This is a genomic window from Haloarcula sebkhae (assembly GCF_014647415.1).
In the GTDB taxonomy this organism is placed as follows: Archaea; Halobacteriota; Halobacteria; order Halobacteriales; family Haloarculaceae; genus Haloarcula; species Haloarcula sebkhae.
On record NZ_BMPD01000005.1, the window covers coordinates 218220 to 328757 of the forward strand.

Annotated in this window: 120 protein-coding genes, 3 tRNA genes, 1 other RNA gene and 1 pseudogene (2 of these 125 running past the window's edge); 60 read left to right on the top strand and 65 right to left on the bottom strand. The window is 62.3% G+C overall.

Annotation, left to right across the window (positions count from 1 at the left end; genetic code table 11):
- A protein-coding gene (locus IEY38_RS15370; protein ID WP_446685125.1) for a DUF7289 family protein crosses the window boundary here: on the top strand, positions 1–933 show its 3' portion. The gene continues 834 nt to the left of window position 1, outside the view; the window shows 933 of its 1767 coding nt (coding positions 835–1767); its start codon lies off the left edge, out of view; it ends in the stop codon at positions 931–933.
- Positions 934–1080: 147 nt separating this feature from the next.
- On the top strand, positions 1081–2805 hold the full coding sequence (locus IEY38_RS15375; RefSeq protein WP_188979221.1) for a polymer-forming cytoskeletal protein: 1725 nt from the start codon (positions 1081–1083) through the stop codon (positions 2803–2805).
- Between the two features lie 8 nt (positions 2806–2813).
- Here IEY38_RS15375 and IEY38_RS15380 read toward each other — a convergent pair whose 3' ends face one another.
- Genes IEY38_RS15380 through IEY38_RS15400 form a run of 5 tightly spaced genes read right to left on the bottom strand, consistent with a single transcriptional unit; the run spans position 2814 to position 6145 of the window.
- Positions 2814–3557, bottom strand: coding sequence for a DUF7289 family protein (locus IEY38_RS15380; protein WP_188979223.1), 744 nt, complete (start codon positions 3555–3557; stop codon positions 2814–2816).
- Positions 3550–3984 (bottom strand): DUF7266 family protein, encoded by a 435-nt coding sequence (locus tag IEY38_RS15385; protein WP_188979224.1) that lies wholly within the window; start codon positions 3982–3984, stop codon positions 3550–3552. Before IEY38_RS15385 ends, IEY38_RS15380 begins: the two co-directional genes overlap by 8 nt.
- Positions 3974–4963, bottom strand: coding sequence for a DUF7261 family protein (locus IEY38_RS15390; protein WP_188979225.1), 990 nt, complete (start codon positions 4961–4963; stop codon positions 3974–3976). Before IEY38_RS15390 ends, IEY38_RS15385 begins: the two co-directional genes overlap by 11 nt.
- On the bottom strand, positions 4951–5538 hold the full coding sequence (locus tag IEY38_RS15395) for a DUF7288 family protein (protein ID WP_188979226.1): 588 nt from the start codon (positions 5536–5538) through the stop codon (positions 4951–4953). The genes IEY38_RS15390 and IEY38_RS15395 overlap by 13 nt, the downstream gene beginning before the upstream one ends.
- Before the next feature lies 1 nt (position 5539).
- Entirely contained in the window at positions 5540–6145 is a 606-nt protein-coding gene (locus IEY38_RS15400; RefSeq protein WP_188979227.1) for a DUF7287 family protein, read from the bottom strand.
- A gap of 211 nt (positions 6146–6356) precedes the next feature.
- Between IEY38_RS15400 and IEY38_RS15405 the strand changes: the two genes are divergently transcribed.
- Positions 6357–6428, top strand: a tRNA-Ala gene (locus IEY38_RS15405).
- A 517-nt stretch (positions 6429–6945) separates the two neighbouring features.
- Positions 6946–10728, top strand: a complete 3783-nt coding sequence (locus IEY38_RS15410; protein WP_188979228.1) for a DUF7289 family protein — start codon at positions 6946–6948, stop codon at positions 10726–10728.
- A 147-nt stretch (positions 10729–10875) separates the two neighbouring features.
- Here the strand turns inward: IEY38_RS15410 and rpl12p are convergent, their stop codons facing one another.
- The 5 genes from rpl12p to IEY38_RS15435 form a co-directional block, all read right to left on the bottom strand.
- Positions 10876–11223 (bottom strand): 50S ribosomal protein P1, encoded by a 348-nt coding sequence (rpl12p, locus tag IEY38_RS15415; protein WP_121535095.1) that lies wholly within the window; start codon positions 11221–11223, stop codon positions 10876–10878.
- Positions 11224–11240: 17 nt separating this feature from the next.
- Positions 11241–12284 (bottom strand): 50S ribosomal protein L10, encoded by a 1044-nt coding sequence (locus tag IEY38_RS15420; protein ID WP_188979229.1) that lies wholly within the window; start codon positions 12282–12284, stop codon positions 11241–11243.
- A 1-nt stretch (position 12285) separates the two neighbouring features.
- Complete coding sequence (locus IEY38_RS15425; RefSeq protein WP_188979231.1) at positions 12286–12924, bottom strand: 50S ribosomal protein L1; 639 nt, start codon at positions 12922–12924, stop codon at positions 12286–12288.
- Positions 12925–13162: 238 nt separating this feature from the next.
- Positions 13163–13651, bottom strand: a complete 489-nt coding sequence (locus IEY38_RS15430; RefSeq protein WP_004591731.1) for a 50S ribosomal protein L11 — start codon at positions 13649–13651, stop codon at positions 13163–13165.
- Positions 13652–13785: 134 nt separating this feature from the next.
- Positions 13786–13986, bottom strand: coding sequence for a VNG_1110C family protein (locus IEY38_RS15435; protein ID WP_004591733.1), 201 nt, complete (start codon positions 13984–13986; stop codon positions 13786–13788).
- 159 nt (positions 13987–14145) lie between these two features.
- Here IEY38_RS15435 and IEY38_RS15440 point away from each other — a divergent pair, with 159 nt between their 5' ends.
- The 5 genes from IEY38_RS15440 to artA all read left to right on the top strand — a co-directional run bounded on the left by IEY38_RS15440 (position 14146) and on the right by artA (position 21178).
- Positions 14146–15255, top strand: coding sequence for an OBG GTPase family GTP-binding protein (locus tag IEY38_RS15440; protein WP_188979233.1), 1110 nt, complete (start codon positions 14146–14148; stop codon positions 15253–15255).
- A gap of 93 nt (positions 15256–15348) precedes the next feature.
- Complete coding sequence (locus IEY38_RS15445) at positions 15349–15789, top strand: TIGR04206 family protein (RefSeq protein WP_188979235.1); 441 nt, start codon at positions 15349–15351, stop codon at positions 15787–15789.
- A gap of 71 nt (positions 15790–15860) precedes the next feature.
- Positions 15861–16613, top strand: coding sequence for a VOC family protein (locus IEY38_RS15450; protein ID WP_188979238.1), 753 nt, complete (start codon positions 15861–15863; stop codon positions 16611–16613).
- A 431-nt stretch (positions 16614–17044) separates the two neighbouring features.
- Entirely contained in the window at positions 17045–20029 is a 2985-nt protein-coding gene (locus tag IEY38_RS15455; RefSeq protein ID WP_188979240.1) for a DUF7282 domain-containing protein, read from the top strand.
- A 147-nt stretch (positions 20030–20176) separates the two neighbouring features.
- Positions 20177–21178: an archaeosortase A gene (gene artA, locus IEY38_RS15460; protein ID WP_188979247.1), complete on the top strand. Its 1002-nt coding sequence runs from the start codon at positions 20177–20179 to the stop codon at positions 21176–21178.
- A gap of 23 nt (positions 21179–21201) precedes the next feature.
- Here the strand turns inward: artA and dph5 are convergent, their stop codons facing one another.
- Complete coding sequence (gene dph5 / locus IEY38_RS15465; RefSeq protein ID WP_188979249.1) at positions 21202–21981, bottom strand: diphthine synthase; 780 nt, start codon at positions 21979–21981, stop codon at positions 21202–21204.
- 75 nt (positions 21982–22056) lie between these two features.
- On the opposite strand from dph5, the gene IEY38_RS15470 reads away from it, so the two are divergent.
- From IEY38_RS15470 to IEY38_RS15485, 4 genes are all read left to right on the top strand, one after another.
- The gene (locus tag IEY38_RS15470) at positions 22057–23037 is read left to right on the top strand and encodes a class I SAM-dependent methyltransferase (RefSeq protein ID WP_188979251.1); all 981 of its coding nucleotides are present in this window, start codon (positions 22057–22059) and stop codon (positions 23035–23037) included.
- 87 nt (positions 23038–23124) lie between these two features.
- Positions 23125–23538 (top strand): universal stress protein, encoded by a 414-nt coding sequence (locus IEY38_RS15475; RefSeq protein WP_188979254.1) that lies wholly within the window; start codon positions 23125–23127, stop codon positions 23536–23538.
- A gap of 78 nt (positions 23539–23616) precedes the next feature.
- A tRNA-Thr gene (locus IEY38_RS15480) sits at positions 23617–23690 on the top strand.
- 270 nt (positions 23691–23960) lie between these two features.
- The gene (locus IEY38_RS15485) at positions 23961–24266 is read left to right on the top strand and encodes a DUF7562 family protein (protein ID WP_188979256.1); all 306 of its coding nucleotides are present in this window, start codon (positions 23961–23963) and stop codon (positions 24264–24266) included.
- Positions 24267–24317: 51 nt separating this feature from the next.
- Here IEY38_RS15485 and IEY38_RS15490 read toward each other — a convergent pair whose 3' ends face one another.
- The 4 genes from IEY38_RS15490 to IEY38_RS15505 all read right to left on the bottom strand — a co-directional run bounded on the left by IEY38_RS15490 (position 24318) and on the right by IEY38_RS15505 (position 27364).
- Positions 24318–25358 carry an NAD(P)-dependent alcohol dehydrogenase gene (locus IEY38_RS15490; RefSeq protein ID WP_188979258.1) on the bottom strand — a complete coding sequence of 347 codons (1041 nt, stop codon included), beginning with the start codon at positions 25356–25358 and terminating at the stop codon, positions 24318–24320.
- A 167-nt stretch (positions 25359–25525) separates the two neighbouring features.
- Entirely contained in the window at positions 25526–26161 is a 636-nt protein-coding gene (locus tag IEY38_RS15495) for a PGF-CTERM sorting domain-containing protein (RefSeq protein ID WP_188979264.1), read from the bottom strand.
- 54 nt (positions 26162–26215) lie between these two features.
- Complete coding sequence (locus IEY38_RS15500) at positions 26216–26458, bottom strand: DUF7385 family protein (protein WP_188979265.1); 243 nt, start codon at positions 26456–26458, stop codon at positions 26216–26218.
- A gap of 42 nt (positions 26459–26500) precedes the next feature.
- Entirely contained in the window at positions 26501–27364 is an 864-nt protein-coding gene (locus IEY38_RS15505; protein WP_188979268.1) for a cytochrome c oxidase subunit 3, read from the bottom strand.
- A 166-nt stretch (positions 27365–27530) separates the two neighbouring features.
- On the opposite strand from IEY38_RS15505, the gene IEY38_RS15510 reads away from it, so the two are divergent.
- The 3 genes from IEY38_RS15510 (at position 27531) to IEY38_RS15520 (ending at position 29549) form a co-directional block, all read left to right on the top strand.
- Positions 27531–28877, top strand: coding sequence for a hypothetical protein (locus IEY38_RS15510; protein WP_188979475.1), 1347 nt, complete (start codon positions 27531–27533; stop codon positions 28875–28877).
- Positions 28874–29185 carry a C2H2-type zinc finger protein gene (locus IEY38_RS15515; RefSeq protein ID WP_005538370.1) on the top strand — a complete coding sequence of 104 codons (312 nt, stop codon included), beginning with the start codon at positions 28874–28876 and terminating at the stop codon, positions 29183–29185. The genes IEY38_RS15510 and IEY38_RS15515 overlap by 4 nt, the downstream gene beginning before the upstream one ends.
- Positions 29186–29264: 79 nt before the next feature.
- Positions 29265–29549, top strand: coding sequence for a DNA-directed RNA polymerase subunit L (locus tag IEY38_RS15520; protein WP_137684216.1), 285 nt, complete (start codon positions 29265–29267; stop codon positions 29547–29549).
- Positions 29550–29551: 2 nt separating this feature from the next.
- Here IEY38_RS15520 and IEY38_RS15525 read toward each other — a convergent pair whose 3' ends face one another.
- The 3 genes from IEY38_RS15525 to hisF all read right to left on the bottom strand — a co-directional run bounded on the left by IEY38_RS15525 (position 29552) and on the right by hisF (position 32808).
- Positions 29552–30400 (bottom strand): toprim domain-containing protein, encoded by an 849-nt coding sequence (locus IEY38_RS15525; RefSeq protein ID WP_188979270.1) that lies wholly within the window; start codon positions 30398–30400, stop codon positions 29552–29554.
- 381 nt (positions 30401–30781) lie between these two features.
- Complete coding sequence (locus tag IEY38_RS15530) at positions 30782–31627, bottom strand: hypothetical protein (RefSeq protein WP_188979272.1); 846 nt, start codon at positions 31625–31627, stop codon at positions 30782–30784.
- A 365-nt stretch (positions 31628–31992) separates the two neighbouring features.
- Complete coding sequence (gene hisF / locus IEY38_RS15535) at positions 31993–32808, bottom strand: imidazole glycerol phosphate synthase subunit HisF (protein WP_188979274.1); 816 nt, start codon at positions 32806–32808, stop codon at positions 31993–31995.
- Positions 32809–32925: 117 nt separating this feature from the next.
- Here hisF and IEY38_RS15540 point away from each other — a divergent pair, with 117 nt between their 5' ends.
- The 3 genes from IEY38_RS15540 to IEY38_RS15550 all read left to right on the top strand — a co-directional run bounded on the left by IEY38_RS15540 (position 32926) and on the right by IEY38_RS15550 (position 35643).
- Complete coding sequence (locus tag IEY38_RS15540; RefSeq protein ID WP_004591771.1) at positions 32926–33117, top strand: DUF7550 family protein; 192 nt, start codon at positions 32926–32928, stop codon at positions 33115–33117.
- Positions 33118–33210: 93 nt separating this feature from the next.
- Positions 33211–34422 (top strand): FIST signal transduction protein, encoded by a 1212-nt coding sequence (locus IEY38_RS15545; RefSeq protein ID WP_188979276.1) that lies wholly within the window; start codon positions 33211–33213, stop codon positions 34420–34422.
- Between the two features lie 3 nt (positions 34423–34425).
- Entirely contained in the window at positions 34426–35643 is a 1218-nt protein-coding gene (locus tag IEY38_RS15550) for a sensor histidine kinase (protein ID WP_188979278.1), read from the top strand.
- On the opposite strand, the gene purL is transcribed toward IEY38_RS15550, so the two are convergent.
- Positions 35644–37860, bottom strand: coding sequence for a phosphoribosylformylglycinamidine synthase subunit PurL (gene purL, locus IEY38_RS15555; RefSeq protein WP_188979280.1), 2217 nt, complete (start codon positions 37858–37860; stop codon positions 35644–35646). It abuts the gene before it with no gap.
- 336 nt (positions 37861–38196) lie between these two features.
- Between purL and IEY38_RS15560 the strand changes: the two genes are divergently transcribed.
- Positions 38197–38562 (top strand): hypothetical protein, encoded by a 366-nt coding sequence (locus tag IEY38_RS15560; protein ID WP_188979282.1) that lies wholly within the window; start codon positions 38197–38199, stop codon positions 38560–38562.
- Positions 38563–38627: 65 nt separating this feature from the next.
- Here the strand turns inward: IEY38_RS15560 and IEY38_RS15565 are convergent, their stop codons facing one another.
- Together IEY38_RS15565 and IEY38_RS15570 are read right to left on the bottom strand one after the other, a co-directional pair.
- Complete coding sequence (locus IEY38_RS15565) at positions 38628–38954, bottom strand: superantigen-like protein SSL4 (RefSeq protein ID WP_188979284.1); 327 nt, start codon at positions 38952–38954, stop codon at positions 38628–38630.
- Positions 38955–39145: 191 nt separating this feature from the next.
- Positions 39146–39682: a hypothetical protein gene (locus tag IEY38_RS15570; protein ID WP_188979286.1), complete on the bottom strand. Its 537-nt coding sequence runs from the start codon at positions 39680–39682 to the stop codon at positions 39146–39148.
- A gap of 89 nt (positions 39683–39771) precedes the next feature.
- On the opposite strand from IEY38_RS15570, the gene IEY38_RS15575 reads away from it, so the two are divergent.
- Together IEY38_RS15575 and IEY38_RS15580 are read left to right on the top strand one after the other, a co-directional pair.
- Complete coding sequence (locus IEY38_RS15575; protein WP_188979477.1) at positions 39772–40005, top strand: DUF2249 domain-containing protein; 234 nt, start codon at positions 39772–39774, stop codon at positions 40003–40005.
- The gene (locus tag IEY38_RS15580; RefSeq protein WP_188979288.1) at positions 40002–40316 is read left to right on the top strand and encodes a cupin domain-containing protein; all 315 of its coding nucleotides are present in this window, start codon (positions 40002–40004) and stop codon (positions 40314–40316) included. Before IEY38_RS15575 ends, IEY38_RS15580 begins: the two co-directional genes overlap by 4 nt.
- A gap of 82 nt (positions 40317–40398) precedes the next feature.
- Here the strand turns inward: IEY38_RS15580 and IEY38_RS15585 are convergent, their stop codons facing one another.
- Both IEY38_RS15585 and IEY38_RS15590 read right to left on the bottom strand, forming a co-directional pair.
- Positions 40399–40671 (bottom strand): glutamyl-tRNAGlu reductase, encoded by a 273-nt coding sequence (locus IEY38_RS15585; protein WP_005538392.1) that lies wholly within the window; start codon positions 40669–40671, stop codon positions 40399–40401.
- Positions 40668–40952, bottom strand: a complete 285-nt coding sequence (locus tag IEY38_RS15590; protein WP_229775334.1) for a DUF2249 domain-containing protein — start codon at positions 40950–40952, stop codon at positions 40668–40670. The genes IEY38_RS15585 and IEY38_RS15590 overlap by 4 nt, the downstream gene beginning before the upstream one ends.
- A gap of 89 nt (positions 40953–41041) precedes the next feature.
- Here IEY38_RS15590 and IEY38_RS15595 point away from each other — a divergent pair, with 89 nt between their 5' ends.
- The gene (locus IEY38_RS15595) at positions 41042–42355 is read left to right on the top strand and encodes a hypothetical protein (protein WP_188979292.1); all 1314 of its coding nucleotides are present in this window, start codon (positions 41042–41044) and stop codon (positions 42353–42355) included.
- A gap of 1 nt (position 42356) precedes the next feature.
- On the opposite strand, the gene IEY38_RS15600 is transcribed toward IEY38_RS15595, so the two are convergent.
- From IEY38_RS15600 to IEY38_RS15610, 3 genes are all read right to left on the bottom strand, one after another.
- Entirely contained in the window at positions 42357–42653 is a 297-nt protein-coding gene (locus IEY38_RS15600; RefSeq protein WP_188979294.1) for a DUF7521 family protein, read from the bottom strand.
- A 157-nt stretch (positions 42654–42810) separates the two neighbouring features.
- Positions 42811–43110: a DUF7521 family protein gene (locus tag IEY38_RS15605; RefSeq protein WP_005538399.1), complete on the bottom strand. Its 300-nt coding sequence runs from the start codon at positions 43108–43110 to the stop codon at positions 42811–42813.
- A 2-nt stretch (positions 43111–43112) separates the two neighbouring features.
- Positions 43113–43490, bottom strand: a complete 378-nt coding sequence (locus IEY38_RS15610) for a helix-turn-helix domain-containing protein (protein WP_004516178.1) — start codon at positions 43488–43490, stop codon at positions 43113–43115.
- Positions 43491–43701: 211 nt separating this feature from the next.
- Between IEY38_RS15610 and IEY38_RS15615 the strand changes: the two genes are divergently transcribed.
- The 6 genes from IEY38_RS15615 to IEY38_RS15640 all read left to right on the top strand — a co-directional run bounded on the left by IEY38_RS15615 (position 43702) and on the right by IEY38_RS15640 (position 50029).
- Positions 43702–44853, top strand: coding sequence for a multicopper oxidase domain-containing protein (locus IEY38_RS15615; RefSeq protein WP_188979296.1), 1152 nt, complete (start codon positions 43702–43704; stop codon positions 44851–44853).
- A gap of 272 nt (positions 44854–45125) precedes the next feature.
- On the top strand, positions 45126–46106 hold the full coding sequence (locus IEY38_RS15620; protein ID WP_188979307.1) for a quinone oxidoreductase family protein: 981 nt from the start codon (positions 45126–45128) through the stop codon (positions 46104–46106).
- Between the two features lie 346 nt (positions 46107–46452).
- Complete coding sequence (locus IEY38_RS15625; RefSeq protein ID WP_188979309.1) at positions 46453–46767, top strand: Htur_1727 family rSAM-partnered candidate RiPP; 315 nt, start codon at positions 46453–46455, stop codon at positions 46765–46767.
- Positions 46764–47999, top strand: coding sequence for a TIGR04347 family pseudo-SAM/SPASM protein (locus tag IEY38_RS15630; RefSeq protein WP_188979311.1), 1236 nt, complete (start codon positions 46764–46766; stop codon positions 47997–47999). Before IEY38_RS15625 ends, IEY38_RS15630 begins: the two co-directional genes overlap by 4 nt.
- 249 nt (positions 48000–48248) lie before the next feature.
- Entirely contained in the window at positions 48249–48935 is a 687-nt protein-coding gene (locus tag IEY38_RS15635; protein WP_188979313.1) for a PHP domain-containing protein, read from the top strand.
- Positions 48935–50029: an asparagine synthase C-terminal domain-containing protein gene (locus IEY38_RS15640; RefSeq protein WP_188979315.1), complete on the top strand. Its 1095-nt coding sequence runs from the start codon at positions 48935–48937 to the stop codon at positions 50027–50029. Before IEY38_RS15635 ends, IEY38_RS15640 begins: the two co-directional genes overlap by 1 nt.
- Before the next feature lie 5 nt (positions 50030–50034).
- Here the strand turns inward: IEY38_RS15640 and IEY38_RS15645 are convergent, their stop codons facing one another.
- Entirely contained in the window at positions 50035–50511 is a 477-nt protein-coding gene (locus IEY38_RS15645) for an NUDIX hydrolase (RefSeq protein WP_188979317.1), read from the bottom strand.
- Positions 50512–50554: 43 nt separating this feature from the next.
- Positions 50555–51529, bottom strand: coding sequence for a transcription initiation factor IIB (locus IEY38_RS15650; RefSeq protein WP_188979319.1), 975 nt, complete (start codon positions 51527–51529; stop codon positions 50555–50557).
- Between the two features lie 225 nt (positions 51530–51754).
- Between IEY38_RS15650 and gatC the strand changes: the two genes are divergently transcribed.
- The 4 genes and pseudogenes from gatC (at position 51755) to IEY38_RS15670 (ending at position 54736) form a co-directional block, all read left to right on the top strand.
- Positions 51755–52033 (top strand): Asp-tRNA(Asn)/Glu-tRNA(Gln) amidotransferase subunit GatC, encoded by a 279-nt coding sequence (gene gatC / locus IEY38_RS15655; RefSeq protein WP_005538420.1) that lies wholly within the window; start codon positions 51755–51757, stop codon positions 52031–52033.
- Complete coding sequence (gene gatA / locus IEY38_RS15660; protein WP_188979321.1) at positions 52034–53311, top strand: Asp-tRNA(Asn)/Glu-tRNA(Gln) amidotransferase subunit GatA; 1278 nt, start codon at positions 52034–52036, stop codon at positions 53309–53311. It abuts the gene before it with no gap.
- A 53-nt stretch (positions 53312–53364) separates the two neighbouring features.
- Positions 53365–54509: pseudogene (locus IEY38_RS15665) on the top strand (M48 family metallopeptidase).
- Positions 54510–54550: 41 nt separating this feature from the next.
- A complete protein-coding gene (locus IEY38_RS15670) occupies positions 54551–54736 on the top strand; it encodes a hypothetical protein (RefSeq protein ID WP_188979323.1) in 186 nt (61 codons plus the stop codon).
- Positions 54737–54768: 32 nt separating this feature from the next.
- On the opposite strand, the gene IEY38_RS15675 is transcribed toward IEY38_RS15670, so the two are convergent.
- The gene (locus tag IEY38_RS15675; RefSeq protein WP_188979325.1) at positions 54769–55872 is read right to left on the bottom strand and encodes a glycosyltransferase; all 1104 of its coding nucleotides are present in this window, start codon (positions 55870–55872) and stop codon (positions 54769–54771) included.
- On the opposite strand from IEY38_RS15675, the gene IEY38_RS15680 reads away from it, so the two are divergent.
- Positions 55858–57315: an MFS transporter gene (locus IEY38_RS15680; RefSeq protein WP_229775332.1), complete on the top strand. Its 1458-nt coding sequence runs from the start codon at positions 55858–55860 to the stop codon at positions 57313–57315. The two genes, IEY38_RS15675 and IEY38_RS15680, sit on opposite strands and share 15 nt — an antisense overlap.
- Before the next feature lie 22 nt (positions 57316–57337).
- Here IEY38_RS15680 and IEY38_RS15685 read toward each other — a convergent pair whose 3' ends face one another.
- Positions 57338–58387: a glycosyltransferase family 4 protein gene (locus IEY38_RS15685; RefSeq protein WP_188979329.1), complete on the bottom strand. Its 1050-nt coding sequence runs from the start codon at positions 58385–58387 to the stop codon at positions 57338–57340.
- Between the two features lie 207 nt (positions 58388–58594).
- Here IEY38_RS15685 and IEY38_RS15690 point away from each other — a divergent pair, with 207 nt between their 5' ends.
- Genes IEY38_RS15690 through IEY38_RS15700 form a run of 3 tightly spaced genes read left to right on the top strand, consistent with a single transcriptional unit; the run spans position 58595 to position 60061 of the window.
- The gene (locus IEY38_RS15690) at positions 58595–58882 is read left to right on the top strand and encodes a ribonuclease P protein component 4 (protein ID WP_005538431.1); all 288 of its coding nucleotides are present in this window, start codon (positions 58595–58597) and stop codon (positions 58880–58882) included.
- A 52-nt stretch (positions 58883–58934) separates the two neighbouring features.
- Entirely contained in the window at positions 58935–59183 is a 249-nt protein-coding gene (locus IEY38_RS15695) for a YhbY family RNA-binding protein (RefSeq protein WP_004591849.1), read from the top strand.
- Complete coding sequence (locus IEY38_RS15700) at positions 59183–60061, top strand: mechanosensitive ion channel family protein (RefSeq protein WP_188979331.1); 879 nt, start codon at positions 59183–59185, stop codon at positions 60059–60061. The genes IEY38_RS15695 and IEY38_RS15700 overlap by 1 nt, the downstream gene beginning before the upstream one ends.
- 311 nt (positions 60062–60372) lie before the next feature.
- On the opposite strand, the gene IEY38_RS15705 is transcribed toward IEY38_RS15700, so the two are convergent.
- Both IEY38_RS15705 and IEY38_RS15710 read right to left on the bottom strand, forming a co-directional pair.
- Positions 60373–60447: transfer RNA gene (locus IEY38_RS15705), tRNA-Arg, on the bottom strand.
- A gap of 74 nt (positions 60448–60521) precedes the next feature.
- Entirely contained in the window at positions 60522–60797 is a 276-nt protein-coding gene (locus IEY38_RS15710) for a DUF5798 family protein (RefSeq protein WP_188979333.1), read from the bottom strand.
- 79 nt (positions 60798–60876) lie between these two features.
- Here IEY38_RS15710 and IEY38_RS15715 point away from each other — a divergent pair, with 79 nt between their 5' ends.
- Both IEY38_RS15715 and ffs read left to right on the top strand, forming a co-directional pair.
- A complete protein-coding gene (locus tag IEY38_RS15715; protein ID WP_188979335.1) occupies positions 60877–61290 on the top strand; it encodes a DUF7548 family protein in 414 nt (137 codons plus the stop codon).
- A gap of 79 nt (positions 61291–61369) precedes the next feature.
- Positions 61370–61682, top strand: an RNA gene (gene ffs / locus IEY38_RS15720) — signal recognition particle sRNA.
- A 373-nt stretch (positions 61683–62055) separates the two neighbouring features.
- Here the strand turns inward: ffs and IEY38_RS15725 are convergent.
- A complete protein-coding gene (locus tag IEY38_RS15725; RefSeq protein WP_188979478.1) occupies positions 62056–63753 on the bottom strand; it encodes an acyl-CoA synthetase in 1698 nt (565 codons plus the stop codon).
- A gap of 95 nt (positions 63754–63848) precedes the next feature.
- Between IEY38_RS15725 and IEY38_RS15730 the strand changes: the two genes are divergently transcribed.
- The 3 genes from IEY38_RS15730 (at position 63849) to IEY38_RS15740 (ending at position 67016) form a co-directional block, all read left to right on the top strand.
- The gene (locus IEY38_RS15730) at positions 63849–64451 is read left to right on the top strand and encodes a class I SAM-dependent methyltransferase (RefSeq protein WP_005538445.1); all 603 of its coding nucleotides are present in this window, start codon (positions 63849–63851) and stop codon (positions 64449–64451) included.
- A 600-nt stretch (positions 64452–65051) separates the two neighbouring features.
- Positions 65052–65915, top strand: a complete 864-nt coding sequence (locus IEY38_RS15735) for a fumarylacetoacetate hydrolase family protein (RefSeq protein ID WP_188979342.1) — start codon at positions 65052–65054, stop codon at positions 65913–65915.
- 336 nt (positions 65916–66251) lie between these two features.
- Positions 66252–67016, top strand: a complete 765-nt coding sequence (locus IEY38_RS15740) for an IclR family transcriptional regulator (RefSeq protein WP_188979343.1) — start codon at positions 66252–66254, stop codon at positions 67014–67016.
- A 670-nt stretch (positions 67017–67686) separates the two neighbouring features.
- On the opposite strand, the gene IEY38_RS15745 is transcribed toward IEY38_RS15740, so the two are convergent.
- Positions 67687–67863 (bottom strand): hypothetical protein, encoded by a 177-nt coding sequence (locus IEY38_RS15745; RefSeq protein WP_004591860.1) that lies wholly within the window; start codon positions 67861–67863, stop codon positions 67687–67689.
- Positions 67864–67951: 88 nt separating this feature from the next.
- On the opposite strand from IEY38_RS15745, the gene IEY38_RS15750 reads away from it, so the two are divergent.
- Complete coding sequence (locus IEY38_RS15750) at positions 67952–68350, top strand: hypothetical protein (protein WP_188979344.1); 399 nt, start codon at positions 67952–67954, stop codon at positions 68348–68350.
- Positions 68351–68380: 30 nt separating this feature from the next.
- On the opposite strand, the gene IEY38_RS15755 is transcribed toward IEY38_RS15750, so the two are convergent.
- The 4 genes from IEY38_RS15755 to IEY38_RS15770 are packed head-to-tail and all read right to left on the bottom strand — an operon-like array spanning position 68381 to position 73906.
- On the bottom strand, positions 68381–69427 hold the full coding sequence (locus IEY38_RS15755) for a cytochrome b/b6 domain-containing protein (RefSeq protein WP_188979345.1): 1047 nt from the start codon (positions 69425–69427) through the stop codon (positions 68381–68383).
- The gene (locus tag IEY38_RS15760) at positions 69424–69834 is read right to left on the bottom strand and encodes a hypothetical protein (protein ID WP_188979346.1); all 411 of its coding nucleotides are present in this window, start codon (positions 69832–69834) and stop codon (positions 69424–69426) included. Before IEY38_RS15760 ends, IEY38_RS15755 begins: the two co-directional genes overlap by 4 nt.
- Positions 69831–70493: a 4Fe-4S dicluster domain-containing protein gene (locus IEY38_RS15765; protein ID WP_188979347.1), complete on the bottom strand. Its 663-nt coding sequence runs from the start codon at positions 70491–70493 to the stop codon at positions 69831–69833. Before IEY38_RS15765 ends, IEY38_RS15760 begins: the two co-directional genes overlap by 4 nt.
- Positions 70494–70504: 11 nt before the next feature.
- Positions 70505–73906, bottom strand: coding sequence for a formate dehydrogenase subunit alpha (locus IEY38_RS15770; protein WP_188979349.1), 3402 nt, complete (start codon positions 73904–73906; stop codon positions 70505–70507).
- A 233-nt stretch (positions 73907–74139) separates the two neighbouring features.
- On the opposite strand from IEY38_RS15770, the gene IEY38_RS15775 reads away from it, so the two are divergent.
- Positions 74140–76275, top strand: coding sequence for a 4Fe-4S dicluster domain-containing protein (locus IEY38_RS15775; RefSeq protein ID WP_188979351.1), 2136 nt, complete (start codon positions 74140–74142; stop codon positions 76273–76275).
- Complete coding sequence (locus IEY38_RS15780) at positions 76272–76898, top strand: TorD/DmsD family molecular chaperone (protein WP_188979353.1); 627 nt, start codon at positions 76272–76274, stop codon at positions 76896–76898. Before IEY38_RS15775 ends, IEY38_RS15780 begins: the two co-directional genes overlap by 4 nt.
- A gap of 7 nt (positions 76899–76905) precedes the next feature.
- Here IEY38_RS15780 and IEY38_RS15785 read toward each other — a convergent pair whose 3' ends face one another.
- Genes IEY38_RS15785 through IEY38_RS15795 form a run of 3 tightly spaced genes read right to left on the bottom strand, consistent with a single transcriptional unit; the run spans position 76906 to position 77556 of the window.
- On the bottom strand, positions 76906–77139 hold the full coding sequence (locus tag IEY38_RS15785) for a hypothetical protein (RefSeq protein WP_188979355.1): 234 nt from the start codon (positions 77137–77139) through the stop codon (positions 76906–76908).
- A complete protein-coding gene (locus tag IEY38_RS15790; RefSeq protein WP_005538459.1) occupies positions 77132–77407 on the bottom strand; it encodes a hypothetical protein in 276 nt (91 codons plus the stop codon). Before IEY38_RS15790 ends, IEY38_RS15785 begins: the two co-directional genes overlap by 8 nt.
- Positions 77407–77556: a hypothetical protein gene (locus tag IEY38_RS15795; protein WP_188853351.1), complete on the bottom strand. Its 150-nt coding sequence runs from the start codon at positions 77554–77556 to the stop codon at positions 77407–77409. The genes IEY38_RS15790 and IEY38_RS15795 overlap by 1 nt, the downstream gene beginning before the upstream one ends.
- Positions 77557–77652: 96 nt before the next feature.
- Between IEY38_RS15795 and IEY38_RS15800 the strand changes: the two genes are divergently transcribed.
- Positions 77653–78870, top strand: coding sequence for a DUF7405 family protein (locus IEY38_RS15800; RefSeq protein ID WP_188979357.1), 1218 nt, complete (start codon positions 77653–77655; stop codon positions 78868–78870).
- A gap of 54 nt (positions 78871–78924) precedes the next feature.
- On the opposite strand, the gene IEY38_RS21685 is transcribed toward IEY38_RS15800, so the two are convergent.
- From IEY38_RS21685 to IEY38_RS15825, 6 genes are read right to left on the bottom strand one after another with little or no spacing between them, the layout of a single operon-like run.
- Positions 78925–79056, bottom strand: coding sequence for a hypothetical protein (locus IEY38_RS21685; protein WP_268238776.1), 132 nt, complete (start codon positions 79054–79056; stop codon positions 78925–78927).
- A gap of 44 nt (positions 79057–79100) precedes the next feature.
- Positions 79101–79445: a hypothetical protein gene (locus tag IEY38_RS15805; RefSeq protein ID WP_188979359.1), complete on the bottom strand. Its 345-nt coding sequence runs from the start codon at positions 79443–79445 to the stop codon at positions 79101–79103.
- Positions 79442–79585: a hypothetical protein gene (locus IEY38_RS15810; RefSeq protein ID WP_170095872.1), complete on the bottom strand. Its 144-nt coding sequence runs from the start codon at positions 79583–79585 to the stop codon at positions 79442–79444. The genes IEY38_RS15805 and IEY38_RS15810 overlap by 4 nt, the downstream gene beginning before the upstream one ends.
- Complete coding sequence (locus IEY38_RS15815; protein ID WP_188979360.1) at positions 79582–79848, bottom strand: hypothetical protein; 267 nt, start codon at positions 79846–79848, stop codon at positions 79582–79584. Before IEY38_RS15815 ends, IEY38_RS15810 begins: the two co-directional genes overlap by 4 nt.
- Positions 79849–79896: 48 nt before the next feature.
- Complete coding sequence (locus IEY38_RS15820; RefSeq protein ID WP_188979362.1) at positions 79897–80676, bottom strand: DUF7124 domain-containing protein; 780 nt, start codon at positions 80674–80676, stop codon at positions 79897–79899.
- Positions 80673–82445 (bottom strand): aldehyde ferredoxin oxidoreductase family protein, encoded by a 1773-nt coding sequence (locus tag IEY38_RS15825; RefSeq protein ID WP_188979364.1) that lies wholly within the window; start codon positions 82443–82445, stop codon positions 80673–80675. Before IEY38_RS15825 ends, IEY38_RS15820 begins: the two co-directional genes overlap by 4 nt.
- Before the next feature lie 86 nt (positions 82446–82531).
- Here IEY38_RS15825 and IEY38_RS15830 point away from each other — a divergent pair, with 86 nt between their 5' ends.
- On the top strand, positions 82532–83137 hold the full coding sequence (locus tag IEY38_RS15830) for a molybdenum cofactor guanylyltransferase (protein ID WP_188979366.1): 606 nt from the start codon (positions 82532–82534) through the stop codon (positions 83135–83137).
- A 27-nt stretch (positions 83138–83164) separates the two neighbouring features.
- On the opposite strand, the gene yqeC is transcribed toward IEY38_RS15830, so the two are convergent.
- Positions 83165–83884 carry a selenium cofactor biosynthesis protein YqeC gene (yqeC, locus tag IEY38_RS15835; protein WP_188979368.1) on the bottom strand — a complete coding sequence of 240 codons (720 nt, stop codon included), beginning with the start codon at positions 83882–83884 and terminating at the stop codon, positions 83165–83167.
- Between the two features lie 106 nt (positions 83885–83990).
- Here yqeC and moaA point away from each other — a divergent pair, with 106 nt between their 5' ends.
- The 3 genes from moaA to IEY38_RS15850 are packed head-to-tail and all read left to right on the top strand — an operon-like array spanning position 83991 to position 87278.
- Positions 83991–85073: a GTP 3',8-cyclase MoaA gene (gene moaA / locus IEY38_RS15840; RefSeq protein ID WP_188979369.1), complete on the top strand. Its 1083-nt coding sequence runs from the start codon at positions 83991–83993 to the stop codon at positions 85071–85073.
- Between the two features lie 51 nt (positions 85074–85124).
- Positions 85125–86210, top strand: a complete 1086-nt coding sequence (locus tag IEY38_RS15845) for a putative sulfate/molybdate transporter (RefSeq protein ID WP_170095879.1) — start codon at positions 85125–85127, stop codon at positions 86208–86210.
- Positions 86211–86264: 54 nt separating this feature from the next.
- On the top strand, positions 86265–87278 hold the full coding sequence (locus IEY38_RS15850; RefSeq protein WP_170095880.1) for a DHH family phosphoesterase: 1014 nt from the start codon (positions 86265–86267) through the stop codon (positions 87276–87278).
- A gap of 14 nt (positions 87279–87292) precedes the next feature.
- Here IEY38_RS15850 and IEY38_RS15855 read toward each other — a convergent pair whose 3' ends face one another.
- Positions 87293–89215: a beta-CASP ribonuclease aCPSF1 gene (locus IEY38_RS15855; protein WP_188979371.1), complete on the bottom strand. Its 1923-nt coding sequence runs from the start codon at positions 89213–89215 to the stop codon at positions 87293–87295.
- Between the two features lie 174 nt (positions 89216–89389).
- On the opposite strand from IEY38_RS15855, the gene IEY38_RS15860 reads away from it, so the two are divergent.
- Positions 89390–89572, top strand: coding sequence for a DUF5786 family protein (locus IEY38_RS15860; protein WP_004591885.1), 183 nt, complete (start codon positions 89390–89392; stop codon positions 89570–89572).
- Positions 89573–89588: 16 nt separating this feature from the next.
- Here the strand turns inward: IEY38_RS15860 and IEY38_RS15865 are convergent, their stop codons facing one another.
- The gene (locus tag IEY38_RS15865) at positions 89589–89939 is read right to left on the bottom strand and encodes a glutaredoxin family protein (protein WP_188979373.1); all 351 of its coding nucleotides are present in this window, start codon (positions 89937–89939) and stop codon (positions 89589–89591) included.
- Positions 89940–90011: 72 nt separating this feature from the next.
- Positions 90012–90254 carry a BolA/IbaG family iron-sulfur metabolism protein gene (locus tag IEY38_RS15870; protein WP_005538476.1) on the bottom strand — a complete coding sequence of 81 codons (243 nt, stop codon included), beginning with the start codon at positions 90252–90254 and terminating at the stop codon, positions 90012–90014.
- A 209-nt stretch (positions 90255–90463) separates the two neighbouring features.
- Between IEY38_RS15870 and IEY38_RS15875 the strand changes: the two genes are divergently transcribed.
- Positions 90464–90847 (top strand): thiol-disulfide oxidoreductase DCC family protein, encoded by a 384-nt coding sequence (locus tag IEY38_RS15875; protein WP_188979375.1) that lies wholly within the window; start codon positions 90464–90466, stop codon positions 90845–90847.
- A 73-nt stretch (positions 90848–90920) separates the two neighbouring features.
- Here the strand turns inward: IEY38_RS15875 and IEY38_RS15880 are convergent, their stop codons facing one another.
- Both IEY38_RS15880 and IEY38_RS15885 read right to left on the bottom strand, forming a co-directional pair.
- Positions 90921–91331, bottom strand: a complete 411-nt coding sequence (locus tag IEY38_RS15880; protein ID WP_188979377.1) for a CoA-binding protein — start codon at positions 91329–91331, stop codon at positions 90921–90923.
- 46 nt (positions 91332–91377) lie between these two features.
- Entirely contained in the window at positions 91378–91752 is a 375-nt protein-coding gene (locus tag IEY38_RS15885) for a winged helix-turn-helix transcriptional regulator (protein WP_170095885.1), read from the bottom strand.
- 229 nt (positions 91753–91981) lie between these two features.
- Between IEY38_RS15885 and IEY38_RS15890 the strand changes: the two genes are divergently transcribed.
- On the top strand, positions 91982–92305 hold the full coding sequence (locus tag IEY38_RS15890; protein WP_188979379.1) for a hypothetical protein: 324 nt from the start codon (positions 91982–91984) through the stop codon (positions 92303–92305).
- Here the strand turns inward: IEY38_RS15890 and IEY38_RS15895 are convergent, their stop codons facing one another.
- A complete protein-coding gene (locus tag IEY38_RS15895; protein ID WP_188979381.1) occupies positions 92306–93523 on the bottom strand; it encodes an inorganic phosphate transporter in 1218 nt (405 codons plus the stop codon).
- 484 nt (positions 93524–94007) lie between these two features.
- Between IEY38_RS15895 and IEY38_RS15900 the strand changes: the two genes are divergently transcribed.
- Both IEY38_RS15900 and IEY38_RS15905 read left to right on the top strand, forming a co-directional pair.
- Entirely contained in the window at positions 94008–94703 is a 696-nt protein-coding gene (locus IEY38_RS15900; RefSeq protein WP_188979383.1) for a ThuA domain-containing protein, read from the top strand.
- Between the two features lie 266 nt (positions 94704–94969).
- On the top strand, positions 94970–96139 hold the full coding sequence (locus IEY38_RS15905) for an NAD(P)/FAD-dependent oxidoreductase (protein ID WP_188979385.1): 1170 nt from the start codon (positions 94970–94972) through the stop codon (positions 96137–96139).
- 176 nt (positions 96140–96315) lie between these two features.
- Here the strand turns inward: IEY38_RS15905 and IEY38_RS15910 are convergent, their stop codons facing one another.
- Genes IEY38_RS15910 through IEY38_RS15920 form a run of 3 tightly spaced genes read right to left on the bottom strand, consistent with a single transcriptional unit; the run spans position 96316 to position 100699 of the window.
- Positions 96316–97539 (bottom strand): iron-containing alcohol dehydrogenase family protein, encoded by a 1224-nt coding sequence (locus IEY38_RS15910; RefSeq protein WP_188979387.1) that lies wholly within the window; start codon positions 97537–97539, stop codon positions 96316–96318.
- Positions 97540–97598: 59 nt separating this feature from the next.
- The gene (locus IEY38_RS15915; protein ID WP_188979388.1) at positions 97599–99479 is read right to left on the bottom strand and encodes a molybdopterin biosynthesis protein; all 1881 of its coding nucleotides are present in this window, start codon (positions 99477–99479) and stop codon (positions 97599–97601) included.
- Entirely contained in the window at positions 99476–100699 is a 1224-nt protein-coding gene (locus IEY38_RS15920) for a molybdopterin molybdotransferase MoeA (protein WP_188979389.1), read from the bottom strand. The genes IEY38_RS15915 and IEY38_RS15920 overlap by 4 nt, the downstream gene beginning before the upstream one ends.
- A gap of 68 nt (positions 100700–100767) precedes the next feature.
- On the opposite strand from IEY38_RS15920, the gene IEY38_RS15925 reads away from it, so the two are divergent.
- Positions 100768–100926, top strand: coding sequence for a hypothetical protein (locus IEY38_RS15925; RefSeq protein ID WP_188979390.1), 159 nt, complete (start codon positions 100768–100770; stop codon positions 100924–100926).
- Between the two features lie 52 nt (positions 100927–100978).
- Complete coding sequence (locus IEY38_RS15930; protein WP_188979391.1) at positions 100979–102205, top strand: tripartite tricarboxylate transporter permease; 1227 nt, start codon at positions 100979–100981, stop codon at positions 102203–102205.
- Here the strand turns inward: IEY38_RS15930 and corA are convergent.
- The 5 genes from corA to IEY38_RS15955 form a co-directional block, all read right to left on the bottom strand.
- Positions 102200–103177, bottom strand: coding sequence for a magnesium/cobalt transporter CorA (gene corA / locus IEY38_RS15935; RefSeq protein ID WP_188979393.1), 978 nt, complete (start codon positions 103175–103177; stop codon positions 102200–102202). The two genes, IEY38_RS15930 and corA, sit on opposite strands and share 6 nt — an antisense overlap.
- On the bottom strand, positions 103174–103344 hold the full coding sequence (locus tag IEY38_RS15940) for a hypothetical protein (protein WP_170095895.1): 171 nt from the start codon (positions 103342–103344) through the stop codon (positions 103174–103176). The genes corA and IEY38_RS15940 overlap by 4 nt, the downstream gene beginning before the upstream one ends.
- A gap of 43 nt (positions 103345–103387) precedes the next feature.
- Complete coding sequence (locus tag IEY38_RS15945; protein WP_188979395.1) at positions 103388–104029, bottom strand: DUF6517 family protein; 642 nt, start codon at positions 104027–104029, stop codon at positions 103388–103390.
- Between the two features lie 105 nt (positions 104030–104134).
- The gene (cysS, locus tag IEY38_RS15950; RefSeq protein ID WP_188979397.1) at positions 104135–105613 is read right to left on the bottom strand and encodes a cysteine--tRNA ligase; all 1479 of its coding nucleotides are present in this window, start codon (positions 105611–105613) and stop codon (positions 104135–104137) included.
- A gap of 46 nt (positions 105614–105659) precedes the next feature.
- Positions 105660–106145 (bottom strand): DUF7523 family protein, encoded by a 486-nt coding sequence (locus IEY38_RS15955; RefSeq protein WP_188979399.1) that lies wholly within the window; start codon positions 106143–106145, stop codon positions 105660–105662.
- Between the two features lie 212 nt (positions 106146–106357).
- Here IEY38_RS15955 and IEY38_RS15960 point away from each other — a divergent pair, with 212 nt between their 5' ends.
- The 3 genes from IEY38_RS15960 (at position 106358) to IEY38_RS15970 (ending at position 108688) form a co-directional block, all read left to right on the top strand.
- The gene (locus tag IEY38_RS15960; protein ID WP_005538502.1) at positions 106358–106516 is read left to right on the top strand and encodes a hypothetical protein; all 159 of its coding nucleotides are present in this window, start codon (positions 106358–106360) and stop codon (positions 106514–106516) included.
- Positions 106517–106630: 114 nt separating this feature from the next.
- On the top strand, positions 106631–107512 hold the full coding sequence (locus IEY38_RS15965; RefSeq protein ID WP_188979401.1) for a CbiX/SirB N-terminal domain-containing protein: 882 nt from the start codon (positions 106631–106633) through the stop codon (positions 107510–107512).
- 99 nt (positions 107513–107611) lie between these two features.
- Complete coding sequence (locus tag IEY38_RS15970) at positions 107612–108688, top strand: DR2241 family protein (RefSeq protein WP_188979403.1); 1077 nt, start codon at positions 107612–107614, stop codon at positions 108686–108688.
- Between the two features lie 8 nt (positions 108689–108696).
- Here IEY38_RS15970 and IEY38_RS15975 read toward each other — a convergent pair whose 3' ends face one another.
- The 3 genes from IEY38_RS15975 to IEY38_RS15985 all read right to left on the bottom strand — a co-directional run.
- Complete coding sequence (locus tag IEY38_RS15975) at positions 108697–109260, bottom strand: DUF7524 family protein (protein ID WP_229775333.1); 564 nt, start codon at positions 109258–109260, stop codon at positions 108697–108699.
- Positions 109261–109293: 33 nt separating this feature from the next.
- Complete coding sequence (locus IEY38_RS15980) at positions 109294–109488, bottom strand: methytransferase partner Trm112 (protein WP_005538510.1); 195 nt, start codon at positions 109486–109488, stop codon at positions 109294–109296.
- A gap of 110 nt (positions 109489–109598) precedes the next feature.
- On the bottom strand, positions 109599–110538 hold the 3' portion of the coding sequence (locus IEY38_RS15985) for an adenylosuccinate synthase (protein WP_188979405.1). 437 nt of this gene lie beyond the right edge of the window; 940 of the gene's 1377 nt are visible here — the last part of the coding sequence; its start codon lies beyond the right edge, outside the window; it ends in the stop codon at positions 109599–109601.

A 110538-nucleotide genomic window follows, 5' to 3' on the forward strand; every position in this document is an offset into this window, starting at 1 on the left:
TCGGCGGATGGGGACGGGTACGATGCCTCCGAGGCTGGTGATGGCGGCAATCTCACGACGGCAGGTGATGTCATCGTCACTGGGGGTGCGGAACTGAACGGAAACATCACCTCAGGCGGGCGCGTCGAATTCAGTAGTAACTCGATGGCGTTCAACGGCGACCGGGTAGAATGGGCGGACGCGTTCGACGACAAACACGGCACGTGTACAGGGTCCTGTTCTGACGAACAGATCAGTTCGTTCGGCGAGACTACCAACATCAACTCTCACGTCGACACACAGGTCGACGACCTCTCGTCGTCGAACGATAACGCGGGAACGATAGCCGACGACGGCGTCATCGACGGTACGGAGGGGACGACGACGCTGTCTGCCGGCAGGTATCACGTCGACAAAATCGACTTGAGCAACGACGTTGAGTTCGACACGACTGGTGGAAACGTAATCATTGGCGTCGAGAACTACGTGAGTCTCAATACCGGGAACGACATCGCGGTGTCCGGCCCGAATCAGGTCAAGATATACATAAAAGGCGAATCGCCCGCGTCTGGCGGGAGTGCCGACGGCTATCACTTCTTCACACGGGCGAGTGAGATCAGGACAACCGGTGCGGTCAGTGAGCGGTCGACACAGGTGTGGATATACGGGAAAGATAACCTTCAGGCTCGGATGGAGAAGAAAGGATCAGATAACTCCAGAGTCACTGGTGTCATCTACGCGCCGGGTGGAGAGTCCGGAACGAGCAGGTTCGAGATATGGAAGAGCGACCTCTACGGTGGTGCGGTCACCAGCCAGGTCAAACTGAAAAAAGGTGGACGGGTCCACTTCGACCAAGCACTCAGACAAGAGCGCACACTCCCAAGAGACACGAGCGTGGTCGCGATCACCTACCTCCACATCTCGACGAACGACGTCAATATTACATCGAACTGATAGCGGACACACCCACTTCACCACTATCAAAAGTAATAGCAATTGACGTCGATCGGTCCCTGCTGTGGCCGGCATAAACAGCCACTGGTGGCGACTGTTCAGAATTCGGCCAGCAATCTTATCAACCGTGATAACTACAGTCGGATAATGCACTTCCCCTGGGGTCAGGAACGCGCCCAATCAGCTCCGCTCGGGCTGCTACTGGTCCTCAGTCTCGTCATCGTCGGGTCCGGCGTCGTTGTCAGCCTGGGAGCGACGGCGCTAGTCGATACTGAGGCTGGGCTCGATGTCTCACGGGCGGAAACGGGGATGACTCAGCTGGACTCACAGGCGGCGCTGGTGGCGCTTGGGAACGCTGACAGCCAGCAGGTATCACTCGTCGGGACAGACCAATCCACGTACCGAATCGACGACACTGCGGGTCGGATGACGGTCAATATCACCAACCACTCCGCTTCGCCCTCGACGACAAGGACGCTGATGGATGAGCGACTCAGCGCGGTTGTCTACGAAAACGGGAATCAGAAAGTCGCCTATCAGGGAGGCGGGGTATGGCGGCGCTCCGGCAGTGGCAGTGTCATGGTTTCACCGCCGGAGTTCTACTACCGCGATGCGACGCTGACACTCCCGCTCATCACCGTCCGGGGTGACCACTCGCTTGGCTCACGGGCAAGCATTACCAAGGACAGCACGACGCAGGTGTATCCCGATCAGGCAGCCGGGAACGTCAATCCGCTGGATACGGGGACGGTCAATATCACCGTCGAGAGCGAATACTACCGGTCCTGGGGGCGCTACTTCGAAGAACGAACTGACGGTGACGCGCACTACGACCACGAAAACGACAGCGTAACCACGACGCTGGTCGTGCCGACGGGGCCGCGGGAAGTGACGAGTGCCGTCGCGGCCACGTCCGCGGGCGGACAGATTACGCTCTCCGGTAGTGGCACTGATCCCGCACGAACGGACAGCTACAACTCGTCTGTCGGCGATTACTCGACCTCACGGGGATCGTTCGGGACAATCACCACAGCCGGTGACGTGTACGTGAAAGGGAACAGCGAGGTGGACGGCACTGTTCGGTCCGGTGACCGGGTCGAGGTCAAAGGCAGCGGCGTCGTCACCCGTGATGTGGAATACTCGAGCACGAAGCACATCAAAGGCACTGTCAACGGCGATATCAGCCAGATCTCGGGCGTCGAGGGGGCCGGCGCCATCGACGGCCTGGTGGATCGGCGAGTCGCCAACGCAAGCGATACCAATGACAATGGTGCGACCGGTAGCATTTCGGGCAACCAGCTTGTCACTGGCGACCAGACGTTGGACGCGGGCACATACTATCTTGAAGATCTGACGCTGGACGGCGAGACGCTGACGATCAATACGGGTGGTGACGACGTGACCATCGCCGTCCGGGACTACGTCTACATCGAGAACAACGGACGGATCAAAGTCAACGGTGACGGGAAAGTCCGCCTTTACGTCAAAGGCAAAGCCACGTCCGCCACCGGCCACCACTTCCACATCTATCGTACCGGGGACGTCGACGTTGATACCGCGCAGAACTCGACACAGTTCTGGGTGTACGGCAAGTCGGACTTCGACGCCGTCATCGAGGGGGACACTGATACTCCGCAGTTCGAGGGCGTGATTTATGCACCTGCCGGCGGCGTCGGTGCCAGCAGTGTCCTACTCAAGAAGGCGGAACTGTACGGTGGCCTCGTCGCTGGGTCCGTCACGGTCGATAACGGCGGGCTGGTCCATTACGACCGGGCGCTCAGAAGCGAGCGAGCCGTCCCGAAGAACACGAACATCATCCGGCTGACGTACCTCCACGTCTCGAAGAACCGAATCAACGTAACCAGCGGGTAGTCGACCGGTTACTGGTCGATTTCGACCGCGATGTCGTGGTAGACGACGTACGTCCGGTCGATTCCCCCGGCGGGAGCGGTAAAGTTACACCAGCCGTTGGCCGCGCACGTGAACCCTTCACTCTCGAAGTACGACTGCCAGAGCTCTTCGCGTCGTGGATCAGAATCGACACTGACGTTGACATGTTCGATGTTGCCACCGGTATCAGCGAACGAGACGTTGCTGTTCCGGTGGCTTGTCCGGACGAGCACCGTCGACCCACCCAGACTTTGCTGGCCACTGGCGGTCGTGCCGACCACGGTGATGAGTACGCGGTCGTCTGAGACGAGTATCGGCGGCGTTCGCTTTTGGACCCCACCATCCCGGTTCGTCCGGTACACTGCCCCGGCCTCGTATACGATCTCCCGCTCCTGATTGCCGGCGTAGATGATCGGGCGTATCTCCCAGGTCCCGACGTCTTTGGGAGCGGTCCCGTCGTGGACCTGTACCGATATCGTCGTGTTTTCGCCTGTCCTGAGCGATGCCTCGCCGAGGCTGACCTCTGTGGCACGGCTCGGTGCACCCTGCTTGTGGAGGTCCGCGATGTTGTCCGAGAGCACATCGAATGCCCGCTCAGCGTTCTCCATCTGCTCCGCGTCCCGAGCGTTCTGTAACGCCCCCAGGCCGCTCACTGAGACGAGGATAATCGACGCGACGATAAGGCTGAACACCAGGGCAAAGCTCAGTACTTCACTTACGGCGCGATCAGCCATTTTGGACCTCCAGTTGGTCGTCGTAGAAGACGGTTATCACACCGCCGCCGGCGGTAGAGTCCCCCAGGTCTGTCCGGGTTTTGAGTGAAACAGTCACAGACACCTCCGGCGATGTCGATTCGAGCGTGAGTTCATCGGCGGCGGAGTCAATCGAGACCCGGTAGCCGGACCCACTCACCCGCGCCGGGAACGTGTGGTTCAGTCGCACAGTTGGGTCGTTGTCGGCAGCGACCACCAGCCGATCAACACGAGCGATGTCAGAGGCCACCTGCTGTCCGATGACTTCGAGTTCATCCCTGATGACCTGTTCCTGCCGATTTTCGACGAAGTTGCCGCCGGCAATGAGGAGGCCAGACACCAGAATCGAGGCGATAGCCAGACTCAGCGTGTAGCTCAGCGTCGTCGAGACGGCGCGGTTACGACGCATCTGGCTCACCCGGGGCCACCCGTATCTTTGCCTCGTACCGTAAATTAGAGGTGTCGTAGCGGTAGCGGACAGTCGCGTTATAGATCGCGATAGTGCTGAGCGGCGATTTGGGCGCTGTACCGAGTGGGTTTGCTGGCCTGCTACCGCGAACGACCATCGAGTAATTCCCCTTGATCTGGTCGCCCCGCTTGTAGGTAATGTTGTACTCGTCGCCGACGCCGTGAGCGAACCGCCCATCGAAATCCCCACCCTGGAGCGCGAGACACGGTTCGCCCTGGACCGTCCCGCCGGTCACGTCGATATGGGCATATGGCTCCTCGATAGAGACGCCACACTCCTGCGTACTTGGCGTACCCGCTGGCCTTTCGACTGACACGTTGACCGTCCCGCTGGGTCCGACACTGCCCCAGATACGCATCTTCCATTTCGAGTTGCTACCGGTCCCATTCGCGGTGACGACGAACTTGCTTCCCGAACTAGGGAGCGCTGTCGCGTTGATGACGAACCGTCTGGTCGCGTTCGTTCCGTCACTTGGGCGCTTGATCCGCTCTCCGACCGTCCAATCGGTGCTTGGTGTCGCTTCGCTGGAGTTGAACACCGACGTATCATTCTGGGCGATCCGCGTGCCGTAGGTCGGCGAGCCGGCGAGTGTGACGTTTACCAGTGTCCCGCTCGTGACCCGCTGGCGCTCCGTCTGTGTACTGACGGTCCGGATGCTCTCACGCGTACCGGTTTTGAGTGTTGTTTGGTTCGAGTGGTTGTACCTGTTGGCTGCGGTGATTCCCTGTCCGACATTCGACTCTACCATGGCCCGCATCTCCAGTGCGTCGTTGCTCCCGGCAACCTCGCCCCGGCTCGCGAGGTTCTGCGTGTAAATCGCGGAGTTGACGACCAGCGCAAGGCCGATGAACGTCACTGCAAGCGCTAACGCGGCGATGAGGATTATCTGTCCGCCTTCGTCGTCGTTCAGATGCGCCACGCGACCACCTCCACGCTGACCGTGTTGTAGACGTTCTTTCCGGTGTCCGAAACCGTATAATCGGTCGCCGGGTCACCGAGCCGCGTGCTGTTGCGCGTCCCGTCTGCATCACGCAGGTGATCGTCGTCCATGAGTGTGATTGTGTGGCTCGCACGCACCGCGTTGTCGCTCGGTTCCCCGCTGTAGACGTAGCGGGTCGTGACGGTTTTTTCCTGCGTGTTCTGGAACCTGAAATAGACGTTGTACGCGATTCCCCGTTGGTCAAACGCGCGTTCTAACAACTCTCCGAACCGATTGTCCGGCGGCCCGTTCGTGTAGTACTCCCGGCCACCGGCCGTGTTGTGGAACTGCGCCGTGCTGTTGTCCCAGTAGAGCACAGCCGGCTTTAGCGCGTCCTCTGCCGCCGCCGAGGCAAGCACTCCATGGCAGATTGCCTGCTGTTGGTTCTCGATGTGCTGACTCGACGTACTCGCCGACAGCGGTGTCACCGCTGTCATCTGTAGCGCGAACACCAGGCTTGCCAGTAACAGCATTCCACTGACGATGGCTTCGAGCGTGTGTGCCTGCGCGCGCATGCTACCACATCACCACGCGGACTGTGACATCCTGCCCGTTCAGCGAGACCACTCGCAACGCAGTGACCGACGCGTCGTTGTTTGCCGGCGGGTTCCCGCCGGTTGTGAGTATCGTCCCACAGCCACCACTGGCCGGAACGAGTTCCTCGTCTGTTCTATCCCAACAGAGCGTTTCATCGGCGGCTGCCGTTGTCGTCGCGTTCCCTCTGATTGTGACGTTCACATTCTCCAGAGCCGGGTCGAGGCCAACCCGCTCCTCCACACTTCCGCCGGAGTCGTAGCCACACCCTGTCGGTGGTGCGTTCCCAGCGAAGAACTCCTGCGTACAGTGCTCGTCCAAGACATACGGTTGCTGTGGCGAACCGAGCATCCCCATTGTGAGCCCGTCGGCTACTCTATCGGTCGTAACTGTCTCCTCTTGGACCCCCGCAGAAAACGGCGACAACAGCCCCGGAATGAACAGGAAAATGAATATCAGAACGCTCAGAAAGAGGGTCATACCGATTGCGAAGTCCAGCGTCGTCTGTCCGCGGCGGCGCTCTTCCATCCGGGGTAACCGGCCGACAAGCTGGTTGGTAGACTGCGTCTCGTTTCTCCTACGGTTCATAAGCCTGAGTCACTGAACTGAGATTACTGTAGGGATGGTATCAGGCGTTATAACCATTGTGGCCGTACTGTAGCTCCGATTACCAGATCTGCGAACTCTCTGATAGGCGGATACATTACCGGGTTGAATTGAGACCGTGGGGCCGGTTCTCTATGTCCCCGTGCTTCGATGGGTTTAAGCAATCCCATCGGGAAGCAATCAGTGCACGCAAGGGCTCGTAGATCAGGGGTAGATCACTCCCTTGGCATGGGAGAGGCCCCGGGTTCAAATCCCGGCGAGTCCATCCTCGTTTTACCGCCACAATTGAAGAATCCCCCAACACTGTTAGACGGGCTAGCGATGAAGCCCGGTAGCTTTTATTATACCCCAGATAATTGAAATTGCAATCACATTCAGTAACGATCTAAGAATACATTCAAATATTAATAAGAGCGGGCCAATACTTGCGCGTTCTCCACAGGCTCATTCGAACTGATTTCAGGCGTGCTTCGTAGGTCGCTCCTAATCCTCCAGATGCAAACAGTCAGGAAGTCAAATCCAACTGCTGTTTGTTTGCTGTTAACATGAAATGAAGCCCTACTGTCATATAGAAGATGGCACAAACGGTAATACATTATCCTGATTGATCATCGAAGCGTTGGTGAACACAATACAGACGTAACGGAACCAATCGTCTATAGTGGGAGTCGTGCTGGTTTGGGACTGAGTAGATGCTGTTCAAAGTCGGCGGCCCTGATTGAGCTATCATTAATTAGATTGAAACAGTACACTTATGTGCAATAGTTGGTATGTAATTGGATATGTTCGAGTGGGGCAGCCGGGGGGCTGGAGACCGGGGTGTATCGCACGTTCTGGGTGTGGTGTTGTTGGCAAGTGCAGTCATTATCGGTGCTGTACTGATCGTTCAAGTGGGGCAGCAGACGATCGGAGATATCAACGACGATGCGAATGTCGAGCTCGCTGAGGAGGTGCTGCTGTCGGTTGATCAGAGCTTCCAGCGGTCGGCTACGAATGAGTCAATCAAGATTCCCGACCGGGTTCGGTCTGATGTCGCCGTCTCTGACGACGCGGCATACAATCTGACGCTGAACGGCCGCTCGGCCTGTTCAACGGGGAACCGATCGTTGCAGACGATTCGGTATCAAGAGAACGGCCAACAGGTCGGCTACCAGGGCGGGGGTGTCTGGCGGATGACCGAGTCGGGTGCGACGATGTCGTCGCCCCCAGCAGTGAACTACGACAACGGGGCGCTGTCGGTCTCGTTCGCGAATATCTCCGGGCAGCAGATCGAGGGGAGTTCAGTTGCGATTCAGTCGAACGCGACGGCCAAGCGGTCTCACGAAGCGGCACTGCAGATGGCCCTGTTCACTGACGCGTCCTACGAGGACGCACGAACCGGCTCAATTTCGTCACCCAGCTATGAGTGTACTCCGTCGCAGGTCGCCAACGCCACACTGACTATCCAAAACAGTAGCTATTCCCGCGCCTGGGCGGACTGGGCACGGAGTACCTACGATGATCAGTATGTTACGGTGGCCCCGGCGTCTGTCAAGCCGGGAGAGACCGTTCACATACGCTTTGCACTCGGCGATGTGACGAACCCGAAGTTCAAAGTCGAGGATGTCACGGTCAAGCCGGTTCCGTCAGACCCCGGAAAGGCGGAGGTAACAGCGACGGTCCGTAACACCGGGGGCCTGGAAGGTACGCAAGACATCACGCTGAAGCACAACCAGTCGGGGTCACCAAGCGAGGTGGACGAGAGAGTACCCCTCGCCGGCGGCGAATCGACCACTGTGAGTCGGTCGCTGAGCGTCTCGACTGCGAAGCCACACAACTTCACTGTGGAGTCAAAGCAGGACGAAGACTACAAAATCATCAAGTATGCGTCCCCCCACGGAACGCCGTCGCTGGACGTCACTGGCAATTCGATTCCGGCAACAGCACGACTGAACCAGGTCCCAGCGGCCCCGGTCACGGTCACGAACACCGGGCAAATGACCGCAGATCAGGAGGTTACCTTCCGCGTCAACGGGACGGTACGCGCGACGCGAAGCGTGCTGGTTGATCCGGGAGAGAGCCGAACCATCGACTTCGGTCCGTCGCTGCCGACTTCGGAGAACGGGACGTACGATCTAGAAGTCGAGACAGGGGATGACTTATATTCGCAGCACACCGATGACGGCCACTACTTCATCGTCGGTGACGCAGGTGTCTTTGAAGTTTCGTCTGTCTCGCCGCCGGGTGGATTGCAGAGTGGGGATACGGCGACCGTCGAAGCGACGGTGGAAAACACCGGTGACATTCGGAAATCCACCGACGTCGAAGTCCGTATCGAGAACGCAACGTCTGGCAGCGTTGTTGCGTCACAGAAAACGACGCTCACGCTCAACGGTACGCGTCGGGGAACCGAGTCGGGGACTGCTTCAGTGACCAGTAACCCGATAACAGTCGGGTCACCACAGCATTATGTCTATGTTGTCGATACACCGGACGACACTCAGACAGGGTCCTTCGTCGTCGGTTCCTCGCCCCCACCGCTGTTCGAGATCACTGCTGCGGACGTCCAGAACCCCGTTACGCCGAACAACCAGACGACCGTCGAGTTCACTGTCGCGAACACTGGCGGCACGGAAGGGAAACAGACACTGCGTGTCGAGTATAACGGAACGACTCACATTGCGGAGGACGAACGGCTCGCCCCCGGAAAAAGCGTCACGCTCAATCGGACTGTCACAGCGTCTGGAAAGCCCGGCAAGTACTTGCTAACGTTCTCAACGGCGAACCGGTCGCGACAGGCGACGCTGTACGTCCAGCCGGACTCGCTGCTCGAAGGGAACGGCTCGACAATCACGATCCAGCAGTCCGTCAATGCCTCGGTTGAGCTGAAGGGTGCGGATCTAGAGGGGTTCAACTCGGAGGACTCGTACATCTTCCACGCACCCGTACAGATGTCGTTATATGTCGACAACGGGTCCAACCAGCAGTCGATCGGACTCTGGCGATGGTACGAGAACGGCGACATCAACGGCCCACACGCGGAGCAACGCCTCGTCTCTGACGAGCACGAGAACCCGTACTACTACTCCGATTCGTTCGAGCCCGGGACGGAGGTTTCAGTCTTCGCAACAGCCTATGGCTGTGACGGATATACCTTGACCGACCCCTTAATCAGACTTGCAGATGAGAATTATGATACAGCGTACTGTAGCGATTGGGATATATATGACACGACCACTGTCAGTCAGACACAGAACCAGCAGAACCTCGTCATTTTGAACGACGGCGACGAACTCCCGGCATTTGAGCAGGCACAGTGGTACCAGCGAGACATTCGGGACACGCTCGGCAACCGTGTGAACGACACGGGGTATCTCCAGCTTGGCGATGGGGAGCGCGCTTTCCTGTATGAACTCTCAAAAGAGAACGCAGACCCAGCCAACGCGGCGAATGGCGGTGACCCGGACTATAACGACGCCGTTGTCCTGTTCACAGTCAATGCGATCGAAAAAGACGTACAGACGGGTCCGGAGTACGAGTTCATCGATGCCGACGTCACCCCAAGCAAAGTTGATGAGACCACCGACGCGACGCTGACGGCTGAAGTAATAAACGTCGGCGGGAAGAGCGGTGAAGTTACTCTAAAAAGTAGCTTCGATGGCAACAGTTCCGGGACGAAGTCGGCGACAATTGAACCCGGTGAGACCGAGACCGTCACGTTCACGCTTCCGACTAGTTCAAAACCACCTGGAGAGTATCCATACACGGTCTCTATTGCCGGCTCACAGAAGCAGGCAGGCGGGAACGTCCGCGTTGGCGATACATCAGAGCACTTCATGCAGGTCGACTCAGTCCGCGGACAGAGCGTCATCGACAGCGACGACACCGCGACTGCGACCGTCAACATCACCAACGTCGGTGGCCAGGCTGGCACAGATACCGTTGCCCTCCGTGCGAAAAACAAAGACGATGCGAGTCCGTCGTTCACCACTATCGACTCAGAAACGATGTCGACGATACTATTGCCCGGTGAAACACGGCAGTTTACGCTCGATCTGCCGTCTAGCCGCGGTAACTACACCTACTACGTCGAAACGTCGAACTCCACATCCCCGGAGCAGTCGTTCTTTGTTGGGGAGTCGAACGTTGTGGTCAACGACACGCAGTCGGTGAACATTGGCGCGGAGACCTACAACACCTCAGAGCTAATCGAGCGTCGCGGCGACGCACAGCGGATGACTGTAGAGGTGCGCAATAACGGAACCGTCGGCGACGAGCGGGAAGTGAACCTCACAATCAAGAACAAAAGCGACGGGTCGACCGCCTTCGCAGGCTCCAAGATGGTCACTGTCGGGAGCGGCGACCTGACCAATACCGATCCGTACCCCGCGTGGGCGGGCTACGACGTCGATCTCGACCCCGGTTACTACACCTATGAGGTGACCGTGTACGACGAGACAGCGAGCGGCACCGAGGCCGATACCGCGACGGGCGAAATATATCTCAAGAACGTCGACGAAACCGGGGCGACCGGAAACGACTCACCGGTTACGGTCGACTCAGACACGGTGACACTCGGTAGCTAAACAGTCGCAGCGGCATCCTTCTGCAGTCGCTCGTTCGTTCAGCAGTTCACGGACAAGGCACTACGGCGGTTTTCAGGATTCGAACGCCAGCGGTGGCTCTCACCGGTCAAGCGCACGCAAAGAAAAACTGAGCTGTGTTGAACCGAATTAACCGAAGAGTTCGCCGAGGCCCTCACCGCTTGCCTCGTCGTCTTCGTCGTCATCGTCGTCGCCGCCGTCGTCGGCAGCCTCTTCTTCGGCTTCCTCGTCGGCCTCGTCGGCCTCGTCAGCGTCACCCTCTGCGGGTGCGGCCGCACCACCGCTTGCCGGCACCGGTGCCGCAGCGGCCTGGTCGACGGCCTCCTCGATGTCGACGTCCTCGAGGGCGGCGACGAGGGCCTTAACGCGGGATTCCTCGACGTCGACGCCCGCGGCGTCGAGCACGTCAGTGAGGTTGGCTTCGTTGATTTCTTCGCCCGATTCGTTCAGGATGAGTGCAGCGTATACGTATTCCATTGTTGTAGTGTGTGTTGTTAGAACATCTCTCCGAGTGCGTCGCCGGCGTCGCCATCATCGTCGTCCTCGTCGGCCTCCTCGGCCGTGTCGTCGGCGTCCGCGTCGTCCTCGGATGCGGTGTCCTCGTCTTGGTCGTCAGTCGGTTCCTCTGTCGCCACGTCGGCCTCGACGCCTTGGAGCTCTTCCGGGAGCGCCTCTTCGTCGTCGATCTGCGAGGCGAGCGCACGGACCTGTGCGTCAGCCTTGCTCACGAGGTCAGGCACGACCTCGGGGTCCTCGATGGCCGCCTGGAGCGCGAGGCTCTTGGCGTTGCCACGAGCGGACTGGAGCATCGTCGGGGCCGTCGTCGCAGTCGGGTAGTCGGCGTTGACCGAGAGATTGAACGCTCGGCCGGCAGCCGCCTGGATGTCGCTCCGGTACTCGTCGACGTCGAGTTCCAGTTCCTCGGGTTCGAACAGCACGCCGTCGGCGAAGACGGCGCGAAGGTCGAGACCGACCTCCTTCGGTTCGATACCGAGTTCGTTCAGAACGTTTGCGAGTTCCTGAGAGACTTCCTCGCCGGTGTCAAGCACCGTCGAGTCGGAAAGGACCTGAATGGAGCCTTCCTGAATGCGTGCGTCGGCACCCACGCTCTGGAGTTCGCCGACGAACGGACCGGGGTCGACGCCCGTGTCGCCTTCCGGAATCACGATGTCGTTCGGGGCCACTTCGCCGGCACCGATGGGTGCGGGCGTCTTGGAGGCCTCGAGTTCCTGAAACAGCGAGAACGGGTTGTCGTCGGTCCCGATGAGCCCGACCTGCCCGGTGATGTAGCTGTTGAGGTCTTCGAGTCCGTCGTCGACTTCGTCGAGCGCACGCTCGAGGAGCGTGTTCCGGGAGACGCGAAGCTCGGCAGTCCCGTGCAGGTCGCGTCGCATGTCCTGCAGCTGGCGGGACGGGATCCCGGCGATGTTGACGACGCCGACGCTCTCGTAGGACTCGATCATGTCCACGATGGCGTCGACCTCTTCCTGCTTCCACTCGGGGATAGTTTCCGTCTTGCGTTCGGATTCGGCGCTCATATCAGGCAACCTCCATCGCAGGCCCCATCGTCGTCTTCACGTAGACGCTGTCGATGTTGAGCGGGCCCTTCTCGAGGTCCGCGTGCAGACGGCGGAGGATAACGTCGACATTGTCCGAGATGTTTTCGGCGGACATGTCCTCCGCGCCGACCCGCGTGTGGAACGTTCGCCGTTCCCCGCTGCGGAGCTGCACGGTGTTTTTCATGCGTTCGATGACCTCGACGACGTCGTCGTCGGGGTCGAGCGGTTCCGGCATCTTCCCACGCGGACCGAGGACGGTCCCGAGGTAGCGACCGATGTCCTGCATCAGATCCTTCTCCGCAATGAAGAAGTCAGTGTCATCGGCGAGGTCCTTGGCGGCGTCGTCGTCGCCACCCAGTTCCTCGAGTTCGTCCTCGTCGAGTACGTCGTCTGCGACTTCCTCGGCACGGAGGGCGGTTTCGCCCTCGGCGAAGACCACAATAGTGGTCTCCTGACCGGTGCCAGCAGGAAGCACGACGGACTCGTCGACGCGGTTCGACGGGTCGTTAAGATCTAAGTCGCGCAGGTTCACAGCGAGGTCGACCGTTTCGCGGAAGTTCCGCTCAGGTGCGTCCTCGAGTGCGCGCGAGACTGCGTTCTCTATTTCCTGATCTGCCATTGTTCACCTCCGTAGTACGCCAATCGGCTTCTACGGGTCAGTGAAACAGGCGGATGCCTGTCTCGTGCGGGTAGACGCCAATGCGACACTTAAACCCGTCGAACCAGCCCAAGGACCGCTGACAGGCGTGTTTCCGGTTCGCAGGGACCAGCCGTTGACGGGGGTCTAGCCGACAGTGCAGTGGCTCAGTAGTGTCGAAAGCAAGGGAAAACACACGCCAGTCGCACGGCGGTCCGACTTACGCCTGTGCTTCGGCCGCGAACACGTCGTCGTACTCGCCCGCGTCGATGCGTTCCTTGAACTCGCGTGGGTTCTCGCCTTCGATGGTGACACCGAGGGAGGTGCACGTTCCGACGACTTCCTTTGCGGCGTTCTTCAGGTCGTAGGAGAGCAGGTCGGGATGCTTCTGCTCGGCGATCTGCTTGACCTGATCGACGGAGAGGTCAGCGACGAAGTCTTCCTGAGGCTCGCCGCTGCCGGTCTCGAAGCCAGCCTCGTCCTTGATGAGTTCGGCCGTCGGCGGGACACCGACTTCGATCTCGAAGGAGCCGTCGTCGTCGTACTCGACAGTGACGGGGACTTCGGTGCCGTCGAACGCTGCCGTCTGGTCGTTGATCTCCTGTACGACTGCCTGCACGTCCACCGGTGTCGGGCCGAGTTCCGGACCGAGTGGCGGGCCAGGGTTGGCCTCCCCACCGGGAACGAGGACTTCGATAGTTCCAGCCATACATAGTGGAATCCTCGCGGCAGTTTAAAGGATTGCGTTTCACGGATCGCTGCGTGAGGCTCCCGCACGCACGAACACTCTTTGGACGCAATATCGGGACTACCAGCGCACCAAAGAATAGGTTCCCCGCCGCCTCAGGCGAACGTCACGCCATGCCGTGCAAGGAAATCACTCGCGTCTTTGATTTCGACCGGGGAGCCGATTATCCGAACCTGTTCACCCTCTTGATGAACGCTCACAGTGAACCGTTGTTCCAACTCCTCGCGAATCCCGTCGAGCGCACCGACTGGCAACAGTATCTGCGTGCTGTCGCGGAACCGACTCGCCGCTCCCATTATCGACACATGACGCAGGATACCCTATAGGTGTGTCGAATTACATGAGCATTGTTTGACCATTTCGAACGGCAGAACGGCCCCGTTATCCCGTGTCGATGTGGCGGCGTCGGCGAGGGAGGAAAGCCTTATTCGGTGCGAGGGGCCGACATACATCTAATGGGGCTCGAAGAGGAGATTCAGGAACTCGAAGACGAAATCGCAAGCACTCCCTACAACAAGTCTACAGAGGCCCATATCGGTCGGCTGAAGTCCAAGCTCGCGGAGAAAAAAGAGAAACTCGAACAACAGGCCTCCTCGGGCGGCGGCGGTGGCTACGGCGTCGAGAAACACGGTGACGCGACCGTCGCGCTCGTCGGGTTCCCCAGCGTCGGAAAGTCGACGCTGCTGAACGCCCTCACAAACGCCGAGTCCGAGACCGGTGCATACGAGTTCACCACGCTCGACGTCTATCCGGGGATGCTCAAGCACAAGGGGGCGAACATTCAGATTCTCGACGTCCCGGGTCTCATCGAGGGCGCTGCCGGCGGCCGCGGTGGTGGCAAGGAAGTGCTGTCCGTCGTCCGGACCGCGGACCTCATCGTCTTCCTCATCTCCGTCTTCGAGATCGACCAGTACGACCGACTCAGCGAAGAGCTGTACAAGAACAAGATCCGACTCGACCAGGACCCGCCGTGGGTCAACGTCCGGAAGAAGGGCAAGGACGGGATCTCGGTCAACACGGCCACCGGCGTCGAACTCGACGACGAGACGGTCAAAGCTGTCTTGCGCGAACACGGCTACGTCAACGCCGACGTGACCATCGGCGAGCAGATCGACATCGACCAGCTCATCGACGGGGTGATGGACAATCGCGTCTACCTGCCGTCTCTTGTCGCCGTCAACAAGGCCGATCTCATCGAGCCAGACTACCTCCCGAAAGTCGAAGACGAACTCCGAGAGCGGGACATCGACCCCGAGGAAGCGATCTTCATCAGCGCCGAGGAGCAAAAAGGGTTGGATAGCCTCACCGAGCGTATCTGGGATGAACTCGGCCTGATCCGGATCTACATGGACAAGCCGGGCCGTGGTGTCGACCGCGAGGAACCGCTGATACTCCGCGAGGGCGATACCGTCGACGACGCCTGCGAGAAGCTCGGTGGGAGCTTCGACGAGCGGTTCCGGTTCGCTCGTGTGACCGGCCCGAGTGCCAAGCACGACGAACAACAGGTCGGGCGCGACCACGAGCTCGCGGACGAGGATATTCTGCGGATCGTCGCCAACCGATAGGTGTCGCGCGCTGGCTCGCGCGCACACGTGATCTCAAACCTCGAAGGGCGCTGGAGTAGATGCGTTCATGCGTGTGGAGCCCTGCGACCAGATATGGATCGTGGTCCCCGACGCCGTCTTGTTGCCGTCGTCGTTGCTGGCCTCGTCCCCTGGACAGTGGTGGTAGTCGGGACGGACCTGACGCTCGTCTTCTCCTTTGGCCTGTTCAACACAAACCCGCCGGACCTCCTCTCGGTCTACAGCTACTTCGTTCGGCTTACCGACGCCCTCCCGCAGTTCATCGAGTCGTGGGGTTCGGGTGTCCTGCTGTATGCCTTTGCCCTGGCCAGCGCCGTCGCCGGTGTCGTCTGGCGTGAGGACGTTCGGCTCACTGCCCTCGCACTCGCGGGTGCAGGTCTGACTCAGTTGCCCGTGTTTCTGGGATTCAACAGACGGCTCAACTACGTGGCTGTCCCGGTCGGTTCCCTCGTCCTGCTTATCGTGGTCTGGTGGTACTATCTACCGGCCATCCGGGCCGACACATCGACGCAGTGACCGCGGTATCGAATCCGGACGGAACCGCCTGTGGCGGTAGCCTTTTCGCTCGCTCGGACCACATGCCGCGTATGTGGTCACTCGATCATACGATGATGCGCGTCGAGGATCTGGACGCCTCGCTGGACTGGTACACGACACACCTCGATTACGAGGAGAAGGGCCGCTGGGAGGCCGACACCTTCACCAACGTCTTCCTCGGTCCGGAGGATGTCCACGACGAGGGCGCATTGCTCGAACTGACGTATAACCACGACGGGCGCTCGTACACGATGGGCGACGCGTGGGGGCACATCGCCGTCCGCTGTGACGACGTGTACGAGGCCTACGACGAGCTGATGGACGCCGGCGTCGAGGACTACCGCGACCCGGACTCCTGTGGCGGCTCATACGCCTTCGTCACGGATCCCGACGGCCACGAGATTGAAATCGTCGAGCGGGACCACGGCGCGAAGTGGTCCCTCGACCACACCATGATCCGTGTCGAAGACGCTGAACAGGCTATCGGCTGGTACACCCGGAAGCTCGACTACGACCTGTTCCGACGCGAGGAGTTCGATGATTTCGCGCTGTACTTCCTCAAACCCGAGGACGCCCCCGACGAGGCGATGTCGGTCGAACTCACCTACAACTACGACGGTCGGTCCTACGAACTCGGCGATGCATGGGGACATCTCGCGGTCCAGACTGATGACCTCCACGGCGCGTGGGAGACGCTGATGGGGCGCCACGCCGAGGACTACCGCAACCCCGAGAGCTGTGACGACCGCTATGCGTTCACCAAAGACCCCGACGGCCGCGAAATCGAAATCGTGACGAACTGACGGCACTGGCCGGAAGTGGCTGCTCTCACACCACCTCTATTCTCACGCAGTAGCGATCAGAAGATGATCCTTCCGCGGAGTCGTTTCTGAGCCAGCAGTCAGGGTCTGTGTAGCCCTGGTTTCTCAGTCCAATGAGATCAGCTCGAATATGTACATCTGGGCCGTCAGACGCTCGAATGACGATCCTGTTCTAGACCTACGATCCCCTTATACCACATCTAATCACCACTGATAGTGTCCCTAGACTTGAATGTTCATGACAACCAGATTTTCTTACCACAAAACATTTACAACAGACACCTATCATTTAGACTGTACCCCTACCCATGGCGCCAGAAGTGAGTACGCCGGTCCGGTCTATGCGTGGTCGCGGTGACCACGTTCCGACCACGCGGAAAACTGCTGGGGTCGCCCGATAGCAAACGCAAACTATGACAGATACAAACGAAAAAATCAGAAGCCTGTTCCTCACGGCGCTGATGGTCTTCTCGGTATTCGCCGGGACCATCGCGTTCTCCGGTGGCGCAGCCGCCGCCGCAAACGTGGATATTGATCAGGCCGTAGAGTATAGTTCCGGGACAAGTAGTAGTAACCCCTCTCAGGTTGAAGTTGCACTGAGCAGCGGGCTGGACAGTGATATAGACAGTGAAGATGTCCAGCTTTACCTCGACGGTCAGAACCCGGCACAGACCAGCGAGGATAATGACCTCAAAGCCTCCGTAACTGGTGGTGCTGATGGTCGAATCGTTATCGGTCTGAACGAAGATATCAAACCGAGCGAGAACCTCACCGTCAAGCTGACTGGCATCCCTGCTGAGGACGGTGACAACGACGAGACGCTCGTCGAAGAAGACATCGACGTGACGTCTAAGACGTTCACCACGACAGATTCAGGCGACGCTTCCGCTAGTACCAACGCCGAATACTACAGCGGAGATACGAACGTCTTCCGCGGTGAAGTGATTGCCGTTGAGAAAGACGGTGGTCTCGATCCGAACGACCAAGGAATCTCATCCATCGAAGTTGAGGACGATGACGGTGGACTTGTCACGTCTGACAACTACGATGAGAACAGCGAGGTGTACGTCGTCAAAACGAAAGACCTCGACACCGGCCAGTCGTACAACATTTCGGTTGACGACCGGAAGCAGAACTCGTTCACTGTGAGTGACCTCGACATGCAGGTCAACATTGACGACGACGTTGGTGACGGTGCCAACATCGACAACTCGGACACCCTTGCAGTCAACGTGTCCATCAACCGTGGTGGCGAGGAAGCCAACGCGACGCTCTTCAACGAAGACGACGACAAGGTCGCCGAGCTTGACGACAATATCGATAACCCACAGTTCAAGACCCTGAAGAGCAACGATAACGTCGTCTTCAACTTCGGTAGCGTGAGCGACAGTGACAGTCCGTACTACGTTGAAGTGACGGACCAGCAGACCGGTGTCACGGCTGAATCCGACCTTATCAACGTCTCCGACTCCGAAGACGGTGACGCGAGCTTCGAAAGCTCAACCGTGCGGGACGAAGTCGGTGACGTCGCTAACATCACGGTCCAGCTCGACAACACCGAAGACGGAATTATCAGCGTCGGTAGCACGAACGACGACAACTACGCCATCATCGGTCAGGTCGAAGACGAAGACGGTGACGGCGAAGTTACTGTCCAGTTCAACAGCTACACCGCTGGGACCTCCAGTGCTAACGAAGAGAGTCTCGGCAGCGGAGACAGTAACACGGTCCTCAGCGTGCCTGGTGACGATGACATCGATGTCCTCACCGAAGAGGGTAGCTTCGACAGGCTCGACAGCGACGATAACGCTGACCTCTCGACCGATGTCCTCGAAGCAGGGTCCTACTCGATGAACGTGACCGCTACGACGGATATCGATGAGATCGATGACCCGGACTCGGCTGGAACGCTCCGACTCAACGAGAACTCCGTTGAGGGCGTCCAGACGTGGGCCGCACCAAGCGATGCAGAGATCGACGACGATGATATCGATGTCTACGACCGCATCGGTGTGAACCTCACGCAGTCCGACGACGTCGCAGCAGATGACGTTGTCGTCCACGAGATTCAGGCCTCCGGTCTCGAGGGTGTACTCGAATACGAACAGGAAGATGGAACCGCTAGTGACGAGACAGCAGCGTTCCTAGATGCTGTTGACACCGATGGTCAGACCAACGGTGACCGGTACGGCTACGGAACCGGCGTCACTGGTGGTGAAAAGACCGATGCTGGTCTGACGTTCTACGCCAACCGCACCGACGTTGGTGCGAACGCGGACCCGCAGCCGATCGACTTCGAGGACAGCGAGGACGCTCTCACTGTCGTTGAAGACGCGGACAACAACACCTACTTCGTCGCTGTCGACACAAGCGACGTTGAGTTCACGAACGACAAGACGATCACGAAGGAGAAGATCACTGACGATAGCGATAACGAGGACGACAGTGTCTCCATCGACGAGGACACGCGCATCAACGCCACCTTCGCAATCAGAGAGGGCACACTCTCTGACGACGATGGTAAGACTGCCAGCGCCATCTACACTACCTCCGAGCGTGACGCCACGCTTGACCTTGACGACGACGGTTTCGTCACGGTTTCAGCTGCCGCTGGGCAGGAAGTGACCGGGACGACGAACGTCGCACCCGGCACCGAGCTCGAAGTCGAAATGGAGTCCGAGAGTGAAGCGAATCCGTTCGTCATCCGTCCGGAAGTGGACGTCGCCACGGATGGCACGTACACTGCAACGGCTGACTTCAGCGACTACTCCGCTGGGGCGAACTTCACCGCTGAAACGCTCGATGTCGACGGTGACGCCGAGTTCACCGACGAGGAAGACGGCCGCATCATCGAAGCTGGTACGGCCAGTGTGAGCATCAGCGACCAGGAATCCACCGGTAGCGAAGTCGTCGTCGACAGCGCACAGCTGTCCGATGGTGGCTTCATCGCTATCCACGCCGGTAACGCATCCGGCGACGTCGTCGGCAACTCCGAGTACCTCGGGGCAGGCAGCCACGAGGACGTCACGATCACGCTCGACGAGCCGATGGACGAGGACTTCACCGCGGTCGCGATGCCGCACCGCGACACCAACGGTAACGAAGCATACGACTTCCCCGGCGATGACAGTCCGTACAGCCAGAACGGCTCTGCCGTGACGGACAGTGCGAACGTGACTATCGTCGAGGAGCAGACCGAAGCGCCGGACACGGAAACCGAAACCGAAGCGCCGGACACGGAAACCGAAACCGAGGAGCAGACTGAGGAGACCACCACCATGGACTCCGGAACTGACGAAGTCGAGACCACGGAACAGACCGGTCCCGGCTTCACGGCAGCCCTCGCGCTCATCGCGCTCGTCGCTGCTGTACTCCTCGCCGTCCGACGCGACAACTAACCGGATTACCTCCGGTCCCTGAACACCGTTCTTTCTTTTGCGCGTTACGTGGGTAGCGGCGGCACTGCCGATAAGTCGGTCTGACGACGACACCGCACAGTAGCGCAACGACAAAACATATAGGCCGGTTTGGCTAACGTACGAGCAATGAGTGAGACAGTCCTGCAAGCAGGCGTCGATATCGCTGGACTGTCGTTCGACCCGGTCACGGTCTCGGAGCCGCTGATGTGGCTCGTTCTTGCGGCGTTTCTGGGAAGTGTGGCTGTCGCCCAGTATGACGAGCGACTGGCCCGTCCAGTCGCAACGGTCGGCTGGGGGCTGTTCGCAGTGTACTGGCTCGCCCTGGCTCCGCATTTCATTCTGATACAGAAGAGCGTCGTTGAGGGCCTGGGGAGCGTCATCGCCGTCCCACTGTCGCTGTACACCGGCTATTTACTCTGGAACGGCCGGGAATCGCTGCTGGTGTTGACCCGTGCCATCGGTATCATGGGCGTCATCTATGTGCCCTTCCTCACCACCGGGCCGCTCCGCCAGACAATCATCGAGGCCGTCACCGATCAGGTCGCCTTTCTTATGACGCTCACCGGGTACGAACCGACAGTAGTTGGCGGGCTCTCACACAACGGGATCGATATCACGTCGAAGCAGTACCCCTACGAAAACACGTTCTGGTTCGGTGAACACGAGCGTCCGATAACATACACTATCATTTTGGCCTGTACAGGTATCGGCAGCATCTCCATTTTCGCTGGCGGAATACTGGCAGTCAAAGCTCCGTGGCGACGGAAGCTCCGTGTGCTGCTCGGGGCTGTCGGCATCATCTACGTACTGAATCTCCTTCGGAACCTCGGGATCGCGCTGGCGTTTGGCCTCCAGAAGGCGCAGTTCTTCCCGGAGACGGTCATGGCACTGTTCGGCCTTAGCGACGCACAGCTCGTGTCCTACTACATCGTCGACCGGATGCTGGCGCAGTTCGGCTCCGTTATCGTCCTTGTTGGGCTGACGTGGGTGCTGATGCGAGAGCTACCGGAGCTCACCGTTATTATTGAGGACCTCCTGTTTCTGGTGACCGGAACCGAGTACGACCTCGGAACGGCGTTCGAAAAGAACCAGTCGGAGTCGGGTCCTGCAACGCCCGGTGACGACTGAACTGCGCCGTGAGGCGACGGCCGTTATTCGAGTGCTGCTCCAGCAAGCGACTCCAGTACGTCCGCTTCGAGCGGGTGGAGCGACCCGGGAATGACGAGCAGGTGTAGCGGGTCGCCGAACGTCTGCGTAGCTAGTTCATCAAGCGTGTCAGCGACCACCAGCGGGTCCGGGCTGCCGGCTCTGGCCACGACGACGCCGAGTGTGTCCGGGAACGGCTCGGATAGCATAGCGGCGGCCTTGCTGGCGGTCATGTACGTGTCGTCGCTGTCGTCCCAGTGGGGGTCGTCGACCTTGATGTCGAGGTAGACCAGCGTGTGCAGGTCTCGGTCTCGATTGCCCTCGATAGTAGCGACGACGCTGTCTGGAACACCGTCACCGCCGTGGGCATCCTCGAATGGGAGCGTCGTGGCCTTCCCGAAGCGGTAGTTCTGCAGGCCGGTCAGCGAGCCGGCGGCGGTCTGGGCGGTCGTCCCGTGGACGATTCGGGTTTCGATACCGCGGTCCTCGGCACGGAGTCGGAGGTCGGTGTGTGTCGTCGAGACCATCGTATCCCCGGCGGTACAGAAGACGACGTTTTCGCGCTCAGCGGCTTCAAGAATCGGTTCCGGGTCCTGTTCGATGCCGGCTCGGTCCCTGACTTCGATACTCGTCCCCAGCGACGACTCGAGCGTTTCGATATCAGTCCCGATCAGCCGACTCGTGTAGAACTCGGCGAACACCCGGTTGGCATCCCGGATGGCGTCGCGGCCCGCAACCGTGACTGAGCGCTCGTCGTAGAGGCCCAGTCCGACGAAAGTGAGCATATCCGGAGTGGGTCGCCGCCGGACATAAAGGGCGCGAAGCGTCAGGCTTACCGCCCACGGTCTGGGAGACGAAGTATGGGCGTTCCCTGCGTTCGCGTTCCCCGTGAGGCCGGCGAAGAGACGCGCCAGCGCCTCGCAGAGGCAAACCTCGTCGACGACGGCTACGACATCACGGTCGCTGACGGCCAGCTGTACGTGCCTGTCACCGACTCCACAGCGGTGCCGTCGGACCTTACCGTCGTGGAGGCAGACCCACCGGTCCGGGAGGGCCAGACGATGCCGGCGGACGCCCTCGACTTCGATCCGAGTTACGAGCGCATCGGTGACGTCGCGATTGTCGACGACGACGACGACGAGCGGGCGCAAGCGATTGCCGATGCGATCATAGATTCTGATCTGCCCGTGCGAGCGGTGCTGAACCGCGCGTCGAAGGTCAAGGGTGAGCAGCGGGTCCGAGACTGGGACGTACTCGCTGGCGACGGGACAGAAGTCACCCACCGAGAGTACGGCTGTACCTTCGACCTTGACCTCGCCGAGGTGTACTTCTCGCCGCGGCTAGCGACGGAACGCCATCGCGTCAGCGAGCAGGTCAACGAAGACGAGCGTGCCTTCGACATGTTCGCCGGCGTCGGTCCGTTCGTGATTCCGTTCGCCAAACGCGGGGCGACCTGCGTCGGAACGGACATCAACGAGACGGCGATCGAGTACCTCCGGGCGAACGCGGAACGGAACGGCGTCTCCAACCGCGTGACCGGCATCTGCGGCGACGTACGCGAGGTCGCCGGCGAGTACGAGGGCTGGGCTGACCGCGTCGTGATGAACCTGCCCCACAGCGCCGACGAGTTTCTGGAGACCGCCGTCCGCCTAGCGGCCGACGAGTGCGTTCTGCATTACTACGACATTCAGCACGAGAATGACCTGTTCGGGCCCGGCGAGCGAGCGATCCGGGCGGCTGCGGAGCCGGCCTACGACGTGACGGTCGAAACGCGCCACACTGTCCGGTCGTATGCTCCGAAGGAACACAACGTCGTTCTCGACGTTCGACTGACGCGCTGAAACGAACAATTATTGTTATCACCGGCACGGGGACCGAACTGCTTAACGACGAGGAAGTCGGACGCTTGTATATAGGAGGATAAAAACATGTACACGATACTTGTCCCTGTCGACGCCGACGAAGACCGTGCTCGCGGCCAGGCCGCCTTCGTCGCGGAGCTACCGTCTGCTGAGACCGAGATCGAGGCCGTGATCACACACGCACTGACCAAGGAAGAGGCAGAAGCACCCGAGGAGATACGCAACGTCGAGCGGATCTCGACAGTCAGACTCGTGCGTGACTACCTCGAAGACCACGACGTCGATGTCCAACTGGCCGAGGGCCAGCAGCCGCCGGCTGATGGCATCATCGAGCTGGCCGAAGAGTTCGATATCGACCAGATCGTCATGGGCTCCAGAAAGCGGTCGCCGACCGGCAAGGCCGTGTTCGGGAGCGTCTCCCAACAGGTCCTGCTCGAGGCGGACGACCCGGTTACCGTCGTCGGGTCTCGAACGGAGTGAGAACGTCTCCCTCGGTGGCCCCGATTCGCAATCCTTATTGCGGTTATGCGTCCAACAACTGATGTACGCGGGCGACGCGCCGGTGTAGCTCAGACTGGCAGAGCGAATCCTTCGTAAGGATTAGGCCGAGGGTTCAAATCCCTCCACCGGCTTCTTCTTTCCAGCATCATTCTGACAGGTCTTTCTCATACTGAGATTCGTCTACCAGCAGCCGTCGGTCCTGCGTCGATGGCCTAGCGGTCCCTCACAGGATGGATAAAAATGACCCTCACCAGCGAGGCGATATGGCGACGACCTTCTGGATAGAATTTCCGTCTGTAAACGATGATCACACAGGACAGACTGCCGGCGTGTACTGCTGTGTGCCCGGGAGAGCGGTCTAACGGACACACGTACGGGCAGTCAGACGGGGTGTGGTTCTGATGGATTTCAGAAACGCCTGGCACCGCGACGGCGATGAAGAGGTCTGCTGCATCGCATGTGGAGACACAGTTGCCCGGTCTGACGCCAGAGAATACGACAAGTACGGCAACCGCTGGGACCGTGACGACAAATCCTTCGAGTACTTGTGCAAGCCCTGCTATCGGGAGTACTGTCACTTCGACCGCACCGGGCTGGAAGATCGGCTCGAAGCGGCCGGTGCCGGGTCCGTGAACCGAGACGTGTTCCTCAGACGCTATCACGACTTGGCCGACGAAGCGGAGCAAACCCGCGCTGACGGTCACTGAGCCGGAAGAGGAGTGTTCTGTCCGGCGATACGACACCGCACCACAGGCGGTTCAGGGCGTAATAACCGCTCGGCCCTCGATTTCCCGGTCTTCCAGCATCTGTGCGACAGTGTTCACCTCGCCGAGGTCGTACTGGGTCGTGTGGAGGTCGACCGCACCGCGCTCGACGAGCGCGACCAGTTCCTGAAGTTCGGTGTACTGACCGACGATGTTGCCCTGATAGGCGAACTCGCCGTTGACGAGCGCCTGTGCGGGCTCGTGGATGTGGCCGCCGTAGCCGATGATGTGGTGGTCGCCGCCGGCGGCACAGATATCGGGTGCGAGTGCCGTCGTCTCGTCGGCCCCGACGAAATCGAGTACCTGGGCGGCACCCACGCCGTCGCTGATGGCCTCGACCTCGCTGGCGACATCTTCCCTTTCGGGGTTGATGGTGTAGTGTGCGCCGAGGTCGTCAGCGAGATCGCGGGCGGACTGCTTGATGTCGACGGCGACGAGGTCGGCGGCACACATGGCGTCGAGACACTGGAGGCCGATGTGGCCGAGGCCGCCGATGCCGATGACCACGGCGGTGTCGCCCGGATTGAGCCCGTCGACGGCCTTCTTCGCCGCATGGTAGGCCGTGATGCCGGCGTCGGCGTGCGGGGCGATGTCGGCCGGGTCGACACCCTCCGGCAGCGGGATGACCGACCGGTCGCTGGTCAGTAACTGGTCGGCGAAGCCGCCGTCCGTCGTCAGGCCGTTGAACGCGTCGTTCTCGCAGTACATCGTTTCCCCTTGCCGGCACGGCCGGCAGGTGCCACAGGTCTGGACCGGGTGACAGATGACCTGGTCGCCCTCGGCGACGATGTCAACGTCATCGCCCGTCTCAATTACTGTCCCGGCGTTCTCGTGGCCCAGTGTCATTGGGAGGTCCTGCGGGACGTACTGCTCCCACATCCCCTCGATGATGTGGTTGTCAGTCTGGCACCAGCCGGCCCCCTCGACTTCGACGATGACATCATCTCCGGATGCGACCTGTGGCGCATCTACGTCGTCTATCGAGAGCCCGTCCGACATGTCGTGCGTGTACTCATGGAGTCTGGCTGCGCGCATCGTCCTGTATCCGGACGAAACGACAATAAACCCGCATTATAAAATATCAGATATATTAGCGGTATCGCTCGTATCACTGTCTGGAAGAGTAATAGCCACCCGGCCAGCGTCTGTAGACGCTGACCCCAGGTACAAAGAACAGTGCGTGCGGTGACGCTTGCAGCTACTCAGTCCCGACTGGCCAGCAGTGCGGCCCCGAGCAGCGCCACGACTGCGACGGGAATCCCCATTCCGGGGCCGAAGGCTGACGACGGTGCAGGGCTGGTCGCGCGGATCGGTTCCTCGACCGGTTCGTCAGCTGCGTACTCCCAGACAGCGGTCTCGTTTTGAACGATATCAGCGTTCGAGGACGAGACGTCGGCGGGCATCGTCAGTCGGTACTCGACCGCGACGCCATCGCCGAAGGCAACGTCGGTATCCTCGTTCGCAGTGACGAACGTCCGGTCTTCGTACGTGACGTTGCCCTCGCTAGCGTTGACCGACACGTCGCTTTCCGGGCCGGGGTTCCAGTCCGTGAATGTCATCGAGAGTGTGACGTTTTCCCCCTCCAGCTCTTGCTCGTACGTGTGGTTCGACATCCGGCTGGTGTTCACGTCAGCCAGAAGATACCCTTCAACCGAGTCATGGCCCTCCTGCTGGGCCTGACTCTGAAGGCCGTCGTACACCGACGGGGACATTTCGAGAGTCAGGTCGTACTCCGAAACTGTGCCGTCGGCAGCCACTGTTGAGTCAACTGTCGCCGTCACACAGCCGGAGAGGATGACGAGGGCAGCGAGACCGATCGCAGGGACAATCCGATTCATACCTCACCGAATCGGGTCAGGTGGGATAAGCCTTGTTACCGGGGCCGATACGGCTCAATGTGTCAGGACCAGTAGCTGGTCATCAGTCCGAACCAGACAGAAGGGCGACCCGGGATCTCCGAAGGTGCTCGTCCGCTTTTCGCTGATAAAGAGCGTCTCGAACTCGTTGCCACAGGCCGGACAGGCGAACCCCTTGCGGTTCGACAGCGTCATCGTCCCGCGGTCGTCTTTCAGCAACTTGAGCCCGTGTCGGTACTCGTGTACGTCGAAGCTCCCGCTGACGTCTAGCTGGTCCATGCGTGTGAAACGAGCGGCGGCTGTCTAAAACTCGTCGGCGATCTACACCAGATTCGCGCCCATGTAGAGCACGACGACGAGGAAGATCCAGACGATGTCGACGAAGTGCCAGTACATCGACGCCGTCGAGACGGAGGTATGCCGTTCAGCCGAGTACTGACCGTAGTACGCGCGGGTGAAGACGATACCCAGAAGGACGGCCCCCATCGTGACGTGGAGCCCGTGGAGTCCCGTCAGGCCGTAGAACGCGGAGCTGTAGATGCCGCCACCGACTGTGAAGCCCTCGTGGACGATGAACTCGTAGTACTCGTACACCTGCCCACCGATGAAGACGATTCCCAGCAGCAGCGTCGTGCCCAGCAGTTTCACGAACCGGCTCCGGTTCCCGTTCCGGAGCGCGATGTGACTATAGTGTAGCGTCACCGAGCTGACGACCAGAATCAGCGTGTTGATTATCACCAGCGAGCCGAACACCTCGGGCACTGCCGCCTGTGTCCAGACCTCGCCGCCACGCACGATGAAGTAGTAGACGAAGCCAGCGCCGAAGGTGGCGATTTCGCTCCCGAGGAACAGGAGCATCGCGAACTTCAGCGTCTTATCCGAGTGGTAGTCCGTCCCGCGCTCCCAGAAGTCCGAGACGAAGGCGTGGTACAGCCAGCCGTAGATGCCGACGAGGAAGAGGCCGACGCTCCCGGCCATTGCTCCCGCCCCGACCGTCTGGCTGACAAGTGCGTTCTCGCCGATCGAGAGCACGAGCAGGGCCGCGCTGACGTAGATGCCCGAACCACCGATCGCCGTCACAAAGGGCCACCAGCTGGCCTCGCCGAACCCGTGGGGCCAGTCCTCCGTCGCCGGGAGGTGGTGTTCCCCGTGCCCGTCGTCCGCGTGTTCATCGGAGACACTCATACTATGGCCCTTGCGAACGGAATACTAAAAGCCCATCCAATTCCCTGCGGACTGTGCCGCCGCCAGCCCGGTCCGACGGGTGACTCGCCGACATCCCGGAAGCTACACGGGGGCGAAGACCCAACTGCCGACGATGACATCTGGGAGGCGTCGTACGGTCGCGCTGGTGGTGTGTGGGCTGGGCTGGCTGGCCGCGACTGGGACGGCGAGCGCACACGGCGGTAGTCTCGCCGGCGGCGGCCGCGAGTCGCTGACGATACCGACGTGGCTGTTCCTGAGTACCGGTGGTGCGGCCGTCGGCGCGTCGTTCCTGCTGGCGTCGTTCGTCACCGACCGCACATTCGTCGAGCGCATCCACGACTGGGGGCGGCCGCTATCAGGCGACTACGAGCGCGTTCTGAAGTTCGCCGGCCAACTCGTTGGGCTCGCCGGACTCGCCGCGGTGTTCGTTGTCGGCTTCCTCGGACCGACGAACGCGCGAACGAACCTCGCGATACTGCTCGTCTGGGTCGGCTGGTGGGCCGGGCTGGCGATGACGACGTACCTCGTGGGGAACAGCTGGGCGACGCTCAATCCGTTCAAGACCCTCGCCCGACTTCTCCCGACGCTCGACCGCAGTTACCCGACCCGCATCGGGTCGTGGCCCGCCGTCGGCGGCCTGCTCGTGCTGGTGTGGCTGGAAGTCGTCAGCCCGCTCGCCGACCAGCCGCGACTGCTCGCGTCGGTCGTCGCCGGATACACCGTGCTGACGCTTGTAGGAGCGCTTGTGTTTGGACCTGAGGACTGGTTCACTCACGCCGACCCAGTGGAGCGGGTGTTCCGCTACTACGGTCGCTTTGCGCCCATCGGCCGCGACGAGGATGGGCTCCGGCTTCGGCTCCCCGGTATGGACCTCTCGACGCCCCGGCTGGTCGATGGGCCTGACGAAGTCGCCTTCGTGGTCGCTCTACTGTGGGTCACGACGTACGACGGGCTGGTGACGACGCCGGCCTGGCGCGACCTGACGACGCCGATCGTCGACGCCGGCGTCCCGCCGCATCTCCTGTATCCAGTCGCGCTCGCCGTCGGGTTCGCCGGCTTCCTCGGCGTGTATCGACTCGCGGTCCGGCTCTCTCGGGATATGTCGGAGACGTATCTGGCCCCGGCGGTTCTCGCACAGCGGTTCGCGCCGCCGCTCGTCGCTATCGCCGTCGGCTACCACTTCGCGCACTACCTTGGGTACTTCCTCGTACTCGCACCCTCGCTGGCCGTCGCGCTCACGTCGCCGTTCGCGGACCCGGCAGTAGTGCCGACCATCGAACTACCGGAGTGGTTCGGTGCGATCGCACTCGCGTCGGTCATCATTGGCCACCTGGTCGCCATCTGGGTGGCCCACGCCGCCGCATACGATCTGTTTCCCGCGCGACTGCAGGCGATTCGGTCGCAGTACCCTTTCATCGCGGTTATGGTGTTCTACACGATGACGAGCCTCTGGGTCGTCTCCCAGCCGGAGGTGGCACTTCCGCATCTATGACTGACACAGCAACCCAACCAGTAGCCGATACGGCAGCGACAGATACCGACGAGGAAGCAGTCTACGATGTCCCGGCCGACGCCACGGCCTACCGGTGTTCGTATTGCGGCCGGCCGTTCGCCCGCGAATCATGGCTCGCGCTCCACCGTGGCCTGGCCCACCCCAGCGAACTCGACGACGAGGAGGTCGAGGCCTTCCGGGCAGCCCACGACGAGGAGGAAGAGTCGCTTTCGACCTTCCGACTCCAGGCACTGGGCGCGCTCGTACTCATCTACTTCGGCTTCCTGATGGTGTACGCGCTCGTGTAGTTCCCGGGTTTCACGGCGTCACCGACACAGCGGACAGGAAGCGAAGCGTTGATGGGTCGCAGGTGACCAAAGAGTTGGTATGGACCTTCGCGTTATCGACAAATCCGATACGGAACTCTCTATCGAAATCGCCGGTGAGGACCACACGTTCATGAACGTCATCAAGGGGGCACTGCTGGAGACAGATGGCGTCACGGCGGCGACCTACGACGTGAACCCGGAACAGTCCGGTGGTCAGACCGACCCGGTGCTGACTATCAAAACCGAAGAGGGCGTCGACGCGCTCGAAGCCCTCGAAGACGGGACTGATGCCGTCATCGAGAAAGCGGACAGTTTCACCGACGCGTTCGAAGCCGCCGCGTAATCCTAGCAGAGGACGTACGTGACGAACACCCGTTCGTCCGGGCCGACGTGGATATCGATACCGATCAGTCCGGCGTCCGACTTCTGGATCCTGTTGCCCCGCTCGATGTAACTGTCGACGAGCGCGGTCGCCAGCGCCGTCTCGTTCTGGAACTGGCCGAGTGACTGTGGCGTTCGGTCGTAAGCCACCTCGTAGCTGACCACGACTGGGCGGTCACAGGGGAGCGGGAACCGAGACACCCCCTCTCGCGTGGGTCGCTCCGCGTTGTCGTATCGCACATCGACGCGGCCCTTGTTGTAGTAGGCCGCGGCGTCGTCTATGGTCGCGTTCCGCGAGACCGTTCCGCCGCCGACGCCCGACCGCCGGACGTTGTACACGTCGACATATGTGTCCTCGACCTCGGCGAGCGAGAGCGAGTTGACGGTGTCGCCGCTCCCGGCAGGGGACGCGATCGACGGTGGGCCGGTGGGGGTTTCGGCGGCAAAGCCTGGCAGCGTGATACCGCCCACAGCAGCGAGCACGATGAGGCCGAGCAGCAGTGCCACGGCGGCGTAGCCGATTACGTACTTCGTTTCGAGCACGTCCAGCCAGCCGGTCTTTATTTCGTCCAGCGGGTCGTCTTCCGGCGGCCCCGTCCGTCGCTCGAAGTTGCTTCCGCCACAGCGTTTGCACGGTGGAGAGTTCTTCTGGTGCTGGCGACCGCAGTCTAGACAGACCCACCTGGGTCCGCCCTCGACGACCTCTTCGTTGACCTGCGTCACGGCCTCCTCGAAGGAGCCGTGCCCGCAGTTGTCACACGGCGGGTCGTTCTCCTCGTGGGGTTTGCCACACCATTCACACCGCCATTTCATTGTTGAGTCTCCGTGTTGGGCGGATAAAACCTGCCCGATGCCGGGCCACAGTGCTGCGGTTCTCCGGCGGTGTTCCTCCACGGTCGCTCGGTCATCGGCTGACTCATCGGGGCCGTTCGACTCCGGTGATACCTGCTGCCAGAGGCTGGGCTGGGTGTGACTGTTGACAGCGGGAACCGATATCGCACGCCGAGACGCGGGGAAGATCGAGGCAACCGAGGCGACAGAAGAACTGCGTCATACAGATACAATGACAGGTGTGGGTATTTAATATTGCTACCCTAAGTCGGTGATGGCGTTACAGTCGGATGGAATCTGTAGGGCCGCCCAAACCGTAGTCCAGCGGTCACCTCTAGCCCCTAAATGTGCATCACAGTCGCTTCAGCACAAGAACTGAGCGATATATATCTCACCGTTGACTGCGTGGACATCGACGCCGGTCGCCCCCCGGCTATAGTTCGAGAACTCCTCGGTGTTCTCAACGAATGCACTCACCAGCGTAGTGGCCAGAACTGATTCGTTCCGGTAGGGCTCCGGGTGCTTGGCCGCCAGTTCATCAGTGGTGAACGCAAAGTCAGCGCGGTAATACTTACCGGTGCAGGCGTCACCGATGATCCCCTCGCGTTGACGCTCGGTCGTGCCGCTCCCATCACCGTAGTCCTGCTTCACCTCGTGTTTGTTGTGGAACGTGGCCAATTCGGTGAGTTGATGGCTCCGGTCAAGCTGGTCGTAGCCACTCGCGGCCCGGCGGTCGTTGAGCTGGTCGAGGTACAGCCGCTCGACGGTGTCGATATCCAGCCCGTTCACCGTAGCGCCATTTCCGGGAACGTCTTCCACCCTTGGATTGCCATCAGCGGTCCCTGGGAGATTAATAACACCGGCAGTTGCTAGGAGAACTGTCACGAGAAACAGCCCGGTAACGAGATAGCCGACGACGTATTTTGCCTCCAGCACGTCGAGCCAGCCCGTTGACCCAACGTCCTCAAACTCATCGGCGTGCTGGGTGTCTTTCCGGAGAGTAGCGTTCCCACAGCGGCTGCACGGCGGCGAGTGTTTCTGGTGGCGTCGGCCACACTCTGTGCAGGCCCACTCGGGCGTCCGTTGGGCATCAGTACTCTCAGGCCCCATCGGAACGACCGCTCGCTCAAAGCTTCCGTGGCCGCAGTTGTCACACGGCGGGTTGTTCTCCGCGTGAGGCTTCTCGCACCGTTCACACCGCCATTTCATTACCGGCCCTATGTGGTAATAATATAAAGAATACTCGGTACGAACTCAACGTGATCGAAGTACCCCGGTCGCCGAACATTCAGGCTGATGACCCATGTCACGTCGGCTTCGACATCGGCGTGGCGCCAAGTGAGCGACAGGTGGCCCACTGTCACCGCCGCTTCCGACCAGCAAAAGAGTCACACCAGCAACGACCATGCCAAGCAACAGTGGGCTGTGGAGCAAAGTACCGAAATAAAATATCGCGAGAAACATCCCAACAGGGACCAATTCAACGGGGCCAATGTGTCGGTAGGTGGACTGCTTCGTGCAGCGGTGTTCGATGTAACAAATCTAAAACTATAGAGTCCTAAGACTGTCACCAGCTACAGTCGGACCGGAATCCCCTTGCTGTCGAGGTATTCCTTGGTCTCGGCGATGGAGTACTCGCCGAAGTGGAAGATGGAGGCGGCGAGGCCGGCGTCCGCGCCGGCATCGACGAACACTTCTTCCATATCCTCCGGGCCGCCACAGCCCGAGGAGGCGATGACCGGCGTCGAGACGGTGTCACAGACGGCTTTCATCAGCGGGATGTCGTAGCCGTCCTTGGTTCCATCGGCGTCGATGGAGTTGACGAACAGTTCGCCTGCGCCGCGCTCTTCTGCTTCGGTGGCCCACTCGACAACGTCCAGCCCAGTCCCCTCGCGCCCTCCCTTGACCGTGCATTCGAACCAGCAGGACTCGCCATCGACCTCGGTGTAGTACTCGCCGTCCTCGTCGAAGCGCCGGCGAGCGTCGACGGAGATGACGATACACTGGCTCCCGAACGCCGCCGCTCCCTCGTTGATGAGGTCCGGTTCGGCGATAGCGCCGGAGTTGATCGAGACCTTGTCTGCACCGGCCCGCAACGTTTCCTTGATGTCCTCGCGGGTGCGGATGCCGCCGCCGACTGTCAGCGGGATGAACACCTCGTCGGCCACGGCCGAAACTGTATCGAGCATCGTCTCGCGCCCCTCGGCGGAGGCGGTGATGTCCAGAAAGACGAACTCGTCGGCCCCGGACTCGTTGTATGCCTTAGCCATCTCTACCGGGTCGCCGGTGTACTCTAGATCCTCGAAGTTGACTCCCGTGTACACCGCCGCGTCCCCGTTCTCGTCCACATCGACGTCGATACAGGGGATGATCCGTTTCGTGAGCGTCATTCGATACCCGTGAGTTCGACACAACGCCGTTTGACCGTTTCGACTGGTGCAAGTGTCTGGCCGAGTACGCAGTGACAATCCGACAGCTACACGTACGACGCTCCAGAACCACCGGCTATGGCAGACGACCACCACGAGGAGGATCGGCCGGATTACGACCCCGAACACGTCGAACTGCCCGCGCGAGAACCGCCGCTTCGGTCGACGGCCCCACAGAGTCCGTTCACCATGTCTCAGGTCGGGACAGGGCTCGGCGTCCTGCTGGTCGGACTAGTGCTTACGTTCGGTATCGCACTGGCGCTGGCCTGAGCAGGTTGGTATGACCACGTCGCCCTCCAGAGATATCATTTTTGATACTTCTGGGGAGAGTATATAGGTTTCCACGCGAATAACGGTTGTATAATGTCTCCCCATTCAGACGCGAGTACAGCGGTCGCAACGGGAACGTCAGTGGCGACTGCTGGTACGCGCGCTGGCCGGGAGGCGACAAGCGCCGCTCGTGACCGACTGGACGCCGATCGGGTGGACTTCTGTCAAGTGTTTGCCAGCTCGGGGTTCGATGCCGAAACCGTTCTGGCGGGCGTGAATGCGCTCGTCGACGACGAGACAGCCGTTGTCGGCTGCACGGCTGGCGGAGCGTTCACTGAGGAGCAATCGATGGATACCGGCGTGGCCGTCACGCTCGTTACCAGTGACTCGTTCCGGTTCGATACAGCCCTCGCCGTCGGTCTCAGCGAGAACACTCGCGGGGCTGTCAGAGATGCTGTCCGAGCGCTTCCCGAAGATATCGAGGAACCATACCAGTCAGCGATCGTCCTCCACGACGGGCTGTCGGGCGTCGGTGAACAATTATCGTTGTCGGTCCAGCGACGGCTTGGCCCCTATGTCGAATTCGCAGGTGGGGCCGCATCTGACGGTCTCAGAATGGAGTCGGCACCGGTGTTTTGCGACGAGTCGGTCGCCGAAGACGCAGTTGTTCTCGTACTCGTCTCTGGCGAGAAGCGTCCGATCATCACTGTCAACCACGGTCACAGCCCCATCTCAGAGCCGTGGGAGGTAACCGATGTCTCCGGAAACGTGGTGCACGAACTCAACGGTGAGCCGGCCTTTGACGTGTGGAAGGACGCTGTTCGAGACCACGCTATGGAGACATCAGGGATAGCTGTCGACGATGTCCCAGTCGGGTCCGCGGATCTCAGGAGGCTCATGGTCACGTACCTGTTCGGTATCGACCAAGGAGAGACCTTCAAGATCCGCTGGCCCCGGACCGCGATTGAGGAGACTGGCGCACTGCAGTTCGCCGTCGATATTCCGGAGGGGACTGTCCTTCGTATAATGCATGGCAACAGAGCGGACCAGATCGCGTCCGCCGAGCAGGCTGCTGCCGACGCTGTCTCGCTGTGTGACGGGAACATCGCTGGCGCGTTCGTCTATGACTGTGCGTGTCGTCAGCTTCTCTTCGACGACGCGTTTTCAGCGGCTGTCGATGGTATCATATCGACCCTGTCGGCCCCAGTTGCTGGGTTTGAGACGTACGGGGAGCTGTGTATGCAGGCTGGACAACTCAGTGGCTTTCACAATACGACAACAGTGCTTTTCGCACTGCCGGAATAACAGATGAATCGAACAGGACTCGTTTCAAAGTTCGCAGAAACGGTCGGCATCGAGAAGGCGTCGGCTATCGTCGACGACGCGATGGGTGATCTTGGTATCAGTGACGAAACGGAGATAGACGACACGGATGCACAGGACATCTGTGATATAATTCAGCACAACAACGAGGGATACGTCGCACTCGTCGCGAGTGAACTCCGCGTACAGCTGGCGGCACAGGAACGCTTTGACGCGCTCCTGGGGAACATCCCGAACCCGGCTGTCGTCGTCGAGTTTGAGCAGCGAGAGCCATACGTCAAGTCGATCAACGAAGCGTTCGCGGACTCGTTCGGCTACGACCGGGCGGCTGCAGTCGGAGCGGAGCTTCGGACACTCCTCGCGCCGCCCGGAGCCGACTCCGAAGTCATCAGGACAGACTGGTGGGAACAGACTGGCCAGTCGGAGCAAGAGGTCAGACGGATGACCGCATCAGGCGAGGTCCGGACCTACCTGTTCCGGAGTACGATTGTCTCTCGTGATAGCAGTCAACTGGAAGGGTACGGGATATACACCGACATCACTGAACGGAAGCGCCGCGAACAACAGCTGAAACACCAGAACGAGCGCCTCGACGAGTTTGTCAGTATCGTCAGCCACGACCTTCGGAACCCGTTGAACGTCGCATCCGGCCGCACCCACCTCCTGCTCGATGACATCGAGGACCCGGCTGTTCAGGAGGGCCTACAGGAGGTCGCTGCGGCACACGAGCGGATGGCACGGATTCTCGATGACACGCTGACGCTCGCTCGTCAGGGGCGAGTCGTCGGCGAAACCGCGAGCGTCTCCATCGAAGCCGTCGCAGCCGACGCGTGGCAACAGGTCGAAACCGAGGACGCAACGCTTACCATCGAAACCGACGCGACCATCGAAGCGGACTCCGAGCGCCTCCAGCAGCTATTCGAGAATCTCTACCGGAACGCTATCGAGCACGCTGGCGCGGCATGTACCGTCGTTGTGTCCGCACCCGGGGCACACGAGCAGAACGGGTTCTCCATCGCCGACGACGGTCCCGGTATTTCACCAGACGACCGTGAGTTGGTGTTCGAACACGGCTACTCGACCAACTCGGACGGGACAGGGTTCGGCCTGTCAATCGTTCAAAGCATCGCTGAAGCACACGGCTGGTCAGTCGCAGTCTCAGAAAGCGAAATGGGCGGTGCGCGGTTCGATATCCGCTGGTAATCAGGCCAGTTCGTCCTCGATGACTGACCGCAGGTCGGCGATGTCCGCAGCGTCGTACGCCAGCGTCTCGTCATTGACGGTGATATCGAGGTGGTTCGAGCCGTTTGCTTCGCCCAGTTCCGTCACCGGGGCGACGCCGTCGAAGGCCTCGCGGACGGCCGCCGGGTCGGTCGTCTCGAATACCACGCGGCCGGGTCGTTCGTTGAACAGGAGGCGCTTCCGTGTCCCGCGGTCGACCGTGTCGAGCTCGACGGATGCGCCGGCGTCCTCGTGGACCATCTCGGCCAGCGTCACCGCGAGACCGCCGTGGCTCACGTCGTGGCTCGCCAGCACGTGGTCGGCGTCGGCGACCTCGGCAATCGTCTCGATGGCCGCCGTCGACTCCGCCGGGAGGGCGGGGAAGCGGTCAGTGCCGCCGAACTGCGCGGTGTACTCGGACCCGCCGAGTCGCGGATCGGTCTCACCTTCCAGTGCAGTGTCGCCGACGACGACGAGCGTTCCCTCGCCGGACAGCGACAGCGACGGGGCGTCGTAGCCTTCCTTAACTCCGACCAGCGCGAGCGTCGGCGTCGGCGGAATCGGGCCGTCCTGGGAATCGTTGTACAGCGAGACGTTCCCGCCGACGACCGGCACGTCGAGGTCGCTGCACATGTCCGCCAGACCGTCGACGATGCCTTTGAAACCGCCGTACACGTCGGGCTTCTCGGGGTTGCCGCCGTTCAGGCAGTCCACGGCTGCGTGGGGTATCGCGCCCTTTGCAGCGACGTTCGTGGCGTTTTCCAGCGCGACGGCGCGTGCGCCCTCGTACGGCGCGGCGTCAGTCCAGTTGGGGTCTGCGCCCGCCGAGAAGGCGAGCCCGGTCCCGGCCTCACGGATGGCGAGCAGGGCGGCGTCGTCGCCGGGCAGGACGCTCGTGCGGACCTGCACCTCGTGGTCGTACTGGCGGTACACCCACCGCTTCGAAGCGCAGTTCGGGCTGGCGACGATCTGCTCGAACGCCGCGTCCAACGACACGGTCGGCAGGTCCCGTTCCTGCTTCGGTGGTGCGTTGCTCGGTAGGTCGTTCATCGGCGCACCGTCGCCGAGGAACGCCGCATCCACGTCGACGACCGTCTCGGCGTCTCGCGAGCGCTGCCCGCTCGACTCGTCCGAGGCAGTAGCCTCGCTGCCCTCGAACGTGCAGACGTAGTTCGTCCCGGGTTCGGTGAGTTCGCCGATGACCGAACAGCCCAGATCGAACCGCTCGGCGAGCTCGGCCACGCGGTCGACGTTTTCCGGCGCGATCTCGTAGACCATCCGCTCCTGGCTCTCGGCCAGCAGAATCTCCATCGCGTTCATATTCGGCTCGCGCTGGTGGACGCGGTCGAGTTCGATGCGCGCGCCGAGGCCGCCCTTGGCGACCAGTTCGGACGACGCGCCGCCGAGGCCGGCGGCCCCCAAGTCGCGGGCCGACTCGACGAGGTCCTCGTCCAGCAGCGCCTCGTTGCACTCGACGAGCAGCTTCTCGGAGTACGGGTCGCCGACCTGCACGGCCGGCCGGTCCTCCGTTTCGGCGTCCTCCGCGAGGTCCTCGCTGGCGAAGGACGCGCCGCCGAGACCGTCCCGGCCCGTCGCGTTACCGACGAGGACGAGCTTGTTGCCCGGCTCCTGTGCCTCGGCGGTGATGGTCCGCTCGGGCTCCAACAGGCCGATGCAGGAGACGTTGACGAGCGGATTGCCCTCGTAGTCGTCGTGGAAAGCGACGCTCCCGGTGACAGTCGGGACACCGATGCAGTTCCCGTAGTGGGAGATACCTTCGACGACGCCCTCGAAGAGATAGCGGGAGTGCTCCCGGTCGAAGTCGCCGAAGTACAGGCAGTCGGCCAGCGCGATGGGGTATGCCCCCATCGACAGCGTGTCCCGGACGATACCGCCAACGCCCGTCGCCGCGCCGTCGAACGGGTCGACGTAGGACGGGTGATTGTGGGACTCGACGCCCATCGTGATGTACATCTCCTCACCGTCGCCGTGGGACGGCAGGGAAACGACGGCCGCGTCGTCGCCGGGGCCGATGACGACTTGGTCGCCCTCGGAGTCGAACGCCGACAGTAGGGGGCGAGAGGAGCGATACGCGCAGTGTTCGCTCCAGAGGTTCTCGAAGAGAGCGGCCTCCGCCCGTGTCGGCTCCCGACCGATCTCCTCGACCACGAGTTCGTGGTCCGCGTCGGACAGGCTCATTACCTCGTCGTGGCCGCCCACAAGATAAGTCCCTTTCCATGCACCCGCGCCGGCAGTACGCGAACGTGCAACAGTGTCAGCAGCACACGAACCGCGCCTGTCGTGGCAAGCACCTGTACGGCGACTCGATACACTCCTTCGGCTGGACTCATTTCTGAATGCAGCGGATCACTGATATCGGCTGTGGGTTTCCAAGAGCCACAATATGAGTTATTGATGGGGCTGTGCCACAGATTCTGACTCAATACTCGGCGGGGCTACGTGACACCTCTCCTTTTCAAATCAGATAACTGGCCCTCGCAGTATATATGACCGCTGGCCATACCCCAACGCAGTATGGGTGCTGCCGATGGTGACTGGCTAACGCTGGAAGGGAGCTCCTTCTCCAGTCGGTCCTTCTCCAGCGTGTGGGCGGTGGCGCTGGCCACCTACGGCGTCGGCGACGTGGTTACCACTATCGCCATCGTCTATTTCGTCCCCACGTTCACCGAGGCGAACCCCGCGATCCGGTGGGCGATCCAGTCGTTCGGCGGCGGTGGCTTCCTTGGACTCAAACTCCTCGTTATCTACTGCTGTCTTGGCCTGAGCATCTGGGGCGGCGTGCTGGAAGAGGACCCGCTGCTCTACTACGGCCCGCCGGCGCTCCTGACAGTGCTGGGGCTCGTCGTGACAGGATTCAATCTCGCGCTTCTGTTTTCCTGAAACGCTCCCACGGCAACGACCCTTCGCAGCGGAGACAAAAATGACAAGTCTCGGTCGTTGACGGACTATTCGGCCGTCGTGTTGGTGCTGTTCCCGTCTGACTGGTTGGGAGCCGGTGTCGGGGTTTCGGACAGGAGCGCACTCGGCGGCGGCGAGGCACTGCCACCGCTTTCGGTCGACGCGGAATCAGTTCTATCCGGTGTTTCTGTTGGTGTCTCCGTCGGGCGTGGCGTCAGCTCGGTGGCGGGCTGGTCGGGTGCCGAGTCGCTGTTGTCGGTGAGACCGAGGGTCCCAACGCCAGCCCCGATGACAGCGAGTAGAACGAGAAGAACAAGTCCCAGAAACCGCTTGTTGTAGGTCCCGTCCGAATCCCGAAAGATACCGCTATCCATCTCAGCTCCACCTCCGGCCAGCCGCGACGCCACGCTGGAAGTAAGCCAATACCATCGTCTTTGATATGTTGTTGCTTCTGTCGTGGAGGGAGCCGCCTCTGTCCCACCAAGCCACCGATATCCGACTTAGTCGGTTCGGTTTACAATATGTCGCCCAGCAGACGGTATAATGGTTTCTATGTTTTCAGCCGTCAGAACGGTACGCTCCCGTCGGACGATTCGTCTTTATCGTCCATCCGGAGTTCACCGGTTTTCCGGTACCGCGTTTCGAGTTGCTGGAGTTTGTCGTTGATACTCGTACTCTGGTGGTGGCCCGGGCTCACGCGGACACGAACGAGGTCGTACTCATGGCGGTCTGACAGCCCGTTCCAGGCGCGGAACGCGCCAACAGTTAGGGTATCGCTCTGGGGGCAGAATTCGGTCGTCGGCGTGAACTCGGCTCGCAACACGCTCCCGTCATCCGTTTCACGGCCGTAGCGAAAGCCCGCGTCCGGATGCCGGTGATCAAGGTTCAGCCGTGCGAGGTTGTACCCGAAAGTCATGTCGTACACGCCACGCTCGTCGAATAGGTCCATCGTGAGTCGGTGGAACGCGGCGTGGTCGGTGCCGGTCAGTACTGCTGTCTCAGACAGGAACGGGCCGGGGTCCGGGTTGTGTTCGGGAACGAACGTCCCGTAGCTATCGAACCCGACGTCTGAGCCGCCACGGAGGCCGGAAAGAAGGCTCATACTGGAACGAACGGGCGGCATCCATCAGGACCTACTCCCGAACAGGTTCGGGAGAACCCCCTCGACGATACCCGATGAACGTGCAGGTGATGCCAGCAACCACAATTGACCTGCGCGAGACGCCGCCGCCGGAGCGACACTCGAAGATACACGACTCCTTCGAGGCGCTGTCCTCAGGGGAAACGCTTCGGATTATCAACGATCACGAGCCAAAGCCGCTGTTCTACGAGATGCAAGCCGAGGTTGAGGCGTTCGACGCGGCGAATTACCAGTGCGAACAGGATGGGCCACAGAAGTTCGTCGCCGACCTTCCGAAACAATGAGCGAATCCACCGTCACAGAAACGGAGCAAGCAACGCTCGACGGCGACGGAGACGGTCGGGCGAAGTTGTTCGACGGGGAGCCAAAGACCATCCGGTTGACGTTCGATGCGGGTGAGTCGATTCCGGCTCACAAGCATCCCGGTCGAGACATCGTGTTCCTCCTCCGTTCGGGCGCTGTAGACCTGACGCTCGGCGACGAGACGGTGTCGCTCTCTCCCGGCGACGTCGTCCGGTTCGACGGTGATCAGGACATCTCCCCCGCCGCAACGGCGGACAGCGAGGCACTGCTTGTTCTGGCGTTGTCGGAGTAGGCTCATACTGGTGGCCGCACTTCGTGCAGAGATCCACCACTAAGCGGGAGCAATATCCGTCACGGGATTACAGCCGACAGTATCACTCGAACAGGGAGATCGCCGTTTCGATCCGCTCGTCGTCGGCACTCTTCGCCGCGTCCTGTAGACTTGCTCGGGGGACAGCGAGCAATCGGTCGACGAGCCGTTCGCTCAGTTCTTCAACTGCCAGCCGCTGATCAGCCGTCAGTTCACCGTCCTGCTGTAGCTGTGACAGCGTCCGTTCGAGTTGCTCCCGCTGAACCTTCGCACCACGGCTGTCGATACGAGCAATCGCTTCTTCGACATCGACAGGCGGCTCCGTGTTCTGATTCATCTGTGCCAGATGACCGTCACTGTCGCGTCCTCGATCTCAACACTTTCGAAGTCGTAGCCTCTGTCTTCGAGTTTCGGGTAGAGGTGCTGTGGTGCACGGTCGTTGAACTGGACGAGGACGGTGTCGTCGTCCAAGTCCGCGAGCAACTCCAGCGTCTGCTTGAGCGGCTTTGGCGGCCCCAGCGACTGCACGTCGAGGCGTTCCGTCGGCGCATCATCGGGTGCACCAGTTTCTGAAACCAGGGCTGCGGTTTGCGCTGTTGGCTGGTGGTTCGACGTCATGTGTTCCTGTTCGGTTGTGAGCGGGCCGACCCTTTCCCCGAACATATTCGGCCACATTGCCAGCAGGGACAGGGTCGTACTAGACAACAATGAGCGGAATACCCGCCGACGTGGATGCAGACGCCGCACCGCCGATGACGGTTCCGCTGCGTCATTTCGTCGTCGCGCTGGCGTTTCTGGTCGCCGGTGTCACTGTCGGGATCGTCGAGGGGCGGGCCGGCCACCTCGCGCAGGTCCACCTCCTGCTTGCAGGGTGGGTCTGTGTCACTATTATGGGTGCGTTGACACAGTTCGTCCCGGTCTGGTGTGGGATCGAACTCCATTCGCGCCGCCTCGCCGCTACGCAGTTACCACTCGCCGCGGTCGGATTCGCGGGTCTGGCCGCTGGCTTCCTGTCGGCGACACCTGCCCTGTTGCCGGTTGCCGGAGCCCTCGCGCTGCTCGGTGTCTGGACTCTTTGTTACAACATCGGTCGGACGCTACTCGCTGCGGAGCCCGATGTCACGGCGATTCATTTCGGCTGGGCACTGGTGTTTTTCGCCCTCGTGACGGCCGCTGGAATAGTGCTGGCTCTGGATCATGCTGTCGGCGTCCTTCCGCTGCTGGGAATCGGCCGACAGGGACTCTTGCTTGCCCATGGAACACTCGCCGTGTTCGGCGCGGTACTGACGACTGTCGCGGGCGCGCTGGCCCAGCTCGCCCCGATGTTTACACAGGCCGACACCGGCAGAATCGACACGGCGGTTCAGCGGGCTGAAACGGCTGTCTATCCGCTCGGCGTTCTTGGGCTGGCCGGCGGTCGCTTGGTTGGGTCGCCCGTTCTGGCCCGATTCGGCGCGGTTCTCGTCGCTGCTGGTCTCGGCGTGGTCGCGGTGCTTCTGGCACGACAGCTCATCGGAGCGCGAGTCGAGTGGTCACCGATGCTGACCCGCTACAGCGTCGCAGCGCTGTCGCTGTTTCTCTGGGCAGGGCTGACGGTAGTCGCATGGTGGAACGACCCGCTGGCGTACGCTGAGCTGCTCGGTCAGCCGTCGACGGTGCTGCTCGTCGGCGGCATCGGCTTCATCGTCCTCGGGACGCTGTATCACGTCGTCCCGTTCATCGTCTGGGTCCACCGGTACAGCGACCGCCTCGGCTTCGAGGACGTGCCGATGGTCGATGACCTGTACGACCACCGAATCGCAGCAATAGATGGCGTTGCACTAACTATCGCGTACGGCCTCCTCGTGAGTAATCAGTGGCTCGAGACACCGGACGGCACGGCGTTGGTCGCCGGAGGGCTCGCATTTCTCGGGACCGGCCTGTTCGCGGGCAACCTCGTCGCCGTCCTCGTCGAACACAGCCCGCAATCGCTGCCAACACTGCTGACCGGTCGTGAACACACGCCCGCCGAGGATTCATAACTCAGTTCGTCGTGGTCGGCTGGTCAGTGTACAGCGAGTATGTCAGAATAAAGAACCCAACAGCGGTGAACAGTTCCTCGACAGTGACGCTCTGTGCTACCGGCATGCCGACGATCTGGTGGAGGCTGCCGCCGAGTATTGCGCCCAGTGTGACGAACCCGATACCGAGACAGAGCGCTCGCATCGCTGGTGCCCGAGTGCGGCGGTATGCGCGGTAGGTCAACGTCGTCAGTATCACACCGCAAAACAGCGTGACCGTCTTCATCCCGATTAACAACACGGCGTTCACTCCAAGCATGGCTCTGATTGACACGTCCGCATAGATATACCGTCCGTAGCGTTTCCAGTCGATGAGAATACCACTGCAACAACGCAACACCGAGCAGTTGCCCGCTCCGACCGAAATCGAGACACAAGAGACGAAGAGATCACCGGGCAGATACGCTACATGATCGTTATCGAACGTACAGCGAGTACAGGATGATACCCAGGCCGATGGCCGTCAGCGAACTCGACGTGAAGACGCCCACCGGAAGCAGGTCTTGACCGAGATACCTGCCGACGGCGATATCGAGGACACCGCCGGCAAACGCACCGAGGGTCACCACCCCGAACCCGTACGTGAGCCACTTGTGCTGGGGGCTTTTCGTCCGGCTGTACGCCTGATACGAGTAGTACGTTATCAGTCCGCCGAGAATGAGGATCAGTGTCTTCGAGACGACGATGCCGACCTGTGAACTTGGAATGTGTACCATGGTTATGTCTCCTTTCGCACCTCAGACCAGAGGTTTTCGAGCCGTTGGTCCGGCGTCCGAGCACGATGTGAGATGTCGACGGTAAGCGACAGTTCCTCGTCGAGACTGATGACGACTTCCTCGAAGTCGATCGCGTATCGGCTCGCGTGTTGGCCGTCTGACCGGACCTCGACGCCCTCGTACAGCAACGAGGACTCCGTCAGCAGTTCGAGTTTCCGGTAGGTCGTCGATAGCGGTACGCCGCTCCGGTCGGATATCTCGCTCGCCGTTAACGGTTCCTCCAGTACGCTGACAATAGCACGACAATCCTCGTCGTCGAGTGCGTCGAGGACCGCCTGTAACTCCGGCGTCTCCTCGTCAGCGAAGGGGTCCCGGACCATCCTTGCTCGACACTGCCCGTCCAAGACGTTTAATGTAACCGACTTGGGAGCGCTTACCGCCCGACACAGCCGACGTTTGCGCCACACAGCACGCAATATATGGGGCACTTATCTGTAACCGTTCGTTCGTTCCCAGCAACTGAGAACGCTTCTGTTGGCCTGAGAACTCGCTTTGGGGGTTTATACTGTGGGCCATTACGCTCAATTGCTTATGGAAGACCAGATCGGCGCACCCGGATCGGGCATCTCCCGTCGTGACTTCGTGAAAGCCTCCGGCCTCGGTGGCACGGTCGCGCTTGCGGGCTGTACCGCTCCAGGTGAGGTTCCAACCGAAGAGTCAGTCGACACCAGCACAACCCCAGCGGAATCCGACAGCGATCTTCCGACTACGTCGCCGCCTGAGATCGTCAACGTCGACGAGCAGGGTGGCGAAGTGACGCTCTCCTCTGTCCCAGCCAAACACGAGGCCCATCCCGGCGACTCGATGGGCGGCCCCGTTGAACTCCCGAAGGTGTGGGCGTTCAAAGCCGACGACGGCGAACCGAGCGTCCCGGGGCCGATCCTGCGGACGACCGAGGGCGAGGACATGGAAGTCACATTCGACAATACGGACGGTATGCGCCCGCACACGGTCCACTTCCACGCCGTCCAGAAGCAGTGGGAAGACGACGGCGTCCCGACGACAACGGGCATCCGCATCAACCCCGGCGAGAAACACACCTACACTATCCCCGCGAACGTGACAGGCACGCATCTCTACCACTGTCACTACCAGACCCATCGCCACATCGACATGGGGATGTACGGCATCTTCCGCGTCGACCCCAAGGGGTACGAACCGGCCGACAAGGAGTACTTCATGACGCTGAAGGAGTGGGACTCCCGGCTCAACCGCCAGATGGCTGGCATGGATGCTAGCTACGATCCGCGGAACCGCCGCCCCGATACCTTCACTGTCAACGGTAAGTCGGCACCCCGGACGCTGCACCCGGAGGACGGCTCGCCGATCATCGTCGAGCAGGGCGATACGGTGCGCATCCACATGTGTAACAACGGGTACATGGACCACCCGATGCACATCCACAACCACCGCTTTCAGGTGACCCACAAGGACGGCGGGAAGATTCCGGAAGCCGCCCGCCACGATCAGGACATCACCAGCATCCCGCCCGCCGGACGGCACACGATCGAGTTCGAAGCCGACGCCGACCCCGGCATCTACCTCGCGCACTGTCACAAGGTCAGCCACGCGATGAACGGGACCGCGTACCCCGGTGGGATGATCACCGGTGTCGTCTACAAAGAGGCGATGGATACTGACATCTTCAAACAGTTGATGGATTACGCCGGCTACGACGCGTAAGGCCGCATTTCGGTAGGCTGCATGAGTTGACTGGTCTTTTTCGCAGTACATCTCGACCGAATTGTCCCTTCTCGCCGTCCGCAGAACACATGTTCCATCGAACAATAAATGAGATAGGGCTATACAGAACCAGTTATCTTGGAAATTGAGACTACAGCGGGTTTCGTAGATCTTTGATTCGCAGTGTCGGTCGGATTAGGACCCGTCAACTCGCGCCGATCTATGTTGGCAAAGTCGAAACTGCAATCATCAAAGCCGCATTCAAACGGTTTATGAGAGTTATCGAGGTTCGTGAGTACGGAACCCCCACCGTACTTCAACTGGCAAACCACGAACAACCAGCTCCATCACACAACGAACTCCGTATCGAAGTCGAAGCCGCGGGGGTCAACTTCGCTGACGTGATGCACCGTCGTGGCACGTATCCCAGCGGCCCTGCTCCCCCATATGTACCTGGGTTTGAGGTTGCTGGAATCGTTGATGCCACCGGATCTGCTGTTGACGCATTCGACAGTGGCGAGAGAGTCGTTAGCTATGTTGCAAGCGGAACAGGCGGCTATGCCGAGTACGCACTCGCCAAACCTGTTCATACATTCCACGTTCCAGATTCGGTTTCGCTTCATGAGGCAGTGGCGGTTCCTATTCAATTCCTTACTGCACATAATTGCCTGTTTGCGTGGGGTGGTCTAAACGAGAATGACCAAGTCCTCATCCATGCAGCAGCTGGTGGTGTCGGTACCGCAGCCGTACAGCTTGCTCGGGAAGCCGGTGCAGACGTGTTCGGTACAGCAAGCACTGACGTGAAGCTCGACCGTATTGATGCTCTCGGCTGTGACCATTGCATCAACTACGAAGAAACACCGTTTGTCGAAGCGATTGATACCTTGACCGACGGAGAGGGCGTTGATCTCGTACTTGATGGCGTTGGCGGGGAAGTCCACCACAACAGTCTACGGGCACTCGCCCCGTTTGGGCGGTTGGTCGCCTTCGGTGTGGCGAGTGGTGAGGGAACGCAATTAAATTCCAGTGGGCTACTCACAAAGAATCTTCAAGTCTATGGCTATCACTACGGCAGTGCGCTCGCAGAAGCCCCTGACCGTGTCCTCGAGCCTGCTGATGGTATTTTGCAACAACTCGCCAACGGAACGCTTGAAGCTGTGCTCGATAACACCATCCCACTCGAAAAAGCCGCAATGGCCCACCAGCGACTGGAAAATCGGACCAGTGTCGGGAAAATAGTGCTTACTCTTTGAACGGAAATATGCACACCTCCTGAACAGTAGATCCAGATTGACATCTTTTGAATCCTCCCGACCTGCCCACACCATATGCATTGAGATGGCCAGTCTTAACCTCTGAGTTGCCTGTTCAGGCAGACATGTCTGGAACACTGACGGCCACCCGTTCCGTCAGACACGAACTCCGCACGAAATTGGCTTGATGACACCATTCCGGGTATCGGGCTGTGCTATCTGGCCCTCACAGTTCTCCAATGACGAGGCACGTCTTGCAACCGTGTGGGAGCGCCGGCAACTGAGTAGTTCCCAGTTGCTGAGAACACGCTAGTCCCGTTTTTCTTGGGGAGTCTAACAGGGGGATATGGAAAAGTTCGACCACGAGGTAGACGCCCCGCGCGGTGCAACAAGTCGCGAGTGGGAGGTGTTCGTCCGTGAGGAGACGGCGGACCCACTCACCCACGTCGGCAGTGTCAGTGCGCCGTCCGCCGACATCGCCAGAGAGCAGGCAGCGTCGCTGTTCGCGCGCACGGCCGTCACACTGTGGTTGTGTCCCGCCGACGAGACGCACCGCTGCCAGACGGATGCTGCGACGCTCGGAACGGGGAAAACGGGGGACGACGCCACTATGAGCGTCGACGAGATGGAGTCTGAGACGCTCCGGGGTGGGAACCGATGATCTCGGTCTCGAAACTGCTCTGTGACCTCGACGCTGAAGGGGACGGCCTCCGGTACGACGCGGCAGACGAGTCGACCAAACGCCAAATCAGGGACGAAAAACAACGCCGGCCCGTCGTCGTCTGGAACGTCACCAAGCAGTGCAACCTCTACTGTGACCACTGTTATGCCGCCGCCGACACCGAAATCGCCGACGGCGAACTCTCGACGGCCGAGGGGAAGGCGCTACTCGATGACCTCGCCGACTACGGCGCGCCGGTGGTGCTGTTCTCCGGCGGCGAGCCGCTCGTCCGGCAGGACCTCGAAGAACTGGTCGCCTATGCGAACGAGGTCGGCGTCCGACCGGTGCTCTCGACCAACGGGACGCTCATCACCGAGGAGCGCGCCGAGTCGCTCAAGGACGCCGGGCTGAAATACGCCGGCGTCTCCGTCGACGGCCTGCCGGAGCGAAATGACGACTTCCGCGGGGTCGACGGCGCGTTCGAGGGCGCGGTTCAGGGAATCGAGAACTGCCTCGATGCGGGACTGAAGACCGGCCTCCGGTACACGATCACCGAGCGCAACGCCGCCGACCTGGAGGGTGTCGTGGACCTGCTGACCGACGTGGGCGTCGACCGCTTCTGTTTCTACCACCTCGACTACGGCGGCCGCGGGACCGAGATTGTCGATGCCGACCTCACACCCGAGGACCGTCGACAGGCGGTGAAACGAGTCTGTGATATGACCCGCGAGTACCACGACCGCGGAGAGGAGATCGAGACGCTACTGGTCGGGAATTACGCCGACGCGGCCTACCTCGTCGAGTACGCCCGCGAGCACATGAGCGACGCGCAGGCCCAGCGAGTGTACGAGTACCTGCGGGTCAACGGCGGGGACCCGACCGGCGAACGCGTCGCCGACGTGGACTACCAGGGCAACGTCCACCTCACGCAGTTCTGGCAGGGGTACTCGCTGGGGAACGTCCGCGACCGCTCGTTCGGTGCCATCTGGGAGGACGAGTCGAACCCGCTGCTTTCCGCGCTCCGGAACCGCGAGGACCACCTCACGGGCAAATGCGCTGACTGCCGCTACGCAGAGGTCTGTCGCGGGGCCTCTCGGCTCCGGGCACTCACTGTCGAAGACGACCTGTTCGCCCCGGACCCGCAGTGCTATCTGGAGGACGCCGAGGTCCACGGGCCGCCGCCGTTTGACACCGGCGAGAACTCGATAGCAGGCGGGAGCTCGGCTGACTGAACCGCCAGCGTCCAACCCCATTTTAATCCCCATCAAGCTGAGGGGGACGACTCATTCCTGCGTGCCGGTAATTGCTATATGCGACCGTCGATTGACGGTCGTATCGTCGGGAAACGCACGCTCAGTCTCGTGGGACAGATGGGCGTTCCTTCGGGCATTCGGCCGCCATGGACACGGCGGCCGGTTTGTTCTCTGTGAGCACTGGGGCGGACCGGGGCGTTTTTGCCCTGCCCCCCGTTATCGACACCTGTGCAGTCGGTTGAGCTACACGCGCATTCGTCGCTGTCGTACGACGGCCGGGACCCGGTCGAGCTCCTCTTAGAGCAAGCCAGCGCGGTCGGACTTGACGCGCTGGCCGTGACTGACCACGACGAAATCGATGCCAGCCTCCGGGCAGCCGAACTCGCCCCGGAGTACGGTCTCGTCGGGATTCCCGGGATGGAGGTCACGTGTGCCGCCGGACACGTCCTCGCCCTGGGGATTCAGGAGGCGATTCCGCCACACCTCCCGTTCGACGAGACGCTCGACCGCATCCGCGACCAGGGCGGGCTCGCGGTCGTTCCCCATCCGTTCCAAGAGTCCCGCCACGGCGTGTTAGAACACATCTCGAAAGACGAACTCGCCACCGCCGACGCCATCGAAGTGTACAACTCGCGGCTGCTGACCGGACGGTCGAACCGGCAGGCCGAGCGGTTCGCGCGACGGCGGGGGCTGCCGATGACTGCCGGCAGCGACGCCCACATCGCGGAGATGGTCGGGCAAGCGGTCACCAACGTCGGTACGGACGAGCGGACAGTCGAAGCGATCCTCGACGCCATCCGTGAGAGCAAGACGACCGTCGAGGGCAAGCGGACGCCGTGGCGCATCAGCTTCCGGCAGGCCGCTGGCGGGGCGAAGCGACGGGTCAAGAACGGCATCGCGGAGCTCCTACAGTGATGCAGGGAGCCGATGCGGACACCGTCGCCGACGCCCTCGCAAGCGGCGACGCGCTCTCTGGTACTAGTGGGTACGCGGGCGAACTGGACGGGACGCTCGTCCGCGACGTTCTCGGGCGATACCCGCTATTCGTGGAGCGTGCGGTCTCTGACGAGGCGCGACTTGACCCCGGGCAGTGGAGCCACGACCCGACGACACTGGCCGACCCGCAGTCGTTCCCCGCTGGCTCGGTCCGGGACGAACGCGGGACCCGACAGCGGTGGTCGCTCCCGTCGCTAGACCCGTTCGACACCCGTGAAACGGCCGTTGAGCAGGTCCGTGCCGCTGTCGAAACGAGCATCGACGCCGTCGACACTGCTTCCCTCGCAATTGCGTTCTCCGGCGGCGTGGACTCGGCGCTGCTGGCGGCCAGACTTGACGCGCCGCTGTACGTTGCCGGGTTCCCGGACAGCCACGATGTCGAGGCGGCGCGGTCGGCCGCCGACCTGCTGGGAACCGAGGTCCGAGTCGTTGAGCTGACCCACGACGCCATCGAGCGGGCGGTCCCCGAAATCGCCCGAGCAACGGGGCGGACGAACGCGATGGACGTCCAGATAGCGCTCCCGCTGTTCCTCGTTGCCGAACGGGTCGCAGCGGATGGTTTCGACCGGCTGGCGCTCGGACAGGGAGCCGACGAACTGTTCGGCGGCTACGCGAAAGTCGCCAAGGCCCCCGACGACCCTCGCGTCGAAGCCGACACCGTCCGCGGGGCGCAGCGGGAGGTCATCGCCTCGCTCCCCGACCAGCTGGAGCGGGACGTGCTCGCCTTGCGGGCCGCCGGTGTCGAGCCGGTAACGCCGCTGTTACACGACCGCGTTATCGGTGCCGCGCTCCGGTTAGATGGCGACTTGCTCGTCGACGGCGAGACGCGAAAAGTTGCGCTCCGAGCCGCGGCCCGGGAGTCGCTCCCGGACGAGATCGCGGATCGGGATAAGAAGGCCGCCCAATACGGCTCGCTGGCCGCCCGAGAACTCGACCGGCTGGCGCGACAGGCCGGCTACAAGCGGCGGATGGACGACCACGTCACGCAGTACGTCGAATCACTCGTGGAGTGAGCCGGCTACGCCTCGCGGACGGATTCGATCGCCTGCTGGCCGACCTCGACGACATCTGCCGGGAGTTCGTCGCTCCGGTCCTGTAAGTCGTCAGCGGAGAACCACTCCCAGTCGTCGGCCGGCTGCTCGCCCGGTCCCGGTGTGATGTCGCGGCTCTCTGCCCGGCCGTAAAAAATGAAGTCGATGTGCTGGTGGCCGACATCGCCCTCTGCGTTGACGTTGATGTCCTCTAGCAGGAAATGCTGTGGTTGGGGTATCGACTGGACCGTCTCGCTCTCGATGTTCTGCTGTGGAGCGATCAGGTCCACGTCGAGGCCCAGTTCCTCGCGCGTCTCGCGGAGCGCGGCCTCGTGAGGCAGTTCGTCGCGGTCGATGTGGCCGCCGGCGGGCAGCCACATATCCAGTTTATTGTGTTCGTGCAACGCGATGCGACCGTCGCTGACGACGTAGACAGTTGCGACAAAATGGCGAGTCGTCTCCATACCAACCGAACGGCACAGCCGGCCGTTTAGGTTACGATACCAGTTACGGGTGGATGTTGTCTTCGGCTTCCAGCAGTTCGTGGTAGCGGTTACGGATGGTGACCTCGGAGATGTTGGCGACCTCGCTGACCTCGCTCTGGGTCACCTTCTCGTTGGTGAGCAGCGAGGCGGCGTACACCGCAGCCGCAGCGAGGCCGACCGGCGACTTTCCGGAGTGAACGCCTTCTTCCTTCGCGTTCTGGAGGAGCTGGCGGGCGCGCCGTTCGACCTCCTCGGAGAGGTCGAGGTCCGACGCGAACCGCGGGACGTAGCTCTCGGGGTCGGCCGGCTGGATTTCCAGACTGAGTTCGCGGACGACGTAGCGATAGGTGCGGGCTATCTCGTCTTTCTCGACGCGGGAGACGCCCGCGATCTCGTCGAGCGAGCGCGGTGTGCCGGCCTGCCGTGCGGCGGCGTACAGCGACGCCGTCGAGACACCCTCGATGGAACGGCCGGGCAGGAGGTCCTCGTCAAGTGCGCGACGATAAATGACGCTAGCCGTCTCGCGAACGTTCTCTGGCAGTCCGAGCGCGGAGGCCATCCGGTCGATCTCACCGAGGGCCTGCTTGAGGTTGCGCTCCTTGGAGTCACGAGTCCGGAACCGCTCGTTCCAGGTACGCAGGCGCTGCATCTTCTCTCGCTGGCGCGAGGACAGGGAGTTGCCGTAGGCGTCCTTGTCCTGCCAGCCGATGTTGGTCGAGAGGCCCTTGTCGTGCATCATGTTCGTCGTCGGCGCTCCGACGCGTGATTTCTCGTCTTTCTCCTTCGAATCGAACGCGCGCCACTCGGGACCGGGGTCGATCTCGTCCTCCTCGACCACCAGCCCACAGTCTTCACACACCGTTTCACCGCGCTCGCTGTCGGAGAGTAACGCCCCGCTGCACTCCGGACAGACGAGCGTCTCCGACTCCTCTTCGTCCGTCTGCTCTGTCTCCGTTTCGCGCTCGTTCGAGTATCGGCGGATGCTGGTATCGGTCATTTGTTGGGGGGTGGGACAACCGGGTATCGTACCCGAAAAACGTGTTGTAACCAATTGTTGTATCCACGGCGACTTAAAACTTTTGTCTGTTTCAGAAGTCCAATTTTCGAAACGGAAAACAAGAGTTGGCAAATCTTGTGTATTCCCTTCACTAATTGTTAATGGGTCTACAAGTATGCCCGGTGTTTCGAAACGCTTACCGCGCATCCAGCACTCCGGCCCGACATGAGCGACCCCGCCGTCGATCCCGAGGAGGTCCGGCATGTCGCCGACCTCGCCCGTGTCGACCTCGCAGACGACGAGATCGAGCGGTTCACTGAGCAATTTGTCGACATCCTCGATGCGTTCGAAGCGCTCGACGACGTCCCAGAGACAGAACGGGAGGCCGATCTCTCGAACGTGATGCGCCCCGACGAGACACGTGAAAGCCTCTCGCAAGAGGAGGCACTCCAGAACGCCAGCGACACCGAAGAAGGGCAGTTCAAAGGGCCGAAGGTGTCGTAGATGACGGAGTACAACGGCTACGTCACCGACGAGACCATCGAGGGGGCGGACGACGGCCCGCTGGCGGACAAGACTGTCGCGGTCAAGGACAACATCTCCACCGAAGGCGTCCGGACGACCTGTGGCTCGGCGATGCTTGAAGACTACGTGCCGCCGTACGACGCGACGGTCGTCGAACGGCTGAAAGACGCTGGCGCGACCATCCCCGGCAAGACGAACATGGACGAGTTCGGGATGGGGACGACCACCGAAACGTCGGCGTTCGGGGCCGTCGAGAACCCCGCCGCTGAGGGCCGCGTGCCGGGCGGCTCCTCCGGCGGGTCGGCTGCTGTCGTCGCTGCTGGCGACGCTGACCTCGCACTCGGAAGCGACACTGGCGGCTCTATCCGCTGTCCGGCCGCTTTCTGTGGCGTCGTCGGCATCAAACCGACCTACGGGCTGGTCTCCCGGTACGGCCTCGTCGCCTACGCCAACAGCCTCGAACAGGTCGGTCCAATTGCGCCATCCGTCGAAGGCGCTGCGGAACTGCTAGATGTCATCGCCGGGCCGGACGAACACGACGCGACGACGCAGGAAGCGCCCGAGGCCGACGGCTCCTACGCAGCGGCCGCCGACGGTGACGTCGACGGACTCTCTATCGGCGTTCCGACGGAACTGCTCGACGGGGCTGACGAGGCGGTCGTCGAGACGTTCTGGGATGCCATGGACGACCTCGAAGCCCAGGGAGCGAGCTACCACGAGGTCGACCTCCCCTCTGTCGAACACGCCGTCGAGGCGTACTACGTCATCGCCATGTCCGAGGCGTCCTCGAACCTCGCGCGGTTCGACGGCGTCCGTTACGGGCAATCGGGCGGCTACGACGGCAACTGGAACGAGTCCTTCGCGAACGCCCGCGAGGAGGGCTTCGGCGAGGAGGTCAAGCGCCGAGTGCTCCTCGGAACGTACGCCCTCTCGGCGGGCTACCACGACAAGTACTACAAGAAGGCACAGGACGCCCGCGCCTGGGTCAAGCAGGACTTCGACGAGGCACTTGACGACGCCGACGTACTCGCCTCCCCGACGATGCCAGTGCCGCCGATGAAACGTGGTGAGAGCCTCGACGACCCGCTCACGATGTATCTGGCCGACGCCAACACGACCCCGGTGAACCTCGCGAACCTCCCAGCGATCTCCGTCCCGGCCGGCGAAACCAACGACGGCCTGCCCGTTGGGCTCCAGTTGGTCGGACCGGCGTTCGGCGAGCGGGAAATTATCCGAGCCGGCAGCGCGCTGGCCTGAGGTCGGGCCGGAGCCCCCGTACGCTTTTTGTTCGTTCCACCGAATAATCGGTTATGGCAGCCCTCCAATCCACGACGTGGCCCCTCCGCGCGCGTCTCGTCGCGCTCGTAGTGGTGCTCGTTGCCTTCGACGCCGTCGCTGTCGCAGTCGCGTACGTGCTCAGCCACGTCGCGTTCGGCCTCCTGCCGCTTGTCGGGTACGACACCGGGACGCTGTTCTGGACGATGGGATTCGATATCGTCCCACTGTGGCCGGTCCTTCTCGTCGGGACACCACTCGTCCTCGCCGTCCAGTCCATCTACGGCTACCGGATGACGCTCCGAGATGCTGGGACGAGCGCAACCGAATCCCCGGTGTCCGACCCCGAGTCCGTCGATGAGATGCGGGCGGAGATACGGCGCAGCGAAACCGCCGACCGCCTCCGAGAGCGAGTGGCTCGGCTGGCACAGACGGCGAACATGGCGACACCGGACGTGACATTATCGGCTCGGAGACGCCCAACAGCTATGTCGCCAGTCGGCCCGGCGAGCAGACGCTGTTCGTGACCACGGCGCTCGTCGACCAGCTTGACGACGCGGAACTCGACTCTGTCATCGCCCACGAACTGGCCCATCTCAAGAACGGCGACGCGTTCGTCATGACTGCGGCCGCGTTTCTTCCGACCGTCAGCGCGCTGTTTACTCGCACGCTCGGGAAGACAGTGCAGTATTCGGGGCTTTGTCACTGGTTCCTCGGCGGTGACGACCGGGACGGGACGTGGTTCGCTGGCGGGAACATTCAAATGGTGATGCTGCTCTTTGCTGTCATTGCGATGCCGGTCACGGCCGCGCTGTACCTCGCCAGCACGGCCTGCTACCGGCTGCTGTCCAGAATCCGGGAGTACGCCGCCGACGCCGGCGGCGTCGCCATCTGTGGTTCCCCGGCAGCACTCGCCAGCGCACTGGAGACGCTGACAGACGACCAGCGCCCGGACAGGGACATCCGAACCGCCGAGACTGGCGTCCGAGAACTCTGTGTGGTTCCCCACGCCATTGCGCCCGACGAGCAAACCCCGCCGGAAGGGCGGGCCGAACGGCTCGCTCGCCGCTGGCAGAGCGTCACCGAACGGCTGCTGCCCGGGTCCCATCCAGATGTCGACGACCGCATCGCTGCGCTGGCGGAGCGACAGTCTGCCCTCGACCAGTACGAGCAGCCGTGACGAATGGGTACAGTTTACTCGCCCGCGGCCCGAGAGAGCGTATGAGCGACGATGCCGAGGGACGACTCAGCTGGCTCCACTGGCCGACGGTGCTAAAGGGGCTGGCGCTGGGAATCGGGGCCGGCCTGATACTGGCCGTGTCACTGGAGGATTTCTATCTCGGGATGCTGCTTGGAACACTTAACGGGCTCGCGTTCGGTATCGGCTGGTCGCACTCGCGGGCCTGAGTCGTGCGAATCAGAGGCCGCGCGGATGACGGCTACAGCACGTTGTCGTACACGTCGGCCAGCTTGTCGATGGCGTGGTCGACGCTGATAGCCTCCCGCCGGGCAAGACAGCGCTCTCGAAGATGCTCCCGTTCGTCGAGGACACGCTCGATAGCCCGGCGGAAGCCGTCGATGTCGCCTTCGTCGTAGGAGTAGCCGGTTTCGCCGTCCTCGATGGTGTCGCTGAGTGCGCCGGCGTCGACACCGGCGACGGGCGTTCCACAGCAGTTGGCCTCCAGCGCGACTAAGCCCTGCGTTTCGACGGGGCTGGGGAACGCAAACACGTCAAGCGTCGAGTACAGTTCGGGGAGTTCCCCCCGGTCTAAAAAGCCGAGAAAGCGCACGTCGGCGTCGCTGTGTTCGGCTGTCGCTTCGAGCGATTCACGGGCCGGACCGTCACCGGCGAACACGACAGTCACGTCCAGCCCCTCGCAGGCGGTGATGATGTCTTCGAGGCACTTCTCGTAGCCATGGCGGCCGGTGTAGCCGACGATAGGGCCGTCAGGGAGGTCGTGGCGGTCCCGGAAGTCGGTCGTGTCGACCGGCTCGAACACGGTCGTATCGACGCCGTTCGGGACGACTGTCACTGGTGTATCGAGGCCGATAGACTCCCGGAGATGGGTCGCTGCGCGCTCGCTTGGCGCGATAACGGTGTCGGCACGGCCTAGGAACCAGCGTTCGTAGCTCTCGGCGCTGGAGCGGACCGCTGACTCGACAGCGCCGTTGAAGGAGACGTACTCGGCGTACTCGCTCGTGGGCGTGTGATACGACGCAACGAACGGGATATCGAGCTTTCCTGCGAGTCGCTGGCCCGCCATCCCGAGGCTAAACGGCGTGTGGGCGTGGACCAGTTCGGCATCGCGGACGCCCTTCGGTATCTGTGGCATCCCGAGTCGAAACCCCTCGTAGAACGGGAACGGAAGGCTTCGGACCGGATACTCGTTCTCGGACGGGGCGTGGTCGCTGTTCGGATAGACCACACCCATGCGACCGCCGCGGTCGCGCCAGCGGTCCCGCCACGTCTGGACCGTATAGGTCACCCCATTGACGGTCGGCAAGTACGTGTCGGTGAACGTCGCGACGTGCGGCAGTGTCATCGCCGCGGCGTAGCAGGACCAGGGGTTAAACCGTTGCCATTGGCAAGCCATCAATCAGAAAGTTGTCACACCCTAACAGGTGCCAGAGTTCTTTTCAGGGACCGTTGTGGATTGTGGACAATGGATCGGGACGGCTGGCTGTACGCTTGGGCACTCGCATCGGTCGCGCTGGGCGCAGGGTCGTTGCTCGTTCCACTGTATTTCGTCGCAATCGGTGGTGAGACGTTCATGCTGGGCGTTCTCGCCGGTGTGGCCGCCGCCGCGGGTGCGCCGGGGGCACTGGTTTTCGGCCGCGTCGCCGACAAACGAGGGAAGCGTCGGTCGCTCGTCCTGCTCGCACTGGGATTGGCGACTCTCGCGCTGGTGGTGGTCTCGCTCACGGAGGAACCGTGGCTTGTCATCGTCGGCAACGGCCTCCTGTGGTTCGCGGCGGGCGCTGCCGCACCAGTGCTGACGCTGCTTGTCACCGCCGGAACCGTCGAGCGGGACTGGCCGGCGCGGTTCGCCATCCTGAACCGCTACCAGGGCTGGGGCTGGGCTGGTGGGTTAGTCCTTGGCCTCGTGTGGACGGCATTGCTCTCTAGACCACTTGGAGAGATTGCCGCCCAACAGTCGCTACTGTGGGTATGTTCGGCCGCCGTCGGCCTGTCGGCGTTTCTCGCGGCGAAGTGGCTGCCGTCCGATCCCGAAGAACTTGACCGTCCGCGGGGCAGTCGGATGGCGCGGGCTATCGCCCGGTCGCGTCGGCTGCCGGTCCGGAGCGCGACGTTCCCGGGCGGTCCGGGCCGGCTGTACTGGCTCACGCGGTCGATACATCCCCGAGAAGTCGCGGCCCGGTTCTCCCCGTCGCTGACGATCTACTTCGGCGCTGTCATCGCTTTCTTCGTCGGCTTCGGCGTGTTCTGGGGGCCGTTGCCGCTGTATCTCTCGCGGACGCTTGGCTACGAGTCGGGGATCGTCTTCGCGCTGTATCTCGTCTCCAGCGTCGGCTCGGCGCTGTGGTACGGCCGCGCTGGTGAACTTGCCGAACGCTACAGCCCGAGCGGGCTTCAGGTCGGGAGCCTGCTGGCCCGCGCAGCGCTCCATCCAGCTGTTGCTGCTGTGGGACTGCTCCTACCAGCCACCCTCGTCGGCACAGCCGTCAACGGCGTCGTGTTCGTTCTCATCGGCGTCGCCTGGGCCGTCATCGCCGTCACCGCGGCCAGCGTCGTCACCCAGCTCGCGCCGTCAGCGATTCGCGGCGAGGCGCTCGGGTTGTACACCGCTATCTCCGGGCTGGCGAGCGGCGTCGGGTCGATACTCGGCGGCTGTCTCGGGGGCTACGACTTCCTGCTCGCGTTCGCCGTGGCCGGTGCGCTGGTGCTGGTCGGCGCGGCACTGGTCGCGGTCGTCTGGCGTCGCTCGCCGTCAGCGTCTGTCGAAACGGACCCGGTCTCGGCGTAACAACTGTCGCTTCAAACGCCGCTCAGGCCAGTTCTTCGTACGTCTCGACGAGCCGCCGGCCGACCCGGTCCAGGCTGTGTTCTCTGGCCGTCTCCTTGGCGTTCTCGCCCAGCCGATCACGAAGGTCGGGGTTTTCGGCGAGTCGCTCCAGCGCCTCGCGGAACTCCGCCTCGTCCGCGCAAATGAGGCAGTCGTGACCGTCCTCGTAGTACTCCCGGAACACTGGGATGTCCGAGAGGACGACCGCCTTCCCACAGGCCATCGCCTCCAGTACGGCGATGCCCTGATTCTCGGCCTTCGTCGGGAACAGGTACACGTCGCCGGCCCCGAACGCACCGCGGATGTCCTCGATCCACCCAGTAAAGGTCACGTTCTCGGGCGGGTCGTTCACCCACCGGGAGACAGTCTTGGAGGCCTGCGGCCCGGCGTCGTAGGGGCCGAACCACGCGAAGTCGTGTTCCGTCTCCTGTGCGAGTTCACAGAACGTCGTCAGCCCCTTGCGCTCGAAGACGTTGCCGACGGCGAAGACGACCATCCCGTCCAGATCGTAGCGCCGCCGGTAGTCCTCGCGCAGGTCCTCATGGCCCGCCAGCGCGTCGATGTCGACGCCGTTTGTCATCGGCCGTATCGGCGCATCGACCGGGTACGATTCGAGGATATCCTTCGTGTACTCGGAGGGACAGAGCACGAGGTCGGCCTGTGAGTAGAACCACCGGAGGTAGCGCCCCAGCGCCGGTGCGACCAGGTTCGATCCGCGGAAACTGTCCCGGAAGTCCTCGCGGGTGACGTGGGCGTGGAGAACGAGCGGGATGTCTGCCTGCGCCGCGTACCGGGCCACGGCGACGGACCCGGGTCCAATCATGTTGCAGTGAGCGATGTCGAACTCTCGGAACATCGGATCGTTGAACGCGATATTGCCACCCAGCGCCCACGCCGGATGGCCCTCCTGCCAGGGCGTCGTCTCCACCTCGATGTCGGTCTCGGACAGTGCCGCCCGCTGGTGGTCCACGGCGGTGCCGATGCCCGACCGATCGAGGCGGTCGGCTAGTTCGAGATAATTCAGGACGCGCACGTCCCGGGCAACTCCGGCGGGGACGAAAATCCTATCGACTTCACCCAAAAAACGGACCTGATACGCAGAGTGGTCCACGACCCTTTTCCGCTGGTCAAACAACTACAGGGTGGGACTTTCTGGCTGTTCACAAAGTTTCCAAACTATGACCTCACATCTGCTAGCTCGTTCGGAAGGCATTTTCCCGACGCCGACACAGTACCGCCAATGACGGACGAGGCGACCATCGCCCGTGAGCGGATCGAGCGCCTCCAGTCGCTCGCTCGCGAGGCCGTTCAGGCCGGCAACGAGGAACGCGCTCGGTCGTACGTCCGTCGCGCTCGGCGCGTCGCTGAACGCCACCGCCTGCGGTTGCCACGGTCGTTCGAGCGGTCGACGTGTGACGCCTGCGACACGTACCTCCTGCACGGCCACAATGCCCGGTCCCGAACGCAGTCCGGCCACGTCGTCATCACGTGCGACTGTGGGTCACAGTCCCGCTACCCGTACGACTGAGGATTCTTTACGACTACTGGTTTTAAGGGGCTGTCCTCGCTAAACGGTGTACATGAGTGATTCTTCTCGACAGTCGCGGATACACGACCTCGACGCGACGCTTCGCGTCGGCAAACACGGTATCGAATCCGTCGCAGACGAACTCGACGACCAGCTGGAGAACACGGACCTCGTGAAGGTGAAGTTCCTCCGGTCGTCACGGGGCGGCACGACGGCCGAGGAACTCGCCGACGACCTGGCTGAGATGGTCAATGCTGACGTGATTCAGGTCCGGGGCCACACCGCGGTGTTCGAGAAATGATGCAGGTCCAGCCCCTCGCGGACCTGCTCACCGGGCTCGGCGTCCCAGCCGCCGGCTCCATCGCCTCAGCGGTGGTTTTCGTCGTCGTCTTCGTCCTCGTCTACATCCTGGGGAAGGCGATTGTCCTGCCCATCGTCGACCGCTCGCTCAAGTCGCGCGACCTCGATACCCACGCTCGGCGACCGCTGAAGAAGGTCGTCAGCATCGGTATCGTGTTCGTCGCCATCTCCGTCGCCTTCGGGATGGCCGAGTACGGGAACTTCCTGCAGTCGCTGGCGACCATCGCCGCGGCGGCGACGCTGGCCATCGGCTTCGCGATGCAGGACGTCATCTCGAACTTTGTCGCCGGCGTGTTCATCTACACCGACAAGCCGTTCCGGATCGGCGACTGGATCGAGTGGGACGGCAACTCCGGCGTTGTCGAAGACATTAGCCTCCGTGTTACCCGCGTCCGGACCTTCGACAACGAACTGCTGACCGTGCCGAACTCGAATCTAACCGATGGCGTCATCAAGAACCCTGTCGCCAAGGAGCAACTCCGCCTGAAGTTCGTGTTTGGCATCGACTACGATGACGACATCGACGAATCGACTGAAATCATTCTCGACGAGGCTAGGGCACACCCAGAGATAATGGACGACCCCGAGCCATCTGTTCGCCTCGTTGAACTCGGTGACTCCTCTGTCGGACTGCAGTCCCGTATCTGGATCAAGGACCCGAGTCGGTCCGACTTCGTCAAGACCCGCGCCGAATACGTCAAAGCAGTCAAACAGCGCTTCGATGCCGAGGACATCAATATGCCGTACCCGAACCGGACCATCGGCGGCGGGCTGGAGATGACCGGGCTCGAAAGCGTTGTGGAACCGGCTGACGACTGAGCCACCGCTGACGCAATCTCGTCACGGGAGACCACGACACACCGACGTTTTACGAGCGGTGTGACGCTACGTGTGGTTTGAATCTCCGTGCTGGTTCTTTCCGTATTCGCTTCCCGAAAAGTAGGACGGACATCTCACAGTCATTCGCGTAGAGCTGACTCCCTCAGATGGCCCTTTGCTGCTGACGAACCGCTCGCAGCAAGATGCTACGGTAGCTGAGAGATTTGAACCACAGTCGGAGCAAACCCCTCCCTGATACAAATCCCTCAGCCGACGCTTCTCGGTTTTCACTGTCGTTCGCACAAAAGTCACGGGCGCTGAGGGATTTGAACCCCCGACGGTTTGGTCCGAAGCCAAGCACTCTGTCCAAGCTGAGCTAAGCGCCCTACGTACAATGGTATGATGACGTTATGGTTTAAACCAACCGGTTCCGCCGCGCCATGGGACCGCAGTCACGTGATTACTCCGAGACCGCTTCAGCCGTGTCAGAATCAGTGTCAGCGGCGACCTCGGCCACAACCGACTCTGTGTCGACGCCTCGTTCTTCGGCGAGTGCCTCGATGAGCGCGCGCTGTTCGGCCAGTTCCTGCTCCATCCCGTCGACGCGAGTGTTTGTCTCGTCGACAGTGCTTCGCAAGTCCTCAAGCTGCGTCTTCAGCTCGTTGACCTTCTTGTAGAGGTCCTCGGCGATGTCGGCAACCTTCTGTATCTTTTTCGCGGTGGAACCCAGTCCCATGGCCACGGCTACGGCGAGCCGACATTTCCTCGTTTCGCTCGAACGTCGCTGTTAAGACGACGCCGGACCGAGCGGCGATATGGACGATTTGCGGCTCGCTCCGGCTGTTGGCATCGTCGGCTGCGTTCTGTATCTCCTTGCACTCGTGGTCCCGTACGGGCTCGTCGAAACAGCGAGTGCCGTTGGGGCGTACTACAGTTCGGGGGCGCTATCCCCGCTACTGCCCGGGGTATTCGCGCTGGTCTGCATCATCGTGTTGGCGGCTGGCCGCGAAGGGCGGTCGGACCCAAGTATCGCGGCGGGCGCGAGTATCGGCATGGGCGTGTTCATCGTTGCCCTGAGCCTCCTCTGGGCAGTCACCGTTCCTGAGAGCCTCGTGCTGGGGCTGACTGAGTCGACGCTGATGGAGTACCACCGCTGGGGTGTCGTCCTCGCGGGCATACTCATTCCGGTTGGCGGGACGTGGTTCGCACGGGCACTGGACCTGCTGTAGGCCGGTCTGTCTACCGGCGCGTCGTCCAGCGATCTGTGGGCGCATCCGAAAGGCCCTTATGGGGCGGCGGTGGACTTTTAGATGGACTAGGTCGGGGGGCTAGGCCCCCCTCCTCGCCCGCACTGTGGTCTTGAGCGGGGACCGAACACCGGGGGCGTCCGGTCTGACGGACGTGGACCCCGTAAGCTAACGTGGAAGCCTCGTCCCACGGGGACGGCGGTCCGCGTGGTCGCACCTGCAGGGGTGTGCCCACGTGGTTAAACGATGGCACTCCGCCAGGCACGGAAGTGAGCAGCGGACCATCGAACACCCGTCGCTCGTGGGGTCGCGGGGTGGAGGAGGCAAACGGGATTACCCGCGTCCGAACGCCGGGCCATCCTGGCTGTCCGTTCCATTCATACCTACATTTACTACCCGCGAACAGTCGTACGGCACGTGTTTTCGCCGAAAGCGATCGCCTCCATCTGTGCAAGCTCGATCGCTGGTGGAATATGACGTTCCCGTCGCCTGTTGAGGTACTACGGTAGTAGAGATCGTTGAGATGAGATGGAGCCAAGAAGCAAGCCGAAAAGAGATTTTCTAACTACTTTTCTTCATTTGCTTCTATTTTCTCGGTATTCATGTCTATAAATCCCCACAAATAATTTAGAAGGGCCTTAAAATACGGGAGCGGCCTAATCTATCCACAGTTTCGAATATTAAAGTCAGTTTTCTATTGGAATGAGTGAAGACTAGAATAGCTCACTGATTTCGACCAGTATACAGCTACCGATGGCGACACCGAGGCTGCGACTCGCCGGCACTGTCGGCATCCCACTCCTGCAGTTCCTTCCGCCGGATCTTTCGGCTGGTCGTCTGTGGCAACGCATCGGCGAACTCGATCTCGCGGGGATACTCGTACTCGGCGAGGTCCTCTCTGACGACGGACTGGATCTCCGAACGGAGCGTCTCGTGGGCCGGAGCGTCTTCAGCGGCTTCGACGTATGCCTTGATGATCTCGCCGCGCGTGTCATCGGGCACACCGATCACACCGGCTTGGACCACGTCGGGGTGTTCGAGAATCGCGCTTTCGACCTCCATCGGCCCGACCCGGTAGCCACTGGTGATGATGACGTCGTCCTTGCGCGATTTGAACCAGACGTAGCCGTCGTCGTCCTGTCGGGCCAAGTCGCCGGTGACGAACCAGCCCTCGACCTCCTTGGCTGCGGTTTTCTCTGGCAGATTCCAGTACTCGTCGAAGAACACCGAACGGTCGTGGGGTCGTAGCGCTATCTCACCGAGTTCGCCGGCCGAGAGCGGCTCAGCAACGCCGCTGTCAGCGGCGTCGGGGTCTAGTATCGTCAAATCGTACCCCGGTAACGGCTTGCCCATGCTGCCGGGCTGGGTGTCGAACCAGTTCGAGTTGTTGGCGACGACGAGGTTCAGTTCCGTCTGGCCGTAGAACTCGTTGATAGTGACTGAATCGAACGTCTCCGCAACCCAGTCGACGATTTCGGGCGTCAGCGATTCGCCGCCGACGGCAAACGTCTCGATGGCGAGGTCGTACGTCGCCGTCGGATCCTCGACGTCCATGAGCATTCGGAGGGCGGTGGCCGGCATGAACGACTGAGTGACATCGAACTCCGAGAGAAGGCCGAACGCGTCGTCGGCCTCGAACCCCGATGCGGGGTAGCCGACGATAGTCCCGCCGTGGTGCCACGTCGCGAAGAGGGTCCCGCCGAGCGCCGCGCCCCAGGCCCAGTCCGCGGGCGTCCAGACCGTCGCGTCCGGTCCCAGCCCTTGATCGAAGAAGTTGTACGCCGCCGCCGCTCGCCCGAGCCAGAGCGCGTGCGAGTGACGAACACCCTTCGGTGGCCCCGTCGACCCGCTCGTGTACAGTATCGCCGTATCGGTGTCCGGCGTGGACTCGTAGGGTTCGATATCGGCATTGTCCGGCGCGGCGAGCACGTCCTCGAAGGCGCGGACATCGCCCGCCGGCGCGTCGGTTTCGATTTCGACGACGTGTTCCAGCGCCGGGCAGTCGTCCCGGACTGCGTCGATATCGTTGCGCACGGCCGGGTCGATAACGGCCACAGACACACCGGCGTCGTCCAGCCGGTACTGGAGCGCGTCCGTCCCGAACAGGACCGTCAACGGCACCGAGACGGCCCCGAGCTTCCAGTTCGCCAGATGCGTGATCGGGTTCTGTGGCTTCTGTGGCACGACAACGCCGACGCGGTCGCCGGCCTCGACACCGAGTCCGGCCAGCCCCGCGGCGAGTCTGTCCGATAGCTCGTCCAGTTCGCGGAACGTGTACTGCTCGCGCCGTCCGTCGGGGTACGCCTGTTCGAGCGCCACCCTGTCGAGATCGTCGTGTTTTTGCAGAAAATCGACCGCCGGATTGTACGACGTCGGTAGGTCCCAGATGAACTGATCGTGGGCCTCGTCGCACCCCTCGAAGTCCGGCATCACTGTCCAGACCATGGCATATCGGTCGCTTGGGTGGCTGTTGCGTCTTTCGGTCATGGTCGTCATAACTGATCCGGCAGATCTTTCCGTCTTCCCCTCCTGACTTTACCGTGGACTCTACCGACATTCGGGAGGAATGGGCCGAGCGATCCGGCGAATACTCCCCCGCGTATTATGCCTACTATGGAGCGGACGAGACGAGTGAGCTAGTGCAGTCGATACTTGCAGAGCATGTCGAGCAGGACGCAGCTATTCTTGAGGTTGGCTGCAGCTCCGGGCGGCACCTCGCCGCATTGTCTGAAGCTGGCTACTCGGATCTGACTGGGGTCGACATCAACGCTGATGCGTTGGACGTCCTCGCCGAGACGTATCCCGATCTCGCAGCTACCGGCTCGTTCCACGCGATGGCTATCGAGGAGTTCGTCACGGATGTCGCGGACGACGCGTACGATGTCGTTTTTTCCGTCGAAACACTGCAACACCTCCACCCGGACGTCGACTGGGCGTTCGAGGAACTGGCACGGATCGTTGATGACCTGTTGATTACCGTCGAGAACGAAGGCGGCGATCCGGGTGAAGTAAACTACGTCGACGACAACGTCCCGCTGTACTATCGGGACTGGAACGCGGTGTTCACAGACAGTGGTCTTACCGAAGTAGATTCGATGGACGGAAAGCGGGATACTGTTCGTATCTTTCAGGCTCCTGAGTAAGGCATAGTGAGTGAAATTTTATGTGGGCTATTGAGAGTTGGATTTAGTAAGAAGATAAGAAATATGCGAAATTGAGAGTTAAAACGCGAATATGGGAGTAAAACGCGTGTGTTAATTAGAGGACTCATGTGAAAGATGGAGATTTGTAGCTCGTTAGAAATACATATTAACAGGGTGATGACAGAGCGGGCCCCATTGGTCTCCATTCAGCATTTGTGTATCGGATGGGAACTGAAGTGCTGAACGGCGGTCTTACACGGAACCGTCCTACTATCATCACTCTCCGTTGCAGAATTGGGCCTGGGAGCAGCGATTATGTGTTTCACGACACGCCCACTGGGATACCAGAATAACGTATGTACGTTCGCCATTCGTAATGTTCCGTATTACTGAACGGCAGTCCGCCTGATCGGAGACAGGTCGCCAGCCGACGGCAGGAAGTGACGCTTGTGTGCCTCTATGAAAAGCGCCGTGCGCGCCGAATTATCTGCTACCGGACAACCGAGACCCACCACAACGGTGTCCATGTCCCCCTCGACAGGCACGCAGCATACTGTTGGCGGCACAAGATTCATGTGGTGTTACAGATTGCAACTCTGTATGAGGTACTACCAGCTACGTGACGGGAACTCACAGCGGTTAGCGGTCGAAACAGGGGACGGTGTGTACGGTCTGACCAGTGTCAAACCGCAGCTCCGAACGTTCCGTGACCTCCTCAAGTCGGCCTCGATTGCTGATACCACGCCGGACGAACTCAGCGCCCGCCATCTCGATGCCGCTGAAGCGGTGTCCGAACAGCGCCTTGAAGCCGACGCCACCGACCCCGTCACCGCCGACGAAGTCTGGGCTGCTGGCGTTACGTACCAGATCAGCGAAGAAGCACGGACAGAGGAAAGCGACACGCCGGAGATGTACCTTGACGTGTACGACGCGGAGCGGCCGGAAATCTTCTTCAAATCGACGCCCAATCGGACTGTCGGCCCCGGCGAAGCGGTCGGCATCCGAGCCGACTCTGACTGGGATGTGCCTGAGCCAGAACTTGCAATCGTTCTCTACGAAGGAGAAATCGTCGGCTACACCGTCGGCAACGACATGAGCAGTCGATCTATCGAGGGGGCGAACCCGCTGTACCTCCCCCAAGCCAAGGTGTACGACCGCTGTTGTTCGGTCGGCCCGGCCGTCGTCACGGACATCGAAGACCCGCACTCACTGGCGCTCTCGATGTCGATCCACCGCGGCGGAGATCGTGTCTACCACGGGGAGACCAACACCAGCGAGATGAAACGTACCTGCGAGGAACTCGTCTCGTACTACACCGCGCACAACGCGGTCCCCGAACTGTCGGTGCTACTCACCGGGACCTCGCTCGTTCCCGACGACGACTTTACGCTGCAAGAAGGGGATCAAGTCACCGTCGACATCGAGTCCATCGGAACGCTGAAAAATCCTGTCACGGTCGTTTGAGCGGCTAGTGAACTGAGAGCGTGACCGCAGTCGCTCTGGGAACCGCTTCGCATGGGATTCCACAGCGTGATACCCCACTCGGCCCTCGACTGGTTCCGATTGCGTGCCCATGTGTCGGTCTGCTGAGTAAATTTGTGCCGACGGAGTTATGACCTTTGTTCGGCTATAAGCTCTGTGGGTATCTCTACCTGCGACAATTGGCCGGAGCGTATGTGCCTCAGTGTGTGGTGATGTGTTACCGACATGTCGTGACAGAACCCGGTGTGCCGTCGATGCCACCGCTCTGTCCCAGATGTTTGAACAACTGTTTAATACGAGGGGATATCATAACGGGGTATGGCAAAGACCGCTCAAAACCCAGTCAAATCCGCCGAGACGACGTTCGAGGTGCTTGACGCACTGAAAGATCTCGACGGAGCCGGTGTTACCGAACTGGCCCAGCATCTCGACATCCCGAAGAGTACGGTCCACAACTATCTGAGCACGCTGGAACAGGAGGAGTACGTTGTCAACAGGGACGGTGTGTACGAGGTAGGGCTCCGGTTTCTGGAACTGGGAGCATACGCCCGCCACCGGGAGAAACTATTCGAGATTGCGAAACCGGAGGTCGATCGCCTGGCGGAAGAAACCGGCGAACTCGCGAATATTCTCGTCGAAGAACACGGTCGCGGGTCGTACCTGTACCGCGCTCGGGGAGACAAAGCTGTACAGGTCAAGGCTCACGTCGGAACACGCGTTCCGCTTCATACGACAGCGCTGGGAAAAGCGATTCTCGCACACATGTCGACCGAACGGGTCGATGCGATCGTCGACCGCCACGGACTCGGTGGGGAGGCCAGCAACTCGATCAGCAACAGAGCGGAACTGGAGCAAGCGCTAGCGGACGTTCGGGAGCGTGGCGTCGCCTTTGACGACGAAGAACGTCTCGAAGGACTCCGCTGTGTCGCTGCCCCGGTGCTCAACCACGATGACGAAATCATCGGTGCGATCAGCGTTTCGGGACCGACAAATCGGTTCCGTGGCGACCGGTTCCGCGAGGAACTCCCGCAGAAAGTACTGGAAGTCGCCAACGTTATCGAGCTGAACGTTACCTATTCGTGACGGCAGTGTTCAGAAATGGTGAACGATAGTGCAGTCTTGCGGAAGCGATAATTAAACAGCGTATTTCGACAACAGCACCGCCCTCGGGCAGTGATTGCAGGACAGACCAGCCAGAGGGTTACTCGAGGTATGTGTTGAAAGCGTTTCGAGCAGTGTTTCTGTCCAGTGACGCGAACGAGTAGACACGAGTTCCTGTTTTCATCTCATAGATGCCGGTGCTTGGTTTTGTTTGACAAATGTCCCTATACGTCCCATTCATGATGGATGAACGGCGTTCCACCGCTCTCTTACACCATGTGATACCAGATACTACCACGGTCCTGACGCAGCCGCCATCTCGATAATGGATGTACTACTGTTACTCTAAACGAAGTACATCGACTATTGGTTTCCTACCACTGGATACGCTCGAAGTAGTAGCTAAACCCACCGGCTTTCGAAGTAGTATGTCTAAATACAGTATTTCTATACAAGCCTCCGAAATATAGCACTAACTCAGTGCTTAGCAAATAGACAAGAGGAAATATACTCATAGGATGGGGTAGAGAGAAGTATATCCGGCTGGTACTGAGCTAGAGTCCGAGCTATCTGTCTATAGATCTTGCTTAGCAGGAACACAACGATAGCTACCGCTTCGACAGTGGCCCCGCGGCAAACCGGGGTTGGACGCTTACGCGAGGAACTGGACGCCCAGAGCCAGCAGGAACAGTACCACGACCCCGATCGATGACAGTTCAAGCCACCGGGACCGCACGTCGGCGGACCTGATACTTGCGACAAACAGCGTTCCGACGACGCCGACGACTACGACCAGTGCCAGATACACCGCGTTGAGCGCTGATGCCATATGGTACTATTCCACAGCGCCACAGTAAACACTAGTGGTTGAGCGCCCCTCCACAACGATAATGAGAGCCAATCACATAGACAGGGGCATGCGTCTCGAACTGCGAATCTGTAAACACTGCTTTGAGGGTGAACACGGGAACGAGCAAAAGACGGCTGTGACACAGGACATGGTCGCCTGTGCCGAACAGGTTCGCGAGTACAAGGACCTCATTGGCCTCGATGCACTCTATATTACGAAGGTGACAGAAGGCGACCCCGGCGGTGCGGAAGCACTGGATGTCATCGTCGCCAGCATCGAGGGCGATCAGGTCGCTCTCTCCGACACGCAACTGGTCATGGAGGACGGCGACGGTAACATGCTCGTCTACCCAGAGCCAAAAGACATCCTCCAGGTCCTGACTCGGAACCTGAACCAGATTCGAGAGCAGACCCGGCAGGACGTCGACGTCGAGCTATCACCTGAAGGACAAGCACTGATCGCGTAGTCACACAGCAAAAAACGGCGCGCGGGCGATTTAGTGCTCGGACTCAGCGTCGTCTGCTTCGGGTTGGCCGCCGTCGGTCTGGGGTTCGCCACCGTCGGCCGCGGCCGGCCGCTCGTCCCGTTCTAGCTGCTGTTCCCAGCGGATGCGCAGGACGTTTCCGTACATCGACAGCACGAGCCCGACACCGAGGACGACCATTCCGAGGTTGATACCGATGGTCAACAGGATGCTCGCCGGCCCGCCGCCGATTGCGAGTTCGCGGGGCACCGGGTACCCCTCGTCGAAGATGCTCCCGATGAGCACGGAGACGATGCCGATGACGGTCATCGCGCCGAAGATCGTCGAGACAGTTCGCCAGGACGGGGACAGCGAGAGGCGTTCGATCCCCGTGGTGTCCGGCTCCTCGTCGTCGTCACCGTGGTGTTCGGGCACCATACTCCGTGGGATGAACGCCTTCGTTTCGACGGGGTAGAAGGCGGGATGCATCCCGTGCTCGAAGATGTGGAACATGACTCCCATCAGCATGATGACGCCCAGCAGGCCGTGGAACGTGACGAAGGCCATTGCGGCCGCCTTGGTCTGGAACATCGCGGCGAGCCCGGTCTTGCTCCAGATGAGCAGCCCCGAAATCGCAAGCAGCGTCAGCTCGATGGAGAAGATGAACACGACGCCCTTGCCGATGTAGGACAGCAGCGGGACCTCGTCGGCCTTGTAGCCGCCGAACTGCCGCGCGCTCGGGTGGCGTTCGTCGGCCCGGCCGAGCACGAACTGAATGTCCTGGATGAACGCGTCGACGTCGTCTTTCGCCGGGAGGACCTTCGAGAAGTTGCTCCTCCCGGTCGAGGAGATAACCTGGAGCGTAATCCAGAAGATGACGAGCGCGACCAGCCCGATGCCGGTGATTCGGTGGATCGCCGTGACGCCCGAGGCCCCGCCCATCAGCGTCAGCATCCACCACAGTTCGTCGTTGAACATGATGGCGTAGCCGGTGAAAAACAGGAGGAACACGTCCAGCCCCAGCAGCGAGTGGAACAGGGTTGTCACGCGCGTGAACTTCCCGTGGTCGAGATTACTCATGCGCTGTCACCCCCCTGTTCGTCGCCGCGAGCAGGCGAGCCACCGTCGGCTGCGACGGCCTCGTTGACGTCCTCGCCCGGTTCGCGCATCTGGTCGGCCAGCCGCTGGAACGCCGCCCAGTGGATGAACACCATCACGAGGATGAACGCACCCAGAATGACGTCGGCCGCGTGGATGAGTGCGATGAGGAAATCGAGCGCGGGGATGGTGTTGCCGAACACCCAGTCCGAGCCGATGCCGCCACCCTCGACGCTCGGGTTGACACGATACAGCGACTCGTAGCCGATTCTGAATCCCTGCGCCCAGAACAGCGCCAGCGCCGCGACAGCGAGGCCGACGACCGCACTGATGAGCACCGAGACGCGGCTGTAGCCGCTCACCTCCGGAAGGTCTTCTGTGTTCGTCATTGGAACTCACTGGCGTCCTCGCCAAAGATGATGTCCATGGCCACGTCGTTGAAGAACGTGCCGCTGTCCCTGTTGTCCAGTTCGTCGGAGATCTGGGAGGGCGTCCCGACCAGAATAGCGTCGGTGGCACACTCCTCGGCGCAGGCCGGCCCCTTGCCGACGTCCTGCCGTTCCTCGCACATGGTACACTTGTCCATGTTGCCACCGCTGCCGACCAGGTTGGCGACCCCATCGTCCTCGTTCGGGAACTGCGGCGCACCGAACGGACACGCCGAGAGGCAGTACTGACAGCCGATACAGAGGTCGTCCCGAACCCGCACGAAGCCGTTCTCCTTCGAGATGAGCGAGTCGGTCGGGCACACCGAGACACACGGCGCGTTCGAGCAGTGATAACACTGCATCGGCACCGCCGTTTCGCCGGGTGATTCGCCCTGGCCCATCGCCTGGCCGCTGCTGGCATTGAGCCCTGATGCGGCCTCCTGCCCTTCGAGCATCGTCGCGATACTGATTCGCTGTTCGTCCCGTGGGACGTCCCACGTACGCTTACAGGAGACGACACAGCCGCCACAGTCGATGCACGCTTCGACGTCCGGGAAGATACGTGCATCCTCACCGGTACTCATCACGCCGTCGTGCATCACTTCGTTGCCTGTTGACATACTAGCTCACCTCATTGCACCGTCGAGTTGTCACGGACGTCGAAGTCCTTCTGTGTCCCGACGTCGTTCACGTCCTGCGGGAAGTCGAAGTCGAGGTCCACGTCGATGTTGTACCGATCAAGTACCTCCGGCGTCGCCGGATTGACCGCGACCATCGATACTTTGGTCTCCTGCATCTGGGTCTCCACGTCGTAGCCGCGAGACGTGATGGCGTTCGCTGAGTCCCCGATTGCGTAGGGGACGTGGCCATCGGGATACTTGTCCTCTAGACTCTCGCCCTTGAACACGCCGCCCCAGTGGTACGGCAGGAAGACCTCCTGATCGTTGGGCCGGTCCGTCACGCGGGCTTTCACCAGCACAGATCCACGGTCCGTCGAGGAGATGACGACGAGGTCGCCGCCGTCGACACCGAGTTCCTCAGCCTTGTTCGGCGTTATCTCCGCGTACATGTGCGGCTGGAGGTCAGCGGTGTGGATGTTGTTCCGCGTCTCCGCACCGCCGCCCTGGTGTTCGACCTGCCGCCCGCTGGTCATTATCGTGTCTAGGTCCGGGCCGTCGTCCTGATTGTGGATGATGTCCGTGGCCCGTTCCTGCTCGACGAGGTTGTTCTGGTCGAGCCGGTAGAAGTTCCGCTGCTGACCGTTGGCCGGCCACTCGTTCAGCAGTTCCGTGTCCGGCCCCTCGATTGGCTCGCGGTGAACCGGCACCTTGTCGAGGAAGCTCCAGACCACGGCGCGTGCCCGGCCACGCCCCGTGGGCGCATCGGGCTGGTTAAAGTCGTACTCCTCGTAGAACTCGGGGTCGACGCCTTCCCCGATCATCGTTTCGAGGTACTCGTCGAACACCGGGCTTCCGGTGTCAGGGTCGTTGAGCGCCTGTGCGGCGGTGTACACCGACTCCTGATTGTCGAGTGCGTACTGTTGCGGGATGGTGAGTTCGTCCGGCTGGACCTCCTGATTCGGGTCGACGAGGCTCTGTGGCGGCGTCACCTTCCAACCCGGATACTCAGGGATGCCGTGGATCATACCGTCCGCAGCCGTGTCGTCGTCGTCGGCCCATTCGGGGTTGTACGGCGCACGAGTCAGGTCGAGCGCTTCTTCCTGGCTCTCGTAGCGGTCGCCGACAGCATCGAGGGTCTCCTGCATCGGGTAGTCGTCGTCTGTCGGCATCGCCTCCCAGTCTTCGGGTGTGGGTGCCGAGACGCCCCAGCGGGTCCGGAAGTCCTGTCCACCGTTGTTGGGGTCTAAGTCGTCGTTCCAGATGATCGGAGTCCCCGGATGGTCTTCGCCCCAGCACGGCCAGGGGAGCATCCAGTATTCGCCCGCCACAGGCGTTCCTTCGGCCCCTTTGAGGTCCTCGTTGGAGAACGCGTAGTCGTACTCCAGATGTTTCTGGAGCCGTTCGGGCGTCTGCCGGTAGCCGATGGTGTTCGTCCCGAGGTTGAACTCGCGGACGACACCTTCGTACGAGGACTTGCCGTTGTACAGCTCCGAGCCCGCGCCCCAGTCGAAGTGCTCGCCAAAGCCCAGATAACCGGCCAGCTCCTGCATGATCTGGAGGTCCGGCTTGGAGTTGTGCGCCGGCGAGCGGACCGGTTCGGACCACTGGACCGACCGGTTCGTGTTGGTCAGCGAGCGGTAGTGCTCGTACTGGCTGGACGCCGGCAACAGCAGCACCGGCGGGCCGTCCTCGTAATCCGGCAGCACGCTCGCGACCGAGGGGAACACGTCGATGACGACCAGCAGATCGAGGTTCTCCATCCCCTCTTTCATCTGCTCCATCTCGCTGATGGAGTTCGCCGAGTGCCCCCAGAAGACCGCGATTTTCGTTTGGTCGGGCTGGTAGATCGGCGTTTCCTGATACCGGTCTTGCTGATCGAGCGCCGATTCGAACCAGCGGGCCACGGTCAGCCCGTTCTGGAACATCATCGAGTTCTCCGCCGGGTTGTTGGGCCCGTGGTCGGTGTTCGGCGGCAGCGAATCCGTGTCCTCGCTGCCCTCGTAATTCGGACTCTGACGGACGTACTTCTCCGGCGACATCAGCTCGAACCGGTTGTACATGTCCGCAAACGACGTGTCGCCGCTGGTCTCTGGGGTCCGGTCCCAGATTTCAGCCCACCATGACCAGCCACCCGGTGACAGACCGTAATACCCCGGCAGGATGTGGCTGGCGACCGCGAGATCGGTCGCCCCCTGGACGTTCGCGTGGCCGCGCATGACCTGCAGGCCACCGCCGCTCCGGGCTGCGCTCCCGGAGGCGAGGCTCGCAACGGCGTACGAGCGAATGTTCTGGGTCCCGTTGTTGTGCTGGGTCCCGCCCATTGCCCACTCGATCTGGATGTGGGGCCGGGCCTCGTCGATCATGTCGGCGATCCGCTCGATGTCCTCAGCGGACACCCAGGTGATTTCCTCGACGGTCTCCTTGTCGTACTGGTCGAGTTCCGCGTCGACGTCTTCCCAGCCCTGCACGCGGTCGGTGAGCATGTTCTGCCCAGTTTCGTCCGCGTCGGGGTCCATCGCGAGCCCGTGCTTGTCGCGGAGCTCTTTGATGATCCCCATCATCAGGGCCACATCGGTGCCAGGGCGGAACCGCATGAACTCGTCGGCGTGGGCCGATGTCTTCGTGAACCGGGGGTCCAGATTGAGGATGGTCCCGCCGCGTTTCTGCCCCTCGAGGATGTGCTGCATCGCGATGGGGTGTGCCTCGGCCGGGTTCTGGCCGATGATGATGTTCAGGTCGAAGTTCCGGTAATCCTGAACAGTGTTGGTCATCGCGCCGTAGCCCCAGGTGTTTGCCAGCCCCGTGACCGTCGTGGAATGACAGATACGCGCCTGGTGGTCGATGTTGTTCGTGCCCATGAACGCCGCCAGCTTCCGGATGGCATAGGCCTCCTCGTTGGAGTGGTGGGCGCTGCCGAGCAACATCACGCTCTCGCGGCTGTGCTCCGCGTCGACGTCGACGGCCTCCGCTGGGGCGGTGTCGTCGTCAGGCCACAGCGCCCGGATGTCCGTCGCCAGGCGGTCATAGGCCTCGTTCCAGCCGAGCTTGCGCCACTCCCCGTCCTCCTGAATCATCGGGTGCTTGAGGCGCTTCTCGGAGTGTTCGGTCTCGTAGATGCCGGCCCCTTTCGAGCACAGCGACCCCGAGTTTATTGGGTGTTCGTGCCACGGCTCCATGCCGACGAAGGAGTTGCCCTCCTTCTCACCACGGAAGCCACAACCCACTGAACAGTAGTTGCAGATCGTCTTGGTCAGTTCGGTGTCCGTGTCTGTCCCGTCCGTTTCCTCGCCGTCCTCCTGGAGTGCCCGACCAGCGCCGCTGACGCCGAGAGCGACCCCGCCCGCGAGGGCGCTCGCCTTCATGAACGAGCGCCGGTCGAGATCCAGTGAGACTGGTTCCTGTTGTGTACTCATGGTAAATGGTGCCCACCCATTACCGATGCTGTCCGTATTTGCCACGAAATCTGGTTTGTCATTGTCTCTCTAGACGTGCCACAAATTCGGTGTCATCCATGATAAAATGTGACATAGTTAGCTATCATAATTCCTGTAATTTTCCGGCCGTCCAAATGTTTGGGGTTGAATTCATGAATAGATGTGTGAACACTCCGCAAGGTCTATTACTGGGACAGGGTTTTGCATGATTAATGAATACAGGCGCCTTCGTGTGTTCCTGTGGGGGATCGTGTGACATCGACCTCGAAGCGGTACGGGACGGTGTCGACGATGTCGACGTCGTAGCCAGTTCCGAACTGCTCTGTCAGGACGGCCTGGCCGGGATGTCACAGGTAATCGAGGAGTACGATCTCGATCAGGTCATCGCGACGACGCCGGAACCGTCGTGTCAGGACCGCATCCGCGAGCTTGCCGACGAACACGGCCTTCATCCCGAGGCATCGGTGTTCGTCGACCACCGGGAGACCAACGCCTGGGTCCACGACGAGGCGGCGGCAACCGACAAAACGGCCCGCCTTATCAACGCGACCCGGGCGGGGCTTCGCGAGGAAGCGCCATCGCGGACGGTGTCGAAAGACGCCGGCAACTGCGTTGCTGTCGTGGGCGACCCCGGCGCGGCGCGGTCACTGACCGATGACGCCGACGTGACGTTCATCGCGGATGGGCGGGAGTTCGCCGACGTGGAAGGGCTCGGCGACGTGACGATGGAGCGCGGGCGCGTCGTGGATATCGACGGCTCCTACAGCGAGTACGAACTCACGCTGGAAGCCCGCGTCACCGACGACTGCATCGACTGCATGGACTGCGTGCGCGAGGGGCCGGACGGAATGGTGACCGAGTTCCCCGTCGACATCCATCCCGACGCCCCCGACGGCGAGTGGACAGACACCTGCCCGACCGACGCCATCGATCTGGACGGCGTTACCCGTACTGTCGAAGTCGACCAGGTCATCTACCCCGAGGGCCGTGACGACGCCCGCGGCGGCCGGCTTGGCTTCTACACCGGGCCAGTCGATGCCGGAACCATTGCCGCAGTCGAATCACAACTGGGCGGCATCGAGAAACCGCAGTTCCTCGACCTTGAGATGGACGTCTGTGCGGCCGGCGCATCCAGCCAGGAGGGGTGTACGGCCTGCGTCGACGCCTGCCCCCACGGCGCAGTCGACCGGCCGACCATCGATTCCGTCGAGTTCGACGAGGTGGCCTGCGAGAACTGCGGGGCCTGCACGAGCGCCTGTCCGACAGGCGCAACACAGCTCCGCGAGCCATCGAACCGACGGCTCGCTCGCGAAGTCGAGGCGCTGCTGGAAGACGACACGGATGAGGGCTTGTTTTCCCGTGGCGACAACGCAGGTATCGACACGCAGGTCGTCGCGTTCGTCTGCTCAGAGTACGCCGCCGAACGGCTCCGCGCGCACGGACACAAGGCCGTGCAGTCGGGCGACCTCGACTACCCGCCCATCCTCCCGGTTCAGGTCAACTGCACGGACACGGTCGGCGAGGCCCACGTCATGCACGCGCTCGCGGCCAGTGCGGACGGCGTCGCCATTGTCGGCTGTGGCGGCTCCTGTCTCCACTCCGGCCCGGACCCCAAGCAGGACCTCGTCGACCGGCTCAATCAGGCGACGACAGACCTCGGGCTGGGTGACCGGGTCGGCTTCTTCGCGCCCGAGGCCGGCAACCCCGAGGCGTTTGTCGAGTCGCTGTCCGGGTTCGTCGAATTTGGGCTCGACGAGACGCCGATACCCGCCGGCGACTACGAGGCAACAGGCCGCAGCGACACCGATCGCGAGGAACCCCGTCCCAACCCCGACTTCGACAGCCACGGCTGGACGCTGGAGAGCGTTCGAGCTATTCTCGAACATGTCGAGCCCGAACGCGATGTGATTCGCGGGCTGAAGGACTTCGGCGTTATGGATGTCAACGACGCGTGTACCCTGACGCCGACCTGTACGAACCTCTGTCCGACCGACGCCATCCAGCGGACGGGTGAGGGCGAACTGGCGTTCAACCACGCGGACTGCGTCAACTGCGGCCTCTGTGAGGAGGGCTGTCCGGAGACGGCGATTACGATGCACGACGGGCTGGACCTCTCCCTGCTCCCCGAAAACAGGGGCGGCGAGGCCTGGGTGACCGTCCACGAGGGCGATATGCTGGAATGTGTCCGCTGTGGCAAGCCCTTCACCAGCGTCGCCTCCGCCGACAAGATCGAGGAGGAGGTCGGCGATCAGGTCGAGGGTCTGGCTCCCGATGCCGACCACTCCGTCTTCGAGTACTGCAGCGATTGTCGGAGCCGTCTGCTGTTCGATCAGGGGGAGAAACGATGAACGACGCTGCCGTCTACGAGGCCCGCCTCGAACTGGTCGATTTCGTCATCGACGTGTTCTGGGACGTGCCCGAGGAAGCGTTCGTCGAGCGGCTGTTGAGCGGCGAGGTGCAGCTGCCGGAGGACTCCATCAACGACCAGCTCGACGAGGGCTTCGAGATGCTCGAGGCGTGGATCGACGGGAACGCCGACCGGTCGGTTTCGGCGGTGCAGGACGACCTCGAACGGGAGTACACGGACCTGCTTGTCGGCCCGCGACCGCCGGTGTTGCCCCACGAGACGAACTACCGCGAGGACACGGAGTTCATCGGCGAGGGACTCGCCGAGGTCGATGCCAGCTACGCCGCGGCGGGGTGGTCACCGCCCGAGGACTACCCCGAGGAAGACGACTTCATCGCCGTCGAGATGGCGTTCCTGCGATATCTCATCGAACGCCAGCGAGAGGGCGACGAGGAGACCGTGGGCTACGAACGGGTGTTCATCGAGCAACATCTCAGCGAGTGGGTCGTCGACTTCACTGACGAGATGCGCGAAGAAGCCGACGAGGGGCTGTTCCTCGCAGCGGCGCTCATTTGCGAGGGGCTCGTCCGCTTCGAGGACGAGATCGTCGCACAGATCGGGTAGCAGGGCGCTACCGGATTCGGAGCACGAGCCCCACGCTGGCGACGAGTCCGACGACCATCAGAACCTTCACCGCAGGCAGTAGGAACGCCATGGCCTGTTCCATGAAAAAGAGCGAACGCCAGGAGTAGACCGACCGTGCGATGACCGCGACGGCTCCCGCGCCCGCGACCAGCACGCAGAGGAGTGTGACCGAGGCGACCGCGACGACGCCGAAGGGATTCGCACGCAGTCGCTTACGCATCGGGGACCACCCGCCGGCCGACAACGAGGACCACGTAGAGCGGGACGAGGACGACCAGCAGACGACTGACGAATAGACCGATGAAGCTGATGGTCGATTCGAGGTGAATCTGCCAGTGCCAGCTCCCTTTGAGTTCGGCGATGAGGCCGATGGTGCCGACGACAAGCAGTGACAGCGCCAGCAGCGTAGCGAGGGTGTAGACCAGAATCCGAAGATATCCGAGGAGTGAGACGGCGGTCAGCCGGGAGTTCGATTGCTCGGTGGCCATCAGGTACCCTCTCCGGTCCAGTGCTGCTGATAGATATCGTACGTGATGACGGCGAGAATGACCAGCCCGACACCGAGGACCGCTGCGCCGGTGTCGGGTGGAAACGGGAGGTCCAGTCCCGATTCGGCATGCATGAGGGTAGTTAACATGAAATGTGATACGGACTGCCAAACAAAAACCATTGCGACCTGTTATCTTGAGACAAGGTTTTTCTCCACGTAGCTCTATCCCTGTGATATCATACCATGACTTCGCGCCGCGGGCTGCTGCTTCGACTCTCCGCACTCACCGGAGCGGCTGGTCTCAGCGGCTGTTCGTCCCTGCTGGCCAGGCAAGCGGAGTCGCCGACGGGTGACCTCGAACCCAACCCACGGGCCGACGAACTCCCGATACGGCAACATGCTTGGAACGAGCGCCTTCGGAGCGACGCCGCCGGCAACAACCTGATACCCCGTCACTTCCGGCTGTTCATGCTGGATCTTGATACGGAACCGTCGGACGCGGCCGCAGAGACCGTCGAACTGGCGATGCGGACACTGGAAGACGCCTACGAGTTCGACAGCGGGGGACTCCTGCACATGCTCGCCTGGGGGACGAGTTACTTCGAGACCTACGGGTCGCTGGGCTCCTCGCCGATACGTAGCCCGCGAGTCCTCTCCCGGACGGACGACCCCGACCTGCAGTCTTTCGACGCGATGCTCGTCCTTGCGAGCGACGTTCCGTCGAACCTCACAAGCGCCGAGTCAGCGATGTTCGACACGCGGCCGACGCTCGCGGACGCGGAGATCCAGGGCCGACTCGGCGACGTGTTCTCCATCGTCGACCGTCGCGGCGGATTCATCGGTGGGGGACTCCCGGCGGCTCACGCCGACGCAGAAGGCGTCCCCGCCGATATCCCCGAAGACTCCTACATGTTCTCCGGCTTTTTTGCCGGCCGGGCCGGCACGCAGGCCAGCGAAGACCGCGTCACCATCGACGACGGCCCCTACGCCGGCGGGACGACGATACACCTCTCGCGAATCAACGAGGCCTTCGACAACTGGTGGGAACTCGCCCAGTCCGACCGCGTCCAGCGGCTGTTCTCGGCGGAGTTCTCTCCGGAGGACATCGACAGAGGTGACCTCCCCTTCGCCGACATGGTTCGCGAGCACGCGAGCAGCGAGGGAGCGGTCGGCCACTTCGAGAAGGTCGCCCGCGCCCGCCAGGATGGTAAGCCGATTATCCTCCGGCGGGACTTCAACACGATCGACGGCGGTCAGGCCGGGATTCACTTCCTCTCGCTCCAGGCACGCCCGCGTGACTTCGAGGAAGTACGGGACGCGATGAACGGCTGGTGGCTCCGGGAAGAACACGAGGAACTCCGGGATCGGCAGAACAACGGGCTGCTGGAATTCATCGAAGTCGCGTCACGCTCGAACTTCTACGTCCCACCGCGTGACAAACGGGCCTTCCCGGCCCCGTAGCTCTCGCTCACGCGTCGGCTCAGATGGAAAAGGCGGCGCGCAACCGACAGCAGCTCACTCCTCGTCGTCGTCCGTCGTGTCGTTCTGGTTCACGTCACCCGGCCAGACACCGTGGTCCCAGACCTCGAAACCGTTGAACGTCTCTGTCGCACCTTGGGGCTTCCACTCGGTTGATTCGTGTGCCATTGTATATCAACAGTCACAGTGGCCGGGCTTAAGTTTTGGTGCCGTCACTCAGACGGCGTCCCCGGCGGTTTCTGCTCGTCCGTCACGTCATCGAGGAACGCGTTGGCGTAGAGGTCGACATGCATCTTCAGGACGGTACTCTCGTCGACCCCGCTCTCTTCAGCCTGTCGACGGAGCAAGGCGGCCAGTTCCTCGGTCGGTTCGTACCGTATCTCACGACCGTCGACCTCGAACGCCACGTCGTGGGACTGGGAGACGAGGTGTTCGATCTCCAGTAACGCCTGCTCGACTTTGGTCTCCATCGCCTCGTCGATGTCCTCTAATCGCCGGTCGGCCCACTCCTGGGCGGCCTCATACAGGCGGTCGCTCACCTCGAAGGTAAGCGTCAAAACGACACCCCCTCGCCCTCGAACTCGGGCGTCCACAGTGTCGTCTCCTCACACACCGGACAGTCCTGCCGGCGCGGCTTCCCCTCGAACGCCGAGAGATCTATCATCTGCCCGCATTCCTCACAGCTGTAGTACGTCATTCTTCGGATGGGGGCCACGACTGTGGGGCCGGGTCTGACTCGGTAATCTCGGAGTAAAGAACCACGAGCGCCCCGAGTACGATGGTCAACACAAGCACACCGGCGATCCCGCCCAGCGCGTTCTGGCCGACGAATGAGGTTGTTCCGGTCATGAGGTCAACGGTCGACGCGACTTCGAACAGTGTCAGTAACAGCCAGACGAAGGCCCCCAGTACCACGAATGTGAGTATCTTCGACTGTTGGATCGCGGTTCGGAGTATCATTGTCGTTCGTGTATGACAAAGACCAGCAAGCATTATAAATATACGGCGTCACCCGTCGACGAGGTCCCAGTCCGCTTTCTCGGCGGCGTCGGCGAGCGGGACGAACTCCCAGCCAGTCCGCTCTGCAATCGGCTCGTCGTCCGGGCGGCCGACGAGGACCATCCGCTCGGCGTAGAACATCGAGTGCTCGTCGATGTCGGCAAGCCGCTCGGCCGGTTCCTGCCCCGCGCCGCTGAAGAAGTCAGCGTCGATGCCGTGGTCGCGCTGGAACTTGTTGATGACGAACGCCTCCACGTCGCCGACGATGCCGACCCAGTCAGCCCACCCTCGCGCCTCGCGAAACACCAGTTGCGGGTCGGCGAACTGTCGGGCCGCGTCGTAGGTCACGGCCATCGTCATGTCGTCGATGCCGCCGCCGTGCGGGCCGCTCGCCTCGACAGACTCCTCGCCAGCGGCGGGATCTTCGGCGACGTTCGAGGCCGGGTCAGTGTCAGTCGCGGCTGCGCCGCCTGCGCCGCCGCTGTCCGTCGGGATGCCGACCGGCTTGTTCTTGTTCTCCCGGGGGACGTGGGGGACCGCCTGGCCTCCGGGGTCCGCGCTGGCGGTGTCTGCTCCGTTCCCCTCCATACCAGTGTCTGCATCAGTCCCCGTACTCGTGGCCGCGCCGTGGCTCTCAGCCTCGGCGTCGCTGTCGGGGCGTACCGATACAGTCCCGTGGTCTGGTTCGTCCTCGGGGTCGCCCTCGCCGCTCCAGAACCAGTCCCCCCTGTTTGGCGTCTCTTCGTCGTCCTGTACGTCGAGTTCGTCGAGATCGATTTCGTCTGTCATTCTCCGAGTGTCGTGTCCGCTGGTCGTGTCGCTCGGTCGACGGCATCCGTGAGGCCGAGTCGCTCGATTGTCTCGGGGGTGGGACGGCCGTCGACGTCCCAGCCCCGCTGGCTGTAGTAGGCGTCGAGCATCGCATCGAAGGACTCGGCGTCGATTGCCGCGCCCGCGTTCGGGCCCGAGTCGAGCGGTTCCTGCAGCTTCGCCGGGAGTTCGTCGTCGGCCCGCGAGATCCCCTCGCGAACGTTGAACAGGCGCGTGAGCGTCCAGACGCGCTCGCCGACCGTCGCGAGGTCGCCGTCCGTATCGAGGCCGATAGCGTCGAGCCACTCCGCGCCGAGGTCGTCGAACACGTCGCCGACGAAGTCGTCGACGACGAGACACCACAGCGCCGAGCGCTGGTCCTGTTCGCGGATGACGGCCGCGGCCGCCCGCTCGGGACTCCAGTCACCGTCGAAGGCTTCCCGCTCGATGGGGAGCGCCCGCCGGTGACAGGCCCCGCGGTCGCTGGTCGCGTACGCAAGTGCCATGCTCCGCGCGCCGCGGGGGTCGTAGGCGGGCAGTTCCATGGCCTTGATCGTCGGCAGGAGGTCGTCCCCGCCAAGACGGGCCGAGGCCGCGTCGACGCCGTCAGCCAGGGCGTCGCCGAGCGGCGTCTCCCGTGCGACGATTTCTTCGAGGAGTGCCCGCGCATCCTCGGGACTCCCGTACTCGAAGGATTTGTCGAGCAGGCCGGCGTCGCTGGCCTTGATGGCCCACGCGACGGCGCTCCCGGCGCTGATGAGGTCTAGGCCCAGTCGGTTGCACGTCTCGCCCAGCGCCGCCACGGCGTCGAAGTCGTCGATACCGAGCCCAGCTCCGAGACTCATCGCCGTCGCCCCGCGAGGGATAGTCTCGCCGTCCTCTGTCTGGACGCGGAACCCGCCGGGGTTGTCCTCGTCGTCGTACTCTCGGCCCGCGGCGAGTCTCTGTACAGCCTCAATACCGACGCCGTCGGCCCCCTCGAACTGGCCGTCCTCCCAGCCACGCGTCGAGAGCGCGCCGACTTCGTTGGCGAAATCGACCGTCTCGACGGTCCCGCTGGCGTGGAGCCACTGCCCGGTGTCGCCCTCGCGGTACCGCTGTGCGTACTGCTCTCGTAGCTCCGCGAGGTCCGTCGGCGGCTCGCCACGGACGACGACGGCCTTCAGCTGTTTTGCGCCCATCACAGCTCCGGCACCGCCCCGGCCGGCGTGGTGTTCGCCGCCGTCGGAAGCGATAGTCGCGAACGCGACGCCCTGCTCACCCGCCGGACCGATACACGCCACCGCGGCCTCTGGGAACGCCTCATCGGTCTCAGCCGTATCCTTGCCCCACGTCTCGGCGGGTTCGACTGTCGCGCCGTCGTCCGCGACGACGAGTGTGACCGGTTCTGGTGCACGTCCGGTGACCAGAACTCCAACGTGGTCCTGCAACGCGCCAGCCAGCGTGTCCGGGAACGTCCCGCCCGCATAAGAGTCGAGAAAGCCGCCGGTCAGCGGCGACTTCGTGACCGCGGCATATCTTGTCTCGCCCGGCAACAGTCCGGAAACCGGCCCAAGCATGAACAACAGGACGTTTTCAGAGCCTAACGGATCGGTGCCGGCGTCGAGTTCGTCGTACAGGTATCGAGCGCCGAGTCCCTTCCCGCCCACGAACTGGCGACGCCAGGCCGCCGGAACCGGACGGCTCTCGACCGACGCCGACGACAGATCGACGTGGAGCATCCGGTCCCGGTTGGCTACTGTCATCATACCTCACTCCTCCGTCTGTCGACTAAAGGATTGTCCCCACCAATCATGCACGAAGCACCTTTCCGCCAGCCCCGAGAAGCCAGGATATGCGCGCTGGAGTCATTGTCGCAGGCGGCCGGTCGACGCGGTTCGGCGACAGCGACAAGGCCGTCGCCGACCTCGCTGGGACGCCGATGATTCGGCGCGTCGCCGACCGCCTCGGCGAAGCCGTCGACGAACTCGTCGCGAACTGCCGGGAGGACCAGGTCGAGGCCATCGACGCGGCGCTGTCGGACCACGCGCTCGACCCGACGTTCGCGCTCGATGAGGACCCCGACCAGGGGCCGATGGCGGGCATCGCGACCGGGCTGGGGGCCGTCGAAAGCGAGTACGCCGCCGTGGTGGCCTGCGATATGCCGTTTGTCGATCCGACGTTCGTCGACTACCTGTTCGACCAGGCAGCGTCCCACGAGGCCGCAGTGCCGCGCCCGGACGAGTGGTTCCAGACGACACAGGCGGTGTATCACGCGGACGCGATGCATGACGCCTGTCGGCGAGCGCTGGAGCGCGGTGAGCACAAGGTCGTCGAACCGCTGTTCGACCTCGATTATGTCGTCGTCGAGCGCGAGGACGTACTCGAACACACCTCACTGGATACGTTCAAGAACCTCAACACCCGCGAGGAGTTCGACGCCGCGGCCGAACGCTTCTGAACGAGCGGGGCCGGTGTCGCCTCGCTCTCAGACGACTGCCACCAGCGGGTCGTCGCTCCGCATCTCAGCGAGGACGACGCGCGGGACGTCGACTCGATCATGAATCGCCTCGGCAACGGTCCGCGCGCTCGCTTCGAGTCCCTCGTCGTCGACCATGTTGAGCAGCGGAACCGCGGTCGCGTCGGCTGGCACGTCTTTCAGTCCACCCTGGTCGCTCGCGAGGACCGTGGCAACATCTCTCGGTCGAATCTCGTCGCCGGGGTCGAGCCCTGTAATCGCGGCCACCTCGTCGACTCGGTGAACGATGTCGTCCGTCAGCGGTTCGCCGACGACGTGTGCGCTCGCGATGGGGACGACCGTCGAAGCCGTCGATGGGAGCTGTGGCTCACGGTCGCTCGGCGCTTTGAACTCCCGCATCCGCGCGCCGTCGGCTTTCACCAGAATCGGGTGCTCGATGTCAGCTAAGTCGGCAACGGTTTCAGGGTCGTAGCCGCGGTAGCGGTCCGGCCGCTCCTGTACTGGCACAACACCCAGCGGCCACGTAGACGCCGTATCGATGGCTGTCTGTGGAGTCTCCGTCACGACAACGTCTGCGACCCAGCCGTCGAAAATCGGAATCCGGACTGTCGCGGTGACGACTGCGCGCTCCAGTCGCGCTGCGAGTGCTGCCATCGTTGTCTTCTTTCCCCCAGCGCCGACGAAGCAGGTGATCCCGTGTCGCGCGTCCAGCGCGTCGACGATGTCCATACGCAGTGCAGGGCGGTGATTTGGTTAATCGTTACCCCGTGTCCGACGACAGAACCGGAACAGTCACGCCATTTAAGAGGCTGTGCTGTGAACAGTTAGCAAGGATATGCTCGAAGACGACTTCGGTCGCGAGGTCTCCGGTGTCCGCGTCTCCCTCACCGACCGGTGTAACTTCGACTGCGTCTACTGCCACAACGAGGGACTGGGCGACACACGGGGCCCGATGGAGGCACAGGACGACGAACTCACTGCCGACACCATCGTGGCCTTCCTCGAAGTCGCCGCCGAGTTCGGGGTCGACTCGGTGAAGTTCACTGGCGGGGAGCCGATGCTCCGGGAGGACTTGGAGGAGATCGTCCGGCGCGCGCCGGACGAGATGGAGGTGTCGATGACGACCAACGGCACCTTCCTCCCCGGCCGCGCCCCGGACCTCGTCGACGCGGGCCTCGAGCGGGTCAACGTCTCGCAGGACGCCCTCGACAGCGAAGCCTTCGCCGAACTGACCCAGAGCGGGGCCTACGACCGCGTCCTCGAAGGCGTCGAAGCGGCGCTGGACGCCGGCCTCGAACCCGTGAAGCTCAACATGGTCGTCTTCGAGCCGACTGCGGGCTACGTCCCGAAAATGGTCGACCACGTCGCCGAGAACCCCGGTCTCCAGCTCCAGCTCATCGAATACATGCCGGAACTGGCCGGACACCCGGAGTGGGCCATCGACATCGACCGCGTCCACGACTGGCTCGAGGACCGCGCCGACACGGTCGAACACCGCGAGATGCACGACCGCAAGCGCTACTGGATACACAGCAGCGATGCGGCGGCCGAAAGCAGTGGCACTGCCACTTCGCTGGCCGCGTCCGACGGTGGGATACGGACGGAGCCGGTCAACAACCGCAACAGCGGGATGGTCGAGATCGTCGACCCCGTCGGCAACGAGAACTTCTGTGCGAACTGCCATCGCGTGCGGCTCACCCACGACGGCTATCTCAAGGGCTGTCTGAACCGCAACGACGACCTGCGTGACATCGGCACGACCAAGGAGTCGATGCGCACCGCGTTCCGCGAGACGGTCGACACCCGCGTCCCCTACTACGGCGAGTACATGGTCGAAACCGAGGACGGCGAGTGGGAGATAAACGAGGAGTACATCGACACCGACGGGGACCGTGCGCCCTACGAGTACTCGGAGTAGCGGCCACCGCGGACGGGCACGCTCACTGTTTCGCCGTCGATCTAGACCGTCATGAGTTTCCCGTTCCGCGAGCAGACGACGGTTTCGCTGTCGTGGAATGAACTGACCGGCGCAATCGGGGACTCGGCGACGGTGCTTCCGGTCGTCGTGGCTGTCGCCGTGCTGACGGAGCTGTCGCTCCCGGTCATGCTCGTCTGGTTCGGCGTTTTTCAGGTCGTCTGGGGGCTGTACTACGGTGTTCCGATATCGGTCGAGCCGATGAAGGCTTTCGCTGCGCTGGTCATTGCCGGGACCATCTCCACCGGCGAACTCGTCGTCGCGGGGCTTTTGCTGGCCGGCATACTGCTCGCGCTCGGAACCACGCGGTCGCTCGGAACAGTCAATCAGTACGTCGATGACACCGTCGTTCGTGGGGTACAACTCGGCGTCGCGCTGGTCCTCCTAGAGACGGGTGTCAACCTCGGGGTTAGTGATCCGAGACTCGTGGCCGTCGCCGTCGGCGTGGTAGCCGTCCTTGTACTCCTGGGCTACAGCGGCCAGAGCGCCTTCGCCGTCTTCGTCCTCGGAGCCGCTCTCGCCCTCGCGGAAACCGGAATCCCGACGCCGGCCGTTCCAGCGGTTGACGCCATGTTCATGCTCCCAAGCATGACGCTGTCGGCACAGACGGCGGAGGCCGTCCTCGCCCAGATCGCGGTCACGGTCGGCAACGCCGCCCTCGCCACGTCGGTCCTGCTCGCGGACTACTTCGACCGGGACGTGTCGGCGGACCAGCTCTCGAACAGTATGGGGCTGATGAACCTCGCCGCGGTCCCTTTCGGTGCGTTCCCGATGTGTCACGGGAGCGGCGGCGTCGCCGGAAAGTACGCTTTCGGGGCCAGAACGTCCGGCGCGAATCTGATACTCGGCGCGGGCTACGTGCTGACCGCGTTCCTCGCCGTCGGCGTCATCGCGGCCTACCCGACAGCCCTACTCGGAGTCATTCTGGTGTTGATCGCCCTCCAGTTGGGCTGGACCGGCGTCTCCAAAGCGGACGACGTGGCGGTCGTCGCTGCAATCGGCGGCCTCGGCGTGCTCGTCAACCTCGGTCTCGCGTTCGTCCTCGGGATCGTCGTCCAGCAGCTTCGTGCTCGATTGTGATGGTGTGATTGCCCCCACACGCTTGTATTAGGAGGCCGAAGTGTCGACCGATAGATGCGCCCCGCAACGGAACTCGAAAACCTACTCGGAGAGGCCGAATCTCTCACCATCGTCTGTCACAACAACCCCGACCCCGACTGTCTGGCCAGCGCGCTCGCGCTCGGTCGCATCGCGGCCGCCGTCGGCATTGACGAGCGGCGAATCCTCTACAGCGGCGAGATATCACACCAGCAGAACCGGTCGTTCGTCAATCTGCTGGAAATGGACCTCCGGGAGTTCGACCCGGCCGACGTGACCGACCGCGAATCCTCGGAACTGCTCGCCTTCGTCGACCACTCGATTCCGGGGTCGAACAACCGGGTCCCCGAAGATGTCTCGGTCGACATCGTCATCGACCACCATCCTGCTGAGGATATCAGCGCCCGGTTCGTCGACCACCGCGTGGAGATCGGGGCGACGGCGACGATACTGACCGAATACCTGCGGGACCTCGAAATCGAACTCGACGACCGGCTGGCAACTGCGTTACTGTTTGCCATTCGCCGGGAGACGCTCGGGTTCCTCCGCGGCGTGACGCCGGACGAGTACGGCGCGGCCGGTTTTCTGACCGGAACGGCCGATTCGGATCTGTTGCGACAGCTCTCCTCGCCGTCTGTCAGCGGCGCGACCGTTGACGCCATCGCGGACGCAATCGAGAACCGGACGGTCAGGGGCTCAGTGTTGATATCGCACGTCGGCAGGACGGGGGAGCGGGACGCGCTCCCGCAAGCGGCCGACTACCTGGCGACGCTTGAGGGCGTCGAGACGGCCATCGTCTTCGGTATCGTCGAGGACACCATCCAGCTCAGCGCCCGCTCGACGGACTCCCGAGTCAATATCGGTGATGTTCTGAGCGAGTCCCTGGGCGATGTCGGGAGCGCAGGGGGCCACCGCGAGATGGCTGGCGGCGAGGTGCCGCTCGGTATCTTCGCCGACTACACGAGCGACGACGCTGTCCTCGTCGATATCGTCGAGCAAGTGATCTCGGCACGGCTGTTTGCTGGATTGAACCTCTCGGAAGAGAGCTAAACGGCGTCTGCCGTTCAGGACAGCCGGAACGTTTCGAGGTTCTTCGGGTTGTGCGTCCGCATGTTGAACTTCTGGTACAGCGCCGAGGACAGCTGGTTCGTCGTTGACGCGTCACCGTGGACACAGAGGATCTTCTCCGGCCGCGGGTGCATCGTCTCGACGAACGACTCAAGTCCCTGCCGGTCGGCGTGGCCGGAGAAGCCGTCGACCGTCTCTACATTGAGCCGGAGGCTCACCCGCTCGGCGCGTGGCCCGCTCGTATCGCCCATGGTGATTTCGTCCTGCCCGCGCTGGATCTGGCGACCGAGCGTCCCTTCGGCCTGGTAGCCGACGAACGCCATGGTGTTGTCCGGCTCGCTGCCCAGCAGCCGGAGCCAGGACATCACGGGACCGCCGGTGACCATCCCGGAAGTGGTCAGGACGATGGCCGGCTCGTCGTCGGCGATGTCCTGTCGCATCTCGTCGCCGCCGTCGACCTGTTCGAACTGCTCGGCGAGGAACGGGTTCTCGTCCTCGTAGAGGATGCGCTGACGGAGGTCGTCTCGGAGGTACTCCGGATACGCGGTGTGGATGGCTGTCGCCTCTCGAATCATCCCGTCGAGGTACACCGGCATCGTCGGGATCTCGCCCTTTCGCATCGCCTCTTCGAGGACGAGCATGAGTTCCTGGGACCGACCTACGGCGAAAGCCGGGATCAGCACCTTTCCGTCGTTCTCGTACGTCTCGTTGATAACGTCCTTGAGAACCCGCTCGGAGTCTGATTGATCGGTCTGATAGTCGTTCTTGCCACCGTAGGTCGACTCCAGCACGAGCGTCTCGACCCGGGGGAAGTCGTTGACAGCGCCGTCGAGCAAGCGTGTGTCCTTGTAGTGGATGTCCCCGGAGAAGGCGACGTTGTACCGCCCTTCGCCGATATGGAAGTGACACACCGCCGACCCGAGGATGTGGCCGGCGTTGTGCATCGTGAGCTTGATGTCGGGCGCGATGTCGGTGACGTTGCCGAACTCCAGTGGAATCGTGTGTTTCAGCGCGTCACGGACCTGCTGGCTCTCGTAGGGCGGGGTGCGGCCCTCCTTGGAGGCCACGTCGAGGTAGTCCAGCTGGAGCAGCCCCATCAGATCCCGCGTCGGCGCAGTCGTGTAAATCGGCCCGTCGTAGCCGTACTTGAATAGGATGGGGATGAGCGCGGAGTGGTCCAGGTGCGCGTGTGTCAGGACGACGGCATCGAGAGAGTTCGGCCCAGCTGCGAGGGCTTCGGGTGCCTGAAGATATGGGACCTCGCCCTCGGCACCGGGCTTGTCGCCACAGTCGATGAGGATACGGGACTCCGGCGTCGAGAGGATGAAGGCGGCGCGTCCGACCTCACGACAGCACCCGAGCGTGGTGAGCCGCACCCAGTCTTCGTCGCTCGTGGTCGGTCGGTTGATCTGGCGGCCGACACGCTGGAGGATATCCCGTCGTTCTTCCCGTTCCTGCTTGAGGTAGTTACGGACGTTCGAGACGGTCGAAGACTCCATCGGCGGCGTCCGGACGACCTCGGGGGTCCAGCCGACGGAGGCGGAGATCTCGTCCAGCGTCGCGCCGTGGCGACCGATGACGCGGCCGGGCTTTTCGGCCTCGATGAACACTTCACCGGTCTGGCGGTCGAAATCCAGGTTCTGGACACCGGCGTCCTCGGGAATCGTCTGCGTGATTCGTGCCCGGGCTTCGTTTGGCGGGACGAGGGCTTCCTGCGTAGGGCGGACGTTGATGCGTTTACGCAGCGTCTGTGCGAGGTTTCTGACGATTCCGTCGCGGTTGGCGACCGTCTGCGCGTCCGGCGTATAAATAACCAGTTCCGGTCCCTCGAACGCGACGGATTCGATTTCGATGTCGTCCGGTGTCTCTTCTTCGACCTGTGCTTTGATTCGATCAAGTGTCTCGTCTGCGGAACTCATAAGTTTGGAGATGGAGGCCCGATAGCCGTCGGTAAAACCACGGCTCTCGACTGCCGTTATCTAGCGGGAGTGCAAGCACGGTAAAGAACCTTTGCTTGTCTCGGTATGTCATCGTATGGTCGTGTCTCGGCAGGAACCGGCGAGTTTTAGTGTAAGACTCCGAGTTGTAGGTGTATGGGCTTTGGTAGCTACGATGAATCCGAACAGAAGGACAACGACGTAGATGCAGACGACAGCGAGGGCGTTGCGGTCCACGAGAACGACCACGACGGATCGGTCTCTTTCGAGACGGAGGCAACCACGAGCGACCTCGTCGACAAGCTCGGCGACATGAAAGACGAAGACGACGAGGCGTAAGGGCCTCGAATACCAGTCAGAACGGCGATTCTTGACCGACTTTTCCGGCGAGTTCGCCGCGCTCGTCGAGCTGTTCGAGGATGTCGCTGCCACCGATGAACTCCCCGTCAACGAACGTCTGTGGAATCGTCTCGCGCCCGCTGTGGCGCTCTAGCGCCTCCCGATAGGCGTCGGTTGCCTTCAGAACATCCACTGTCTCGATGTCGTCGCGGTGCTGTTGCAGCAGTCCGAGGGCCTTCTTCGAGTAGCCACACTGTGGCATCAGCTCGTTGCCTTTCATGAACAGCACGACCTCGTTGTCCTCGATGACGCTGTCTACTTGGTCCGTGACCTCTTCCGGCGAGAGTTCTTCGGGCTCGAATGCCATACCATCACTTACGGCGTCGGCAATAAAGACGTACCGACGGGTCGAGCGGAACCGCACCGCCGGGGCGCACGGCTACTCGGCTTCCTCGGGCGTCAGCGTCGTCAGCTCGATAGCGTGAATGTCGCGAGTGAGATGGTCCCCCAGCGCGTCGTGAACAAGCTGGTGCTGGTCGACCAGCGACTCGCCCTCGAATGCCGGCGAGACCACGCGTACAGCGTAGTGTTTGTCGTCGTCGGGGTCCCGCGGTGTGGTGACCGTCGCCCGCGCCTTCGGAAGCGTTTCCTCTATGAGTTCGGCGACCGCATCCTCGTCCATACGCGCTCTGAAGAGAGCGGCAGGCAAAACAGTTGGCGTCGCGGCTACCGACTGAGCGATAGCTACCGACGGAAAGCGACCAGTCCCGGGGCGGAAGCCAATCGTCACGACCAGTTTGATAGCCCGTCCCGTTTGTCCTTGCGGAGACCGGCCGCCTCTCCCTGCCGGCTGAACCACAGGTGTTTGTGCCCCGGGCACCTAACTCGACTATGAGCGACGCAACGCTCGTCTACGACGACGACTGCGGGTTCTGTACGTGGTGGGCGGACTTCATCGGCGAGCGGTCCGACCTCGAAATTGTCGGGTTCTCCGAGCTCGATGCCGACCTGCTTGCACGCCTGCCGGACGACTACGAATCCTGTTCGCATCTGGTGACCGAGGATACCGTCTATTCCTGCGGGGAATCAATCGAAACCGCACTTACACACACGGAACTCGGCAAGCCAGCACGGCCGCTGGTTTCGTTCCTCCGCCAGTTCGAAGACTACGAGCGGTTCCGCGAGCAGGCCTATCGGCGGGTCGCCGACAACCGTTCGAAGTGGGGAAAGGTCATGTCGAAGACGCCGCCAGCGCGCAGAAATAATCCGGACTAACGACACAGATAGCGGGCCGGTGGACGCCGTTCTCACATCGAGCAGCGGTAGTCCGCGACAGCCGTCCGTCGACTCACCCCATCAGTTGCTGGTGGGTCGGTTTCATACAGCGGTCCTGAACGACGCGGCGGCCGGCCGCTTCGGCACGTTCGACGGCTTCGTCGTCGTGGATGCCGAGCTGGAGCCAGATGACGGCGTCGTCGTTGCGGTCCAGTGCCGCGTCGACGATGTCGCTGACCTCGTCGCTTGGCCTGAATACGTCGATGATGTCTATGTCACCGGGGACCTCCGCCAATGAGTCGTAGGCCTTCTGCCCGAAGATCTCGTCAGCGAAGGGGTTGACCGGAATCACGTCGTACCCCTGTTGGGTGAGGTACTTCGGAATCTCGTGTGCGTCCTTACCGGGGCTGGTCGAACACCCGACAACGGCGACGCGGTCCAGTTCGAGGATCCCTTGGAGTTCGTCGTCCGAAGTAACAGGCATATACGACAGTTCGTCGGGCAGCAACAAAAGCGATTGCCTGCGGAACCTATCCTGTGGGCTCGTCGGCCTCTGTCGGTTCCTGCAGGTAGGTCTCGCCCCACGCTGCCATTTCGGTGATCACGGACTCCAGTGACTCCCCGTGTTCGGTGAGGGAGTAATTGACGCGAAACGGCTGTTCGTTGATTACTTCCCGATCGACGAGCCCCTTCTCCTGCAGGTCTTCGAGGCTGTCGGAGAGCACTTTGGACGAAATCCCATCGACGTTCTCTTTGAGTTCGTTAAATCCTGAGGGGCCGTTATCAAGCAGTCGGTGGATGATAACGGGGTGCCACTTCTTCCCGATGAGGGACGCCGTCGTGGTGATGGGACACCAGTCCTCGCCAGCACACCAGACGGAGAGCTTCTCCGGTGAATCACTCATATCTTGCCGTGTTTTCGGGCGCGGCTGGCTAATAACTACCCCTGTACAGGTAGCCAGAATACATCGTCCGGGACCCACATCGAGAACAGTAGTTGAAACCGATTCTCTCAACGCACGGATTGCCACCTGTTACGTCTGCCCGCTGAGGAATATGCAAGCCATACCGAACGACAGACCCGCCGGTCTCGGTAGCCGTGACTTTTACCGGCGTCGAGGAGCCAGATTCGCTATGGATCTTCAGGTCGCTGGACTGGAGGATCTCGAAGAGCGGGTTCGAAAGGCAGCCGATCGAATCGGTGAACTTCAGGCGGGGACACGAGTCCACTCGGACACGTTCTTTTCCCAGCAGTTCATGCGCAACCACACCGAGTTCGACTCGTTTGACTCGTTCTGTACGCAGAGCCCGCTCACTCTTAATGACATCAGCGACGTCCAGGACGCCCCTCGCGACCAGCTCAACGAGTACATCGCCGCCACAACCGACTTCGAGACGTGGGAGGGGATGAAAACGCAAGCGGCAGAGGAAGATATCATCGACCAGATCGTTTCCTGATTACGCGATTCCGGGCACCGCGTGCAAGAGGATATACAGCCCGTAGCTGATAATACCCGCACCCACCATCGATCCGACCCACGATCCGACAGTGATGCCGACTTTCCGGGGAGAGACACCACTTCCTCCGGATGAACTCGCGGCGAGACCACTGCCGACGATACTGGCGATCATCACCTTGTTGAACGAGATAGGAATCCCCAGCACGATCGCGAGTTGGGCGATCAGAAACGCCGGAATCAGGGCGGCGATCGACCGTCGCGGTCCGAGTGAGGCGTACTCGTTCGAGACGGCTTGAACGAGCCGTGGTCCCCGGATCCACGCACCGAGGAGGATGCCACCACCGCCAAGCGCGAGCAAGTAGATCGACGAGAGCTTGAGGTCTGTCTCGAAGATAGTTTCGAGTGGCCCGGTCGCGAGCCCGACTTGCGTGCCACCGCTGGTGAACACGACGATGAGTCCAAGCGCGACCAGAAACTGATTGATTCCGGCTGTCTCGTCGCGGTGCAACAGTGCGCGTGTCCCGGCGAGTGCAAGAAGTCCACAGATGACACTCACGGCGACCATCCCGAGCGTGTAGGACCCGCCAACGGACGTCGGGAGCAGGTGGTACGTGGTAGCGAGGTATCGGGCAACAGACCCCTGAGCGCCGCTCGCTGTCGGAATGACGGTAAGCTGGATGTTGGCCAGGGCATACCCGACTGCCCCACCGAGGACGGGAATCCCGATGATTTCTGGCACGGATTCGCTCCGAAGGCCACGCGCGAGTCCGTAGGCAAGAACACCCTCAACGATGGGAATCGCGAACCAGAACCCGAGGATGACGACGTATTCGTCGATGGCGAACCCCCCACCGAGTGCGATGCCCGCGCCGATCATCGCTCCCGTGACAGTGAACGCCGATGGAATCGGATACCCGTAGGTGTTCCCGATCGTGATGAGTGTCGCCGCGGTGAGTAACGCTGCTGCGGCGGCGAGCGGCGTGATCGTCACGCCGGTCACGAGGTCTTTCCCGATGGTCTCGGAGATGCTGCCTCCCTGGAGGATTGCCCCCAGTCCGGCCACGACCCCGACAAGCAGGGCCGCGCGGAGAACCGAGAGTGCGTTTGCTCCGACGGCGGGAGCAACGGGGGCCGAGTTACTGTTTGCCCCGACGGTGAAGGACATGAACAGCGCCGCGAGCAGCGCAATCGCGAGAACGAGAATCACGGACGCCATGGATTCAGTGCCCCCGATACGGTCTCTGGTAGTGAGTTATCGAGAACGATCGGTTACAGCCACGTATCCACATTTGTCCACAAACCGTGTCACGGGACGGATGAACCCATCGAACTGCCCTATATCGGCTGGTGGTGGGCCAATTGTCTGGATAAGTAATCTGGTTTATTCAGGTGCTGTATTCAGATGGCCGCCAACACAAACCTCACACTTCGACGTGGTTCGATCGCTTGAGAGAGACCACACGTAGAATAGCCATCTGCTCACTTCCGGTAGCCTCTGTCAGAACCGTCTCGTGAGCGGGTGCCGCTAGGGCAATTGCTGTCGATCGTCGAGCCGGCCGTTCACACTGTTCACAAGAGAAAATACGCCACACAACGGAACCGGTACCGAAACCACCCAGACCGTTCCCCATTCTGGCGTCTTTGTTTTCAGTCGGAAGAGAGTAGCCATATTTTTCTCTGGCTATTCAGTGTATTCTTGTATGGCTGCCGTCACCGTGTGGAACGAAAACCAGCACGAACGGGCGACAGGCCCGGCCAATGCGATGTACCCCGACGGGATCCACACGACGTTGGCTGCGATGCTTGCTTCCTACGGCCACACCGTTCAGACAGCGACACTCGATGACCCTGCCCACGGACTAACCGAGGCTGTACTCGCCGAAACTGATGTGTTACTGTGGTGGGGGGATGTCGCACACGATGCCGTCAGCGATGCGACTGCGAGCCGCGTCGAGCAGGCCATCCGTGACGGGATGGGGTTCATCCCGCTCCACTCCAGCCACGAATCGAAGCCGTTCGAGGCGCTCATGGGTACAACTGGCACCCTGCGCTGGCGCGAAGAGGGCGAGCGTGAGCACGTCTGGATCGTCGAATCGGACCATCCCATTACCGACGGACTTCCAGAGGAGTTCGAACTCGAACGTGCCGAAATCTACGGAAAGGGGTTCGACCTACCGATACCGGACACTTTAGTGACTGTAAGTTGGTGTGACGACGGCACGGTGTTTCCCAGCGGGTGTTGTTACTACCGCGATGCAGGGCGGATATTCTACTTCCAACCCGGCCACGAGACGTTTCCAGTGTACCACCAGCCGGTCGTCCAGAAGCTCCTACACAACGCGGTTACGTGGGCTGCGCCGAATGAGACCGATCACCACCGCGCTGGACAGTCTTGACAGTAAGGACACGCGGCGTGTTGTCTTCCGAGTGTCAGTTAACTTCCCCCTGTTCGATTGACTGGTCGGAACGGATAGACTGTGTAACAATGTGATTAGGAGCCGTCTTCAACGACGGTAGGCGCTGTTTTCTCTCGGGAGGGTGACCGAAGGCGACTGCAAACTTAGGAGGGTGAACCATGACCGTGAGTCAGTATGCGAGGACAGCAGCGGAGCCGTAGACCGATTCCAAAGGGTTTGTATCTGATGACTCCGGAGAGTGGCCTATGACAGAGAACGTGGTCGTGCTCGGAGCGGGGTACGCTGGCGCGGGGGCAATAAAGAGTTTAGAGGACGAGTTAGATGGTGAGACGGACGTTGATGTCACGTGGGTTTCTGAGACGGACTATCATCTGGTCTTGCACGAGTCCCACCGCTGCATCCGGGACCCGAGCGTCCAGGAGAACATCGCTATCCCCGTTCACGAGATCAAACAGCCTTCGACTGAGTTCATTCAGGACGAGGTCGTCGGAATCGACACTGATGCTCAGGAAGTCAACCTCGCCGATTCCGACACCGTCGAGTACGACTACTTGCTCGTGGGGCTGGGCTCCCAGACGGCCTTTTTCGGCATCGAAGGACTCGAAGAGTACGCCCTGACGCTCAAGAGCCTCGACGACGCCCTCGACATCCACGACAAGATCCAACAAGCCGCCCGCGACGCTTCTACAAACGACCCGGCACAGGTCGTCATCGGCGGCGCTGGCCTCTCCGGTATCCAGACCGCTGGCGAGGTCGCCGAGTTCCGCGACGAACACAACGCGCCCATCGACATCCACCTCGTTGAGGGCCTCGACCAGGTCCTGCCCAACAGCGACCCCGAACTCCAGGGTGCCCTGCGCAAGCGTCTGGAAGCCGCCGACGTGAACATCAAGTGCGGGGAGTTCATCGGCGAGGTCGACGAAGAGACGGTCTACATCGGCGACGAGGACGAACTGGACTACGACGTACTGGTCTGGACCGGCGGCATCACCGGCCGCGATTGCATGCAGGACGTTGACCTCGACAAGGACGAGCGCAACCACCGCGTCCACGCCGAAGGGAACTTCCAGACCGAAGACGACCACGTCTTCGCCATCGGCGACTCGGCACTGATTGACCAGCCCGGCGACCAGCCCGCACCGCCGACCGCTCAGGCCGCCTGGCAAGCCGCCGAGGTCGCCGGCGAAAACCTCGCTCGCGCGGCGCGAGGCCAACCGCTCAAGACCTGGACCCACAAGGACAAGGGCACAGTCGTTTCGGTCGGCGAGAAAGCTGTCGCCCACGACGTGGTGAACATGCCTATCGAAACCTTTGGCGGGCTGCCTGCGAAACTGCTGAAGAAAGCGATCGCCGCCCGCTGGATCAACGACGTGACCAGCGTGGGTCGGGCCGCTAAGGCCTGGCCTGACATGTAGTACCTTTTTACTTCACCCCCTCTCCTCGCGCCTCCGGCGCTGCGGGGAGTTGGTTCGCAAAAATCTACGCTAAAAACGACCTTCTCGCTCCCGCTGGTCGCGAGAAGTGAAACCGCTCGCCACTGGCGAGCGGTATGCCGTCTCCTATCGCGCCGCTGAAATACGTTCGGTGCGGGCTACCAGGCCGACTCCAGCACGTCGACAATATCCTCTCGGGTTGGCTCCAGCCCCGACGGGATGTTCGTCATGAAGGCGTCTTCGAGGACGGCATCGGCAACTTCGGGGAACTCCTCTTGGCCAGGTCCGGCTACGTCCCGGAGTCGTGTCGGCAGCCCCAGCGCTCTCACCACCTCACTGACTCGGTCGACGACCGCAGCACCGGAGTCGGAAGCATCGCCGACGCCAAGCGCGTCGGCCAAGAGCGACCGCCGACCGTCGACCTGCTCGAAGAGATATGAGAGTGCGTGTGGGGCAATGACTGCGTGGGCCGCGCCCTGCTGGACCTCGTAAGTCCGGGTCAGCCCGTGGCCGAGGGCATGGATCAGTGAGAGCGTCGTCCCGTCTGTCCGCGAGATGCCGTACTGGACGAGCATGATCCCTTGAGTGATCGACTGGTACACCCACGGGTCGTCGTCACCGGTACCGAACGCGAGCAGGCCTTCGGTGAGCAGACCGAGGCCACGGGAGGCTGTAGCGTCGGTTATCGGCGTTGCGGTGGCTGCGTATATTGTCTCGAGACCCTTATCGAAGCCGTTCATCGCCGACGCCGCGAGGACCGACCGGGGCGTCGTCGCGATCAGTTTGGGGTCGTAGCAGACGGCTTCGGGCATCAGTTTCGGATCGCCGACACCACCACTGGCCGGTTCGTCTACGGGGGAGGTGTCGGGCGCGGCTGTGACCCCGGCGACGATAGAGAGATCAGCGCCGGCCAGCGTTGTCGGGACGGCTACAATCGGCGGCAGTCCTGCCTCCGGGACAGCTATCGTTCCGGAGTCGACGAAGGCTCGACCGATGGTCGCGGGGTCGCGATCGGTCGACGCGAGAACGCTGATGATTTTCGCCACGTCGAGACTGCTCCCACCGCCGACGGCCACGAGACAGTCGGAATCAATCTCCCGGAAGCGTTCGAGACCATCGTAAGCGGTGCCGAGTCGCTTGGCTGGCGTCGTTTCCGCGAAAACACCGGCCAGTCGGTCGCCGAGTCCCTCTCGAACGGGGGCCATCACGGCCGGCGTCTCACCGACGGTAGCGCCACAGACGACCAGCGCGCGGTCGTAGCCGTGTGCGTCTAACTCCGCGCTCAGTGTACGGGCGGCATCGGGTCCGTACCGAAGAACGGCGGGGTCGTACTCGAACCGAAACGGGGCATTGAGGTCGCCGGGGACCGGTGTGTCGGTCATCTGTGACATACTCCGCCGCGCTCGTCTTTATGCCTTCAGGTCGTCAGCGCCGTCGCTCCCTACTGGGGCTCCATCCCGGCTATCCCGTCGGCCAGCGAGTCGAGATCGTCGAGGGTCTCAGCGAGCGCGTCGACGCTGTCTTTCTCCCGTCGGTCCGGGTTCGCGAGCACCCGAACCGATTCGGTTCCCAGCGAAACGAACCCGAGGTCGAGTTTTGCCGCCGTGGCACGGAGGCCGAGGCCAACGTCTGCATCACCTGTCAGGACCTTCCGAGCGGGACTCTCGTGGGCTTTTGTCGTGAGTTCGTAGCCGTCGATAGCATCGACAACTTCGGCACGGCCGATGCCCCGGTCCTCGCCGATGTCATCGAGCGCGTCGTCGAAGCTCCGACGCAGTCCGGAGGCGGTGTCACGGTTGACGAAGCGGTAGTCTCCGTCGATGAAGTCCCCCAAATCGGACACGTCGGTATCAGGACCGATGACCAGCCCCCACTCGCGCCGCCAGCCGCCGATGTCGGTTGCGTCGTGGTCATCGGTGGCCGGTCCCGCAACGACGGCAACGTCGGGCACTCCGTTGCTGAGGCGGCGGAGCCCCTCCGTCGACCCGAGCGGGAGATACCGCGGGTGAGAAACGGTATCCAGTAGGCGCGAGAGGAGCGGGTCGTCCTCGCCCATCCCCAAAAGTGTCGGCGGCCTGACTGCCGGGGAGAACAACGTTACGTCGACTGCCTCCCCTTCGGCAAGGTAGTCAGTCCCCGGTGGCACGTCGACGAAGCCGTCGGCGTCGACGAGGCTCGTCGTCGCGCCGCTACCCTTGTCGACGGGATAGACCAGCAGCGACCCGGATTCGTCTTCGACCAGACCAGCCGGCATGAGGCGTCTGCGTCCCTCGCCGTAGCGTTCCTGAACTGCCATCGTGCCGGAGACTGTGGCTGTCTGCGGTTGGTCCCGTCCGGCGGCGTCCCGGACCGTCGGGGCGACGAAGGTCTGGAAGATGGTCAGTGCCGACACTGGATACCCTGGCAGACCGACGTACGCCGAGTCGCCGATGGTGCCCACGAGCATTGGCTTGCCGGGTTTGACGGCGACGCCGTGGAGCCTGAGTTCGCCGCGTTCCTCGATGACGCGGTAGATGACATCCACCGCGCTCGCGCTGGTCGACCCCGACGAGAGGACGAGGTCACACTCGTTGGCCGCTTCGTGGAGCAACCGCTCCATCTCCTCGTAGTCGTCGCCAGCGTGTGAATACATCACCGGGTCGCCGCCGGCCTCCGCGACTGCGCCGGCCAGCGTGTAGCTGTTCACGTCGTAGATCTGGCCGGCGGCACTGTTGAGTGGGTCCCCGGGCCGGACGAGTTCGTCACCGGTCGAGAGGATACCGACCTGCGGCCGGCCACGCACCGGAACCTCGTCGACGCCCAGCGCCGACAGGAGTCCAATTTCACGCGGTGTGATACGTGTTCCGGGACCGAGTGCCCGCGCCCCGGCCGCGATGTCCGCGCCGGCGAGCATCACGTTGTCTCCGGGCGCGACGGACGTGCGTATCTCGACGCCGTCGTCCGTTTCGGTCGTCCGCTCGACCATCACGACAGCGTCCGCGCCGGGGGGCATCACCGCGCCGGTCGATATTTCGGCGACCGAGCCCGGCTCTACCGTCACGTCGGGTTCCTCGCCGGCGTGGACTTCTCCGGCGACGGACAGCGCGACCGGGTCGGCCTCGTCAGCGCCGAAGGTGTCTCTGGCGTGGACAGCGTAGCCGTCCATGCTCGCACGGTCGAACCCCGGCACGTCGATGCCGGCGTCGATCCGCTCCGCGAGCACGCGGTCGCGGGCGTCAGCCAGCGGGACCGTTTCCGGGTCGGGGTCGATGTCGAGGCCCGCGACGACCTCGTGGGCCTCTTCGGGCGACGCGAGGTCACGGAACTCCCGCCGGTCGCTCACTGTGACCACTCCCAGTCCTCGACGGTCACGGTGTCACCGGCGTCGTACCCCTCCACGGACTCCGGCACGACGACCCAGCCATCGGCGAGCGCGACGCTTGAGAGGACACCGGAGCCGCTGGCCCGCGTCGGCGTCGCGGTCGTTTGCTCGTCCACGTCCTCGTCGTGCAGTTCCACCCGCGCGTAGGTTCGGGTCCCCGGCTCGCTGGCGATCTTCCGCGTCAGTTCGGCTTCGGTCGTCGGCGGGTCGGTCGACGGGAGATGGCCGGCCCGCCGAAGCGCCGGTCGGAGGAACTGAACGGCGTTGACGATGCAGGCGACCGGATAGCCCGGGAGCATCAGAATCGGCGTCTCCTGGGCCACGCCGAGTGCGACCGGGTGGCCGGGCTTCAGCGCGACGCCGTGGACCAGCACCTCGCCGATTCCGTCGACGACCTCCGGCAACAGGTCGCGCTCGCCGACGGAGGACCCACCGGTCGTCACTATGAGGTCGTGATCCAGATCGTCCGTGATGGCTGCCCGGAGCGCGTCGATATCGTCGGTGACGATGTCGCGGTAGGTCGCATTGCCGCCCCAGCGCTCGACGTACTGGGTGACGGTCTGGCCGTTCGTCTCGATGACCTCGCCTGGGTCTGGGTCGTCCTGCACCAGTTCTTCCCCCGTCGGAATCACGCTGACAGTCGGCCGCTCGTACACTTCCACAGTGTCGTTCCCGACTGATTTCAGCAGTCCGAGGTCCGACGGGCGGAGCCTGTGGCCATCCTCATACAGTGTCTGCCCTTCCTCCACGTCTTCGCCGACAGGGGCGACGTTCTCCCCCCCGGCGACCGCATCGAACACCGTGACACTGTTGCTGGTCACCTCGGTCTCCTCAACCATCACGACGGCGTCGGCACCCTCGGGAAGTTCGCTTCCCGTGTGGACGCGGGCCGCCGTGCCTGTTGTCACTGCCTCGCCGACCCGGAGCGACTCCGGCGATCGCTGGCTCGCGCCGAACGTGTCTTCGGCTCTGACTGCGAAGCCATCCATCGCCGCGCGGCGATAGTGGGGCACCGCGCGCTCGGCAGTGATCTCCCCCGCGACGACACGCTCGTCGGCGTCGCGCAGCGAGACGCGCTCCGTCCGTCCGTGTGGCGTCACTGCGTCCAGCAGCGTCTCCCTGGCCGTCGTCACCGGGGTTCTGTCCTTGAATCCGGCTGACTTCCGGGACTCGTTGCTCATATGTGTACGAATGGCCGGCACACCAAAAAGCTCGCCAGATTCAGGGGGCTTCGGTCGGAAGCAAACGTATGGCTGAGTCGGACCTGCGCTGTCGCCTCTGCGGGAGCGACCTCTCGAAAGGACTGGTCGCGACCGACAGCCGGCACTGCTGTCTCAACGCCACCCATATCGCCGGGACCTGCCCCGAACACGGTCCGGTCGGACCCCACCACGCTGTAGAAGACTAACCGGGCTGAGCATCGCGGAGGTTCAAGTACGGGAACGGGACCACGCCTCAGTGTGCTTCCGGGACTTCCTGCCGCTGACCCGACAGCGACGGTCGCGCTACTCGCTGCGGTTGGGGCAGGGGTCGGGCTGGGCACACTCAGCGGACTCGTTCCGGGGTTGCACGCCAACACGTTCGCGCTCTTGCTCGCCGCCGCGGCGAGCAGTCTGCCCGGGCCGCGGCTCTACGTCGGCGTCGCGATGCTTTCGGCCGGCGTGACACACACTTTTCTCGACGTGATTCCGGCGCTGGCACTGGGTGTGCCCGACCCGGCGATGGCCGCCAGCGCGCTGCCGAGCCACCAGCTAGTCATCGAGGGCCGCGGTCGGGAGGCGCTTCGCCTATCGGCGCTGGGGAGCGGGCTGGCTGTGGTGTTTGCTGTCCCACTAGCGGTTCCACTCACCCTCCTGATGGAGCGTGCGTACCCATTGCTTCGGCCGCGGCTCCCGGTGCTACTCGCAGGGGTCGCTGCCCTCCTCGTGGTCACGGAGCACGGCCGCCGCCAGCAGGTCGGCGCTGCGTGTTCGCTCGCCGCGAGCGGTCTGCTCGGCATCGGTCTGCTCGATGCGCCAGTGACCGGAGCGTTGCCTGTATCGGACGTGCTGGTCCCACTGTTTTCGGGGCTGTTCGGAGCACCGGTGCTCCTGGCGGCTATCGAGGGAGAGGGCGTCCCGCCACAAGCCGACGCGACGGTGACGACGCCGCGGCGAACAGTCGGCGTTCTCGCGGGTGTCGGGACCCTCTGTGGCGGCGCTGTCGGCTACATTCCGGGCGTCTCCAGCGCCATCGCGGCCACGCTGGCACTGGGGCTTGTCGCCGAAGGTGGGCCACGGGCGTTCATCGTGACGACGAGTGGCGTCAACACGGCGACGGCGGTGTTTGCGCTGTTCGCGCTCATCTCGCTCGGAACGCCCCGAACCGGCGTCCTCGTCGCGCTGGACCGGGCCGAGGTACCGCTTGTGCTCCCGGCGTTGCTCGCCGCGGTCGCTATCGCTGCCGTCGCCGGCGCGATACTCGTCCCGACACTGGGTGACCGGTACCTCCGAACGGTCGGCAGACTGGACCCGACACGCCTCTCGCTGTCGGTGATTTCGGTACTCGTCTGTCTCTCCGCGCTCTTCGCTGGCCCCGTCGGTATCGGAGCGTTCGGAGCCGCCACGCTGGTCGGACATCTCCCGCCATGGTTCGGGTCCCGCCGGGCGACCCTGATGGGGGTGTTACTCGTCCCGCTGGCGCTATAGGTAGTCCCGCTGGCGGAAATGGCCGAGCAAGACGGCGACGACGGTCACCATCCCAATCATCACCGCGGGATAGCCGAACGCCCAGCCCAGTTCCGGCATATTGTACGGGCTGTCGGCGAAGTTCATCCCGTAGACGCCGACGACGAAGGTCAGCGGGATAAAAATCGTCGCGACGACGGTCAGCACTTTCATCACCTCGTTTGTCGACTGGGACACCGTGTTCAGGTAGATGTCCCGCGCCCCCGCCACCAGGTCGCGGTAGGTCTCGGTCAGGTCGACAATCTGGACCAGATGGTCGTACACGTCCCGGAAGTACTTCTCCGTCTGTGGCTGGATCTGTTTGGGGTCGCCACGGGCGAGCACGCCGATCGCCTCCCGTGCTGGCCAGACCTGTTTGCGGAAGGACAGCAGGTCGCGCCGGACATCGTTGATCCGTTCGAGCGTCTCGATATCGGTGGAGATCGTCACCTCCTCCTCGATCTGCTCGATATCGGTCTCGATCTCATCCAGCAGGTCGAAATACGCGTCAACGATGACATCGATGACCCGATAGGCAGTGAAATCCGGGCCGCGGTGGAGGAGTCGCTCGTCCCCGCGACCGACAGCGTCCATCACGCGCTGGACGGACGGGACAGCACCCGTCGACAACGTGACGATCCAGTCGGGGCCGATGAACAAGCCGAGTGGCGTTGTTTTCACCTCCTTGTCGAACGTCGTATCGCCGGGCGTAAGCGACGCAGACTTGACGAGCACGAACGTGTAGGCGTTGAACTCCTGGACGTTGGCTCGGACGTCGTTCTTTATGTCCTCGATAGCCAGCGAGTGGAGATCGAAGGCGGAGCTGACAGCCTCAACCTCGTCGGGTGTCGCGTCGGTGGCGTGAACCCACGTCGTCCCGACAGCGGTTCGGGCGGCCGTCAGGTCCCCGTACTCCATCGCCTGTCCGTCGGCGTACACCACTGTGGAGATCACGGTGTGTCCTCCGTCGGCGTAGCGTGGCCGACGGCAGCCACCGTCAGCCCGACCATGACCGCTGTTACTGACGCGGATCGGCCGAGGTAGGCGACGCTCGTCCCGATGGCGTAACCGACGATGCCGACGAGCGTGAGCACCACACCGGCGACAAACAGCCGATTCATGCCTCCGTCATCACTGGCCCACAAGAAAACAGTGTCCCCGCGATTAGTTGCCCGAGTGCGAAAGACCGCCGAGCAGCGTATCGACGCGGGGACCCTCTTGATCGTCGAACCGCTCGGGATAGACGGCGACGGCGACGACCACGTCGCCCTCGTGTTCGAAGCTCGTGAGGTGAATCAGGACGTCGATTTCCTGGCCCTCGATAGCCGTCGTCCCGGAGAACACAGCCACCTCACGGGACTCGCCCAGTGCGTCTACCGTACGGTTGCGTTCGAACTGGACGTCGTCGATCTGGTCGTTTCGGCTGGCGACTTCTTCGACGAGGCGTTCGTTGGACCAACTCGCAGCGGGGTTCAGCGTCTGTCCCGCCACACTGGCGCTGGGCGTCGAGAAGACGATGAACCGCCCGGCGTTGACCTCGCCGACCGGCCCGAGGTCGATGCCGCGCTCGTACTGTCGGATGTGGTTCGTGACGCGGATGGTTCGCTCCTGGCCGGCGACGGTGACCGTCCGCTCGATGGTCTGTTCGTCAGCCATCGACTGCTCGTAGCCGGTCTCTTCGAGCGCACTGTCGCTGACTGCTGCCGGTGCAGAGTCGAACTCGACCGTCTCCCCGGTTAGCAGGCCGACACAGCCCGACGAGACGACGAGTAACCCGACGAGAAGCGTGAGGATGCCCTTTCGCATTGTTGTTCCTACACTGTGTCCAGTATATAAAGTACGTGGCCGCCCAAGCTATTCTCTGAGATACAAAACGGCCGGTACACGCCCAGTATCGGTCGCTCGACCCTTTCAGAGCCGGTAGGTCGGCCCGTCGTCGGTGTCTTGGACCTCGACGCCGAGCGCTTCGAGTTCGTCCCGGAGCTCGTCGGCGCGTTCGTAGTGACCGGCTTCTCGTTCCTGTTCGCGGATATTTAGAACCAGGTCAACGACGTCACCGGCCAGCGACACGTCGCCGCTGTCGTCGTCGCCGAACGCCAGCCCGAGGATGCCACCGCCGAGTTCCTCGAACACTTCGACGGCGCTGCGAAGCCCCTGATAGTCTCGTTGCTCGTGGGCGTCCAGGTGAGAGTTCACTGCGGCCGTCAGGTCGAGCAGCGCGGTCATCGCTTCCCGCGTGTTGAAGTCGTCGTTCATCGCCGCCTCGAACGCCGAGCGGGCGTCGTCGACGGCCCCGCGCAGGGACTCGTCGGTCATCTTCGCGTAGGCGTCAACGTCGTCGCAGGCCTCGACCGCACGCTCGTAACCGCGAGAGAGGCGATCCCAGCGCTCCTCGGCCTCCGCGATGGTCTCGTCGCTGTAGGTGGCCCGCGAGGTGTAGGCCGTCGACAGCAGGAAGGTGCGGAGCACGTCGGGGCCGAACTCCTCGACGGCATCGGCGACGGTAAAGTAGTTGCCGACAGAGGAGGACATTTTCTCCTCCTCTGTCTCCAGCAGTCGGACGTGGAGCCAGTACTTCGCGAACTGCTTGCCGGTCGCGGCCTCGCTCTGGGCCACCTCGTTCTCGTGGTGGGGGAACACGAGGTCCTGCCCGCCGACGTGGATGTCGATGGACTCGTCGAGGTGCGTCATCGACATCGCCGAGCACTCGATGTGCCAGCCGGGCCGGCCCTCGCCCCACGGGGAATCCCAGGTCTGGGCCGTGGCGCAGGCCTCCTCGGCCGGAGCGGCTTCGGGGTGCTGGTGTTCGGCGATGTCCTCGGGGTCGACGCCGCCAGCCTTCCAGAGTGCGAAGTCCGCCGGGTGTTGCTTCTCCCCTTCGGTGTCCGCGCCCTGTGATTCGATATCGTCGACGGACTGGTTCGAGAGCTTCCCGTAGTCCTCGAAACTGGTCACGTCGAAGTAGACAGAGCCGTTTCGCTCGTAGGCGTGACCCTGCTCGACGAGTCGCTCGACAAGGTCGATGATCTCCGGGACGTGCTCCGAGACGCGGGGGTACACCTCTGCGCGCCCGAGGTTGAGTGACCGCATGTCCTCGATGACCTGCTGGACGTAGTGGCGGGCCACGTCGGCCTCGCTATCGCCGTCTTCGCCGACGCGGGCGACGATTTTCTCGTTGACATCGGTGAAGTTCTCGACGTGGTGGACGTCGTAGCCCAGGTGGTCGAGCCAGCGGGCCATCACGTCGACGTGGACCCAGCCGCGCGCGTGACCGAGGTGGGGCGGGTCGGAAGTCGTCAGCCCACAGTAGTACAGCAGCACGGAGTCGGGGTCGCGCGGCTCGAAGGGCTCTTTCTCACCGGTCAACGTGTTCGTCACGCGAAGCGTCATTATCGGGGGAACTGTGTCCGCCCGCTTTAAGCCGTCGGAAGGCGACTCACCCCTGTACTGTCGCTTCGACCACCCGGAGCGCGTCCGGTCCCGCACGGCGGCTGACCACCACGACGAGCGCGTTATCGGTGACGCCGGCGGCGTCGACAGGAACGTCCGCCGTTCGCAGGCGTCCCAGTGCCTCGGTGAGTGCTGCCGGCACAAGGTTACCGGTGGCGACGATGCCCGTCAGCGAGCCAGCGTCCTCGGCGAAGGCGGTGTCCGCAACTTCGAGGACGATAGCCGACTCCGCGTCGGACGACTCGACCCGACCAAGCCCGCTCTGCATCGAGACTCTGGCGTCGCTGTCGTGTGGCGGGTCAGCGGACAGTTCCTCGGCGAACCGGCGGAGCGCAGTCGCGATAGCTTCCTCTTCGCCGTCGATGTCGAGCGTGCGTGCGGCGGCCGTGTAGTTGACGACGCCGGCCCGAAGTGCGTCGTAGAGGAACGGGCGCTCGCGGACGGCGTCTCTGGTCGCGGCTGCGAGTGACATTAGCGTCAGGCACGAACGGCGCGGGCAAAAGCGGTTCTATCAGGCGCGAGGGAACGCGGTGCCACTGGATAGCTAGTGAGGGGGAGAGCCGACCTATCGTGATCGCGATACGGCGTGGTGGACCCGAAGAATTGTGGCCCACTCCCAGCAAGTGAGAACAGTCATAGGGGATTGTGCCTCTGGACGCCCACTTTCTATATGAGGGAAGGACAATGGCTATTGCACAACGCGAACGGCAAGTGTTCGGACAGCCCCTGGAACCGGCGGACCGAGTCATCGGTGGCATTGTTGTCGCTGCTGGCGCGCTGGGACACGCCGCACTGCTGGCAGCCGCCGGACTGTTGTTCTACGTCCTCCTGTTCGGGCTGTGACTAAGTGGAATCGGTCGGCAGCGACACACTTTCGGCACCCAACACTACACAGCTCGCCGGTTATCCGAGCAGGTCAACGAAGGCCCTAAGGACGGCTCGCACCAACCAGTGGATATGGACGAAGCACTCGTTATCGCGGCCCACGGCTCCCATCTAAACGCCGAGTCGAGTACGCCCACGTACGACCACGCCGACACGATTCGAGCGACCGGCGCGTTCGGCGAGGTCCGTGAGTCCTTCTGGAAGGAGGAACCGTCGTTCCGGGAGGCGCTGCGGACCGTCGATGCCGACGAGGTGTATCTGGTCCCATTGTTCATTTCGGAGGGCTATTTCACCGAACAGGTCATCCCCCGCGAGTTCCGGCTGGAGGACTGGGACCCCGAGCTGTGGGATTCCGACGGGACGAGCGCGACCAACGCGACGCTAGCGGCCGAGGACACGGACCAGACGGTCCACTACTGCGGCCCAGTCGGGACACACGACTCGATGAGCGATGTCATCGTCCAGCGGGCCGAGTCCGTCACTGGCGACCCCGACGTCGGCGAAGGGTTCGGCCTCGCCGTCGTCGGCCACGGCACGGAGCGCAACGAGAACTCCGCGAAGGCCATTCAGTACCACGCAGACCGCATCGAAGAGCGCGGCCGATTCGACGAGGTGCAGTCGCTGTTCATGGATGAAGATCCGGAGGTCGACGATGTCGCGGACTACTTCGAGAGCGACGACATCGTCGTCGTGCCACTGTTCATCGCCGACGGCTTCCACACGCAGGAGGACATCCCCGAGGACATGGGCCTGACCGACGACTACCGAACGGGCTACGACGTGCCGACCACCGTCGAGGGCCACGACATCTGGTACGCCGGCGCGGTCGGGACGGAGCCGCTGATGGCCGATGTAGTGCTCGAACGGGCCGCCGACGCGGGCGCCGATGTGAGCAGCGCCATCGAGCAGGTGCGTGAGGAGACTGGCGGCGCAAAGCCTGCGACTGGTGACTGATAGGTCGCCGACCGCCGCTATCAGGCAGAAAACAGAATTAGTTCGCCGCTGGTTGGCCGGAACCAGCCGACTTTTGCCGACTGAGTTCCGTTTTCCGGTATGGACGGCGAGTACGTGGACGCGCTGGTGGCAACTGCCCCGGATGGCATCGCCTTCGACGACCTCCACGTGGCCCACAACGGCGGCGGGTACACGTTCCAGACGCCGAACGTGGACCACAGTGGTATCGATGAAGAGACGCTCCGGACGGTAGCGGCGGAGTCACCGCACGTCCGAAACTGGTATTTCTGGCACGCCACAGCGCCTCAGAAGGCCGACCGCTGGGCGTTCCTCCGCTGGCTTGAAGACGCTGAGCAGCGGGATGTGGCCGAGCGCTACGATGCACTTGCCGACGGGATTGCTGCGACCTGGGGGGAACTCCACCTGAGCGTCACGCTCTCCGACGGGGAGCGGACCTACAGCATCCGCCACCGTGCCGACGCGGATGTCGGGACCAGCGCGCTTGCGGCCCACGACGATCCACTCGACGCGCGTGAAATTGCGAAACACGACGACGACGGTGGCTATCGCCCGCTCAAAACCGCGCCGTCGCTCCAGACCGGCTGGACGTTCCCCGAGCTATCGGCGAGTGAGTTCGTCACGACAGTCGACGCCTTCTATCCGGCGACCGTTGCGAACTGGCACCGCGAACGGGAGGGCGAACTCGACGTGACCCACTGGCGGGATACCGTCGACCGGCAAACCGGGATTTACGGCGTCGTCAAGACCTGGGACCGCGGCGACGGCTACGAACACGTCAACTGGGTCGCCGAGGCCTGCTGTGACGACTCCCAGTGTCTCAAACGTCGGGAGTGGCAGTACGACGAGGAAACGGACCTCGATGTCGACGGCGGCTCGGGTGAGTTCCCCTGCCGCGAACCCTGCTCGCTCGTCATCGCCGGCGCACGCCAGTGGACGAAAATCGAAGGCGAGACGAGCCAGACCTACGAGTTCGAGCTTACGCCCAGCGAGAAAGAACAGATCGAGGACATCATCGATGCCGTCGCCGACGGCGAGGCAGACGACATCCGCGAGGCGGATATCTACGAGGGGGCCAACCGGTATCGCACGCGGTTCCTGCGCGCGAAGCTGTTCGACGACGAAGGGAACCTCGGCGGCGTCGAGACGGAGCAGTAACCGGGGTTTCAGGACGAGCGAACGGCGACGGACAGAAGTCCCAGCACGATTGCGACCGCGAATACGGCAGCAACGGTCAACAGCACGCTTTCGGTGAGTACCAGCGTGATGAGCCCCGCAATCAGGACGGTGAAACCGCCAGCCGCCAGTATCGGCCCCGCAGACAGGTCTTCGAGGCCAGGTTCGGATTCCGTCGCCGGTTTCGGCTGTGGCTTCGACAGTTCGTCGTCGACGATGACCGGTTCGTTCTCGGTCCCGCCTTCCGGGATGTAGATGTCGATGTACCGGGTCTCGGCACCGTACCCTGTCACGATCTTTAGCTTGCCACGGACCGGCCCGTCACCGTCGACAGTTATTCTGACCAATCGGTCGGTTTCGGCCCGTACGTGGTGGTTCGTGGCGTCGAGCGACGCGATGGAAGAGAGCGAGTCGTCGAGGTGGAGATGGACGTGCAGGGCCTCGCCGTGATTGACTAATCGCACGTCGAAACTCCCTGTCGCGTCGAACTCGTTTGGAACCTCCAGACTGTGGATGTCCGTCCGATTGAGGTGCACGGGCAGGGAGTCAGGCACGGATGTGACTCCGCGTGGCGAGGAAAAAAAGGTTCAGGCCGGTGCCTCGTCGCGCATGTCCGGCGGGAGCAGGTTCGGAATGCCGTCCTCGATGGGGAACGTCTCGCTGCACTCGGTACAGGTGAGCTGGCCCGACAGGATTTCGCCGTCGTCGCGCTCCGTCACTTCGAGGTCGAGGTCGTGCTTGTCCAGAGGGCAGCAGATAATTTCCATCAGGTCCTCTTTCATATATTCAGCCAGGACCGGCGGTCGCAAAAGTCTGCCGCTCTCCCAGTGAGTGTCGCCCCATCGCTGGCTAATCGCGTGTAAACGCTCGAACGGCGAATCGGGGAAATCCGTTAGAACGGATGCTCGCGGACGATGGTTTCGCCGCGGCCGGGACCGACGCCGATGGCGTAGGCCGGGGTGTCGAGTTCGGACTCGATGTATTCGACGTAGGCTTTCGCGTTCTCCGGTAGCGCGTCGTACCCCTCGTCGGCGGCGTCCGCCCAGTCGATCTCGGGCCAGCCGTCGAAGGACTTGAGATTGGCCTCACAGCGCTTCCACTGCTCGGTGGTCGCGGGCATCGACGCCAGCTCCTCGCCGTCGAGCGTGTACGTGTGGCCGACCTTCACTTCGTCGAGGCCGGCGAGGACGTCGAGGTGGTTGATGGCGATTCCAGTGAAGCCGGACACGCGCGTGGAGTGGCGCAACATCGGCAGGTCGAGCCAGCCGACACGTCGTGGCCGCCCGGTAACGGTACCGTACTCGCCGCCTTCCTCTCGGATGTAGTTCGCCAGCTCCTCGTTTTCACCCTCGCCCTGCTCGTCGTAGCCCGGCGTATCGCCGACGACGCCGCCGAGTTCGGTCGGCAGCGGGCCGCTGCCAACCCGGGTGAGGTACGCCTTCACAATCCCGACAACTTCGCCGTCACCGACGACGCCGGGGCTGAGTCCAGTCCCAGTTGCCGCGCCGCCGGCCGTCGGGTTCGAGGAGGTGACGTAGGGGTAGTTCCCGTGGTCGATGTCGATGATGGTCCCCTGTGCGCCCTCGAGCATGACGTTCTGGCCCTCGTCGATGGTCGCGCTGAGGAAGGCCCCAGCGTTGACGGTCATGTCCTCGGCCTCGAAACGGCGGCCGAACTCGCGGAACTCCTCGAAGATGGCGTCCACGTCGAAGGCATCCGGGTCGTCAAGCTCGTCGACGTCGAGGTCGTACACGTCCTCGACGACGGCCCGCTTCTGTGGAACGACGTATTCGAGGCGCTCTCGGAGTACGTCCGGGTTGAGCAGGTCGCCG

Bases quoted from the DNA above. Each gene is read 5' to 3' on its own strand.
- IEY38_RS15375 (WP_188979221.1), top strand. From the start codon at position 1,081: ATGCACTTCCCCTGGGGTCAGGAACGCGCCCAATCAGCTCCGCTCGGG.
- IEY38_RS15380 (WP_188979223.1), bottom strand. From the start codon at position 3,557: ATGGCTGATCGCGCCGTAAGTGAAGTACTGAGCTTTGCCCTGGTGTTC.
- IEY38_RS15385 (WP_188979224.1), bottom strand. From the start codon at position 3,984: ATGCGTCGTAACCGCGCCGTCTCGACGACGCTGAGCTACACGCTGAGT.
- IEY38_RS15395 (WP_188979226.1), bottom strand. From the start codon at position 5,538: ATGCGCGCGCAGGCACACACGCTCGAAGCCATCGTCAGTGGAATGCTG.
- IEY38_RS15400 (WP_188979227.1), bottom strand. From the start codon at position 6,145: ATGAACCGTAGGAGAAACGAGACGCAGTCTACCAACCAGCTTGTCGGC.
- IEY38_RS15410 (WP_188979228.1), top strand. From the start codon at position 6,946: ATGTTCGAGTGGGGCAGCCGGGGGGCTGGAGACCGGGGTGTATCGCAC.
- rpl12p (WP_121535095.1), bottom strand. From the start codon at position 11,223: ATGGAATACGTATACGCTGCACTCATCCTGAACGAATCGGGCGAAGAA.
- IEY38_RS15420 (WP_188979229.1), bottom strand. From the start codon at position 12,284: ATGAGCGCCGAATCCGAACGCAAGACGGAAACTATCCCCGAGTGGAAG.
- IEY38_RS15425 (WP_188979231.1), bottom strand. From the start codon at position 12,924: ATGGCAGATCAGGAAATAGAGAACGCAGTCTCGCGCGCACTCGAGGAC.
- IEY38_RS15430 (WP_004591731.1), bottom strand. From the start codon at position 13,651: ATGGCTGGAACTATCGAAGTCCTCGTTCCCGGTGGGGAGGCCAACCCT.
- IEY38_RS15435 (WP_004591733.1), bottom strand. From the start codon at position 13,986: ATGGGAGCGGCGAGTCGGTTCCGCGACAGCACGCAGATACTGTTGCCA.
- IEY38_RS15440 (WP_188979233.1), top strand. From the start codon at position 14,146: ATGGGGCTCGAAGAGGAGATTCAGGAACTCGAAGACGAAATCGCAAGC.
- IEY38_RS15445 (WP_188979235.1), top strand. From the start codon at position 15,349: ATGGATCGTGGTCCCCGACGCCGTCTTGTTGCCGTCGTCGTTGCTGGC.
- IEY38_RS15450 (WP_188979238.1), top strand. From the start codon at position 15,861: ATGTGGTCACTCGATCATACGATGATGCGCGTCGAGGATCTGGACGCC.
- IEY38_RS15455 (WP_188979240.1), top strand. From the start codon at position 17,045: ATGACAGATACAAACGAAAAAATCAGAAGCCTGTTCCTCACGGCGCTG.
- artA (WP_188979247.1), top strand. From the start codon at position 20,177: ATGAGTGAGACAGTCCTGCAAGCAGGCGTCGATATCGCTGGACTGTCG.
- dph5 (WP_188979249.1), bottom strand. From the start codon at position 21,981: ATGCTCACTTTCGTCGGACTGGGCCTCTACGACGAGCGCTCAGTCACG.
- IEY38_RS15470 (WP_188979251.1), top strand. From the start codon at position 22,057: ATGGGCGTTCCCTGCGTTCGCGTTCCCCGTGAGGCCGGCGAAGAGACG.
- IEY38_RS15475 (WP_188979254.1), top strand. From the start codon at position 23,125: ATGTACACGATACTTGTCCCTGTCGACGCCGACGAAGACCGTGCTCGC.
- IEY38_RS15485 (WP_188979256.1), top strand. From the start codon at position 23,961: ATGGATTTCAGAAACGCCTGGCACCGCGACGGCGATGAAGAGGTCTGC.
- IEY38_RS15490 (WP_188979258.1), bottom strand. From the start codon at position 25,358: ATGCGCGCAGCCAGACTCCATGAGTACACGCACGACATGTCGGACGGG.
- IEY38_RS15495 (WP_188979264.1), bottom strand. From the start codon at position 26,161: ATGAATCGGATTGTCCCTGCGATCGGTCTCGCTGCCCTCGTCATCCTC.
- IEY38_RS15500 (WP_188979265.1), bottom strand. From the start codon at position 26,458: ATGGACCAGCTAGACGTCAGCGGGAGCTTCGACGTACACGAGTACCGA.
- IEY38_RS15505 (WP_188979268.1), bottom strand. From the start codon at position 27,364: ATGAGTGTCTCCGATGAACACGCGGACGACGGGCACGGGGAACACCAC.
- IEY38_RS15515 (WP_005538370.1), top strand. From the start codon at position 28,874: ATGACTGACACAGCAACCCAACCAGTAGCCGATACGGCAGCGACAGAT.
- IEY38_RS15520 (WP_137684216.1), top strand. From the start codon at position 29,265: ATGGACCTTCGCGTTATCGACAAATCCGATACGGAACTCTCTATCGAA.
- IEY38_RS15525 (WP_188979270.1), bottom strand. From the start codon at position 30,400: ATGAAATGGCGGTGTGAATGGTGTGGCAAACCCCACGAGGAGAACGAC.
- IEY38_RS15530 (WP_188979272.1), bottom strand. From the start codon at position 31,627: ATGAAATGGCGGTGTGAACGGTGCGAGAAGCCTCACGCGGAGAACAAC.
- hisF (WP_188979274.1), bottom strand. From the start codon at position 32,808: ATGACGCTCACGAAACGGATCATCCCCTGTATCGACGTCGATGTGGAC.
- IEY38_RS15540 (WP_004591771.1), top strand. From the start codon at position 32,926: ATGGCAGACGACCACCACGAGGAGGATCGGCCGGATTACGACCCCGAA.
- IEY38_RS15545 (WP_188979276.1), top strand. From the start codon at position 33,211: ATGTCTCCCCATTCAGACGCGAGTACAGCGGTCGCAACGGGAACGTCA.
- IEY38_RS15550 (WP_188979278.1), top strand. From the start codon at position 34,426: ATGAATCGAACAGGACTCGTTTCAAAGTTCGCAGAAACGGTCGGCATC.
- purL (WP_188979280.1), bottom strand. From the start codon at position 37,860: ATGAGCCTGTCCGACGCGGACCACGAACTCGTGGTCGAGGAGATCGGT.
- IEY38_RS15560 (WP_188979282.1), top strand. From the start codon at position 38,197: ATGGGTGCTGCCGATGGTGACTGGCTAACGCTGGAAGGGAGCTCCTTC.
- IEY38_RS15565 (WP_188979284.1), bottom strand. From the start codon at position 38,954: ATGGATAGCGGTATCTTTCGGGATTCGGACGGGACCTACAACAAGCGG.
- IEY38_RS15570 (WP_188979286.1), bottom strand. From the start codon at position 39,682: ATGAGCCTTCTTTCCGGCCTCCGTGGCGGCTCAGACGTCGGGTTCGAT.
- IEY38_RS15575 (WP_188979477.1), top strand. From the start codon at position 39,772: ATGCCAGCAACCACAATTGACCTGCGCGAGACGCCGCCGCCGGAGCGA.
- IEY38_RS15580 (WP_188979288.1), top strand. From the start codon at position 40,002: ATGAGCGAATCCACCGTCACAGAAACGGAGCAAGCAACGCTCGACGGC.
- IEY38_RS15585 (WP_005538392.1), bottom strand. From the start codon at position 40,671: ATGAATCAGAACACGGAGCCGCCTGTCGATGTCGAAGAAGCGATTGCT.
- IEY38_RS15590 (WP_229775334.1), bottom strand. From the start codon at position 40,952: ATGACGTCGAACCACCAGCCAACAGCGCAAACCGCAGCCCTGGTTTCA.
- IEY38_RS15595 (WP_188979292.1), top strand. From the start codon at position 41,042: ATGAGCGGAATACCCGCCGACGTGGATGCAGACGCCGCACCGCCGATG.
- IEY38_RS15600 (WP_188979294.1), bottom strand. From the start codon at position 42,653: ATGCTTGGAGTGAACGCCGTGTTGTTAATCGGGATGAAGACGGTCACG.
- IEY38_RS15605 (WP_005538399.1), bottom strand. From the start codon at position 43,110: ATGGTACACATTCCAAGTTCACAGGTCGGCATCGTCGTCTCGAAGACA.
- IEY38_RS15610 (WP_004516178.1), bottom strand. From the start codon at position 43,490: ATGGTCCGGGACCCCTTCGCTGACGAGGAGACGCCGGAGTTACAGGCG.
- IEY38_RS15615 (WP_188979296.1), top strand. From the start codon at position 43,702: ATGGAAGACCAGATCGGCGCACCCGGATCGGGCATCTCCCGTCGTGAC.
- IEY38_RS15620 (WP_188979307.1), top strand. From the start codon at position 45,126: ATGAGAGTTATCGAGGTTCGTGAGTACGGAACCCCCACCGTACTTCAA.
- IEY38_RS15625 (WP_188979309.1), top strand. From the start codon at position 46,453: ATGGAAAAGTTCGACCACGAGGTAGACGCCCCGCGCGGTGCAACAAGT.
- IEY38_RS15630 (WP_188979311.1), top strand. From the start codon at position 46,764: ATGATCTCGGTCTCGAAACTGCTCTGTGACCTCGACGCTGAAGGGGAC.
- IEY38_RS15640 (WP_188979315.1), top strand. From the start codon at position 48,935: ATGCAGGGAGCCGATGCGGACACCGTCGCCGACGCCCTCGCAAGCGGC.
- IEY38_RS15645 (WP_188979317.1), bottom strand. From the start codon at position 50,511: ATGGAGACGACTCGCCATTTTGTCGCAACTGTCTACGTCGTCAGCGAC.
- IEY38_RS15650 (WP_188979319.1), bottom strand. From the start codon at position 51,529: ATGACCGATACCAGCATCCGCCGATACTCGAACGAGCGCGAAACGGAG.
- gatC (WP_005538420.1), top strand. From the start codon at position 51,755: ATGAGCGACCCCGCCGTCGATCCCGAGGAGGTCCGGCATGTCGCCGAC.
- gatA (WP_188979321.1), top strand. From the start codon at position 52,034: ATGACGGAGTACAACGGCTACGTCACCGACGAGACCATCGAGGGGGCG.
- IEY38_RS15670 (WP_188979323.1), top strand. From the start codon at position 54,551: ATGAGCGACGATGCCGAGGGACGACTCAGCTGGCTCCACTGGCCGACG.
- IEY38_RS15675 (WP_188979325.1), bottom strand. From the start codon at position 55,872: ATGACACTGCCGCACGTCGCGACGTTCACCGACACGTACTTGCCGACC.
- IEY38_RS15690 (WP_005538431.1), top strand. From the start codon at position 58,595: ATGACGGACGAGGCGACCATCGCCCGTGAGCGGATCGAGCGCCTCCAG.
- IEY38_RS15695 (WP_004591849.1), top strand. From the start codon at position 58,935: ATGAGTGATTCTTCTCGACAGTCGCGGATACACGACCTCGACGCGACG.
- IEY38_RS15700 (WP_188979331.1), top strand. From the start codon at position 59,183: ATGCAGGTCCAGCCCCTCGCGGACCTGCTCACCGGGCTCGGCGTCCCA.
- IEY38_RS15710 (WP_188979333.1), bottom strand. From the start codon at position 60,797: ATGGGACTGGGTTCCACCGCGAAAAAGATACAGAAGGTTGCCGACATC.
- IEY38_RS15715 (WP_188979335.1), top strand. From the start codon at position 60,877: ATGGACGATTTGCGGCTCGCTCCGGCTGTTGGCATCGTCGGCTGCGTT.
- IEY38_RS15725 (WP_188979478.1), bottom strand. From the start codon at position 63,753: ATGGTCTGGACAGTGATGCCGGACTTCGAGGGGTGCGACGAGGCCCAC.
- IEY38_RS15735 (WP_188979342.1), top strand. From the start codon at position 65,052: ATGAGGTACTACCAGCTACGTGACGGGAACTCACAGCGGTTAGCGGTC.
- IEY38_RS15740 (WP_188979343.1), top strand. From the start codon at position 66,252: ATGGCAAAGACCGCTCAAAACCCAGTCAAATCCGCCGAGACGACGTTC.
- IEY38_RS15745 (WP_004591860.1), bottom strand. From the start codon at position 67,863: ATGGCATCAGCGCTCAACGCGGTGTATCTGGCACTGGTCGTAGTCGTC.
- IEY38_RS15750 (WP_188979344.1), top strand. From the start codon at position 67,952: ATGCGTCTCGAACTGCGAATCTGTAAACACTGCTTTGAGGGTGAACAC.
- IEY38_RS15755 (WP_188979345.1), bottom strand. From the start codon at position 69,427: ATGAGTAATCTCGACCACGGGAAGTTCACGCGCGTGACAACCCTGTTC.
- IEY38_RS15760 (WP_188979346.1), bottom strand. From the start codon at position 69,834: ATGACGAACACAGAAGACCTTCCGGAGGTGAGCGGCTACAGCCGCGTC.
- IEY38_RS15765 (WP_188979347.1), bottom strand. From the start codon at position 70,493: ATGTCAACAGGCAACGAAGTGATGCACGACGGCGTGATGAGTACCGGT.
- IEY38_RS15770 (WP_188979349.1), bottom strand. From the start codon at position 73,906: ATGAGTACACAACAGGAACCAGTCTCACTGGATCTCGACCGGCGCTCG.
- IEY38_RS15775 (WP_188979351.1), top strand. From the start codon at position 74,140: ATGAATACAGGCGCCTTCGTGTGTTCCTGTGGGGGATCGTGTGACATC.
- IEY38_RS15780 (WP_188979353.1), top strand. From the start codon at position 76,272: ATGAACGACGCTGCCGTCTACGAGGCCCGCCTCGAACTGGTCGATTTC.
- IEY38_RS15785 (WP_188979355.1), bottom strand. From the start codon at position 77,139: ATGCGTAAGCGACTGCGTGCGAATCCCTTCGGCGTCGTCGCGGTCGCC.
- IEY38_RS15790 (WP_005538459.1), bottom strand. From the start codon at position 77,407: ATGGCCACCGAGCAATCGAACTCCCGGCTGACCGCCGTCTCACTCCTC.
- IEY38_RS15795 (WP_188853351.1), bottom strand. From the start codon at position 77,556: ATGTTAACTACCCTCATGCATGCCGAATCGGGACTGGACCTCCCGTTT.
- IEY38_RS15800 (WP_188979357.1), top strand. From the start codon at position 77,653: ATGACTTCGCGCCGCGGGCTGCTGCTTCGACTCTCCGCACTCACCGGA.
- IEY38_RS21685 (WP_268238776.1), bottom strand. From the start codon at position 79,056: ATGGCACACGAATCAACCGAGTGGAAGCCCCAAGGTGCGACAGAGACG.
- IEY38_RS15810 (WP_170095872.1), bottom strand. From the start codon at position 79,585: ATGACGTACTACAGCTGTGAGGAATGCGGGCAGATGATAGATCTCTCG.
- IEY38_RS15815 (WP_188979360.1), bottom strand. From the start codon at position 79,848: ATGATACTCCGAACCGCGATCCAACAGTCGAAGATACTCACATTCGTG.
- IEY38_RS15820 (WP_188979362.1), bottom strand. From the start codon at position 80,676: ATGACAGACGAAATCGATCTCGACGAACTCGACGTACAGGACGACGAA.
- IEY38_RS15825 (WP_188979364.1), bottom strand. From the start codon at position 82,445: ATGATGACAGTAGCCAACCGGGACCGGATGCTCCACGTCGATCTGTCG.
- IEY38_RS15830 (WP_188979366.1), top strand. From the start codon at position 82,532: ATGCGCGCTGGAGTCATTGTCGCAGGCGGCCGGTCGACGCGGTTCGGC.
- yqeC (WP_188979368.1), bottom strand. From the start codon at position 83,884: ATGGACATCGTCGACGCGCTGGACGCGCGACACGGGATCACCTGCTTC.
- moaA (WP_188979369.1), top strand. From the start codon at position 83,991: ATGCTCGAAGACGACTTCGGTCGCGAGGTCTCCGGTGTCCGCGTCTCC.
- IEY38_RS15845 (WP_170095879.1), top strand. From the start codon at position 85,125: ATGAGTTTCCCGTTCCGCGAGCAGACGACGGTTTCGCTGTCGTGGAAT.
- IEY38_RS15850 (WP_170095880.1), top strand. From the start codon at position 86,265: ATGCGCCCCGCAACGGAACTCGAAAACCTACTCGGAGAGGCCGAATCT.
- IEY38_RS15855 (WP_188979371.1), bottom strand. From the start codon at position 89,215: ATGAGTTCCGCAGACGAGACACTTGATCGAATCAAAGCACAGGTCGAA.
- IEY38_RS15860 (WP_004591885.1), top strand. From the start codon at position 89,390: ATGGGCTTTGGTAGCTACGATGAATCCGAACAGAAGGACAACGACGTA.
- IEY38_RS15865 (WP_188979373.1), bottom strand. From the start codon at position 89,939: ATGGCATTCGAGCCCGAAGAACTCTCGCCGGAAGAGGTCACGGACCAA.
- IEY38_RS15870 (WP_005538476.1), bottom strand. From the start codon at position 90,254: ATGGACGAGGATGCGGTCGCCGAACTCATAGAGGAAACGCTTCCGAAG.
- IEY38_RS15875 (WP_188979375.1), top strand. From the start codon at position 90,464: ATGAGCGACGCAACGCTCGTCTACGACGACGACTGCGGGTTCTGTACG.
- IEY38_RS15880 (WP_188979377.1), bottom strand. From the start codon at position 91,331: ATGCCTGTTACTTCGGACGACGAACTCCAAGGGATCCTCGAACTGGAC.
- IEY38_RS15885 (WP_170095885.1), bottom strand. From the start codon at position 91,752: ATGAGTGATTCACCGGAGAAGCTCTCCGTCTGGTGTGCTGGCGAGGAC.
- IEY38_RS15890 (WP_188979379.1), top strand. From the start codon at position 91,982: ATGGATCTTCAGGTCGCTGGACTGGAGGATCTCGAAGAGCGGGTTCGA.
- IEY38_RS15895 (WP_188979381.1), bottom strand. From the start codon at position 93,523: ATGGCGTCCGTGATTCTCGTTCTCGCGATTGCGCTGCTCGCGGCGCTG.
- IEY38_RS15900 (WP_188979383.1), top strand. From the start codon at position 94,008: ATGGCTGCCGTCACCGTGTGGAACGAAAACCAGCACGAACGGGCGACA.
- IEY38_RS15905 (WP_188979385.1), top strand. From the start codon at position 94,970: ATGACAGAGAACGTGGTCGTGCTCGGAGCGGGGTACGCTGGCGCGGGG.
- IEY38_RS15910 (WP_188979387.1), bottom strand. From the start codon at position 97,539: ATGACCGACACACCGGTCCCCGGCGACCTCAATGCCCCGTTTCGGTTC.
- IEY38_RS15920 (WP_188979389.1), bottom strand. From the start codon at position 100,699: ATGAGCAACGAGTCCCGGAAGTCAGCCGGATTCAAGGACAGAACCCCG.
- IEY38_RS15925 (WP_188979390.1), top strand. From the start codon at position 100,768: ATGGCTGAGTCGGACCTGCGCTGTCGCCTCTGCGGGAGCGACCTCTCG.
- IEY38_RS15940 (WP_170095895.1), bottom strand. From the start codon at position 103,344: ATGAATCGGCTGTTTGTCGCCGGTGTGGTGCTCACGCTCGTCGGCATC.
- IEY38_RS15945 (WP_188979395.1), bottom strand. From the start codon at position 104,029: ATGCGAAAGGGCATCCTCACGCTTCTCGTCGGGTTACTCGTCGTCTCG.
- cysS (WP_188979397.1), bottom strand. From the start codon at position 105,613: ATGACGCTTCGCGTGACGAACACGTTGACCGGTGAGAAAGAGCCCTTC.
- IEY38_RS15955 (WP_188979399.1), bottom strand. From the start codon at position 106,145: ATGTCACTCGCAGCCGCGACCAGAGACGCCGTCCGCGAGCGCCCGTTC.
- IEY38_RS15960 (WP_005538502.1), top strand. From the start codon at position 106,358: ATGGCTATTGCACAACGCGAACGGCAAGTGTTCGGACAGCCCCTGGAA.
- IEY38_RS15965 (WP_188979401.1), top strand. From the start codon at position 106,631: ATGGACGAAGCACTCGTTATCGCGGCCCACGGCTCCCATCTAAACGCC.
- IEY38_RS15970 (WP_188979403.1), top strand. From the start codon at position 107,612: ATGGACGGCGAGTACGTGGACGCGCTGGTGGCAACTGCCCCGGATGGC.
- IEY38_RS15980 (WP_005538510.1), bottom strand. From the start codon at position 109,488: ATGAAAGAGGACCTGATGGAAATTATCTGCTGCCCTCTGGACAAGCAC.